The organism is Streptomyces sp. NRRL S-1022, assembly GCF_000720135.1.
Taxonomy (GTDB): Bacteria; Actinomycetota; Actinomycetes; order Streptomycetales; family Streptomycetaceae; genus Streptomyces.
This window is the reverse complement of the sequence record NZ_JOIU01000012.1, coordinates 230,687-342,492: the sequence shown is the minus strand read 5'-3', so window position 1 is coordinate 342,492 and position 111,806 is coordinate 230,687. Positions and strand designations below refer to the sequence as shown.

At 72.6% G+C, this 111,806-nt stretch carries 103 protein-coding genes, 1 tRNA gene and 2 pseudogenes (1 of these 106 cut by a window edge); 69 read left to right on the top strand and 37 right to left on the bottom strand.

Features of this window, described 5'->3' with window-relative positions:
• Positions 1–194 precede the first annotated feature (194 nt).
• The 3 genes and pseudogenes from IG05_RS42390 to IG05_RS0119370 all read right to left on the bottom strand — a co-directional run.
• Positions 195–482, bottom strand: a pseudogene (locus IG05_RS42390) (SDR family NAD(P)-dependent oxidoreductase); the annotation flags it as partial.
• Between the two features lie 10 nt (positions 483–492).
• Complete coding sequence (locus IG05_RS0119375) at positions 493–1,890, bottom strand: GntP family permease (RefSeq protein ID WP_030344179.1); 1,398 nt, start codon at positions 1,888–1,890, stop codon at positions 493–495.
• 38 nt (positions 1,891–1,928) lie between these two features.
• A complete protein-coding gene (locus tag IG05_RS0119370) occupies positions 1,929–2,447 on the bottom strand; it encodes a gluconokinase (RefSeq protein WP_030344177.1) in 519 nt (172 codons plus the stop codon).
• 140 nt (positions 2,448–2,587) lie between these two features.
• Here IG05_RS0119370 and IG05_RS0119365 point away from each other — a divergent pair, with 140 nt between their 5' ends.
• Entirely contained in the window at positions 2,588–3,289 is a 702-nt protein-coding gene (locus tag IG05_RS0119365; protein ID WP_030344175.1) for a FadR/GntR family transcriptional regulator, read from the top strand.
• Positions 3,290–3,379: 90 nt separating this feature from the next.
• Here the strand turns inward: IG05_RS0119365 and IG05_RS0119360 are convergent, their stop codons facing one another.
• Positions 3,380–3,754, bottom strand: a complete 375-nt coding sequence (locus IG05_RS0119360; protein ID WP_030344174.1) for a YchJ family protein — start codon at positions 3,752–3,754, stop codon at positions 3,380–3,382.
• Positions 3,755–3,926: 172 nt separating this feature from the next.
• Between IG05_RS0119360 and IG05_RS0119355 the strand changes: the two genes are divergently transcribed.
• Entirely contained in the window at positions 3,927–4,235 is a 309-nt protein-coding gene (locus tag IG05_RS0119355; RefSeq protein WP_030344172.1) for a dsRBD fold-containing protein, read from the top strand.
• Positions 4,236–4,247: 12 nt separating this feature from the next.
• Positions 4,248–5,552 carry a phosphoribosyltransferase family protein gene (locus IG05_RS0119350; RefSeq protein ID WP_030344170.1) on the top strand — a complete coding sequence of 435 codons (1,305 nt, stop codon included), beginning with the start codon at positions 4,248–4,250 and terminating at the stop codon, positions 5,550–5,552.
• Between the two features lie 68 nt (positions 5,553–5,620).
• Here IG05_RS0119350 and IG05_RS0119345 read toward each other — a convergent pair.
• Positions 5,621–5,708: transfer RNA gene (locus IG05_RS0119345), tRNA-Leu, on the bottom strand.
• A 212-nt stretch (positions 5,709–5,920) separates the two neighbouring features.
• Here IG05_RS0119345 and IG05_RS0119340 point away from each other — a divergent pair.
• The 3 genes from IG05_RS0119340 to IG05_RS50290 all read left to right on the top strand — a co-directional run bounded on the left by IG05_RS0119340 (position 5,921) and on the right by IG05_RS50290 (position 8,573).
• Positions 5,921–7,246 carry a M20/M25/M40 family metallo-hydrolase gene (locus IG05_RS0119340; protein ID WP_030344168.1) on the top strand — a complete coding sequence of 442 codons (1,326 nt, stop codon included), beginning with the start codon at positions 5,921–5,923 and terminating at the stop codon, positions 7,244–7,246.
• Positions 7,247–7,392: 146 nt separating this feature from the next.
• Complete coding sequence (chpH, locus tag IG05_RS0119335) at positions 7,393–7,626, top strand: chaplin ChpH (RefSeq protein ID WP_030344166.1); 234 nt, start codon at positions 7,393–7,395, stop codon at positions 7,624–7,626.
• A gap of 116 nt (positions 7,627–7,742) precedes the next feature.
• Positions 7,743–8,573, top strand: a complete 831-nt coding sequence (locus tag IG05_RS50290; protein WP_030344164.1) for a chaplin — start codon at positions 7,743–7,745, stop codon at positions 8,571–8,573.
• A gap of 69 nt (positions 8,574–8,642) precedes the next feature.
• Here the strand turns inward: IG05_RS50290 and IG05_RS0119325 are convergent, their stop codons facing one another.
• Positions 8,643–8,831 (bottom strand): DUF5703 family protein, encoded by a 189-nt coding sequence (locus tag IG05_RS0119325; protein ID WP_014671721.1) that lies wholly within the window; start codon positions 8,829–8,831, stop codon positions 8,643–8,645.
• 47 nt (positions 8,832–8,878) lie between these two features.
• On the opposite strand from IG05_RS0119325, the gene IG05_RS0119320 reads away from it, so the two are divergent.
• Positions 8,879–9,589: a hypothetical protein gene (locus tag IG05_RS0119320; RefSeq protein WP_030344161.1), complete on the top strand. Its 711-nt coding sequence runs from the start codon at positions 8,879–8,881 to the stop codon at positions 9,587–9,589.
• Between the two features lie 73 nt (positions 9,590–9,662).
• On the opposite strand, the gene IG05_RS0119310 is transcribed toward IG05_RS0119320, so the two are convergent.
• Complete coding sequence (locus IG05_RS0119310; protein ID WP_030344159.1) at positions 9,663–11,915, bottom strand: ATP-dependent DNA helicase; 2,253 nt, start codon at positions 11,913–11,915, stop codon at positions 9,663–9,665.
• Positions 11,912–12,895 carry an aldo/keto reductase gene (locus IG05_RS0119305; protein WP_030344157.1) on the bottom strand — a complete coding sequence of 328 codons (984 nt, stop codon included), beginning with the start codon at positions 12,893–12,895 and terminating at the stop codon, positions 11,912–11,914. Before IG05_RS0119305 ends, IG05_RS0119310 begins: the two co-directional genes overlap by 4 nt.
• 169 nt (positions 12,896–13,064) lie before the next feature.
• On the opposite strand from IG05_RS0119305, the gene IG05_RS0119300 reads away from it, so the two are divergent.
• Positions 13,065–14,120, top strand: a complete 1,056-nt coding sequence (locus IG05_RS0119300) for an LLM class F420-dependent oxidoreductase (protein ID WP_030344155.1) — start codon at positions 13,065–13,067, stop codon at positions 14,118–14,120.
• A gap of 104 nt (positions 14,121–14,224) precedes the next feature.
• Here the strand turns inward: IG05_RS0119300 and corA are convergent, their stop codons facing one another.
• Positions 14,225–15,220, bottom strand: coding sequence for a magnesium/cobalt transporter CorA (gene corA, locus IG05_RS0119295; RefSeq protein ID WP_030344153.1), 996 nt, complete (start codon positions 15,218–15,220; stop codon positions 14,225–14,227).
• A gap of 62 nt (positions 15,221–15,282) precedes the next feature.
• On the opposite strand from corA, the gene IG05_RS0119290 reads away from it, so the two are divergent.
• The 4 genes from IG05_RS0119290 to mshC all read left to right on the top strand — a co-directional run bounded on the left by IG05_RS0119290 (position 15,283) and on the right by mshC (position 18,773).
• The gene (locus IG05_RS0119290; RefSeq protein WP_030344152.1) at positions 15,283–15,972 is read left to right on the top strand and encodes a histidine phosphatase family protein; all 690 of its coding nucleotides are present in this window, start codon (positions 15,283–15,285) and stop codon (positions 15,970–15,972) included.
• A gap of 99 nt (positions 15,973–16,071) precedes the next feature.
• Positions 16,072–16,662 carry a DUF3090 domain-containing protein gene (locus IG05_RS0119285; protein WP_030344150.1) on the top strand — a complete coding sequence of 197 codons (591 nt, stop codon included), beginning with the start codon at positions 16,072–16,074 and terminating at the stop codon, positions 16,660–16,662.
• Positions 16,626–17,450 (top strand): SCO1664 family protein, encoded by an 825-nt coding sequence (locus IG05_RS0119280; protein WP_030344149.1) that lies wholly within the window; start codon positions 16,626–16,628, stop codon positions 17,448–17,450. The genes IG05_RS0119285 and IG05_RS0119280 overlap by 37 nt, the downstream gene beginning before the upstream one ends.
• Before the next feature lie 93 nt (positions 17,451–17,543).
• A complete protein-coding gene (gene mshC, locus IG05_RS0119275) occupies positions 17,544–18,773 on the top strand; it encodes a cysteine--1-D-myo-inosityl 2-amino-2-deoxy-alpha-D-glucopyranoside ligase (RefSeq protein WP_030344147.1) in 1,230 nt (409 codons plus the stop codon).
• A 141-nt stretch (positions 18,774–18,914) separates the two neighbouring features.
• Here mshC and IG05_RS0119270 read toward each other — a convergent pair whose 3' ends face one another.
• Together IG05_RS0119270 and IG05_RS42385 are read right to left on the bottom strand one after the other, a co-directional pair.
• Positions 18,915–19,835, bottom strand: a complete 921-nt coding sequence (locus IG05_RS0119270; RefSeq protein WP_030344145.1) for a PAC2 family protein — start codon at positions 19,833–19,835, stop codon at positions 18,915–18,917.
• 139 nt (positions 19,836–19,974) lie between these two features.
• Positions 19,975–20,470 (bottom strand): annotated as a pseudogene (locus IG05_RS42385) (FadR/GntR family transcriptional regulator); the annotation flags it as partial.
• Between the two features lie 134 nt (positions 20,471–20,604).
• Between IG05_RS42385 and mtnA the strand changes: the two are divergent.
• Entirely contained in the window at positions 20,605–21,636 is a 1,032-nt protein-coding gene (mtnA, locus tag IG05_RS0119260; protein ID WP_030344143.1) for an S-methyl-5-thioribose-1-phosphate isomerase, read from the top strand.
• Between the two features lie 41 nt (positions 21,637–21,677).
• Here the strand turns inward: mtnA and mtnB are convergent, their stop codons facing one another.
• The 7 genes from mtnB to IG05_RS0119225 all read right to left on the bottom strand — a co-directional run bounded on the left by mtnB (position 21,678) and on the right by IG05_RS0119225 (position 29,018).
• Positions 21,678–22,286 (bottom strand): methylthioribulose 1-phosphate dehydratase, encoded by a 609-nt coding sequence (gene mtnB, locus IG05_RS0119255; protein WP_030344141.1) that lies wholly within the window; start codon positions 22,284–22,286, stop codon positions 21,678–21,680.
• The gene (gene mtnC, locus IG05_RS0119250) at positions 22,283–23,002 is read right to left on the bottom strand and encodes an acireductone synthase (RefSeq protein ID WP_030344140.1); all 720 of its coding nucleotides are present in this window, start codon (positions 23,000–23,002) and stop codon (positions 22,283–22,285) included. The genes mtnB and mtnC overlap by 4 nt, the downstream gene beginning before the upstream one ends.
• Entirely contained in the window at positions 22,999–23,598 is a 600-nt protein-coding gene (locus IG05_RS0119245; RefSeq protein WP_030344138.1) for a 1,2-dihydroxy-3-keto-5-methylthiopentene dioxygenase, read from the bottom strand. The genes mtnC and IG05_RS0119245 overlap by 4 nt, the downstream gene beginning before the upstream one ends.
• 225 nt (positions 23,599–23,823) lie before the next feature.
• A complete protein-coding gene (locus IG05_RS0119240) occupies positions 23,824–25,440 on the bottom strand; it encodes a glycerol-3-phosphate dehydrogenase/oxidase (RefSeq protein ID WP_030344136.1) in 1,617 nt (538 codons plus the stop codon).
• A 48-nt stretch (positions 25,441–25,488) separates the two neighbouring features.
• Positions 25,489–27,027, bottom strand: a complete 1,539-nt coding sequence (gene glpK, locus IG05_RS0119235) for a glycerol kinase GlpK (protein ID WP_030344134.1) — start codon at positions 27,025–27,027, stop codon at positions 25,489–25,491.
• Between the two features lie 91 nt (positions 27,028–27,118).
• Positions 27,119–27,913: an MIP/aquaporin family protein gene (locus tag IG05_RS0119230; protein WP_030344132.1), complete on the bottom strand. Its 795-nt coding sequence runs from the start codon at positions 27,911–27,913 to the stop codon at positions 27,119–27,121.
• A gap of 340 nt (positions 27,914–28,253) precedes the next feature.
• Positions 28,254–29,018: an IclR family transcriptional regulator gene (locus IG05_RS0119225; RefSeq protein WP_030344130.1), complete on the bottom strand. Its 765-nt coding sequence runs from the start codon at positions 29,016–29,018 to the stop codon at positions 28,254–28,256.
• Between the two features lie 279 nt (positions 29,019–29,297).
• Here IG05_RS0119225 and metH point away from each other — a divergent pair, with 279 nt between their 5' ends.
• The 4 genes from metH (at position 29,298) to IG05_RS0119205 (ending at position 37,352) form a co-directional block, all read left to right on the top strand.
• Positions 29,298–32,813 (top strand): methionine synthase, encoded by a 3,516-nt coding sequence (metH, locus tag IG05_RS0119220; protein WP_030344128.1) that lies wholly within the window; start codon positions 29,298–29,300, stop codon positions 32,811–32,813.
• A gap of 111 nt (positions 32,814–32,924) precedes the next feature.
• On the top strand, positions 32,925–33,626 hold the full coding sequence (locus IG05_RS0119215; protein WP_030344126.1) for an HAD family hydrolase: 702 nt from the start codon (positions 32,925–32,927) through the stop codon (positions 33,624–33,626).
• 434 nt (positions 33,627–34,060) lie between these two features.
• Positions 34,061–35,665 carry an ABC transporter substrate-binding protein gene (locus IG05_RS0119210; protein WP_030344125.1) on the top strand — a complete coding sequence of 535 codons (1,605 nt, stop codon included), beginning with the start codon at positions 34,061–34,063 and terminating at the stop codon, positions 35,663–35,665.
• Positions 35,666–35,771: 106 nt separating this feature from the next.
• The gene (locus tag IG05_RS0119205; RefSeq protein WP_030344123.1) at positions 35,772–37,352 is read left to right on the top strand and encodes an ABC transporter substrate-binding protein; all 1,581 of its coding nucleotides are present in this window, start codon (positions 35,772–35,774) and stop codon (positions 37,350–37,352) included.
• Positions 37,353–37,418: 66 nt separating this feature from the next.
• On the opposite strand, the gene IG05_RS0119200 is transcribed toward IG05_RS0119205, so the two are convergent.
• Positions 37,419–38,090 (bottom strand): response regulator, encoded by a 672-nt coding sequence (locus IG05_RS0119200; RefSeq protein WP_030344121.1) that lies wholly within the window; start codon positions 38,088–38,090, stop codon positions 37,419–37,421.
• Between the two features lie 52 nt (positions 38,091–38,142).
• Positions 38,143–38,997 (bottom strand): RecB family exonuclease, encoded by an 855-nt coding sequence (locus IG05_RS0119195; protein WP_234335926.1) that lies wholly within the window; start codon positions 38,995–38,997, stop codon positions 38,143–38,145.
• Positions 38,998–39,608: 611 nt separating this feature from the next.
• Here IG05_RS0119195 and IG05_RS0119190 point away from each other — a divergent pair.
• From IG05_RS0119190 to IG05_RS0119180, 3 genes are all read left to right on the top strand, one after another.
• Positions 39,609–41,054 (top strand): site-2 protease family protein, encoded by a 1,446-nt coding sequence (locus tag IG05_RS0119190; protein ID WP_030344117.1) that lies wholly within the window; start codon positions 39,609–39,611, stop codon positions 41,052–41,054.
• 44 nt (positions 41,055–41,098) lie between these two features.
• Entirely contained in the window at positions 41,099–42,001 is a 903-nt protein-coding gene (locus IG05_RS0119185; protein WP_014671696.1) for a tRNA (adenine-N1)-methyltransferase, read from the top strand.
• A gap of 225 nt (positions 42,002–42,226) precedes the next feature.
• Positions 42,227–42,808, top strand: a complete 582-nt coding sequence (locus IG05_RS0119180) for a hypothetical protein (protein ID WP_030344116.1) — start codon at positions 42,227–42,229, stop codon at positions 42,806–42,808.
• Between the two features lie 7 nt (positions 42,809–42,815).
• On the opposite strand, the gene IG05_RS0119175 is transcribed toward IG05_RS0119180, so the two are convergent.
• A complete protein-coding gene (locus IG05_RS0119175) occupies positions 42,816–43,118 on the bottom strand; it encodes a ferredoxin (RefSeq protein WP_030344114.1) in 303 nt (100 codons plus the stop codon).
• A gap of 520 nt (positions 43,119–43,638) precedes the next feature.
• On the opposite strand from IG05_RS0119175, the gene arc reads away from it, so the two are divergent.
• The 6 genes from arc (at position 43,639) to prcA (ending at position 49,781) form a co-directional block, all read left to right on the top strand.
• Positions 43,639–45,405, top strand: coding sequence for a proteasome ATPase (gene arc / locus IG05_RS0119170; RefSeq protein ID WP_030344112.1), 1,767 nt, complete (start codon positions 43,639–43,641; stop codon positions 45,403–45,405).
• A 232-nt stretch (positions 45,406–45,637) separates the two neighbouring features.
• Positions 45,638–47,149 (top strand): depupylase/deamidase Dop, encoded by a 1,512-nt coding sequence (gene dop / locus IG05_RS0119165; RefSeq protein WP_420707607.1) that lies wholly within the window; start codon positions 45,638–45,640, stop codon positions 47,147–47,149.
• A 172-nt stretch (positions 47,150–47,321) separates the two neighbouring features.
• Complete coding sequence (locus IG05_RS0119160; protein WP_020939002.1) at positions 47,322–47,540, top strand: ubiquitin-like protein Pup; 219 nt, start codon at positions 47,322–47,324, stop codon at positions 47,538–47,540.
• Positions 47,541–47,653: 113 nt separating this feature from the next.
• Positions 47,654–48,166: an endonuclease VII domain-containing protein gene (locus tag IG05_RS0119155; protein ID WP_107051381.1), complete on the top strand. Its 513-nt coding sequence runs from the start codon at positions 47,654–47,656 to the stop codon at positions 48,164–48,166.
• Positions 48,118–48,963, top strand: coding sequence for a proteasome subunit beta (prcB, locus tag IG05_RS0119150; RefSeq protein WP_037814215.1), 846 nt, complete (start codon positions 48,118–48,120; stop codon positions 48,961–48,963). The genes IG05_RS0119155 and prcB overlap by 49 nt, the downstream gene beginning before the upstream one ends.
• 62 nt (positions 48,964–49,025) lie before the next feature.
• Positions 49,026–49,781, top strand: a complete 756-nt coding sequence (gene prcA, locus IG05_RS0119145; RefSeq protein ID WP_030344106.1) for a proteasome subunit alpha — start codon at positions 49,026–49,028, stop codon at positions 49,779–49,781.
• 60 nt (positions 49,782–49,841) lie between these two features.
• On the opposite strand, the gene IG05_RS0119140 is transcribed toward prcA, so the two are convergent.
• Entirely contained in the window at positions 49,842–50,861 is a 1,020-nt protein-coding gene (locus IG05_RS0119140; RefSeq protein ID WP_030344105.1) for a LacI family DNA-binding transcriptional regulator, read from the bottom strand.
• 117 nt (positions 50,862–50,978) lie between these two features.
• Between IG05_RS0119140 and IG05_RS0119135 the strand changes: the two genes are divergently transcribed.
• The 16 genes from IG05_RS0119135 to IG05_RS0119060 all read left to right on the top strand — a co-directional run bounded on the left by IG05_RS0119135 (position 50,979) and on the right by IG05_RS0119060 (position 67,477).
• Complete coding sequence (locus tag IG05_RS0119135) at positions 50,979–52,238, top strand: MFS transporter (RefSeq protein WP_030344103.1); 1,260 nt, start codon at positions 50,979–50,981, stop codon at positions 52,236–52,238.
• Positions 52,239–52,247: 9 nt separating this feature from the next.
• Positions 52,248–53,609, top strand: a complete 1,362-nt coding sequence (gene pafA / locus IG05_RS0119130; RefSeq protein WP_030344102.1) for a Pup--protein ligase — start codon at positions 52,248–52,250, stop codon at positions 53,607–53,609.
• A 143-nt stretch (positions 53,610–53,752) separates the two neighbouring features.
• The gene (locus IG05_RS0119125) at positions 53,753–54,757 is read left to right on the top strand and encodes an FKBP-type peptidyl-prolyl cis-trans isomerase (RefSeq protein WP_030344100.1); all 1,005 of its coding nucleotides are present in this window, start codon (positions 53,753–53,755) and stop codon (positions 54,755–54,757) included.
• Positions 54,758–54,844: 87 nt separating this feature from the next.
• Positions 54,845–55,216, top strand: coding sequence for an FKBP-type peptidyl-prolyl cis-trans isomerase (locus tag IG05_RS0119120; RefSeq protein ID WP_030344099.1), 372 nt, complete (start codon positions 54,845–54,847; stop codon positions 55,214–55,216).
• A 158-nt stretch (positions 55,217–55,374) separates the two neighbouring features.
• The gene (locus tag IG05_RS0119115) at positions 55,375–56,328 is read left to right on the top strand and encodes a helix-turn-helix transcriptional regulator (RefSeq protein ID WP_030344097.1); all 954 of its coding nucleotides are present in this window, start codon (positions 55,375–55,377) and stop codon (positions 56,326–56,328) included.
• A gap of 10 nt (positions 56,329–56,338) precedes the next feature.
• Positions 56,339–57,343 carry a helix-turn-helix transcriptional regulator gene (locus IG05_RS0119110; protein ID WP_030344096.1) on the top strand — a complete coding sequence of 335 codons (1,005 nt, stop codon included), beginning with the start codon at positions 56,339–56,341 and terminating at the stop codon, positions 57,341–57,343.
• 149 nt (positions 57,344–57,492) lie between these two features.
• Positions 57,493–57,753 carry a hypothetical protein gene (locus tag IG05_RS0119105; protein WP_030344094.1) on the top strand — a complete coding sequence of 87 codons (261 nt, stop codon included), beginning with the start codon at positions 57,493–57,495 and terminating at the stop codon, positions 57,751–57,753.
• Positions 57,754–57,795: 42 nt separating this feature from the next.
• Positions 57,796–57,990, top strand: a complete 195-nt coding sequence (locus IG05_RS0119100; RefSeq protein WP_030344092.1) for a hypothetical protein — start codon at positions 57,796–57,798, stop codon at positions 57,988–57,990.
• Positions 57,991–58,248: 258 nt separating this feature from the next.
• Entirely contained in the window at positions 58,249–58,527 is a 279-nt protein-coding gene (gene tatA, locus IG05_RS0119095; RefSeq protein ID WP_030344090.1) for a Sec-independent protein translocase subunit TatA, read from the top strand.
• A gap of 44 nt (positions 58,528–58,571) precedes the next feature.
• Positions 58,572–59,525: a twin-arginine translocase subunit TatC gene (gene tatC, locus IG05_RS0119090; protein ID WP_030344089.1), complete on the top strand. Its 954-nt coding sequence runs from the start codon at positions 58,572–58,574 to the stop codon at positions 59,523–59,525.
• An 83-nt stretch (positions 59,526–59,608) separates the two neighbouring features.
• Complete coding sequence (locus IG05_RS0119085) at positions 59,609–62,458, top strand: DEAD/DEAH box helicase (protein WP_030344087.1); 2,850 nt, start codon at positions 59,609–59,611, stop codon at positions 62,456–62,458.
• 351 nt (positions 62,459–62,809) lie between these two features.
• Entirely contained in the window at positions 62,810–64,498 is a 1,689-nt protein-coding gene (locus IG05_RS0119080; RefSeq protein WP_199808343.1) for a sensor histidine kinase, read from the top strand.
• Positions 64,495–64,899, top strand: coding sequence for a roadblock/LC7 domain-containing protein (locus IG05_RS0119075; RefSeq protein ID WP_030344084.1), 405 nt, complete (start codon positions 64,495–64,497; stop codon positions 64,897–64,899). Before IG05_RS0119080 ends, IG05_RS0119075 begins: the two co-directional genes overlap by 4 nt.
• Entirely contained in the window at positions 64,896–65,333 is a 438-nt protein-coding gene (locus IG05_RS0119070) for a DUF742 domain-containing protein (protein ID WP_030344082.1), read from the top strand. Before IG05_RS0119075 ends, IG05_RS0119070 begins: the two co-directional genes overlap by 4 nt.
• Entirely contained in the window at positions 65,314–65,934 is a 621-nt protein-coding gene (locus IG05_RS0119065) for a GTP-binding protein (protein ID WP_030344080.1), read from the top strand. Before IG05_RS0119070 ends, IG05_RS0119065 begins: the two co-directional genes overlap by 20 nt.
• Positions 65,935–65,980: 46 nt before the next feature.
• A complete protein-coding gene (locus IG05_RS0119060) occupies positions 65,981–67,477 on the top strand; it encodes a cytochrome P450 (protein WP_030344079.1) in 1,497 nt (498 codons plus the stop codon).
• A 1-nt stretch (position 67,478) separates the two neighbouring features.
• Here IG05_RS0119060 and IG05_RS0119055 read toward each other — a convergent pair whose 3' ends face one another.
• A complete protein-coding gene (locus tag IG05_RS0119055; protein WP_030344077.1) occupies positions 67,479–68,447 on the bottom strand; it encodes an RluA family pseudouridine synthase in 969 nt (322 codons plus the stop codon).
• Between the two features lie 87 nt (positions 68,448–68,534).
• Here IG05_RS0119055 and IG05_RS0119050 point away from each other — a divergent pair, with 87 nt between their 5' ends.
• Entirely contained in the window at positions 68,535–69,116 is a 582-nt protein-coding gene (locus tag IG05_RS0119050; RefSeq protein WP_030344076.1) for a GNAT family N-acetyltransferase, read from the top strand.
• A 66-nt stretch (positions 69,117–69,182) separates the two neighbouring features.
• Here the strand turns inward: IG05_RS0119050 and IG05_RS0119045 are convergent, their stop codons facing one another.
• Entirely contained in the window at positions 69,183–70,031 is an 849-nt protein-coding gene (locus tag IG05_RS0119045; RefSeq protein WP_030344074.1) for a siderophore-interacting protein, read from the bottom strand.
• Between the two features lie 113 nt (positions 70,032–70,144).
• On the bottom strand, positions 70,145–71,065 hold the full coding sequence (locus IG05_RS0119040; protein WP_030344072.1) for a 5'-3' exonuclease: 921 nt from the start codon (positions 71,063–71,065) through the stop codon (positions 70,145–70,147).
• A 352-nt stretch (positions 71,066–71,417) separates the two neighbouring features.
• Here IG05_RS0119040 and IG05_RS0119035 point away from each other — a divergent pair, with 352 nt between their 5' ends.
• Together IG05_RS0119035 and IG05_RS0119030 are read left to right on the top strand one after the other, a co-directional pair.
• Positions 71,418–71,990, top strand: coding sequence for a helix-turn-helix domain-containing protein (locus IG05_RS0119035; protein ID WP_030344070.1), 573 nt, complete (start codon positions 71,418–71,420; stop codon positions 71,988–71,990).
• A 61-nt stretch (positions 71,991–72,051) separates the two neighbouring features.
• On the top strand, positions 72,052–72,834 hold the full coding sequence (locus IG05_RS0119030) for a helical backbone metal receptor (RefSeq protein WP_158838959.1): 783 nt from the start codon (positions 72,052–72,054) through the stop codon (positions 72,832–72,834).
• On the opposite strand, the gene IG05_RS0119025 is transcribed toward IG05_RS0119030, so the two are convergent.
• The gene (locus IG05_RS0119025) at positions 72,746–73,903 is read right to left on the bottom strand and encodes a TDT family transporter (protein WP_030344067.1); all 1,158 of its coding nucleotides are present in this window, start codon (positions 73,901–73,903) and stop codon (positions 72,746–72,748) included. The two genes, IG05_RS0119030 and IG05_RS0119025, sit on opposite strands and share 89 nt — an antisense overlap.
• Before the next feature lie 70 nt (positions 73,904–73,973).
• Here IG05_RS0119025 and IG05_RS0119020 point away from each other — a divergent pair, with 70 nt between their 5' ends.
• Positions 73,974–74,897 carry a LysR family transcriptional regulator gene (locus IG05_RS0119020; RefSeq protein WP_030344066.1) on the top strand — a complete coding sequence of 308 codons (924 nt, stop codon included), beginning with the start codon at positions 73,974–73,976 and terminating at the stop codon, positions 74,895–74,897.
• Between the two features lie 184 nt (positions 74,898–75,081).
• Positions 75,082–76,032 (top strand): aminoglycoside phosphotransferase family protein, encoded by a 951-nt coding sequence (locus tag IG05_RS0119015; protein ID WP_030344064.1) that lies wholly within the window; start codon positions 75,082–75,084, stop codon positions 76,030–76,032.
• Here the strand turns inward: IG05_RS0119015 and IG05_RS0119010 are convergent.
• Both IG05_RS0119010 and IG05_RS0119005 read right to left on the bottom strand, forming a co-directional pair.
• Complete coding sequence (locus IG05_RS0119010) at positions 76,016–76,702, bottom strand: gamma-glutamyl-gamma-aminobutyrate hydrolase family protein (RefSeq protein ID WP_030344063.1); 687 nt, start codon at positions 76,700–76,702, stop codon at positions 76,016–76,018. The genes IG05_RS0119015 and IG05_RS0119010 overlap by 17 nt on opposite strands.
• Positions 76,703–76,814: 112 nt before the next feature.
• Positions 76,815–77,552 carry a FadR/GntR family transcriptional regulator gene (locus IG05_RS0119005; protein ID WP_030344061.1) on the bottom strand — a complete coding sequence of 246 codons (738 nt, stop codon included), beginning with the start codon at positions 77,550–77,552 and terminating at the stop codon, positions 76,815–76,817.
• A gap of 95 nt (positions 77,553–77,647) precedes the next feature.
• Here IG05_RS0119005 and IG05_RS0119000 point away from each other — a divergent pair, with 95 nt between their 5' ends.
• Genes IG05_RS0119000 through IG05_RS0118990 form a run of 3 tightly spaced genes read left to right on the top strand, consistent with a single transcriptional unit; the run spans position 77,648 to position 81,202 of the window.
• Positions 77,648–79,006, top strand: a complete 1,359-nt coding sequence (locus IG05_RS0119000) for a glutamine synthetase family protein (RefSeq protein WP_030344060.1) — start codon at positions 77,648–77,650, stop codon at positions 79,004–79,006.
• Positions 79,007–79,049: 43 nt separating this feature from the next.
• Positions 79,050–80,423, top strand: a complete 1,374-nt coding sequence (locus IG05_RS0118995; RefSeq protein WP_030344059.1) for an aldehyde dehydrogenase family protein — start codon at positions 79,050–79,052, stop codon at positions 80,421–80,423.
• Positions 80,420–81,202 (top strand): 3-oxoacyl-ACP reductase, encoded by a 783-nt coding sequence (locus IG05_RS0118990; protein ID WP_030344058.1) that lies wholly within the window; start codon positions 80,420–80,422, stop codon positions 81,200–81,202. Before IG05_RS0118995 ends, IG05_RS0118990 begins: the two co-directional genes overlap by 4 nt.
• A 15-nt stretch (positions 81,203–81,217) precedes the next feature.
• Here IG05_RS0118990 and IG05_RS0118985 read toward each other — a convergent pair whose 3' ends face one another.
• A complete protein-coding gene (locus IG05_RS0118985; protein ID WP_030344057.1) occupies positions 81,218–82,420 on the bottom strand; it encodes an amino acid deaminase/aldolase in 1,203 nt (400 codons plus the stop codon).
• Between the two features lie 1,806 nt (positions 82,421–84,226).
• On the opposite strand from IG05_RS0118985, the gene IG05_RS0118980 reads away from it, so the two are divergent.
• From IG05_RS0118980 to IG05_RS0118965, 3 genes are all read left to right on the top strand, one after another.
• On the top strand, positions 84,227–84,976 hold the full coding sequence (locus tag IG05_RS0118980) for a hypothetical protein (RefSeq protein ID WP_234335924.1): 750 nt from the start codon (positions 84,227–84,229) through the stop codon (positions 84,974–84,976).
• Entirely contained in the window at positions 84,973–86,133 is a 1,161-nt protein-coding gene (gene mycP / locus IG05_RS0118975) for a type VII secretion-associated serine protease mycosin (protein WP_030344055.1), read from the top strand. The genes IG05_RS0118980 and mycP overlap by 4 nt, the downstream gene beginning before the upstream one ends.
• 358 nt (positions 86,134–86,491) lie before the next feature.
• Positions 86,492–87,223 carry an SseB family protein gene (locus IG05_RS0118965; protein ID WP_030344053.1) on the top strand — a complete coding sequence of 244 codons (732 nt, stop codon included), beginning with the start codon at positions 86,492–86,494 and terminating at the stop codon, positions 87,221–87,223.
• 9 nt (positions 87,224–87,232) lie between these two features.
• On the opposite strand, the gene IG05_RS0118960 is transcribed toward IG05_RS0118965, so the two are convergent.
• Positions 87,233–87,598, bottom strand: coding sequence for a DUF1844 domain-containing protein (locus IG05_RS0118960; RefSeq protein ID WP_030344052.1), 366 nt, complete (start codon positions 87,596–87,598; stop codon positions 87,233–87,235).
• 338 nt (positions 87,599–87,936) lie between these two features.
• Here IG05_RS0118960 and infC point away from each other — a divergent pair, with 338 nt between their 5' ends.
• The 10 genes from infC to IG05_RS0118910 all read left to right on the top strand — a co-directional run bounded on the left by infC (position 87,937) and on the right by IG05_RS0118910 (position 98,824).
• Positions 87,937–88,626 carry a translation initiation factor IF-3 gene (gene infC, locus IG05_RS0118955; protein ID WP_078894323.1) on the top strand — a complete coding sequence of 230 codons (690 nt, stop codon included), beginning with the start codon at positions 87,937–87,939 and terminating at the stop codon, positions 88,624–88,626.
• A 113-nt stretch (positions 88,627–88,739) separates the two neighbouring features.
• On the top strand, positions 88,740–88,934 hold the full coding sequence (gene rpmI, locus IG05_RS0118950; protein WP_004933563.1) for a 50S ribosomal protein L35: 195 nt from the start codon (positions 88,740–88,742) through the stop codon (positions 88,932–88,934).
• 97 nt (positions 88,935–89,031) lie between these two features.
• Complete coding sequence (gene rplT / locus IG05_RS0118945; RefSeq protein WP_006141703.1) at positions 89,032–89,415, top strand: 50S ribosomal protein L20; 384 nt, start codon at positions 89,032–89,034, stop codon at positions 89,413–89,415.
• A 195-nt stretch (positions 89,416–89,610) separates the two neighbouring features.
• Positions 89,611–90,471, top strand: a complete 861-nt coding sequence (locus tag IG05_RS0118940) for a TrmH family RNA methyltransferase (protein ID WP_030344050.1) — start codon at positions 89,611–89,613, stop codon at positions 90,469–90,471.
• 50 nt (positions 90,472–90,521) lie between these two features.
• On the top strand, positions 90,522–91,652 hold the full coding sequence (locus IG05_RS0118935) for a sensor histidine kinase (RefSeq protein ID WP_030344049.1): 1,131 nt from the start codon (positions 90,522–90,524) through the stop codon (positions 91,650–91,652).
• 125 nt (positions 91,653–91,777) lie between these two features.
• Positions 91,778–92,899, top strand: coding sequence for a phenylalanine--tRNA ligase subunit alpha (gene pheS, locus IG05_RS0118930; RefSeq protein WP_051790048.1), 1,122 nt, complete (start codon positions 91,778–91,780; stop codon positions 92,897–92,899).
• A complete protein-coding gene (gene pheT, locus IG05_RS0118925) occupies positions 92,899–95,409 on the top strand; it encodes a phenylalanine--tRNA ligase subunit beta (RefSeq protein ID WP_030344047.1) in 2,511 nt (836 codons plus the stop codon). Before pheS ends, pheT begins: the two co-directional genes overlap by 1 nt.
• A gap of 169 nt (positions 95,410–95,578) precedes the next feature.
• Complete coding sequence (locus IG05_RS0118920; RefSeq protein ID WP_030344045.1) at positions 95,579–96,646, top strand: PP2C family protein-serine/threonine phosphatase; 1,068 nt, start codon at positions 95,579–95,581, stop codon at positions 96,644–96,646.
• A 205-nt stretch (positions 96,647–96,851) separates the two neighbouring features.
• Positions 96,852–98,192, top strand: coding sequence for a hypothetical protein (locus IG05_RS0118915; protein ID WP_030344044.1), 1,341 nt, complete (start codon positions 96,852–96,854; stop codon positions 98,190–98,192).
• A gap of 65 nt (positions 98,193–98,257) precedes the next feature.
• Positions 98,258–98,824, top strand: coding sequence for an NUDIX hydrolase (locus IG05_RS0118910; protein WP_199808342.1), 567 nt, complete (start codon positions 98,258–98,260; stop codon positions 98,822–98,824).
• Here the strand turns inward: IG05_RS0118910 and IG05_RS0118905 are convergent.
• Entirely contained in the window at positions 98,821–99,081 is a 261-nt protein-coding gene (locus tag IG05_RS0118905; RefSeq protein WP_030344041.1) for a hypothetical protein, read from the bottom strand. The two genes, IG05_RS0118910 and IG05_RS0118905, sit on opposite strands and share 4 nt — an antisense overlap.
• A gap of 196 nt (positions 99,082–99,277) precedes the next feature.
• Positions 99,278–100,138, bottom strand: coding sequence for a 3-hydroxybutyryl-CoA dehydrogenase (locus IG05_RS0118900; RefSeq protein ID WP_030344039.1), 861 nt, complete (start codon positions 100,136–100,138; stop codon positions 99,278–99,280).
• Between the two features lie 172 nt (positions 100,139–100,310).
• Between IG05_RS0118900 and IG05_RS0118895 the strand changes: the two genes are divergently transcribed.
• On the top strand, positions 100,311–101,609 hold the full coding sequence (locus IG05_RS0118895; RefSeq protein ID WP_234335923.1) for a glycoside hydrolase family 10 protein: 1,299 nt from the start codon (positions 100,311–100,313) through the stop codon (positions 101,607–101,609).
• Here IG05_RS0118895 and IG05_RS0118890 read toward each other — a convergent pair.
• Together IG05_RS0118890 and IG05_RS0118885 are read right to left on the bottom strand one after the other, a co-directional pair.
• Positions 101,606–101,803, bottom strand: coding sequence for a DUF1918 domain-containing protein (locus IG05_RS0118890; protein ID WP_030344036.1), 198 nt, complete (start codon positions 101,801–101,803; stop codon positions 101,606–101,608). The two genes, IG05_RS0118895 and IG05_RS0118890, sit on opposite strands and share 4 nt — an antisense overlap.
• Before the next feature lie 19 nt (positions 101,804–101,822).
• The gene (locus IG05_RS0118885; RefSeq protein ID WP_030344034.1) at positions 101,823–102,734 is read right to left on the bottom strand and encodes a DMT family transporter; all 912 of its coding nucleotides are present in this window, start codon (positions 102,732–102,734) and stop codon (positions 101,823–101,825) included.
• Here IG05_RS0118885 and IG05_RS0118880 point away from each other — a divergent pair.
• The 3 genes from IG05_RS0118880 to IG05_RS0118870 all read left to right on the top strand — a co-directional run bounded on the left by IG05_RS0118880 (position 102,733) and on the right by IG05_RS0118870 (position 105,318).
• A complete protein-coding gene (locus tag IG05_RS0118880; RefSeq protein ID WP_030344032.1) occupies positions 102,733–104,199 on the top strand; it encodes a PLP-dependent aminotransferase family protein in 1,467 nt (488 codons plus the stop codon). The genes IG05_RS0118885 and IG05_RS0118880 overlap by 2 nt on opposite strands.
• A gap of 11 nt (positions 104,200–104,210) precedes the next feature.
• The gene (locus tag IG05_RS0118875; protein WP_030344031.1) at positions 104,211–104,651 is read left to right on the top strand and encodes a GNAT family N-acetyltransferase; all 441 of its coding nucleotides are present in this window, start codon (positions 104,211–104,213) and stop codon (positions 104,649–104,651) included.
• Between the two features lie 73 nt (positions 104,652–104,724).
• A complete protein-coding gene (locus IG05_RS0118870; RefSeq protein ID WP_030344029.1) occupies positions 104,725–105,318 on the top strand; it encodes a histidine phosphatase family protein in 594 nt (197 codons plus the stop codon).
• Here IG05_RS0118870 and IG05_RS0118865 read toward each other — a convergent pair.
• The gene (locus IG05_RS0118865) at positions 105,300–105,770 is read right to left on the bottom strand and encodes a DUF6314 family protein (RefSeq protein WP_030344027.1); all 471 of its coding nucleotides are present in this window, start codon (positions 105,768–105,770) and stop codon (positions 105,300–105,302) included. The genes IG05_RS0118870 and IG05_RS0118865 overlap by 19 nt on opposite strands.
• A 119-nt stretch (positions 105,771–105,889) precedes the next feature.
• On the opposite strand from IG05_RS0118865, the gene IG05_RS0118860 reads away from it, so the two are divergent.
• The gene (locus tag IG05_RS0118860; protein ID WP_030344026.1) at positions 105,890–108,370 is read left to right on the top strand and encodes an alpha-L-arabinofuranosidase C-terminal domain-containing protein; all 2,481 of its coding nucleotides are present in this window, start codon (positions 105,890–105,892) and stop codon (positions 108,368–108,370) included.
• Positions 108,371–108,430: 60 nt separating this feature from the next.
• Here the strand turns inward: IG05_RS0118860 and IG05_RS43765 are convergent, their stop codons facing one another.
• A complete protein-coding gene (locus IG05_RS43765) occupies positions 108,431–110,293 on the bottom strand; it encodes a caspase, EACC1-associated type (RefSeq protein ID WP_051790044.1) in 1,863 nt (620 codons plus the stop codon).
• On the bottom strand, positions 110,290–110,715 hold the full coding sequence (locus IG05_RS42380) for an effector-associated constant component EACC1 (RefSeq protein WP_051790042.1): 426 nt from the start codon (positions 110,713–110,715) through the stop codon (positions 110,290–110,292). Before IG05_RS42380 ends, IG05_RS43765 begins: the two co-directional genes overlap by 4 nt.
• Positions 110,716–110,988: 273 nt before the next feature.
• Here IG05_RS42380 and IG05_RS0118845 point away from each other — a divergent pair, with 273 nt between their 5' ends.
• On the top strand, positions 110,989–111,806 hold the start of the coding sequence (locus tag IG05_RS0118845) for a YfhO family protein (protein WP_030344021.1). It continues 1,744 nt past the right edge of the window; only the first 818 of its 2,562 coding nucleotides appear in the window; it begins with the start codon at positions 110,989–110,991; its stop codon lies off the right edge, out of view.

Genomic DNA, 111,806 nt, shown 5'->3' with positions numbered 1-111,806 from the left:
AGCACAGCCCACTGCCCGTCAGAAAGATCCCCTCGCCCCACACCGCGATCATCGCGATGCCGGACGAGGAGCAGAACCGACTTTCAAAACGCGGCCTAGTCGAACTCGGCGCGAAGCGGAACGCGCCCCGCAGCTCGATCTCCCGGCTCACCACCAGGTTCCCGGCGAACGGCGTCCGCCCCGCCGGCAGCATCCCGCATGCCCGCGTTGTTCACCAGGATGTCGAGCGGGCCCACCCGCTCCTCGATGTCCGCGATCCCGGCGGCCACGGCCGGACCGTCGGTCACGTCGAACACCGCCGTACGCACCTCACCGGGGAGGTCCGCCGCCGCCTCGGCCAGCCGGCCGGTGTCGCGCCCGTTGAGGACCACCGTGCAGCCGGCCTCGGCCAGGCCCCGGGCCGGGGCGAGGCCGATGCCCCGGCTGGACCCGGTGACCAGGGCCGTACGGCCGCTGATGTCGAAGAGCGGGTGAGCCGTCATCGCCGTACCCCTAGATGACCAGGGAGAGGAGCAGCACCAGGCCGCCCGCGACCACCGAGATGATCGTCTCCATCACCGACCAGGTCTTCACGGTCTGCCCGACGCTCAGCCCGAAGTACTCCTTCACCAGCCAGAAACCGGCGTCGTTGACATGGCTGAAGAAGAGCGAGCCGGCGCCGACGGCCAAGACGAGCAGGGCCGCGTGCGTGGTCGACATGTCGGCCGCGAGCGGCGCGACCAGACCGGCCGCCGAGACCGTCGCCACCGTCGCCGAGCCGGTCGCCAGCCGGATCGCCACCGCGATCAGCCAGGCCAGCAGCAGCGCCGGGATCGACCAGTCCCTGGAGACGTCCAGGATCATCTGGCCCACGCCCGAGTCGATCAGCGTCTGCTTGAAGCCGCCGCCCGCGCCCACGATCAGCAGGATGCCGGCGATGGGCATCAGGCCCTTGTCGACCGTCTGCTGGAGCCGCTCCTTGGTGAACCCGGCGGCCCGGCCCAGCGTGAAGAATCCGACGATCACGGCGGCGAGCAGGGCGATCAGCGGGGAGCCGACGACGTCGAAGACCCGCTGGGTGGTGTGCGTGGCGTCGTCGACGACGATGTCCACCAGCGCCTTGGCCAGCATCAGTACCACGGGGAGCAGCACGGTGACGAGCGTCGCGCCGAAGCCCGGACGGCGCTGGGGCTCCTCCGAGGCGCGCTGCGGCAGCATCCGGTCGGGCGCCGGCACGTCGACCCAGCGGGCCGCGACCTTCGAGAAGAGCGGACCGGCGATGATCACCGTCGGTATGGCGACCAGGATGCCGAGCGCCAGGGTCACGCCCAGGTTGGCCTTGACCGCGTCGATCGCGACCAGCGGGCCGGGGTGCGGCGGGATCAGGCCGTGCATCACGGACAGACCGGCGAGGGCCGGGATGCCGATGCGCATCAGGGAGTAGTTGCCGCGCCTGGCGACCATCAGCACGACCGGGATCAGCAGCACGATGCCGACCTCGAAGAACAGCGGCAGGCCGATCACGGAGGCGATCAGCACCATCGCCCACGGCATCGCCCGCCCCCCGGCCTTGGCGAGGATCGTGTCGACGATCTGGTCGGCGCCGCCGGAGTCGGCGAGCAGCTTGCCCAGGATCGCCCCGAGCGCGATCAGGACGCCGACGCCGGCCACGGTGGAGCCGAGCCCGGTGGTGAAGCTGGTGATGGCCTTGTCGAGGGGGGCCCCGGCGACCGCCCCGAGCGCCAGCGACCCGATGGTCAGCGCCAGGAAGGCATGGAGCTTGAACTTGGTGATGAGCAGGACGATGACGGCGATGCCCACCAGGACGGCGATGCCCAGCTGGGCGTGCCCGGCGGAGGTGATCGGCGCAGGTGCGTCCGCTGCCAGCATCTCGACGCTGAGTCTGGTCACGGGTGTTCCCTTGGGTTACGGGGGACGGAGATGAGGTGTTACTCGGATGCGACGGGAAGCGCGTCCAGGGCCCGCACGGCTCGCTCGGTGATCTCCTGCGGGCCGCCGCTGACGTCCACGGCCACTCCGGCCTCGTCCGGCTGGAGCGGCTGGAGCGTGGCGAACTGCGAGTCCAGCAGCGCGGTCGGCATGAAGTGACCCTGCCGCTGGGACATCCGCTCCTCGATCAGCTGCCGGTCGCCCGTGAGGTGCAGGAACACGATGCCGGGCGCCACCGCCCGGAGCCGGTCGCGGTACGACCGCTTCAGCGCGGAGCTGCTGACCACCCCGCCCAGTCCGGCCCGGCCGTGCGCCCAGTGCCCGATGGCGTCGAGCCACGGCCACCGGTCGGCGTCGTCGAGCGGGATCCCGGCCGACATCTTGTCGATGTTGGCCTGCGGGTGGAAGTCGTCGCCCTCGGCGTACGGGACGCCCAGCCGCGCGGCGAGCAGGGGACCGATCGTGGTCTTGCCCGTCCCCGCGACGCCCATCACGACGACGACCTGGGGGGTTCGCATGACTGCCTCGCTGTCTTCCTCGACATCCGGCGCCACTTCGGCGTCGCCACACTGAAACCCATTAGGTACGACGAATTCAAGAGTGTGTGATGTATAAGTCTGACTTTTTGTCCCCGTGATCCACGCCGTACGCTGAGTGCATGACCACACCGGGCCGGGGGCTGCACGGCCGTGTACTGGACACCCTCGGCCCCGCGATCACCGCGGGCGAGTACCCGCCGGGCAGCGTTCTGCGCACCGACGAGCTGGCACAGCGCTTCGAGGTGTCGCGCTCGGTGATGCGCGAGGCGGTCCGCGTGCTGGAGTCCATGCACCTGGTCGAGTCCCGCCGCCGGGTCGGCGTCACGGTCCGCCCGAAAGCCGAGTGGAACGTCTACGACCCGCAGGTCATCCGCTGGCGCCTGGCCGGCGCCGACCGCCCGCACCAGCTGCGCTCGCTCACCGTGCTGCGCTCCGCGATCGAACCCGTCGCGGCCGGCCTCGCCGCCCAGCACGCCACGGCCGAGCAGTGCGCGGAACTCACCGAGTGCGCGCTCGGCATGGTGGCCAACTCACGCGGCCACAAGCTGGAGCAGTACCTGGTCCACGACATCGCCTTCCACCGGGTCGTCCTCACCGCCTCCGGCAACGAGATGTTCGCCCGGCTCGGCGACGTCGTCACGGAGGTGCTGGCCGGCCGCACCCATCACGAGGTCATGTTCGAGGACCCCGACCCGGCCGCCGTCACCCTGCACGTGCAGGTGGCCGAGGCGGTCCGCGAGGGCGACGCGGCCCGGGCCGAGGAACTGACCCGGCAGATCACCGTGGGCGCCCTCCAGGAACTGGAGATCCTCGCGCCCTAGCGTCGGCCCTCCCCGGCGCCCCGGCCGGCAGAGCACATCTCCGTCCGCTGGTCGAGCGTCCCCGTCCGCTGGTCGAGGAGTCCCCGTCCGCTAGTCGAGGAAGTCCCCGTCCACGTACACCCACGCCCCGTCCACCCGCTCGAACCGGCTCCGCTCGTGCAGCGAGCCGCCCCGGTAGGAGGCCCGGAAGGTCACCGTGCCGGTGGCGTGGAAGGCGGACCCGTCGGTGCTGTCCAGGATCTCCAGCCCCGTCCACCTCGTCCGCGGATCCAGGTCCAGCCGCTCCGGCCGGGTCCGCGGGTGCCAGGTGCGCAGCAGATACCCGGCGTCCCCCTGCACGAACGCGCAGTAGCGCGAGCGCATCAGCAGCTCGGCGGTCGGCGCGGCCGCCGCTCCCGCGTGGAAGCGGCCGCAGCAGTCGTCGTAGGACCGGGGGAGCCCGCAGGGGCAGGTGCGCGAGGTCATGGCCCACATTCTGCCCGCAGCAGGGGAGGCGTCCGCCGCGGGCCGGGTGCACAGTGGAAGTGCCGGACTGGAGCGCCCGCAGCGGCGCGGGGAACTGCGCGACCAGCCACGACGGACCGGCAGACGGCAGACGGCCCGTCGCGGCACGATCCGCGGAGCGAGGTGGCGGACGATGACCCGACCCGTCAGCAGCCGTCCCGCCGTCAAGGAGTGGCGGCTGAACGTCTACCTGTGCGAGCACGACCCGGACACCACGGCCCGGATCGTCCTGGACACCGGGGACAACGTCCTGGAGAGCCACGCCGAGGCCCGCCGCAACCCCTACGACCGGGCGATGCCGGACATCGGTGACGAACTCGCCGCCGGACGCGCGCTCATCGCCATGGGCCGCATGCTGCTGCGCGCCGCCGACGGCGACATGAAGGCGACCGGAGCCGCCGACCAGGACGCCCCGGTGCCGCTCTGGCTGCCCCGGGAGTGAAGGAGCGCCGCCGTGCACTTCAGGAACCGCCTCGAAGCGGGCCGACGGCTGGGCGAACGCCTGGAGTACCTCAGGGGCCAGGACGTGGTGGTGCTCGGGCTGCCCCGGGGAGGAGTGCCGGTCGCCGCCGAGGTCGCCGAGGCGCTCGGCGCGCCCCTGGACGTCTGCCTGGTGCGCAAGCTCGGCGTGCCGTACCAGCCCGAGCTGGGCATGGGCGCGATCGGCGAGGACGGCGTCCGCGTGATCAACCAGGAGGTGCTGCGCGGCACCGGCGTCTCCGACGCGGACCTCGCCGGCGTCGAGGAACGCGAACTGCGGGTGTTGCACGACCGGGCCGCCCGCTACCGGGGCGCCGCCCCCGCCGTGTCCGTCGCCGGACGGACCGCCGTCGTGGTGGACGACGGCGTGGCCACCGGCTCCACCGCGCGGGCCGCCTGCCGGATCGCCCGCGCCCGGGGCGCGGCCCGCATCGTGCTGGCCGTCCCCGTGGCCCCCCGCGACTTCACCCGGCGGCTCGGCGACGACGCCGACGAACTGGTCAGCCTGCACACCCCCTGGGACTTCGCCGCGGTCGGCCAGTTCTACGCCGACTTCGCCCAGGTCGACGACGACGAGGTCACCGCCTGCCTGCGCCGGGCCGCGAGCCGGCACCGGCACACCGCGGGCGCCGGCTCCACCGACCGCGAGGTGACCGTGACGGCCGGAGCCGTACGGCTCGGCGGACGGCTCACCGTGCCCGAGGGCGCCACCGGCGTGGTGGTCTTCGCCCACGGCAGCGGCAGCAGCCGGCACAGCCCGCGCAACCGGTTCGTGGCCGAAGGACTGCACCGGGCCGGGCTCGGCACCCTGCTGTTCGACCTGCTCACCGACGCCGAGGAGGCCGACCGGGGCAACGTGTTCGACATCGCGCTGCTGGCCGGCCGGCTGCTCGACGCCACCCGCTGGCTGCGTGAGGAACCCGATGTCGAAGGGCTCGCCGTCGGCTGGTTCGGCGCCAGCACCGGTGCCGCCGCCGCGCTGTGGGCCGCCGCCGACCCCGGCGCACGGCCCGCAGCGGTCGTCTCCCGCGGCGGCCGGCCCGACCTCGCCGGACCCCGGCTGGCCGCGGTGACCGCGCCCACCCTGCTCGTCGTCGGCGGCGCCGACCCGCTGGTCCTCGACCTCAACCGGGAGGCACAGGCACACCTGCGCTGCGAGAACCGGCTGGCGGTGGTCCCCGGCGCCACCCACCTCTTCGAGGAGCACGGCACGCTGGAACAGGTGACGGAGCTGGCCCGTGACTGGTTCACCGACCACATGGCGCCCGCACACGTCTAGCCCGCCGGCCGGTCCGGCCGAAGTCGCACCCGGGAACGAAGAAGGCCCCTGCGATGCAGGGGCCTCACTGGTGTCCGAGGGGGGACTTGAACCCCCACGCCCGATAAAGGGCACTAGCACCTCAAGCTAGCGCGTCTGCCATTCCGCCACCCGGACAAGGTGTCTGTCGTGCGGGGTTTCCCTTTGGCGGGGCTTCCCTCGCGGCGACGAAGGAAACATTACCAGGCTTTCGGGGGTGGCCGATCACCCCCGGTGCCGGGCCGGCCGCCCGTGAACGGCGTGTGTCGGGCCGGGTCCGCTCTTGGGCCCGGAGCGCGGCCGGAGAGAGGATGAGGGGGACCACCAGCAGTGACAGTGGGAGGAAGCACGTGAGCGAGACGGACACGGCCAGGAGCGTCACCGGCGAGGACGAGGTCGTGGACCTCTGCCGCGAGCTGATCCGGTTCGACACCAGCAACTACGGCGACCACTCCGGCCCGGGCGAGCGCAAGGCCGCCGAGTGGGTCGCCGAGAAGCTCGCCGAGGTCGGGCTGGAGCCGAAGATCTACGAGTCCCACCCCGGCCGCGCCTCCACGGTGGCCCGCATCGAGGGCGAGGACCCGTCCCGGCCCGCGCTGCTCATCCACGGCCACCTGGACGTCGTACCGGCCAACGCCGTCGACTGGACCCACGACCCCTTCTCCGGCGAGATCGCCGACGGGTGCGTGTGGGGGCGCGGGGCCGTCGACATGAAGGACATGGACGCCATGACGCTGGCGGTCGTCCGCGACCGGCTGCGCAGCGGGCGCCGGCCCCCGCGGGACATCGTGGTGGCCTTCCTCGCCGACGAGGAGGCGGGCGGCACGTACGGCGCCCGCTACCTGGTCGACCACCACCCCGAGCTGTTCGAGGGCGTCACCGAGGCGATCAGCGAGGTCGGCGGCTTCTCCTTCACCGTCGACGACCAGCGGCGGCTGTACCTGATCCAGACGGCCGAGAAGGGCATGCACTGGATGAAGCTGACCGTGGCCGGGACCGCCGGGCACGGGTCGATGATCCACCGCGACAACGCCATCACCGAGCTGTCGGAGGCGGTCGCCCGGGTCGGCCGGCACAGGTTCCCGGTCCGGGTCACCAAGACCACCCGGGCCTTCCTCGACGAACTCGGCGACGCGCTGGGCACCGAGCTGGACCCGGAGGACATGGAGTCCACCCTCGCCAAGCTCGGCGGCATCGCCAAGCTGATCGGCGCCACCCTGAGCAACACCGCCAACCCCACCCAGCTGGGCGCCGGCTACAAGGTCAACGTCATCCCCGGCGAGGCCACCGCCCACATCGACGGCCGCTTCCTGCCCGGCCACGAGGAGGAGTTCCTCGCCGACCTCGACCGGCTGCTCGGTCCGAAGGTGCGCCGCGAGGACGTGCACGCCGACAAGGCCGTCGAGACCTCCTTCGACGGCGCGCTGGTGGAGGCCATGCAGGCCGCGCTGCTCGCCGAGGACCCCACCGCCAAGGCGATCCCCTACATGCTCTCCGGCGGTACGGACGCCAAGTCCTTCGACGACCTCGGCATCCGCGGCTTCGGCTTCGCCCCGCTCAAGCTGCCGCCGGAGCTGGACTTCGCCGGCATGTTCCACGGTGTGGACGAGCGGGTGCCGGTGGACGGGCTGCAGTTCGGCGTGCGGGTGCTCGACCGGTTCATCGACGCGTCGTGACGCTCCGCCCCCAGTCAATCGGGCAGCCGTGCGAGAGCGACTGAGAAGGGTGAATGCGACGATCGGTTCGTAGCTTCATCAGTCCCTCCTCGTTACAGCTGATGTGATCCCGAACCTTGGGGTCGCATTGCCAATGAGGAGGAACAATGATCAAGAAGGTCGTCGCTGCTGCGGCCGCCACCGGCGGACTGGTTCTCGCGGGTGCGGGCCTCGCCGTCGCCGACTCCGGTGCCCAGGGTGCCGCCGTGCACTCCCCGGGCGTGGCGTCCGGCAACGTCATCCAGGTGCCCGTCCACGTCCCGGTGAACGTGTGCGGCAACACGATCAACGTGATCGGGCTCCTGAACCCCGCCTTCGGCAACGCCTGCGTCAACAGCTGACGCCGGCTCCCTGAGGGGCGTCCTTCAACGAGCCGTCGGCCTCGGAGCGCGCGCCATGCGCTCCGAGGCCGACCGGTCTCTCGCACCAAGATCTGGAAGGCAGGGGGGAATTCAGCATGCGACAGGGCACGCGCATGGGCCTGATGACCATGGCGGCCGCGACCGGCGTGATCGCCGCCGCGGGCGGCTACGCACACGCCGACGCGGGCGCGGCGGGCAGCGCCGGCGGTTCACCGGGCGTACTGTCCGGCAACACCGTGCAGGCGCCGGTGCACGCACCGGTGAACATCTGCGGCAACACCGTGAACGTCGTCGGGCTGCTCAACCCGGCGGTGGGCAACAAGTGTGCGGATCACGGCGGCACTTCGGGGGGCCGACACGCCGGCTCCGACGGCTCCCACGCGGACGGCCGCACCGGCGGCTCGCCGGGCGTCGGCTCCGGCAACACCGTGCAGGTACCGGTCGACATCCCGGTGAACGTGTGCGGCAACAGCGTCGACGTCGTCGGCGCCGGCAACGCCACGGCGGGCAACGACTGCGGCGACGGCGGCGGCCACGGGCACGGCACCCCGCCCGGTCACCCGGGACACCCCGGTCAGCCGGGCCGGCCTGGGCACCCCGGGCACCCGGGCCATCCGGGGCACCCCGGCACCCCTGGTCACCCCGGACAGCCGGGTGAGCCCGGCCACCCCGGTACCCCGGGCGGCTCCGGCAAGCCCGGCCACCCCGGTACGGGACCCCAGGGCGGCACCGGTGGCACCGGCGGCTCCACGGCCCACGGCACGTCCCAGGTCACGGCGCACGCGGGCCGCTCGGCCCAGCCGCTGGGCACCGCCCAGCTCGCGCACACGGGCAGCCAGGTGCCGCTCGGCATCGCGCTGCCGGCCGGTGCGGGCGCGCTGCTCGCGGGTGCGGTGCTCTACCGCAAGGCACGGGCCGCGGCGTGACCGAAAGCGGAGCGGGCCCTGCCATGCCGGCGGGGCCCGCTTCCGTCTCGTCCGGTCACCTGTCCTGGATCACCACGTGGCACGCACCTGGCGGATGATCCGCCGGCGCAGCCGCACCCTGCGGCTCCCGTCGCGCAACAGGCTCAGTCGGTCCAACTCCCAGTGTCCGTACTCGGCATGGTCCGTCAGCAGACGTGTCGCCTCCTTGCGGGAGACCCCGCGAGGTACGTACACGTCGACAAATTCGTATTCCGGCATCGCATCTATTGTGCGGGCTGGTGCCCGGTACGGATAGCGTCTGCACTATGTCTGATGCTGCGCAGCCCACCGCTGCCGAGGTACGCGCCGCCGCCGAGGCGGTCAAGACCGCGCTCGACCGTCATCTGGCCGCGGTCGAACGCAGGTCGGGGGAGGACGACCCGGCCGTCTCCGAGGCGTTCAACCAGCTGGCCGCTGCCGCCGAGGCGTACGACGAGCTGCTCTACGACCGTTACGACGAGGTCACCCCCTTCGAGATCCCCGGTGCGGAGGACACCCTGCCGCCGTACGCGGGCCCGGACGAACCGAACGCGATCAGCGTGCTGATCCGCCGCGACTACACCGTGGCCGAACCCCAGCGGCTGCTGGCCCAGGCCCACCGGGTGCAGGCGGCGGAGTTCGACGACGCCGGGGACGACGACCGGACCCCCGGGAGCCTCCCCGGGGCGCTGGGCGTCCTCTTCGGCGAGTTCGAACCGGACGAGATCGCGTCCCGGCACAAGGAGTTCGGCCTGGAGGAGGGCGACTCCACGCTCTGGGTCACCGCCTCCGAGGAGCCGCCCGAGGCCGGGGAGTGGCTGGAGTCGCCGTTCGAGCACATCGACGCGCAGCACGTGGTGTGCCGGTTCGATGTGAGCGCGGTGTTCGACGACGACGAGGTCGGCGGGGACGACGACATCGACTTCGTCGACGAGGACGACCAGGACGACGAGGACACCGACGACGAGGAGCTGGAGCCGCTCGACGCCGAGAAGTGAGCGGTACCGGCGGTGCCGCGGGCCCTGAGGCCGGTACGGCACCGCCGGAGTCCGCCGCCGTGACGGACCGGCGTCACCCCTCCTGCGGGCGCAGCAGGGTCTGCAGGCGGGTCGTACGGGGCTTCGGCGGGATCTCGGCGACCGCCTTCGGCAGGGCCTGCTCCACGCCGTGCACCACGGACAGGTGCCGTTCCGCCCGGCCGAACGCCGTGTACACCCAGGGGCGGCTGAGGGCCTGCACGGCATCGCCGGGCAGCACCACGACCGCCGCCGGCCAGCGGGTGCCCACCGCCTGGTGCGCGGTCAGCGCCCAGCCGTGCCGGACCCCGCCCTCCACCCGCTCCCGCGGTACGACGACGGGACCGCCGGCGCACGACAGGTGCAGCCCCTCCGCGTCGGCCTGCACCACCACGCCCGGCACCGTGCGCCCCGGCGTGGGGGAGTAGACGATCCGGTCACCGGGGTCGAAGCCGCCGAACCGGCCGGGGCCGGGGTTGAGGCGTTCCTTCAGGGCGGTGTTGAGCGCGCGGGTGCCCGCGGCGCCACCGTGACCCGGGGTGATCACCACCGTCTGGTCGGCCGGGACACCGATCGCCCGCGGCACCGAGTCGGCGACCAGCTGCACCGTCCGGTGCACGGCCTCGCCCGCGTCCCGCACCGGCACGATGACGATCTCCTTGCCCGGGGCGGCGACCTGGTTCAGCTCGCCGATGCCGATGCCGGAGACCAGCTCGCCGAGCGGGCCGGGGTCGGGGACGCGGGAGGCGGTCTGCGGGCAGCCGCGGGCCGCGAGCAGGTCGGCGAAGACCCGGCCCGGACCGGCCGACCACAGCACCCCGGGGTCGCCGCTCAGCACCAGCCGGGCCCCGTCGGGCAGCGACTCCACCAGCATCGCCGCGCCCTCCACGTCCAGCTGGGGCGCGTCCAGCACGATCAGCAGGTCGAGCTCCAGGGCGCCGTCCGTGTCCCTGCCGGGGCCCTCGGCACCGGACAGCAGCCCGGCGACCGTGCCCACGCCCTGCTCCGCCGGCTCCCCGCCCAGTTGCGCGGCCAGCCGCCCGCGCCCGTCCGGGGTGTGGCAGACGGCGAAGGCGCGCAGCCCCGCGGCGCGGGCCGCACCGAGCAGCGCGGCCGGTTCGGCGCGGGCCGCCTCCCCGCCGGTGTGCAGCACCAGGCCGTGCCCGGCGACCGCGCGGGCCAGCTCGGCCGCACCGCCGGACAGCCCGGCGGCGACCGCCTCCCAGTCCTGCCCGGCCTCCCGGGGCGGCGAGTTGACCAGCCGGGCCAGGCCGTCGGCGAGGCTCTCCTCGGCCAGCGCGTACCGCTCCAGACCGACCAGGACCCGGACCGGCCGCTCCTGCTCCTCGTCGGTCTCCTCGTCGGTCTCCGCACCGCGGCCGGCGTCCTGGGCCGCGGGCGCGCCGGGCTGCTCCTCCAGGGCGTCCTGGAACGCCAGCGCCTCGCCCTCGGCGAGGGTGGCCTGCACCGCCGCGTCCGGGTCCGGCACGCCCTGCCGGCCCAGCGCCGCGGTGAGCGCGGGCAGGTCCAGGGCGGTGTGCCCGGCCACGGCCGCCTGCTCCAGCAGCCAGACGGTCACCGCGCGGCCCCGCCGCTCGTCGTCTGGGGCGCAGCCGGCGCCGAGCAGCGCCCGCGCGAAACCGTCGGCCTGCTCGGGCCGCACCCCGGCGACCCGCAGCAGCTGCCAGGGGTCCTCCCGCAGCGCGGCGGCGGCGTCCTCGCCGAGGACCGCGGCGGCCTGGACGGCCAGGGTGTCAGGGGCCCCGCCCTCGGTCAGTACCCGGCGCACGGCGTCGACGGTCTGTGGGGCGGGACCGCTCGGCGCGACCGGCGCGGGAACGGGCTCGGGCCTGCGCACCGGTTCCGGTGCGGGGCGGCGCGGCGCCGGGGCGGGCTCCGCGAACACCGTGGCCGTCGGCTTCTCGCCGCTCTCCACGGCCCGGACCGCCGCGAGCAGGTCGGCCGCCGTGCCGCTGAGCTTGCCGCCGCTGGCGATCGGGCTGCCCTTCTCGGCCTTGCGCCGCTCGATCCGCTCCCGCTCGATCCGCTGGGCGGCCAGCTCGGCCTCGGCCTCGGACAGCTCGGCGGCGGCACCGTCCTCCACCGCGGCACCCTCCTCGGCGGCAGCGCTCCCCTCCGGGGCGGCAGCCTGCCCGGCGGCGGTCTCCGTGCCGTCGGCGGACTCCGTGCCGTCGGTGGTCTCCGTGCCCTCGGCCGTGGCCTCCCCGGCGGTGCCCTGGTCCGGGGTCTCACGGGTGTCCGGTGTCCCCGGCCCGGCGTCCTCCGTGGTCTCCGGCTCCGTGCTCACAGCGTGCTCCAGTCGTGATCGGGGTAGCGGTGCACGGGCGCCGACACATCGTCCAGCGCCCGGCAGATCTCGTCAGGAAGACTAAGGGCCTCCACTGACAACGCCGCCGTGAGCTGCTGCGCGTTGCGCGCGCCGACGATCGGCGCGGCCACCCCGGGCCGGTCCCGCACCCAGGCGAGGGCCACCTGGAGCGGGGTGACCGCGAGCCCGTCGGCGGCCGTCGTCACCGCGTCCACGATCCGGGTCGCCGTGTCGTCCAGGTACGGCTCGACGAACGGCGCCAGGTGCTCCGAGGCGCCGCGCGAGTCCGGGGGAACGGTGTGCCGGTACTTGCCGGTGAGCACACCGCGGCCCAGCGGGGAGGAGGGCAGCAGACCCACGCCGAGGTCGAGCGCGGCCGGCAGCACCTCCCGCTCCACGCCCCGCTGCAGCAGCGAGTACTCCATCTGGGTGCTGGCCAGCCGGGAGCGGCTGCCCGGCGCGGCGAGCTGCCAGGTGGCCGCCTTGGCCAGCTGCCAGCCGCAGAAGTTGGAGACGCCCGCGTACCGCGCCCGGCCGCTGCTCACCGCGAGGTCGAGGGCGTGGAGGGTCTCCTCCAGCGGCGTGTCGGGGTCGTAGGCGTGGATGTGCCACAGGTCGACGTGGTCCGTGCCCAGCCTGGACAGGGAGGCGTCGAGCGCGGCGAGCAGGTGGCCGCGGGAGCCGTCGAAGCGGCGGTCGGGGTCGGGGACGCTGCCCGCCTTGGTGGAGACGACCAGGTCACGGCGCGGCACCAGGCCGTCCATGAGCTGTCCCAGCAGATACTCCGCCTCCCCGTCGCCGTACACGTCCGCGGTGTCGACGAGGGTGCCGCCGGCCTCCCAGAACGCCTTCAGCATGTCCGCGGCGTCGTGCTCGTCGGTGTCCCGGCCCCAGGTGAGGGTGCCGAGCCCGATCCGGGACACGCGCAGGCCGGTGCGGCCGAGATGCCTCTGCTCCATGCGGGCGAGATTACTGGCCAGAACCGGTGCGGTGGGTTGCCTGTGGACAACCGGACCGGATGCGTGAACGCGCCGGTGAGGCGTGCCCCCCACACCCTGCCCCCGGCGCCCGCCGCCGCGCTAAGGTCACCCCGACAGGCACGTTACTCATGGGTAAGGGGAATCGGCCATGCAGCTCGGGATCAACCTCGGCTACTGGGGTGCCGGAATGGACGGCGACAACCTGGCCGTGGCGCAGGAGGCCGACCGGCTGGGCTACGCGGTGTGCTGGGCCGCCGAGGCCTACGGCTCCGACGCGGCCACCGTGCTCAGCTGGGTCGCCGCGCAGACCGAGCGCATCGACGTCGGCTCGGCGATCTTCCAGATTCCGGCCCGGCAGCCCGCGATGACCGCGATGACCGCGGCCACGCTCGACTCGCTCTCCGGCGGCCGCTTCCGGCTCGGCCTCGGCGTCTCGGGCCCGCAGGTCTCCGAGGGCTGGTACGGCGTCAAGTTCGACAAGCCGCTGTCCCGCACCCGCGAGTACGTGGAGATCGTCCGCCGGGCGATGACCAGGGAGCGGCTGTCGTACGAGGGCGAGCACTGGACGCTGCCGTTGCCCGGCGGCCCGGGCAAGCCGATCAAGCTGACCGTGCACCCGCAGCGCGAGCACATCCCGCTGTACATCGCCGCGATCGGCCCGAAGAACCTGGAGCAGACCGGCGAGATCGCCGACGGCGCGCTGCTCATCTTCCCCTCCGCCGAGCACCTGGAGGAGACCACCATGAAGTACCTGCGCGCGGGCCGGGAGAAGGCGGGCCTGACGCTCGACGGCTTCGACGTGTGCCCGACGCTGCCGATCGCCCTCGGCGACGACAAGGACGTGGCCCGGCTCGCCGACACCTTCCGCCCGTACACCGCGCTGTACGTCGGCGGCATGGGCAGCGCCAAGCAGAATTTCTACAACCAGCTCGCCCAGCGCATGGGATACGAGGAGGAGGCCGCCGACATCCAGCGGAAGTACCTCTCCGGGGACAAGCAGGGCGCCGCCGCCGCGGTCCCGCAGGACCTCATCGACCAAACCACCCTGCTGGGCTCCGTCGACCGGATCGCCGACCGGATGAAGGCCTACGCCGCCGCCGGGGTCACCACCCTCAGCCTGGCCCCGGCCGGCTTCACGCTGGAGGAGCGGCTCGCGTCCCTGCGGGCCGGCAGCGAGGCGCTGGAGCGCGCCGGCCTGGCGTAAGGGAGTTCAGCGGCCGTGGTGGGGGCTCGGGGGTCTTCCCCGCCACGGCCGTCACCGGGAACAACGCGCCCGGCCCCGCACGGTTACGGGTCCCGTGGGACGCCTCACAGCCAGCCGCGCCGCTTGAACAGCCGGTACAGCAGCACCTCCAGCACGGCCATCAGCGCGATCACCGCCGGGTACGACCACACCCAGTGCAGCTCGGGCATGTGGTCGAAGTTCATGCCGTAGATGCCCGCGATCATCGTGGGGACCGCGGCCATCGCCGCCCACGCGGAGATCTTCCGCATGTCGTCGTTCTGCCGCACGCTCATCTGCGCCAGGTGGGCCGACAGGATGTCCGACACCAGCCGGTCCAAGGCCTCCACGGAATCGTTCACGCGCGTGAGGTGATCGCCCACGTCCCGGAAGAAGGGCCGTGCCTTGTCGTGCACGTACGGCACCGCCGCGCCGAGCGGCCCGTTGCCGGCCAGCCGGGCCAGCGGCAGCGCCAGCGGCCCGGTGGCCCGGCGGAACTCCAGCACCTGCCGCTTGAAGGTGTAGATCCGGGACGCGGTGTTGCGGGAACTGCCGGTCTCCGGCTGGAACACCTGCGCCTCCAGCTCGTCCAGGTCGGTCTGCAGCTCCGTCGCCACCTCCAGGTAGTGGTCCACGGTCGCGTCGGCGATCGCGTACAGCACCGCGGTGGGCCCCTTGTCGAGCATCTCCGGCTCCTCCTCCAGCCGGTGCCGCACCGCCGCCAGCGGCGCGCCCTCGCCGTGCCGGACGGTCACCACGAAACAGTCGCCCACGAAGATCATCACCTCGCCGGCCGACACGGCGTCGCTGTCGGGCTCGTACACGACCGGCTTGATCACCATGAACAGCGAGTCGTCGTACACCTCCAGCTTGGGCCGCTGATGGGCCTTGAGGGCGTCCTCGACCGCCAGCGGATGCAGCCCGAACTCGTCGGTGACGAGGTCGAACTCCCGCTCCGACGGCTCGTACAGCCCGATCCACACGAATCCGCCCGCGGCCCGCGCCTCGGCGAGCGCGTCGGAGAGGTCCTCCGGGCCCTCGGTGCGATGTCCGTGCCGGTAGATGGCGCAGTCCACGATCACGGTGCGCATTCTCCCTTCGCCCGCCCGCCGGCGCACCGGGTGATGCGCCTACCCTGGTCCGCATGCCCACGCTGATCCTCGTAAGGCACGGACGCTCCACCGCCAACACCTCGGGCGTGCTCGCCGGCCGGACCCCCGGTGTCGCCCTGGACGAGCGCGGTGCCGCGCAGGCCGCCGCGCTGCCCGCACGGCTCGCCGGCCTGCCGATCGCCGAGGTCGTCACCAGCCCGCTCCAGCGCTGCCAGGAGACCGTACGGCCGCTGCTGGAGGCCCGCCCCGGCCTGCGCTGCCACACCGAGGAGCGGATCGGGGAGTGCGACTACGGCGACTGGTCCGGCCGCAAGCTCGCCGAGCTGAAGGACGAGCCGCTGATGGAGGTCGTCCAGGCCCACCCGTCCGCCGCCGCCTTCCCCGGCGGGGAGTCCATGCGCGCCATGCAGACCCGCGCCGCCGAGGCCGTACGCGAGTGGAACGCGCGCGTGGAGGGCGAGCACGGCGCCGACGCCGTCTACCTCATGTGCTCCCACGGTGACATCATCAAGTCGCTGGTCGCCGATGCCCTCGGCCTCCACCTCGACCTCTTCCAGCGGATCTCCGTGGAGCCCTGCTCCGTCACCGCCATCCGCTACACCCGCCTGCGGCCGTTCCTGGTCCGGCTCGGCGACACCGGCGACTTCGCCTCGCTCGCCCCGCGCGAGGAGCCCGGTGACGGCGGCGACGCAGCTGTCGGGGGTGGTGCGGGCGCACCGTGATCGTCCGCCGCAGTAGGGTGAAGCGACCCACCGCGTCGCGTATCCGCACGGCACGCACCGCTGAACCGCTCGAAACCACGAATCCAATGGAGACAGGACGTGTCCCGTCAGGTGTTCCTCTACGACCAGCCGGACCGCTTCGTGGCCGGCACGGTCGGACTGCCCGGGCGCCGTACCTTCTTCCTCCAGGCCATGGCAGGTCCCCGGGTGACCAGTGTGGTCCTGGAGAAGACCCAGGTCGCCGCGCTCGCCGAGCGCATGGAAGAACTGCTGGACGAGGTCGTCCGGCGTAGCGGGGGGAGCGCCCCCGTCCCCGCGGTGGCGCCCGCCGAGGTCGCCGACACCGCCCCGCTCGACACTCCCATCGAGGAGGAGTTCCGGGTCGGCACCATGGCCCTGGCCTGGGACGGCGAGGAACAGCGCATGATCGTGGAGGCCCAGGCCCTGGTCGAGCTGGACGCCGACACCGAGGAGGACCTCGCGGAGGCCGAGGAGCGGCTGCTCCAGGACGAGGAGAACGGACCCCCGATGCTGCGGGTCCGGCTGACCGGCGCGCAGGCCCGGGCCTTCGCCAAGCGTGCCCTCGACATCGTCAACGCCGGGCGGCCACCGTGCCCGCTGTGCAGCCTCCCGCTCGATCCGGAAGGACACGTATGTCCGCGCCAGAACGGATACCGCCGCGGAGCCTGACGGCCGGTCCCGACCCCGCCGAGCTGCTCGCGCGCGGTGAGCTGACCGTGCGCGGCCGGATCCGCGAGGCGTCCAACGCGGCGTTGTTCTGCACGGTCGCCCTGGACGGCCGGGAAGCCTCCTGCGTGTACAAGCCGGTGGCCGGGGAGCGCCCCCTGTGGGACTTCCCCGACGGCACCCTCGCCGGCCGCGAGGTGGCCGCCTACGAGGTCTCCGAGGCCACCGGCTGGGGGCTCGTGCCCCCCACCGTGCTGCGCGACGGGCCGTACGGCGAGGGCATGTGCCAGCTGTGGATCGACGTGCACGCCGAGGCGGAGCTGCTCGCCCTGGTCGACGCCGAGGAGCCGGAGCCCGGCTGGAAGGCGATCGGCTTCGCCGAGGTCGGCGAGGGCCGCACCGCGCTGCTGGTGCACGCCGACGACGAGCGGCTGCGCCGGCTCGCCGTGCTCGACGCGGTGATCAACAACGCCGACCGCAAGGGCGGCCACCTGCTGCCCACCGCCGACGGCCGGCTCTACGGCATCGACCACGGCGTCACCTTCAACGTTGAGAACAAGCTGCGCACGCTGCTGTGGGGCTGGGGCGGCGAGTCCCTCACCCCGGAGGCCGTCGACGTCCTCAAGGGGCTCCGGGACGGTCTGGAGGGGGAGCTGGGCCGGCGGCTGGCCGCCCTGATCACGGCGGCCGAGATCGACGCGACGCGCGCCCGGGTCGAGACGCTGCTCACGTCGGGCCTGCACCCGGAGCCGAGCGGGGAGTGGCCCGCCATCCCCTGGCCGCCGGTGTAAGCACATCCGGCGCCGAGGTACAAGACCGCGAAACCGGCCATCCGGCGCGATCCCGTTCGTATCCGCAGCTCGGCGCCGGTTAGGCTCATGTACATGCATGCCTGGCCCGCTTCCGAGGTCCCCGCCCTGCCTGGTCAGGGCCGCGACCTGAGGATCCACGACACCGCGACCGGCGGTCCGGTCACCCTCGACCCCGGTCCTGTCGCCCGCATCTACGTCTGCGGCATCACGCCGTACGACGCGACCCACATGGGTCACGCGGCGACCTACAACGCGTTCGACCTCGTTCAGCGCGTGTGGCTCGACACCAAGCGGCAGGTCCAGTACGTCCAGAACGTCACCGACGTCGACGATCCGCTGCTGGAGCGGGCGGACCGGGACGGCGTCGACTGGGTCGCCCTCGCCGAGAAGGAGACGGCCCTCTTCCGCGAGGACATGACCGCCCTGCGGATGCTCCCGCCGCAGCACTACATAGGCGCCGTGGAGGCCATACCGGGCATCGTGCCGCTCGTGGAGCGGCTGCGCGAACTCGGTGCCGCCTACGAGCTGGACGGCGACATCTACTTCTCCGTCGAGTCCGACCCGCACTTCGGCGAGGTCTCGAACCTGGACGCCGCCGCCATGCGGCTGCTGTCCGCGGAGCGCGGCGGCGACCCGGACCGCCCGGGCAAGAAGAACCCGCTCGACCCGATGCTGTGGATGGCGGCCCGCGAGGGCGAGCCCAGCTGGGACGGCGGCACACTCGGCCGGGGCCGGCCCGGCTGGCACATCGAGTGCGTGGCCATCGCCCTCGACCACCTCGGCATGGGCTTCGACGTGCAGGGCGGCGGTTCCGACCTCGCCTTCCCGCACCACGAGATGGGCGCCTCGCACGCCCAGGTGCTCACCGGCGAGTTCCCCATGGCGAAGGCGTACGTCCACGCCGGCATGGTCGGCCTGCACGGCGAGAAGATGTCCAAGTCCAAGGGCAACCTCGTCTTCGTCTCCACGCTCCGCCGGGACGGCGTCGACCCCGCCGCCATCCGCCTGGCCCTCCTCTCCCACCACTACCGCGCGGACTGGGAGTGGACCGACCAGGTCCTCCAGGACGCCGTGACCCGCCTCACCCGCTGGCGCGCGGCCGTCTCCCGCCCCGACGGGCCGTCCGCCGACGCCCTGGTGGACGAGATCCGCGAGGCCCTGGCGAACGACCTGGACGCCCCCGCCGCCCTCGCGGCGGTGGACCGCTGGGCGGACCGCCAGGAGGCGGAGGGCGGCACCGACACCGGCGCGCCGGGCCTGGTGACACGGGCGGTGGACGCGCTGCTGGGAGTGGCGCTGTAACCGTCCCGGCGGGAGGCGCCAGAGGGGCGGCGGGGAACCGCGCGGCCGGCCGCGGCACCCCAGCGCGTCGGCACCACACGGAAGGGGCGCTTCCCCCGATCGGGAAGCGCCCCTTCTCCGTACCCCGAGAGCCGCGCCGGCTCAGTCCTCCGGGCCGTCCTCGTCCTCGTCCCTGGACCCGCCGCCACCGGCCGGGGGCCGATGCTTGCCGCCCGGCGGGCCCACGTCCCGGCGCCGCAGGTACCGCTCGAACTCCCGCGCGATCGCCTCGCCGGACGCCTCCGGCAGCTCCGCGGTGTCCCGGGCCTCCTCCAGCGTCTGCACGTACTCGGCGACCTCGCTGTCCTCGGCGGCGAGCTGGTCCACCCCCACCTGCCAGGCGCGCGCGTCCTCGGGCAGCTCGCCCTGCGGGACGCGGATGTCGAGCAGGTCCTCCAGCCGGTTCAGCAGCGCCAGCGTGGCCTTGGGATTGGGCGGCTGGGAGACGTAGTGCGGCACGGCCGCCCACAGCGAGACCGCCGGGACGCCCGCGTGCGTGCACGCCTCCTGAAGGACACCGACGATCCCCGTCGGGCCCTCGTACTTGGTCTCCTCCAGGTCCATCCGGCGGGCCAGGTCCGGGTCGGACGTGACCCCGCTGACCGGGACCGGCCGCGTGTGCGGGGTGTCACCGAGCAGGGCGCCCAGGATGACCACCAGCTCCACACCCAGCTCGTGCGCGAAGCCGAGCAGCTCGTTGCAGAACGAACGCCAGCGCATGGACGGCTCGATGCCCCGGACCAGCACCAGATCGCGCGGCTTGTCGCCGCCGACGCGGACCACCGACAACCTCGTCGTCGGCCAGGTGATCTTGCGCACACCGCCGTCCATGAACACCGTGGGGCGGTTCACCTGGAAGTCGTAGTAGTCCTCGGCGTCCAGCGCCGCGAACACCTCGCCCTTCCACTCGCGTTCCAGATGCGCGACCGCCGTGGAGGCGGCGTCGCCGGCATCGTTCCAGCCCTCGAACGCGGCCACCATGACTGGGTCGATCAGCTCGGGAACCCCCTCCAGCTCGATCACCCAGTGCCTCCTTCCGACGTGCCCTCGCCTGACCCACCAACCTTACGGCGTCCGGCGGGGGCGTCCGCAGCCCCCTTGTGGGGGAGTGAACGGATCACTGCCCCGTTCGCCACCGCGGAACACGCGTGAGCAGCCGTCCTCACGGAGCGGACCGCAGCCACTGCTCCACGCCCGCGATGTGCACGGCCGCCCAGGAACGGGCCGCCTCCGCGTCCCGGTCGCGCGGCGCGCCCAGGATCGCCCGGTGCCCGCGCGGGGTGCGGCCGGCCGCGTCCCGCCCGGTGAGCCCCCGCCGGATCCGGGCCCCGGCGGCCGGCCCGGACAGCCCGTCCAGCAGCGAACACAGCACCGGGTTACCGGCACCGCGCACGATGCCGCGGTGGAACTCCAGGCCGTCCGCGACCGGCTGCTCCGCCGAGGGCCCCGCGCCCAGCTCGTCCAACCGGCCCCACAGCGCGTCCCGTTCGCCCTCGCCGATCCGCGAGGCGGCCGGCGCGGTCGCGGCCGGCTCCAGTCAGGCGCACCGCCAGGAACTCCGGCACCGTGTCGTCGCGGCGGAAGTCCACGACGAAGCTCATCGCCACCAGCAGCAACTGCGGGTCGAGGCGGGTGACGGAGGCGCCGTCGCCCTGCCGGCCGGCCTCCTGTCGCCCGGACATCGGATGCGTGCGCCATCATGCGGGGCCCGTACATGGCCGGATCGTCTCGAACGGAAGTTCCCGGGGGCCGGGTACGGTGGCGGACACCCGGACCTGAGGAGTGCCCCCTCATGCCCCAGGAACTGCGTGCCGTCGAATGGACCGGTACCGGTCTCGCGCTGATCGACCAGACCCTGCTCCCGCACCGCGCCGAGACCGTGCACGTGCGGGACGTGGACGGCCTGGTGGACGCGATCCGGCGGCTGGTGGTGCGCGGCGCACCCGCGATCGGCGCGGCCGGCGGCTACGGAGTGGCGCTCGCGCTGCTCCAGGGACGGCGGGAGGGCTGGAGCGACGAGCGGATACGGGCGGCCGTCGCCCGCATCCGCGCCGCCCGCCCGACCGCCGTCAACCTCATGGTGTGCGTGGACCGCGTGATGACCCGCTTCACCGAGGGCCCGGACGCGGTGCTGGCCGAGGCCGCGGCCGTTCAGCGGGAGGACGTCGAGGCCAACCGGGCGATGGGCGCGTACGGCGCCGACTGGCTGCTCGAACGGATCGGCGGCGACCGCCCGCTGCGGATCCTGACCCACTGCAACACGGGCGCCCTGGCCACGGCCGGCTGGGGCACGGCACTCGGCGTCGTCCGCGAACTGCACGTCCGCGGACGCCTGGAGACGGTGTACGCCGACGAGACGCGCCCGCTGCTGCAGGGCGCGCGCCTGACCGCCTGGGAACTGGCCCAGGAGGGCATCGCGCACTGCGTGCAGGCCGACGGGGCCGCCGCGGGCACGATCCTGCGCGGGGCCGTCGACGCGGCGATCGTGGGCGCCGACCGGATCGCGGCGAACGGCGACACCGCGAACAAGGTCGGCACCGTGGGCGTCGCCCTCGCCTGCGCCGACGCGGGCATCCCCTTCCTGGTCGCGGCCCCGACCACCACGGTGGACCTGGGAACCGCCACCGGAGACGACGTCCCCATCGAACTCCGCGACGAACGCGAGGTGCTGGAGTGGGCCGGCGTACGCACCGCCCCGGCCGGCTCGCGCGGCCACAACCCCGCCTTCGACATCACGCCGGGCCGGCTGGTCACCGGGCTGGTGACCGAACGGGGCGTGCTGGAGGTGGCGGCGGGCGAACTGCCGGGCGAACGACTGCGGTAGCGGCCCGGCAGGGCGCGGGCTCCCGCCGCCCGCACCCGGCCTCACGTCCCCGCCAGCTCCAACTCCAGCAGCCACTCCACCACTTCCGTGTGGTGCCGGGCCTGCCGCGGGTCCGCGCCCCACGCGTACAGCCCGTGCCCGGCGACCACCACCGCCGGCATCCGGGGATCGCGTGCGGCCTCCAGCCGGTCGCCCAGCTCCGTCATGTCCTGGCTGTTGGCGATGACCGGCAGCACCACGTCGACGTCGTGGGCGGGCTGCCCCACGCCCTTGAGCATCTCCAGGTCCCGGAACACGATCCCGCCCGGGGCCCGGCGCCCCATGGCCACCGACGCCACGGTGTGCACGTGCACCACCGCGCCGGCACCCGTCAGCGCGGCCACCCGCGCGTGCAGCGCGGCCTCCGCCGACGGCCTGCCGCCCCGCACGGCCGCGCCCCGCCCGTCCACCAGCACCACGTCGGACGGCGTCAGTTCGCCCTTGTCACGGCCGCTCGCGGTGACCGCGAGCCGCAGCGGATCGCGGGACAGCACCACCGACAGGTTGCCGGAGGTGCCCCGCATCCAGCCGAACGAGGCGAACCGGGCGGACTCGGCGGCGAGGACCGCCCCCGCCTGCTCCAGGCCGGGTGCGCCGGTGCCGGCGGTCATGTGAGCCTCCTCGCGACGGTGATCTGGCCGAACGTGACCGCCTCCGTGTGGTCGCCGGCACCGTGGCCGTGGTACGGCTCCCCGGGCCGCCGGACGGCCACGGTCCGCCAGCCCGCCTCCCGGGCCGCGTCCAGCTCGCCGGGACGGTCGGAGAGGAACAGCAGCCGGTCCGCCGGCACCCCGGCCGCCGAGGCGATCCGGCGGTACGACTCCGGCTCCAGCTTCGGTCCCGCGTTCTGCGTGTCGTACAGCCCCGAGAGCAGCGGCAGCAGGTCTCCCCCGGGGGCCGAGGAGAACCACGCCCGCTGGGCCGCCACCGACCCGGACGAGTAGACGTACAGCCGTACGCCCGCCGCGTGCCAGGCGCGCAGCGCGGGGACGACGTCGTCGTAGAAGTGGGGCACGAGGTCACCGCGGGCGAAGCCCTCGGACCAGATGACGCCCTGAAGGGTCTTCAGCGGGGCCGCCTTGCGGTCCTCGTCCAGCCAGGCGTGCAGCACCTTCTCGATCCGTACGGCGTCCGCGTCCGGCTCGCCCGTCAGCTCCCGCACCCCCGTCATCGCGCGGGCCACCTCCGGCTCGCCGGCCCGCTCGGTGAGCAGCGCGGCGAGGCGGGAGCGCGCGTACGGGTAGAGCACGTCCACCACGAACGCCGTGGCGCTCGTGGTGCCCTCGATGTCGAGCACCACGGCGTCCGCCTCGATGCGCAGGCTCATGCGGCGCCCTCGTCCCGCGCGTACCCGGCGGCGATGGTGTCGTAGTCCGGGAAGCGGGCGGAGATGGAGGAACCGGTGAAGGTGCCGATCCAGCCGTCCTCCTCGTGGAAGAAGCGGATCGCGGTGAACGCCGGCCGGGTGCCCATGTCGAACCAGTGGGTGGTGCCGCGCGGCACGCCCAGCAGGTCGCCCTGCTCGCAGTAGACCGCGTGCACCTCGCCGCCCACGTGCAGGTAGAAGATGCCGGAGCCGGAGACGAAGAAGCGGACCTCGTCATCGTCGTCGTGCGTGTGCTCCTGGAGGAACTTCTCGCGCGCCGCCTTCGCCCGCACCGGGTACTCGGGGTCGTCGCCCGGGTGCAGGCCCAGCACGTCGACGGTGGTGAAGCCCTCCTCGGCGATGAGCCGGTCGATCTCCGGGCCGTACGCGGCGAACACCGTGTCGCCGTCCGCGTCGGCCGGTACGTCCGCACGGACCGGCCACTGCTCGTAACGCACCCCGAGGGGTCCGAGGGCGGCGGCGATCTCGGCGGGGTCCGTGGTGCGGCGGACCAGCGTCCCGGGGCCGGACTCCGGCCAGGTCGTCAGCAGGGTCATGGCGGCAACTCCAGCGAGAGGGAGGAACGTCCGGACACCGAGACAAGCACCGCGGGGCGGGGGAGGGAAGAGGGCATCGCGGCGAGGTGCACTCCGCCCGGGCAGGCGAGAGGGGCGGCTCCATCGGCGTGGAGCCGCCCCTCTCGGTGGTCCGGACCCGGTGCGGCGGGGTCCGGCGTGCCGGCGGCGGACGGTCCGGTCGGGGATACCGGCCGCCGCGCGGGTCTACTTCCGGTCCAGCAGGTCCTGGACCTTCCCGCGGACCTCGTCCGTGGCCAGGCCCCGGATGGTCAGCGTGGTACGGCGGCGCAGCACGTCGTCCGTCGTCTCGGCCCACTCGTGGTCACGGGCCCAGACGACCTGCGCCCAGATCTCCGGGGCGTCGGGGTGGACGCGCTCGGCCAGCTCCGGGTTCTCGTTCGCCAGGCGGGCGATGTCGAAGGCCAGGGAGCCGTAGTGGGTGGCCAGGTGCTTCGCCGTGTCCGCCGCCATGCGGGGGCCCGGCGCCGGGCCGTCCACCAGCAGGCGGTGGGCGACCGCGCGCGGGTTGGCGACACCGGGCAGCGGCAGCTTCTTCGGCAGCGAGGAGATCGGCTCGAAGTCGTCGCCGAGCGGGTGGCCCGGCAGCGCCTCCAGCTTCTGCATGACCGTACGGCCGATGTGCCGGAAGGTGGTCCACTTGCCGCCCGCGACGGACAGCATGCCGCCCTTGCCCTCGGTCACGACCGTCTCGCGCTTGGCCTTGGCGGTGTCGCCGGGCCCGCCCGGCAGCACCCGCAGACCGGCGAACGCGTAGGTGATCAGGTCGCGCTGGAGCTGCTGGTCCCGGACGGAGAACGCGGCCTCGTCCAGGATCTGGGCTATGTCCTTCTCGGTGACCGAGACGTCCGCCGGGTCGCCCTCGAACTCCTCGTCGGTGGTGCCGAGCAGCAGCATGTCCTCCCAGGGGAGGGCGAAGGTGATGCGGTACTTGTCGATCGGGGTCGCCAGCGCGGCCTTCCAGGGCGAGGTGCGCTTCAGGACCAGGTGCGCGCCCTTGGACAGGCGGATGGACGGCGTCGCCTGGGGGTCCTCCATCCTGCGCAGGTGGTCGACCCAGGGGCCGGTCGCGTTCAGCACGAGCCGGGCGTTGACGCCGAACTCGTCGCCGGACGTGCGGTCCTTGAGGTCGGCGCCGGTGACCCGGCCCTTGGTGAAGCGCAGGCCGGTGACCTCGGCGTGGTTCAGGACGACCGCGCCCGCCTCGACGGCCGCGCGGACCGTCATCAGCGCCATGCGCGCGTCGTTCATCTGGTCGTCGCCGTACACGGCCACGGCCTTGAGGTTCTCGGTGCGCAGCTCGGGCACGTCCTGCGCCGCCTTGGCCGGCGAGAGCAGGTGGCCCACGCCGTCGCCGAACGCGGAGAGCGCGGAGTAGGCGAAGACGCCCGCGCCGAGCTTCGCCGCGCCGTGCGGCCCGCCCTTGTACACGGGGAGGTAGAAGGTGAGCGGGTTCGCCAGGTGGGGGGCCACCTGGCGGGAGACCGCACGGCGCTCGAAGTGGTTCTCCGCCACCAGCTTCACCGCGCCGGTCTGCAGGTAGCGCAGACCGCCGTGGAGCAGCTTGGAGGAGGCGGAGGAGGTGGCGCCGGCGAAGTCGCCGGCGTCGACCAGCGCCACCCTGAGTCCGGACTGCGCGGCGTGCCAGGCGGTGGAGATGCCCAGGATGCCGCCGCCGATCACAAGAAGGTCGTACGACGCCTTGGCGAGCTGCTCCCTGGTCTCGGCCCGGCTCGGGTTGGAGCCGGAGGCCGGGTGCGTCCCCAGGGCAGGCACGGACTGCAGGGTGGACTGACTGGTCATGTCGGGTACTTACTCCTCGTCAGAGATGTCTGAGCCGTCTTGGGCCGCTCAGCTCTCGTCCTCGATCCAGCCCATGGTCCGCTCGACGGCCTTGAGCCAGTTCTTGTACTCACGGTCGCGGGTGTCCGCGTCCATCTGGGGGGTCCATTCGGCGGCCCGGCGCCAGTTGGCGCGCAGTTCGTCGGTGCTGGACCAGAAGCCGACGGCGAGGCCGGCGGCGTAGGCGGCGCCGAGGCAGGTGGTCTCGGCGACCATCGGGCGCACCACGGGTGCGTCCAGCACGTCGGCGAGGGTCTGCATCAGCAGGTTGTTGGAGGTCATGCCGCCGTCGACCTTCAGGGCCACCAGCTCGTCGCCGGAGTCCTTGACCATGGCGTCGGCGATCTCCCGGGTCTGCCAGGCGGTCGCCTCCAGGACCGCGCGGGCCAGGTGCGCCTTGGTGACGTACCGGGTCAGGCCGGCGATCACACCGCGGGCGTCGGAACGCCAGTGCGGGGCGAACAGGCCGGAGAAGGCCGGCACGAAGTAGGCGCCGCCGTTGTCCTCCACCGAGAGCGCGAGCGTCTCGATCTCGGCGGCGGTGGAGATCAGGCCCATCTGGTCGCGCATCCACTGCACCAGCGAGCCGGTGACGGCGATCGAGCCCTCCAGGGCGTAGACCGTCGGCTGCTCGCCGATCTTGTAACCGACCGTGGTCAGCAGACCGGCGTAGGAGTTGATGATCTTGTCACCGGTGTTCATCACCATGAAGGTGCCGGTGCCGTAGGTGGACTTGGTCTCGCCCTCGGAGAAACAGGTCTGGCCGAACAGGGCCGCCTGCTGGTCGCCGAGCGCGGAGGCGACCGGGATGCCGCCGAGCAACTCGCCGAGCTTGCCGCCGGTGACCTCGCCGTAGACCTCGGCGGAGGAGCGGATCTCGGGCAGGATCTGCATCGGCACGCCGATGGACTCGCAGATCTTCTCGTCCCACTGCGTGGTGTGCAGGTTCATGAGAAGGGTGCGGGAGGCGTTGGTGACGTCGGTGACGTGGCGGCCGCCGTTGACACCACCGGTCAGGTTCCAGATGACCCAGCTGTCCATGGTGCCGAAGAGGATGTCCCCGGCCTCCGCGCGCTCCTGCAGGCCGTCGACGTGGTCGAGCAGCCAGCGGGCCTTGGGTCCGGCGAAGTAGGACGCGAGCGGCAGACCGGTCTGCCGGCGGAAGCGGTCCTGGCCGACGTTGCGGCCCAGCTCCCGGCAGAGCGCGTCGGTGCGGGTGTCCTGCCAGACGATGGCGTTGTGGACGGGCTCACCGGTGTTCTTGTCCCACAGCACGGTGGTCTCGCGCTGGTTGGTGATGCCGATGGCCTTGATGTCGTCCCGGGTGATGCCGGCCTTGGCGACGGCGCCGGCGACGACCTCCTGGACGTTGGTCCAGATCTCGTTGGCGTTGTGCTCGACCCAGCCCGGCTTCGGGAAGATCTGCTCGTGCTCCTTCTGGTCGACGGAGACGATACGGCCGTCCCGGTCGAAGATGATGCAGCGCGAGGAGGTGGTGCCCTGGTCGATCGCCGCGATGAAGGGGCCTGCGGTGTGGGCGTCGGTCACTGTGTGCTCCTGGAAGGTCCGTGGTGATGGGGCTGCGCGTACGGCGCGTGCTCGGAGACTCGGTGCTTCGTCAGGCTTCTCAAGAGGCTTCTCAAGCAAAGGCGACGTTGTAGATGCCTGCAGCGATGGCGCCGCCGATCAGCGGACCGACCACCGGGATCCAGGCGTAGCTCCAGTCGGAACCGCCCTTGTTGGGCAGCGGCAGCAGGGTGTGCACGATGCGCGGGCCCAGGTCGCGGGCCGGGTTGATCGCGTACCCCGTCGGGCCGCCGAGCGAGAGGCCGATGGACACCACCACGAGCGCGGTGATCAGGCCGCCGAGGGTGCCGAGGCCGTTGCCCTTGTCGTTCAGGCCCTGGGTGAGGACCGCGAGGATCAGCACCACGGTGCCGATGATCTCCGTGGCGAGGTTCTGCGCCACGTTCCGGATCTCCGGACCGGTGGAGAAGACGCCGAGGACCGGGCCGGCGCCCTTCTCCTGGGCCTCCACGGCCTTGGCGGTGGTGGCCTGCGCGCCCGGACCGCCGACGATCTCCTTGTCGGTCAGGTGCGCGTGGAACTGGCCGTAGTAGGCGACCCACACCAGAGCCGCGCCGATCATCGCGCCGAGCAGCTGGCCGGCGAGGTAGACCGGAACGTTGCTCCAGTCGCTGTCCTTGATGGCCAGGGCGACGGTGACGGCCGGGTTGAGGTGGGCACCGGACAGCGGTGCGGAGATGTACACGGCCGTCAGGACGGCGAAGCCCCACCCGAAGGTGATGGCGAGCCAGCCGGCGTTACGGGCCTTGGAGGCCTTCAGCGTGACCGCGGCGCAGACGCCGCCGCCGAGCAGGATGAGTATGGCGGTACCGATGGTCTCGCCGATGAAGATGTCGGAGCTGGACACCCGCGACTCCTTTGTCCTTCGTCCAGGGAAGCCGAACCCCGGGTCCCACCGGGGGTTCAGGCGCCCTCGGGGGTGAGAGCGATGCCGGCCCTTGGCGTTGTCACACTCTAGCGCGTATTGCCGGTAGGTGTTCGACAATGCCGACCGATGGACGGGAGTCTTGCTGCGGCGTTACGCGTGCGTCAAGAGTTCTGTTATCGAAAACAGGATCGTTATTGATCGCTGCGGGTTATCGACCTTCGTGCCTGGACGTGTGATCTAGCCCCTTTTGTCCATTTCAGGGTAGGGCGACGACCGGAACGCCGCCTGGCGTCCCGGTCGTCACACGTCGTCCCGCCGGTCAGAACCGCCCGGCGCCCAGGTCCCGCGACACCGCGCGGGCACAGTCGCGCACCGCCGCGATCAGCTCGGGGCGCAGCTCGCCGTCCCGGCACAGCCGCTCCACGGCGCCGGTGATGCCGACCGCGCCCACGGGCATCCGGCGCCGGTCGTGGATGGGTGCGGCGATCGAGGCCACGCCCTCCCAGGTCTCCTCCACGTCGGCCGCGTAGCCACGCGCGCGCGTGATGTCGAGGAGGTGCTCGAAGTCGCCGGGATCGCACACCGTGCGGTCGGTGAAGGGCTTGCGGTCCGCCTCCAGCGCCTCGCTGTGCGCCACCGGGTCGTAGGCGGAGAGCACCTTGCCCAGGGCCGTCGAGTGCAGGGGCTGCATGGCCCCGATCTCCAGCACCTGCCGGCTGTCGTCGGGCCGGAAGACGTGGTGCACGATGAGCACGCCCTGCTGGTGCAGCACGCCCAGGTGCACGCTCTCCCCGCTGGACCGCGCCAGGTCGTCGGCCCACACCAGCGCCCGCGCGCGCAGTTCGTGCACGTCGAGATAGGTGGTGCCGAGGCGCAGCAGCTCCGCGCCCAGCTGGTAGCGGCCGGAGGCGTCGTCCTGCTCCACGAACCCCTCCTGCTGGAGGGTGCGCAGTATGCCGTGGGCGGTTCCCTTGGCGAGGCCCAGCGACGAGGCGATGTCCGAGAGGCCGAGCCGTCGCTCGCCACCCGCGAGCAGCCGCAGCATCGCCGCCGCCCGTTCGAGCGACTGGATGTTCCGTGCCATCGCCGTTCTGCCTCCGTCCCCTTCGACTACCCACGGTGTGGGAAGCCACCGTTCGGCAATGCCGAACACTACCGGTCGATGCCGACCTCCCGCTAATGGTCGGACGACACCTGTTACATCCGGGGTGATCTCCGCGTCGCACGAGGGCCACCCGCGTCCGTCTCGTGGACGCCTGTGCCCATCCAAGCCGACGGCGGGCTACGCTGACGCACGTGCGGCACGCCCCGCCCCCGGGGAAGCCGCATAGCCGACAGCCGTCGCATCCCAGGGAGCCCCTACATGGCCTCGTCGCCGACGTCCCCTTCCGCCGACAGCCGGACCCGTGCGTCCGCGCTCCGAGAGGCGCTCGCCACCCGCGTGGTGGTCGCCGACGGAGCGATGGGCACGATGCTCCAGGCACAGGAGCCGACCCTCGAAGACTTCCAGCACCTCGAGGGCTGCAACGAGATCCTCAACGTCACCCGCCCCGACATCGTCCGCTCCGTCCACGAGGCCTACTTCTCCGTGGGCGTCGACTGCGTCGAGACCAACACCTTCGGGGCCAACCTGAGCGCACTGGGCGAGTACGACATCGCCGAACGCGTCGCCGAGCTGTCCGAGGCCGGCGCCCGTATCGCCCGCGAGACGGCGGACGGGTTCGCCGCCCGCGACGGCCGGCAGCGCTGGGTGCTGGGCTCGATGGGACCGGGCACCAAGCTGCCCACCCTCGGCCACACCACCTTCACCGCCATCCGCGACGCCTACCAGCAGAACGCCGAGGGCCTGCTCGCCGGCGGCGCCGACGCCCTGCTGGTGGAGACGACCCAGGACCTCCTGCAGACCAAGGCCTCCGTGATCGCCGCCCGCCGGGCGATGGAGACCGCCGGGTACGAGGTGCCGCTGATCGTGTCGGTGACCGTGGAGACCACCGGCACCATGCTGCTCGGCTCCGAGATCGGCGCCGCGCTGACCGCGCTGGAGCCGCTCGGCATCGACATGATCGGCCTGAACTGCGCCACCGGCCCCGCCGAGATGAGCGAGCACCTGCGCTACCTGGCCCGCCAGTCGCGCGTCCGCCTGTCCTGCATGCCCAACGCGGGCCTGCCCGTCCTCGGCAAGAACGGCGCCCACTACCCGCTGAGCGCGCCCGAGCTGGCCGACGCGCAGGAGACCTTCGTCCGCGAGTACGGCCTCTCCCTGGTCGGCGGCTGCTGCGGCACCACCCCCGAGCACCTGCGCCAGGTCGTCGAGCGGGTCCGGGACCTCGCCCCCGGCGGGCGCGACCCGCGCCCCGAGCCGGGCGCCGCCTCCCTGTACCAGTCGGTCCCGTTCCGGCAGGACACCGCCTACCTGGCCATCGGCGAGCGCACCAACGCCAACGGCTCCAAGAAGTTCCGCGAGGCCATGCTGGCGGGCCGCTGGGACGACTGCGTGGAGATGGCCCGCGAGCAGATCCGCGAGGGCGCGCACATGCTCGACCTGTGCGTGGACTACGTCGGCCGGGACGGCGTCGCCGACATGGAGGAACTGGCCGGCCGCTTCGCCACCGCCTCCACGCTGCCGATCGTCCTGGACTCCACCGAGGTCGACGTCATCCGGGCCGGCCTGGAGAAGCTCGGCGGCCGCGCGGTGATCAACTCGGTGAACTACGAGGACGGCGACGGCCCCGACTCCCGGTTCGCCAAGGTCACGCAGCTGGCGCGGGAGCACGGCGCCGCGTTGATCGCGCTCACCATCGACGAGGAGGGCCAGGCCCGCACCCCGGAGAAGAAGGTCGAGATCGCCGAACGGCTGATCGACGACCTGACCGGGAACTGGGGCATCCGCGAGGAGGACATCCTCATCGACACCCTGACCTTCACCATCTGCACCGGTCAGGAGGAGTCCCGCAAGGACGGCCTCGCCACCATCGAGGCGATCCGCGAGCTGAAGCGCCGGCACCCGGCGGTGCAGACCACGCTGGGCCTGTCGAACATCTCCTTCGGCCTCAACCCGGCCGCCCGCATCCTGCTCAACTCCGTCTTCCTGGACGAGTGCGTCAAGGCGGGCCTGGACTCGGCGATCGTGCACGCCTCCAAGATCCTGCCGATCGCCCGGTTCAGCGAGGAAGAGGTGCAGACCGCCCTCGACCTGATCCACGACCGCCGCAGCGAGGGCTACGACCCCCTCCAGAAGCTCATGCAGCTCTTCGAGGGCGCCACGGCCAAGTCCCTGAAGGCCGGCAAGGCCGAGGAACTCGCCGCGCTGCCCCTGGACGAGCGGCTGAAGCGCCGGATCATCGACGGCGAGCGCAACGGCCTGGAGGCCGACCTCGACCAGGCCCTCCAGGACCGCCCGGCGCTCGACATCGTCAACGAGACCCTGCTGGACGGCATGAAGGTCGTCGGCGAGCTGTTCGGCTCGGGCCAGATGCAGCTGCCGTTCGTCCTGCAGTCCGCCGAGGTCATGAAGGCCGCCGTCGCCCACCTCGAACCGCACATGGAGAAGTCGGACGCCGAGGGCAAGGGCACGATCGTGCTGGCCACCGTGCGCGGCGACGTGCACGACATCGGCAAGAACCTGGTCGACATCATCCTGTCCAACAACGGCTACAACGTCGTCAACCTGGGCATCAAGCAGCCCGTCTCCGCGATCCTGGAGGCGGCCGAGGAGCACCGGGCCGACGTCATCGGCATGTCCGGGCTGCTGGTCAAGTCCACGGTGATCATGAAGGAGAACCTGGAGGAGCTGAACCAGCGCGGCCTCGGCGCCCGCTTCCCGGTCATCCTCGGCGGCGCCGCCCTCACCCGTGCCTACGTCGAGCAGGACCTGCACGAGATCTACGAGGGCGAGGTCCGCTACGCCCGCGACGCCTTCGAGGGCCTGCGCCTCATGGACGCCCTGATCGGCGTCAAGCGGGGCGTCCCCGGCGCGAAGCTGCCCGAGCTGCGGCAGCGCCGGGTCCGGGCCACCGCCGCCGTGCCGACCGAGGAGCGGCCCGAGGAGGGCCATGTCCGCTCCGACGTCGCCACCGACAACCCCGTGCCGACCCCGCCGTTCTGGGACACCCGCATCGTCAAGGGCATCCAGCTCAAGGAGTACGCGAGCTGGCTGGACGAGGGCGCGCTGTTCAAGGGCCAGTGGGGGCTGAAGCAGGCCCGCACCGGCGAGGGCCCGACCTACGAGGAACTGGTCGAGACCGAGGGCCGGCCCCGGCTGCGCGGCCTGCTCGACCGGCTGCAGACCGACAACCTCCTGGAGGCGGCGGTCGTCTACGGCTACTTCCCCTGCGTCTCCAAGGACGACGACCTGATCATCCTGGACGACCGGGGCAACGAGCGGACCCGCTTCACCTTCCCGCGCCAGCGCCGCGGCCGGCGCCTGTGCCTGGCGGACTTCTTCCGCCCGGAGGAGTCCGGCGAGACCGATGTGGTCGGCCTCCAGGTCGTCACCGTCGGCTCCCGCATCGGCGAGGAGACGGCCAAGCTCTTCGAGGCCAACGCCTACCGCGACTACCTCGAACTGCACGGCCTGTCCGTCCAGCTGGCCGAGGCCCTGGCCGAGTACTGGCACGCCCGTGTCCGCGCCGAACTCGGCTTCGCCGGCGAGGACCCCGCCGACATCCAGGACATGTTCGACCTGAAGTACCGGGGCGCCCGCTTCTCCCTCGGCTACGGCGCCTGCCCCGACCTGGAGGACCGCGCCAAGATCGCGGAGCTGCTCCGGCCGGAGCGGATCGGCGTGCACCTGTCCGAGGAGTTCCAGCTGCACCCGGAGCAGTCCACGGACGCCATCGTGATCCACCACCCGGAGGCGAAGTACTTCAACGCACGGTGACGCGTGTCTCAGCAGCACGCTGATCGGATAAGTCGTACACTGGTCGGTCCACTGCAGGCCGGTTCCCCGCCCGGGAACCGGCCTGGTCGTCCCTCAAGGAGGTGCGCCAGGATGACCAGCACGGTCCCCGCGCTAGGAACCCGTACGGGCGAAGGCTCCGCCCTGCAGGCGGTGCTGCTCGACATGGACGGCACTCTGGTGGACACCGAGGGTTTCTGGTGGGACGTCGAGCGGGAGGTCTTCGCCTCCCTCGGACACACCCTGGACGAGACCTGGCGGCACGTCGTGGTCGGCGGCCCCATGACCCGCAGCGCCGGCTTCCTCATCGAGGCGACCGGCGCCGACATCACCCTCGCCGAGCTGATGGTGCTGCTGAACGAGGGCTTCGAGGACCGCATCGGCCGCACCCTGCCGCTGATGCCCGGCGCCGCCCGGCTCCTCGCCGAGCTGTCCGAGTACGAGATCCCGACCGCCCTGGTCTCCGCATCCCACCGGCGCATCATCGACCGTGTGCTGTCGGTGCTGGGCCCGCACCACTTCCGCCTGTCCATCGCCGGCGACGAGGTCACCCGCACCAAGCCGTTCCCGGACCCGTACCTGCTCGCCGCGGCGGGCCTCGGTGCGGATCCGGCCAGATGCGCCGTCGTCGAGGACACCGCGACCGGGGTCGCCGCCGCCGAGGCCGCGGGCTGCCGGGTGGTCGCCGTACCCTCCGTCGCGCCCATCGGCCCGGCCGCCGGGCGCACCGTCGTCTCCTCTCTGGAAGAGGTCGACCTGGCATTTCTCCGCGGCCTGATGACGGAAATGCGCTAGCCGTTCACCCAGCGTGCAATGCCCTTTGGGTGTGCCGGACGCATTTCCGGGGAACTACACCCTGAGGGAATTAACGAGCTGGTCGACCGGCCGAATTCTGCTGACCGGCGGCACAGTTGGGGGTGTGACGTTCCTCACGCCGGAGCGGCTCGACAACGTTGGCCATGTGTGCTGGCCCACCCTGGAGGGGGAGAAACGGCGGCACCTTGTGTCCTGATTGGGGAGACGCTGCACTAATCATGCCGCTGTCGGGTTTTCGGTGTGTCCGCGGCCGGTTCCACTGCGTGATGGGGGGTCAGCTCACGGCGCTGTGAACCGGCCTGCGGGCGCGGACTAATCTCGTCGCGAGAACATCGCCGCGAACCCCCGTGATCCGCCGCACCACCCATGCATGCCGGGTACACGGAACCGAACAGCTCTGGAGAAACTCCCGCATGAACCGCAAGACTTTGGTGCTGCCGGCGGTGGCCGGCCTGCTCACCCCGGTTCTCGCCGCGTGCGGCGGATCCGACAGCGGGAGCAAGAGCGGTGACGCCATCGTCGTCGGTACCACGGACCAGTTCACGGCCACCAAGGAAGTACCGGCGCCCCTCGACCCGGCCTTCGCCTACGACGTCGGCACGTGGAACATCCTGCGCCAGACCGTGCAGACCCTGATGGCCCAGCCCAAGGGCGACGGCCAGCCGATCCCGGACGCCGCCGAGAGCTGCTCCTTCACCGACAGCGGCAGCGAGCGCTACGCCTGCAAGCTGCGCGAGGGCCTGAAGTTCGCCAGCGGCGACCAGGTGACCGCCCAGGACGTCAAGTACTCCATCGACCGTGCGCTGCGCATCAACGCCGACAGCGGTGTCTCCGCCCTGCTGAACACGATCGACACCATCGAGACGCAGGGTGACCGCGAGGTCGTCTTCCACCTGAAGACGGCCGACGCCACCTTCCCGTTCAAGCTGTCCACCCCGGTCGCGGGCATCGTGAACCCGAAGGACTACCAGAAGGACAAGCTCCGGGACGGCTTCGAGATCGACGGGTCCGGCCCCTACACCCTCCAGGCCGACGTCAAGGACGACGCGATCGTCAGCGCCACCTTCACCAAGAACCCCTCCTACAAGGGCAGCGTGACGGTGAACAACGACAAGGTCGAGCTGCGCTCCTTCCCCGACGCCGACGCCATGAGCACCGCGATCGACAAGGGCGACATCGACGTCATGACCCGCACCATGTCGCCCGCGCAGATCCAGAAGCTGGACTCCGGCAGCGACAAGAACGCCGACCTGGTCGACATGCCGGGCCTGGAGATCCGCTACCTCGCCTTCAACACCGACGCCACCAGCGTCAAGTCCAAGGCCGTACGCCAGGCCATGGCCCAGCTCATCAACCGCGGCGAACTGGTCTCCAAGGTCTACGGCACCCAGGCCGAACCGCTGTACTCGATGGTCCCGGCCACCGTCACCGGCCACTCCAACTCGTTCTTCAACAAGTACGGCAACCCCAGCGTCGCCAAGGCCAAGGAACTGCTCACCAAGGCCGCCATCACCACCCCCGTGAAGCTGACCCTGCACTACACGACCGACCACTACGGCTCGGCCACCAAGCAGGAGTTCGAGATCCTGCAGAAGCAGCTCAACGACAGCGGCCTGTTCGACGCCTCCATCGAGGGCCACCCCTGGAAGACCTTCCGGCCCGCCGAGCAGAAGGGCCAGTACGACGTCTACGGGATGGGCTGGTTCCCCGACTTCCCGGACGCCGACAACTTCATCGCGCCCTTCCTCGACAAGAACAACACCCTCGGCTCGCCGTACAACAACAGCACCATCCAGCGCACGCTGATCCCGCAGTCCCGCCGCGAGGCCGACCGGCTCGGCGCGTCCAAGAGCCTGACCGAGATCCAGGACATCACCGCCGAGGACGTTCCGGTGCTGCCGCTGTGGCAGGGCAAGCAGTACGTCGCCGCACGGGACGACATCACGGGCGTGGCCTACGCCCTGAACTCCCTTTCGACGCTCCAGCTGTGGGAGCTCGGCCGCGGTGTGAGCGGCTGACGGCTCTCCGCACCCGGGGCCGAGCACGGCGCGGCCCCGGTGCCCGGTGCCCGGGACCAGGGACGGCGGCCCCGGGCTGACGAACCGACGACAAGGCACATTTCAAGTGAACATGCGCACCCAGTGGCCAGTCCTGCCCCTCGTGGCGGGGCTGGCCTCCGGCCTGTTGACCGGCTGCGGCTCCGAGACCGGTGACTCCGGGGGCACCGGCTCCTCCGTGGTGATGGGGATGTCCGACGACGTCCTCGCCACGGACCCGGCATCCGGCTACGACCCCGGCTCCTGGCTGTTGTTCAACAACGTCTTCCAGTCGCTGCTCAGCTTCCCCAAGGGCGCGACGGAACCCCAGCCCGAACTGGCGAAGCAGTGCGGCTTCACCGACACCCGGGCCATGGTCTACAAGTGCGAGCTGAAGGACGGCCTGAAGTTCAGCAACGGTGACGCCCTCACCTCCGCGGACGTGAAGTTCTCCTTCGACCGCATGCTGAAGATCGACGACCCCGCCGGTCCCGCGATCATGTTCCCGATGCTCGGCAAGGTCGAGACACCCGACGCGAAGACGGCCGTCTTCCGCCTGAAGGTGCCCGACGCCACCTTCCCCAGCAAGATCGCCTCCGGCGCCGGTTCCATCGTGGACCACCGCCAGTACGACGCGAACGGCCTGCGCACCGACCACCAGGCCGTCGGCTCCGGCCCGTACAAGCTGGACTCCTTCGACAAGGACCAGGCGGTCTTCTCCGTCAACGGCAACTACCAGGGCACCGCCAAGGTCAAGAACTCCGGCGTCACCCTGAAGTTCTTCCACGGCGACCGCACCGCCCTGAAGCAGGCCCTCCTCGACGGCGGCGTCGACATCGCCTACCGCGGCCTGACCGCCTCCGACATCGCCCAGCTCGACCAGCAGAAGGACGACAAGGGCGTCGACGTCATCGAGGGCAGCAGCGCCGAGGTCCAGCACCTGGTCTTCAACATGAAGGACCCGGTGGCCGGCAAGCTCGGCGTCCGCAAGGCCATGGCCTACCTCATCGACCGCGACGCCCTCATCCAGGACGTCTACCAGGGCACCGCCACCGCGCTGTACTCGATCATCCCGGCGGGCATCGCGGGCCACAACACCGCGTTCTTCGACACCTACGGCGCCCGCCCGTCCCGGGAGAAGGCCGCCGCCGCACTGCGCGCCGACGGCGTCACCGGCAAGGTCAAGCTCACCCTGTGGTCCACGCCGTCCCGCTACGGCCCCGCCACCGACGAGGAGCTGAAGGCGATCGCCGGCCAGCTCAACGCCAGCGGCCTGTTCGACGCCGACGTCCAGTCGGTGGCGTACGACCAGTACGAGAAGGACATCGCCGCCGGCAAGTACGGCGTGTACGTGAAGGGCTGGGTGCCGGACTACCCGGACGCCGACAACTTCACCGCCCCCTTCTTCGGCAAGGGCAACGTGCTGGACAACAACTACAGCAACCGCACCATCGTCAAGTCCCTGATCCCCGGCACCGCCGCGCAGAGCGACCGCGCCGCGACCGACAAGGACTTCGGGAGGCTGCAGGACATCGTCGCCGCCGAACTGCCCGTCCTGCCGGTGTGGCAGGCCAAGCAGTACGCGGTCGTCCGTGACGGCGTGTACGGCCTGGAGTACTGCCTGGACGCCTCGACGGTGTTCCGGTTCTGGGAACTCAGCAAGAGCTGACGCCGGATGCGCCGAAGGGCGCCCCGCTCCGCAGGAGAGGGGCGCCCTTCGCCGTCGTACGACACCTCACTGGGCGCCGGGGCGCACCAGACCGCTCTCGTAGGCGTACACCGCGGCCTGCACGCGGTCCCGGAGGCCCAGCTTGGTGAGCACATGCCCCACGTGCGTCTTCACCGTCGTCTCGCTCACGAACAGGTCCGCGGCGATCTCGGCGTTGGACAGCCCGCGCGCCACCAGCTTCAGCACCTCGACCTCACGGTCGGTCAGGGTGTGCAGGGTGTCCGGCACCGGCTCCTCGCCGGACGGCAGATGCGTGGCGTACTTGTCCAGCAGCCGCCGGGTGATGCTCGGCGCGAGCATGGCCTCGCCGTTCGCCACCACCCGTATCGCCTGCACCAGTTCGTCGGCGGGCGCGTCCTTGAGCAGGAAGCCGCTGGCACCGGCGCGCAGCGCCTCCACCACGTACTCGTCCAGGTCGAACGTGGTCAGCACCAGCACCTTCGCCGGACCGTCCCGGCCGGGCCCGGTGATCTGCCGGGTGGCCTCCACACCGTCCATCCGCGGCATCCGGATGTCCATCAGCACGACGTCCGGCTGGAGCGCGCGCACCTGGTCGAGGGCCTGCAGGCCGTCACCGGCCTCGCCGACGACCGCGATGTCCTGCTCGGCCTCCAGGATCATCCGGAAACCGGTACGCAGCAGGGGCTGGTCGTCGACCAGTAGGACGCGGATGGCCACGGGACACTCCTTCGCTAGTCCGGCCCATTCTGCCCTGCCCGGATCTACCGGATCACCCGGTCCCGGCCGGGCCGACCGGCAGCGGGTAGGGCGGGGGAGTGCCGCCGAACTCCGGGCAGTGCGCCCGGTGGTCGCACCAGCCGCACAGCTTGGTCGGCCGGGGCCGCCAGTCCCCCGTCTCCGTGGCCTGCTCGATGGCCTCCCACAGCGCGTGCAGCCTGCGCTCCACCCGCTCCAGGTCGGCGGGCACCGGGTCGTACGTCAGCACGTCCCCGCTGCCTAGGTAGACGAGCTGGAGCCGGCGCGGGACCACCCCCTTCAGCCGCCAGACCACCAGGGCGTAGAACTTCATCTGGAACAGCGCGCCCTCGGCGTACTCCGGGCGGGGCGCCTTGCCCGTCTTGTAGTCGACGATCCGCACCTCGCCGGTCGGCGCCACGTCCACCCGGTCGATGATCCCGCGCAGCCGCAGCCCCGACTCCAGCTCGGCCTCCACGAACAGCTCCCGCTCGGCCGGTTCCAGCCGGGTCGGGTCCTCCAGCGTGAACCAGCGCTCCACCAGCCGCTCGGCCTCGGCGAGCCAGCCGGCCAGCCGCTCCCCGTCCGGGTCGTCCGCGAACAGCTCGGTCACCTCGGGCCTGGTCTCCCGGAGCCGGTCCCACTGCCCCGGGATCAGCGCCTTGGCCCGCGGCGCGGTCCGGTCCCCGGCGGGCGCGTCGAACAGCCGCTCCAGCACGGCGTGCACCAGTGTGCCCCGCGTGGCCGCCGCGCTCGGCTTCTCCGGCAGCCGGTCGATCACCCGGAACCGGTACAGCAACGGACACTGCATGAAGTCACTGGCCCGGGACGGCGACAGGGACGTCGGCGGCCCCGCCTTCCGCTCCCCGCCCGCCCCGGGGCCGCTCACCGCCGCACCGGCCCCGCCGACGGAGCTTGCCGCCGCGCCGGGAGTGCGGGGTACGCCGTCCTCGGGGATGCCGGCTGCCGCCGCGCCGCCGCTGTCCGGCACGCCGGTCTCCCGGCCGTCGGCCGCTGCCGCGCCGGCCGGGCTCGGTACGTCGCTCCCGGGGACACCGGTCGCCGCCGCGCCGGCCACGCCTGCCGGGCCCGGGACGCCGGTTTCGCCGCCCTCCGCCGGGCCGGCCGCCGTCCGCTCGTCGTTCCCGTCGGGGCTGCTCGCGGGGCCGGCAGCGGTGGCCGGCGACCGGTCGGCGGGCGGTGTGCCGGGCGGGGCCGTGGGTGCGGGCAGCGGCGGGACCGGTGACCGGGGCGGGGCGGCCGGGGGCGTGCGGTCGGCGCCGCCCGGCCGGGCCGCCGCCTCGTCGATGCTGCTGTCCATGTCCACAGACCTTACGGCCCGCCACCGACAGTGAGCCGCCTGCCGCCCGCGTCGACCGCGCGACCCCGGGGCAAACACAAGGGGTGCCGGGGCGAAACGTGCCACCACGGCCGCATACCATCGAGCAGAGACCCCTTCCGTCCGGTAGGTGCGGAAGACGCTTCGAACGAGGGGACACCGTGGACGTGAGCGGCGGGAGCGGGCAGCCGCGGTCCGGCAACGACGAGCCGGCCGAGCACTCCGCTGACCCTACGGCCCCGGCGACCGGACCCACCGACCCCTCCGGCCCCGAGCCCGACACCCCCGCGCCCCGAGCGGACGACACCGGGAAGGACCGCGGCGACGGCCCGGACAGCGACAGCACGCCCGGCCCCGGCGAACCGGCCGGCCCCGAACACCCCGCCCCCGAACACCGCTCCCTCGCCCACTCCGGCATCGCCAAGGGCGACCCGCCCGAGCCCCGGCCGAAGGAACCCGGCGGCGGCATCCTCATGGGCCGCCCCTTCGGCGTACCCGTCTACGTCGCCCCGAGCTGGTTCCTCGTCGCCGCCCTGATCACCTGGGTCTTCGGCGGACAGCTCGACCGCGTGCTGCCCGAGCTGGGCGCCGCCCGCTACCTGGTCTCCCTCTTCTTCGCGGTCGCCTTCTACGCCTCCGTCCTGGTCCACGAGCTGGCCCACACGGTCGCCGCGATCCGCTTCAAGCTCCCGGTCCGCCGTATCCAGCTGCAGTTCTTCGGCGGCGTCTCGGAGATCGAGAAAGAGGCCGAGACCCCCGGCCGGGAGTTCGTGCTGGCCTTCGTCGGCCCGCTGCTCTCCCTCGTGCTGGCCGGCCTGTTCTACCTGGCCATGAAACCGGTGCAGCCCGGCACCGTCCCCGGCGTCCTGCTGGCCGGCCTGATGATCTCCAACCTCATCGTGGCGATCTTCAACCTCCTGCCCGGCCTCCCCCTGGACGGCGGCCGCATGCTCCGCGCCGTCGTCTGGAAGATCAGCGGCAGGCCGATGACCGGCACGGTCGCCGCCGCCTGGGTCGGCCGCGCCCTCGCCGTCGCCGTCCTGATCGGCCTCCCGCTGCTCAACCAGTCCGGCGCCCTCGGCGGCAGCGGCGAGGACGTGGGCGGCATGGACACCGTCACCGACGCCCTGCTCGCCGCCATCCTGGCCGCGATCATCTGGACCGGCGCAGGCAACAGCCTGCGCATGGCCCGGCTGCGCGAACACCTTCCCGAGCTGCGCGCCCGCACCCTCACCCGGCGGGCCGTACCCGTCGAGAACGACACCCCGCTCTCCGAGGCGCTGCGCCGCGCCAACGCCGCCGGCGCCCGCGCCCTGGTCGTGGTGGACGCCGACGGCCACCCGCTCTCGCTCGTCCGCGAGGCCGCCATCGTCGGCGTACCCGAGCACCGCCGCCCCTGGGTGGCCGTCAGCGGCCTCGCCCAGGAGCTGACCGACGGCATGCGGGTCTCCGCCGAGCTGGCCGGAGAGGAACTCCTGGACGTCCTGCGCGCCACCCCCGCCACCGAGTACCTGGTGGTCGAGGAGAGCGGCGAGATCTACGGCGTCCTGTCGGCGGCGGACGTCGAACGGGCCTTCGTCAGGGCCATGGCCAGGCCCACCGCCTAGCCACCGTGGTCGGCACCCCTCACCGGGACCGGTACGCTGGTCACATGTCCGAACCGACCGGTGCCGCCCGCAGGCGCGGGCCCTTCAAGGTCGGGGACCAGGTACAGCTGACCGACCCCAAGGGCCGCCACTACACGTTCACGCTCGAAGCAGGGAAGAACTTCCACACCCACAAGGGCTCCTTCCCGCACGACGAACTGATCGGCGCTCCCGAGGGCAGCGTTGTCCGCACCACCGGCAACGTCGCCTACCTCGCGCTGCGCCCCCTGCTCCCCGACTACGTCCTGTCCATGCCCCGCGGGGCCGCCGTCGTCTACCCGAAGGACGCGGGCCAGATCCTCGCCTTCGCCGACATCTTCCCCGGCGCCCGCGTCGTGGAGGCCGGCGTCGGCTCCGGCTCGCTCAGCAGCTTCCTGCTGCGGGCCATCGGCGACCAGGGCATGCTGCACTCCTACGAGCGCCGCGAGGACTTCGCCGACATCGCCCGGCAGAACGTGGAGCGCTACTTCGGCGGCCCGCACCCCGCCTGGCAGCTCACCGTCGGAGACCTCCAGGACAACCTGTCCGACACCGACGTCGACCGCGTCATCCTCGACATGCTCGCCCCCTGGGAGTGCCTGGAGGCCGTCTCCAAGGCGCTCGTCCCCGGCGGCATCCTGTGCTGCTACGTGGCCACCACCACCCAGCTCGCCCGGACCGTGGAGTCCATCCGGGAGATCGGCTGCTTCAACGAGCCGACCGCCTGGGAGACCATGATCCGCAACTGGCACATCGAGGGCCTGGCCGTCCGCCCGGACCACCGGATGATCGGCCACACCGGCTTCCTGCTCACCGCCCGCCGCCTCGCGGACGGCGTCGAGCCGCCCATGCGCCGCCGCCGCCCCGCCAAGGGCGCCTACGGCGAGGACTACGCCGGACCCAACGCCGACGGCGGCGCCGGCCGCTGACCGGCACGCGCGCGTACAACGTCAGGGCGCCGTGGCCCAGTTCCCCACCGACCGGAGGGAACTCGGTCACGGCGCCCTGACGTTGACCCGGCACCGGCACCGGCGCCTCCCACGCGCGGGCACACCGCCCGTTGCACAAGCCCGACCCCGCGGTTCCCCCGCACTGTGACGTGTGGCACCATGCAGGCCATCCCACCGGCACAGCCCTCACAGGAGACACTCCGCGTGCAGCAATCCGCCGTTCCGGAGCTCGCCCACACCCACACCCGGCCCATCCACTGGGTCGCCACCGCCACGGCCGTCGCGGGCGTCGTGGCCCTCGCCTCCGTCGCCCAGCCCGGATCGGCCACCGCCGCCCAGTCCGCCCCCGCCGCCGGAAGCAGGTCCGCCGCGGCGGCCGTCGCGCCGCCGGACCCGGCCGGGGTGCGGTTCCCGCTGCAGTGCGGCCCGGTGAAGGCCGTGGTCGCCAAGAAGGCCACCGGGGACCTGGACGGCGACGGCCGACCGGAAACCGTCGCTGTGGTGCACTGCGACGCCCCCATGGGCACCCCGCCCGACGGGGTCTACGTCCTCACCCGCGCCGCGGACGGCGGCAGACCGCGCGTCGTCGCCACCCTCGTCGAGCCCGGGCAGCGGCTCACCGTCACCGACTTCACGCTCCGCGCGCGGGCCGTCTCCGCGACCCTGCTCGGTTACTCCTCGGACGCCGTGCCCAGTTGCTGCCCCGACGTGAAGACCCCGGCCACATGGCGGTGGAACGGCAGCGCCTTCCTGCGCTCCACGCCGGCCGGGGCCCACGCCGTCTGAGCCGGGCTCACTCCGCGTCGGGCCCGTACACCTCGACCCTGTCCGAAACCCGGCGTACGTGGATGCACTCGCCTGGGCACTCCTTCGCCGAGTCCACCACGTCCGTCAGCAGCGGCAGCGGCACCCGCGTGGTGGCCCCGGGGGCCTGCAGCAGCTCGTCGTCCGCGCCCTTCACATAGGCCAGCCCGTCGATGTCCAGCTCGAACACCTCCGGGGCGTACTGGGCGCAGATCCCGTCGCCCGTACACAGGTCCTGGTCGATCCAGACCTCCAGCGCCTCGCCGCCCGGGGCCTCCTGCTGCACGGTCATCTCTCCTGCCGTCGGTTCGCCGGACGCTCCCGGGGCCGCGAGGGCCAGCCGGGTCCGCTCCAGCGGCTGTTGGACACCCCCGACCCTACCTCCGCCCGCCCCGCGGCCCGGTGGCACCGGTTCCGGGTTTCCGGTCCCGCCCGCTCGGGTACCAGCGCCGGACCGGGACACGGGCACCCCGGTGGCCAGGTCGATCACTTCAGGCCACCGTGGCGGTGACCACGCCCACCGACGCCGTCGCTCTGCGTGATGATCGTACGAGCGCCCTGTGTGCTGCCCGCGGACCGGCCGATCGGCCACCAGCGGACAACTCCGGCCCGTAGCGGAGGGATTCGACCGCGCCAAGCATGGAACAAGCGGCTTTCCCCTCACGTTGAGTGGGTATCCCCTCCGTGCGAGGGAGTGTGCACCGGGTGACCGACGACACACCTTGACAGTCTTTGTGATCTAGGGGTTTCAATCGACACCCACCCAGGTAGGGTCTGGAAGCGTCCAGCTCCCCTTGGAGGAGGTGAGGACCGTGGCAGCCCACGACGACGACATGAACCGCGGCATCCGCCCGGGACGAGGGTCCGAAGACCCGGCCGGGCAGATCGCCTACCTTGAGCAGGAGATCGCCGTCCTGCGCCGCAAGCTCGCCGACTCTCCGCGCCACACGAGGATTCTCGAAGAGCGGATCGTCGAGCTGCAGACCAACCTGGCCGGCGTGTCCGCCCAGAACGAACGACTGGCCAACACCCTCCGCGAGGCCCGCGACCAGATCGTGGCCCTCAAGGAGGAGGTCGACCGGCTCGCTCAGCCGCCGGCCGGCTTCGGTGTCTTCCTGCAGGCGAACGAGGACGGCACCGCCGACATCTTCACCGGGGGCCGCAAGCTCCGGGTGAACGTCAGCCCCAGCGTCGAGCTCGACGACCTGCGGCGCGGCCAGGAGGTCATGCTCAACGAGGCGCTCAACGTGGTCGAGGCCATGGAATACGAGAGCGTCGGCGACATCGTCACCCTCAAGGAGATCCTGGAGGACGGCGAGCGCGCCCTCGTGCTCGGGCACACCGACGAGGAGCGGGTGGTACGGCTCGCCGAGCCGCTGCTGGACGTCACCATCCGCCCCGGCGACGCCCTCCTGCTGGAGCCCCGCTCCGGCTACGTCTACGAGGTCGTGCCCAAGAGCGAGGTCGAGGAACTGGTCCTCGAAGAGGTCCCCGACATCGGCTACGAGCAGATCGGCGGCCTCGGCAACCAGATCGAGGCCATCCGGGACGCGGTGGAGCTGCCGTACCTCTACCCGGACCTGTTCAAGGAGCACGAGCTGCGCCCGCCCAAGGGCGTCCTGCTCTACGGCCCGCCCGGCTGCGGCAAGACGCTCATCGCCAAGGCCGTCGCGAACTCGCTGGCCAAGAAGGTCGCCGAAGTCACCGGCCAGGCCGCCGGCAAGAGCTTCTTCCTGAACATCAAGGGCCCCGAGCTGCTCAACAAGTACGTCGGCGAGACCGAGCGGCAGATCCGCCTGGTCTTCCAGCGTGCGCGTGAGAAGGCCAGCGAAGGCACCCCCGTGATCGTCTTCTTCGACGAGATGGAGTCCCTCTTCCGCACCCGTGGCTCCGGTGTCAGCTCGGACGTGGAGAACACCATCGTCCCGCAGCTGCTCGCCGAGATCGACGGCGTGGAGGGCCTGCAGAACGTGGTCGTGATCGGCGCCTCCAACCGCGAGGACATGATCGACCCCGCCATCCTGCGCCCCGGCCGGCTCGACGTGAAGATCAAGATCGAGCGTCCGGACGCCGAGGCGGCGAAGGACATCTTCGGCAAGTACCTCACCGAGCGTCTGCCGCTGCACGCGGACGACCTCACGGAACACGGCGGCGACAAGAGCGCCACGGTCCAGGGCATGATCCAGACCGCGGTCGAGCACATGTACGCCGAGTCCGAGGAGAACCGCTTCCTGGAGGTCACCTACGCCAACGGCGACAAGGAAGTCCTCTACTTCAAGGACTTCAACTCCGGCGCCATGATCGAGAACATCGTGGGCCGCGCCAAGAAGATGGCGATCAAGGACTTCCTGGAGAAGACCCAGAAGGGCCTCCGCGTCTCCCACCTCCTCCAGGCCTGCGTGGACGAGTTCAAGGAGAACGAGGACCTGCCCAACACCACGAACCCGGACGACTGGGCCCGGATCTCCGGAAAGAAGGGCGAGCGGATCGTCTACATCCGCACCCTCATCACCGGAAAGCAGGGCGCGGACACCGGACGCTCCATCGACACGGTGGCGAACACCGGTCAGTACCTGTAACGGCAGGGCGGCTGCGGGTGCCCTCGGCGGGTACCGGCAGCCGACTGTTTTTCGGGCCACGACCGGAGCAGTCAATGACGCAAATGATCTCCCCACCAGCGCAAAGGCGTTCTAGGCTCGTTCCTGCCGCCGAGTCGCGCCGTGCGGGGACGGGCACCGCACACGCACCGAAGCGCCGGCGGTACTTGAGCGGCGCCCACGACCGAGGGTGCCGCCGGGCAAGGAGGGCCGCATGACCGTACGGCGAGTAATGGGCATCGAGACGGAGTACGGGATCTCCGTCCCCGGCCACCCGAACGCCAATGCCATGCTCACCTCGTCCCAGATCGTCAACGCCTACGCGGCGGCGATGCACCGGGCCCGCCGGGCCCGCTGGGACTTCGAGGAGGAGAATCCGCTGCGGGACGCGCGAGGCTTCGACCTCGCCCGGGAGGCCGCCGACGCCAGCCAGCTCACCGACGAGGACATCGGCCTGGCCAATGTGATCCTCACCAACGGTGCCCGCCTGTACGTCGACCACGCCCACCCCGAATACAGCGCCCCCGAGGTCACCAACCCCCGTGACGCCGTCCTGTGGGACAAGGCCGGCGAGCGGATCATGGCCGAGGCCGCCGAGCGGGCGGCGCAGCTGCCCGGCGCCCAGCCGATCCACCTCTACAAGAACAACACCGACAACAAGGGCGCCTCCTACGGCACGCACGAGAACTACCTGATGAAGCGGGAGACCCCGTTCTCGGACATCGTGCGCCACCTCACCCCCTTCTTCGTCTCCCGCCAGGTCTTCGCCGGAGCGGGCCGCGTCGGCATCGGCCAGGACGGGCACGAACACGGCTTCCAGCTCAGCCAGCGCGCGGACTACTTCGAGGTCGAGGTCGGCCTGGAGACCACGCTCAAGCGCCCGATCATCAACACCCGCGACGAGCCGCACGCGGACGCCGAGAAGTACCGCCGGCTGCACGTGATCATCGGCGACGCCAACCTCTCGGAGATCTCCACCTACCTCAAGCTGGGTACGACCGCCCTGGTGCTGTCCATGATCGAGGACGGCTTCATCGCCGTGGACCTCGCCGTCGACCAGCCCGTGCGCACCCTGCACCAGGTCTCGCACGACCCCTCCCTCAAGCGCCTGGTCACCCTGCGCAGCGGGCGCACACTCACCGCGGTCCAGTTGCAGATGGAGTACTTCGAGCTGGCCCGCAAGTACGTCGAGGAGCGCTTCGGCGCCGACGCCGACGACCAGACAAAGGACGTGCTCAGCCGCTGGGAGGACACCCTCACCCGGCTGGAGAACGACCCGATGAGCCTGGCCGGCGAGCTGGACTGGGTCGCCAAGCGGGAGCTGATGGAGGGCTACCGCCGGCGCGACGGCCTCGACTGGGACGCGGCCCGGCTGCACCTCGTCGACCTCCAGTACGCCGACGTACGCGCCGAGAAGGGCCTCTACAACCGCCTGGCGGCCCGCGGGCGCATCAAGCGGCTGCTGGACGAGACCGAGGTCGACCGGGCACGTACGAAGCCGCCGGAGGACACGCGCGCGTACTTCCGCGGACGCTGCCTGGAGCAGTACGCGGACGACGTCGCCGCCGCGAGCTGGGACTCGGTCATCTTCGACCTGCCCGGCCGCGACTCCCTCCAGCGCGTTCCAACCCTGGAGCCGCTACGCGGAACGCGAAATCACGTCAAGGAGCTGCTGGACCGCTGTCGTACCGCGGAAGACCTGGTCAGGGTGCTGTCCGGGAGCTGAGCGCGATCAGCGGGTACTCGTTCCGACCCCGGCGGCCGGGGTGGAAACCCCACCGCCCGGGAATCATCCAGGTGGCCCCCGCATGTTGTGGAAACTGCGGGGCCGATGTCGGACCCGGACTATAGGGTCTGATCATCACCGATCGGCAGGCGAACTGAGCGGGGTGAGGGTTATGGCGACCAAGGACACCGGCGGCGGCCAGCAGAAGGCCACCCGGTCCACGGAAGAGGTCGAGGAGCAGGCGCAGGACGCGCAGGCCTCGGAGGACCTCAAGGAGCGGCACGAGAAGCTGAGCGACGACGTGGACTCGGTGCTGGACGAGATCGACGATGTCCTGGAGGAGAATGCAGAGGACTTCGTTCGAAGCTTCGTTCAGAAGGGCGGCGAGTAGCCTTCGGATCGAAGGTCGCCGGGGGGTCTGAGTTGGCAAGCGAAGCCAGCGCGAAGCGCTGCTCGCGGTGCAAGGAACACAAGCCGCGAGCAGCATTCGCGAAGAACAAGTCCATGCGGGACGGCCTGCAGGCCTATTGCCGGGAGTGCGCGGCTGCCTACCACCAGCAGCGGCAGCTGGCGAAGGGCCTCAACGTCCGTCCAAGGGTCCAGGCGCCCGAGGGACACAAGTACTGCCGCACCTGCGGCGAGATCAAGCCGCATGGTGAGTGGACTCGGAACAGCAGTGCCCCGGACGGTCTGGCGACACTGTGCAAGGCGTGCAAGGCGGTGAAAGGCCGGCAGCACCACCTCAAGCGCAACTACGGCCTCACCGAAGCCGAGCACGACGCGCTGATCGCCTCCCAGCACGGGCTCTGCGCGATCTGCCTGGCCGCCCCGCCCGCGCATGTGGATCACTGCCACAAGACGGGTAGGGTCCGTGGCGTACTGTGCTTCAACTGCAATTCGGCCATCGGCAAGTTGCGGGACGATCCCGACGTCGGCCGTCGCGCTGTTGCTTATCTGGAAGGAAACCTGTGGAAGCCAACACTCGTAGCACCGGGCGTCTACCAGCTGCCTTCCTGACGCCAGGATCCTCTTCGTTCATGGACTTCCTCGCCGAGCACCAGCCGGAGCTGCTGCCCGGCAACCGGCAGCTGCCGCCCGTCCAGGGCGTGCTGGAGGCGCCGCACGGCACGACCATCGTGGGCGTGACGTTCCCCGGCGGCGTGGTGCTCGCCGGCGACCGGCGGGCGACGATGGGCAACATGATCGCCCAGCGGGACATCGAGAAGGTCTTCCCGGCCGACGAGTACTCGGCCGTGGGCATCGCCGGCACCGCCGGCCTGGCCGTCGAGATGGTCAAGCTCTTCCAGCTGGAGCTGGAGCACTTCGAGAAGGTCGAGGGCGCGCAGCTGTCCCTGGAGGGCAAGGCGAACCGGCTGTCGACCATGATCCGTTCCAACCTCGGCATGGCCATGCAGGGCCTGGCCGTGGTGCCCCTCTTCGCGGGGTACGACCTGGACCGCGAGAAGGGCCGCATCTTCTCGTACGACGTCACGGGCGGCCGCTCCGAGGAGCACAACTTCGCGGCGACGGGCTCCGGCTCGATCTTCGCGCGCGGTGCGATGAAGAAGCTCTACCGGGACGACCTGACCGAGGAGCAGGCCACCACGCTCGTGGTGCAGGCCCTCTACGACGCGGCCGACGACGACTCGGCGACCGGCGGTCCCGATGTCGCCCGCCGGATCTACCCGATCATCACCGTGATCACCGAGGACGGTTTCCGCCGGCTCACCGAGCAGGAGGCCTCCGAGCTGTCCCGCGCGGTGCTCCAGAAGCGCCTGGAGGAGCCTGACGGCCCCAAGGCCGCCCTGCTCTGAGCGCGGGCCCGGTTTCATATCGAGGTGATCCAGTGATCATGACAGAAAGGGACGGATAACCGGTGTCGACGCCGTTCTATGTCTCACCCCAGCAGGCCATGGCCGACCGGGCGGAGTACGCCCGCAAGGGCATCGCCCGCGGCCGCAGCCTGGTCGTGCTGCAGTACGCCGACGGCATCGTGTTCGTCGGCGAGAACCCGTCCCGCGCGCTGCACAAGTTCAGCGAGATCTACGACCGGATCGGCTTCGCCGCCGCCGGCAAGTACAACGAGTACGAGAACCTGCGCATCGGCGGTGTCCGCTACGCCGACCTGCGTGGTTACACCTACGACCGCGACGACGTCACGGCCCGCGGTCTGGCCAACGTCTACGCCCAGACGCTGGGCACGATCTTCTCCTCGGCCGCCGAGAAGCCGTACGAGGTGGAGCTGGTGGTGGCCGAGGTGGGGGAGACCCCCGAGGGCGACCAGATCTACCGGCTGCCGCACGACGGCTCCATCGTGGACGAGCACGGCTCGGTCGCGGTCGGCGGCAACGCCGAGCAGATCAGCAGTTTCCTGGACCAGCGCCACCGCGACGGCATGAGCCTCGCGGAGGCCCTCAAGCTGGCCGTGCAGGCCCTGTCCCGGGACACCAACGGCAGTGAGCGGGAGATCCCCGCCGAGCGCCTGGAGGTGGCCGTGCTGGACCGCACGCGTCCGCAGAAGCGCAAGTTCAAGCGGATCGTCGGCCGGCAGCTCGCCCGCCTGTTGGCGGCGGACGGCGCGAGCACGGAAGCGGAGAGCGCGGAGGGCTCCGAGGACTCCGACGAGGAGTGACCGCCTTCCGCGGGTGTCGCCGGGTGCCCCGGCCGGATCTCCGGCCGGGGCACCCGGCGTCTAGTCGGACGCCCGTGGGGGCGCCGTGGAGCCCCGGACGACGAGCCGGACGGGGATGTCCCCGCCTTCCGGCTCCCGGCCCTCCAGGACGGCCAGCAGGGCCCGCATGCCCCGTTCCCCGAACAGTTCGGCGTCCAGTCGCACGGTCGTCAGCTCGGGGTCGATGGCGGTGGCCAGGGCCAGGTCGTCCAGGCCGGTGACCGAGACGTCGTCGGGGACCCGCAGGCCGAGGCGGCGCAGCGCCTTGTAGGCGCCGGCGGCGAGCTTGTCGTCGTCGCAGACCACCGCCGTGGGCCGGGGTCCGGGCGCGGTGAGCGCGGCCTCGGTGGCGGCGAGCGCGCCCTCGATGGAGATCGGGGCCCGGGCCGTGCGGACCGCGGTGCCCGGGACGGCGGCCAGGCGTGCGGCCAGTTCCCTCGCGCGCACCTCGAAGGTCCACGAGGGCACGTCGGCGGCCAGGTGCAGCACCCGGCGGTGGCCGAGGCCCAGCAGGTGCTCGGCGACCTGGCGGACGCCGTCGGCGATGTCCAGGTTCACGGTCGCGGCGCCCAGGCTGCCCGCGGGGTCGCTGTCGAGCATGACCAGGGGCAGCTGGTCGCCGCGGATGGCGGTGAGGGCGTCGGCGGCCATGGAGGAGGCGAGGACGCCGTCCAGGGCGGCCTGCGCGGAGGCGAAGGGGTCGCGGGCGGGGCCGATGCCTTCGGGGGAGGGGTAGAGGACCACGCCGAAGCCGTGCTCGGCGGCCACGCGCGCGGCACCGGTGTAGACGCCGGCGAAGAACTCCGTCGTCAGGGCGGGCACCACGAGCAGGACGGTGCGGGTGCGGCCCAGGCGGAGGTTTCGGGCGGCGAGGTTGGGCCGGTAGCCCAGTTCGCGGGCGGCCTCCCGGACCCGTTCGGCGGTGGTGTGCGAGACCCGGCCGCGCCACTTGTCGCCCAGGACGAGGGAGACGGCCGCCTGGGAGACCCCGGCCGCCTGGGCGACGTCCCGGCTGGTCGGGCGCGTGCTGCTGCGGGCCACCACTCACTCCCGGTCGTCTGGACGTGCGAACAGCGCACATGGTACGTATGAAGACGGACGTTATACGTAACACTTCGGCCCGTCGAGGCGTCCCGGCGAGCCACGGAAGGGCAGGACATGGCCACGGGGTACCTGGAGATCCTGAGGGCGAGGCACGCCCTGCGGCTGCTCACCGGCACCCTGGTGGGCCGGCTGCCCAACGCCACCGCCGCCATCGCGCTGGTGCTCTTCGTGCGCGCCGAGGGCGGCACCTACAGCCTCGCCGGCGCCCTCGCGGCGGTGTACGGCGTCGCCAACGCGGTCGGCCAGCCGGTGCTGGGCCGCCTCGTGGACCTGTACGGCCAGCCCCGCGTCCAGCTGCCCGCGGCCGTCCTCGCCGCGCTCGCCATGGTGCTGTTCGCCTGTGCCGGCACCGATCCGCTGCCGCTCGCGTACGCGGCCGTGGCGGCGGCCGGCCTGTTCACCCCGCCGCTGGAGGGCGGGCTGCGCGCGTTGTGGCCCTCGGTGCTGGACCGCGAGGAGCAGGTGCACACCGCGTACGCCATGGACGCGATCGCCCAGGAGGTCATGTTCACCGTCGGCCCGCTGCTGGTGACCGTGTGCGTGTCGCTGTGGGACGAGCGCGCCGCCCTGCTGGTGCTCAGCCTGCTGGGCGTGCTCGGCGCGCTCTCCGTGGTCGTCTCGCCGCCCTCGCGGGCGTGGCGCTCGGCCCCGCGCGAGGCGCACTGGCTCGGTGCCCTGCGCTCGCCCGGCCTGCTCGTCCTGCTCGCCGCCTTCCTGTGCGTGGGCATCGCGCTGGGCTCCATCACGGTCGCCTCGGTGTCGTACGCCGACGGTCACGGCGGTGACGTGGTCTATGGCTGGCTGATGGCCGGGCTGGGTCTCGGGGCGCTGGCCGGCGGCAGCGTGTACGGGGCCCGCCGGTGGGCCGGTGTGCCCGAGCGGCGACTGAGGGTGCTGGTGGCCCTTCTGGCGGTCTGTTACCTGCCGCTGATGCTGACGCCGGGCCCGGTCGCGATGGTGCTGCTCAGCGTGGTCTCCGGTGTGTTCCTGGCGCCCTGCATCGCCTGCGCGTTCATCATCGTGGACCGGCACGCGCCGGGCGGGACCGTCACCGAGGCGTTCTCCTGGCTGGTGACGACGTTCACCGTGGGTGCCTCGGTCGGAACGGGCCTGGCCGGGCCGGTGGTCCAGGCCGGTGGCACCGTGTGGGGTTTCGCGCTCCCGGGGGCCGCCGGGGCCGTGTCGTTGCTGGTCCTGCTGGCGACCGGAGGGGTCCTCGCAGCTCCCGCGCGAGGGGCGGTCGTTGCGGCTTCATCGGAAAATGATCCAAATCGTGCTGCCGAACCCCGTTTCAGCTCGGGGGATCGGGCGTAATGTTCCCTCATGGACCGCCGCATTTTCGGGCTGGAGAACGAGTACGGCGTCACGTGCACGTTCAGGGGACAGCGGCGCCTGTCTCCTGACGAGGTGGCGCGGTACCTCTTCCGCCGTGTCGTGTCATGGGGCCGCAGCAGCAACGTCTTTCTGCGAAACGGCGCCCGGCTCTATCTCGACGTGGGCTCACATCCGGAATACGCGACCCCCGAATGTGACAACGTGACCGAGCTGGTCACCCACGACAAAGCCGGCGAGCGCATTCTCGAAGGACTCCTGGTGGACGCGGAACGACGCCTGCACGAGGAGGGAATCGCAGGCGACGTCTACCTCTTCAAGAACAACACCGACTCGGCGGGCAACTCGTACGGCTGCCACGAGAACTACCTGGTGGCGCGGCACGGGGAGTTCTCCCGGCTCGCGGACATCCTCATCCCGTTCCTGGTCACCCGGCAGCTGCTGTGCGGCGCCGGCAAGGTGCTGCAGACCCCGCGCGGCGCGGTCTACTGCGTCAGCCAGCGCGCGGAGCACATCTGGGAGGGCGTCTCCTCGGCGACGACGCGTTCCCGGCCCATCATCAACACGCGCGACGAACCGCACGCGGACGCCGAGCGCTACCGCCGGCTGCACGTCATCGTCGGCGACTCCAACATGTCCGAGACGACGATGTTGCTCAAGGTCGGCGCCACCGACCTGGTGCTGCGCATGATCGAGGCGGGCACCGTGATGCGCGACCTCACCCTGGAGAACCCGATCCGGGCGATCCGCGAGGTCAGCCACGACATCACCGGCCGGCGCAAGGTGCGCCTGGCCAGCGGCCGGGAGGCCTCCGCGCTGGAGGTGCAGCGCGAGTACTTCGACAAGGCCGTGGACTTCTGCGACCGCCGGGGCATCCGCACCGGCACCGTCGCGCAGGTCCTGGAGCTGTGGGGCCGCACCCTCGAAGCGATCGAGAACGAGGAACTGGACCGCATCGAGACCGAGATCGACTGGGTCATGAAGTACAAGCTCATCGAGCGGTACCGGGCCAAGCACAACATGACGATGTCGCACCCGCGGGTCGCCCAGATAGACCTCGCCTACCACGACATCCACCGCCGTCGTGGCCTGTACTACCTGCTGGAGAAGAAGGGGCAAGCCGCCCGGATCTGCAACGACTTGAAGATCTTCGAGGGCAAGTCGGTTCCGCCGCAGACCACTCGCGCCCGGCTGCGCGGCGACTTCATCCGGCGGGCACAGGAACAGCGCAGGGACTTCACGGTCGACTGGGTGCACCTCAAGCTCAACGACCAGGCCCAGCGCACCGTGTTGTGCAAGGACCCGTTCCGTTCGGTGGACGACCGGGTGGAGAAGCTGATCGCCGGAATGTAGAGCCGGTTCCGCGAGCAGGGCGTCCGGGCACGGATATGCCGGAACGCCACACGGGCGCCGTACGTTTCCCGTACGGCGCCCTTCTCAAGTCGTAGAGTTGCGCGCACGCCACCCGCAAGATCGATCGATTACGAGGCTCTTCCGTGCGCCGACGTTCACTCCTCCTGGCCGCCGTACCCGCAGGACTGGTCACAGTCGCCGGATGCGGTGACGACAAGTCCGACACCAGCAAGGCCGGCACCTCGCCGTCGCCGTCGGGGTCCTCCGGGCCGCCGCCCAAGATCGTGGACGGCCCGCTGCCGGCGGTCACGGCGGGCACGAAGTTCGGTGAGAAGCCGACCGTCGCCAAGGGCACGGGCGAGCCGTCGAAGAACATCGCGGTGAAGACGCTGATCGCGGGCAGCGGCCGCACGATCGCGGAGAACGACTTCGTCCGGGCCGACTACCTCGGCCAGGTCTGGAGCACCGCCAAGGTCTTCGACAATTCCTACGACCGTCATCGCCCGCTGGTCATCCAGCTCGCCAAGGGCAGCATCATCGACGGCTGGCGGTACGCGCTCGCGGGCAAGAAGACCGGCAGCCGGGTCGAGATCGCCGTCCCGCCCACCTGGGGCTACGGCAAGGAGGGCAACCCGCAGGCGGGCATCAAGGGCACCGACACCCTGGTCTTCGTCATCGACCTGATCGATTCCTTCAACTCCAAGAGCTCCGCGAAGGGGCGGGAGGTCCCGCAGACCGACGCGGCCCTGCCGAAGGTGGGCACCAACACCGACGGCCAGGTGCCCAAGGTGACCATCCCCAAGGCCGACCCGCCGAAGAAGCTCGTGTCCGAGTACGTGCTGGAGGGCGACGGCCCCGAGCTGAAGGCCGACCAGACGGTCCTGTGCCAGTTCCAGGGCCTGGTCTGGGAGGGCGGCAAGACCTTCCAGCGGACGTACGGCTCGGGGCGGCTCAGCCAGTTCGGACTGGAGCAGATGCAGCAGGCGGTCAAGGGCCTGGCCGAGGGCCTGACCGGCAAGAAGGTCGGCAGCCGGGTCCTGATCGTCGTCCCGCCGCAGCTGGGCTACGGGAACACCCCGCCGAGCGGTGGCGTCATCAAGAAGGACTCCACCCTCGTGTTCACCGTGGACATCCTCGCGGCCATGTGACGGAGGAGGCTCCCGGGGCGGGCGGGAAGCCCGCGGAGATGAAAGACTGTCCGCGTTTCGTGTCGTACACAAGCAGGAGCTTTTGACGTGAGCATCGACAAGCCCGAGATCGACTTCCCGGGCGGCGAGCCTCCGGCGGACCTTGAGATCAAGGACATCTGGGAGGGCGACGGCCCCGTCGCGCAGGCGGGCCAGACCGTCACCGTCCACTACGTGGGCGTGGCGTTCAGCACCGGTGAGGAGTTCGACGCCAGCTGGAACCGCGGCGCTCCGTTCCGCTTCCCGCTGGGCGCCGGCCGGGTCATCCAGGGCTGGGACCTGGGTGTGCAGGGCATGAAGGTCGGCGGCCGCCGCCAGCTGACCATCCCCGCCCACCTCGCCTACGGCAACCAGAGCCCGACCCCGGCGATCAAGCCGGGCGAGACCCTCATCTTCGTGGTGGACCTGCTCGGGGTCTGATCCACCCGTGATCCACTCCTGATCGGCCGGCCGGGTCCGACCGGATCCGATCACCTGGGGCCCATGCCTGTTCGGGCATGGGCCCTCGGCTTTTGTCACCGCCCCGCGGGGCGGTACGGTCATCGGTCAGAAGCACCATAGGGAAGCGAAGGGCGTCGATGGCCATTGCCAAGGCCGAGCGGCTGATGAACCTCGCGCTGTGTCTGCTCGGCACCCGCCGGCCGCTCAGCAAGCGCGAGCTGCGGGAGTCGATCGAGGCCTATCTGGAAGCGGGCAACGACGACTCCTTCAACCGCATGTTCGAGCGGGACAAGGACGACCTGCGCGAACTGGGCCTCGTCATCGCGACCGTCGAGAACATGGACGGCGAGGTCGGCTACCTCGCCCGCCGCGACAGCAACCGCCTTCCCCCGATCACCCTGGACGCCGAGGAGGCCGCCGCCCTGGGTCTTGCCGCCAAGGTCTGGCAGCAGGCCCGGCTGGCCGGGGCCGCCAGCGGCGCCCTGCAGAAGCTGCGCGCCGCCGGCCTGCCCGAGGACGTCGACCCGTACGAGGCACACGGCGCCCTGGAACCGCGCATCCCGGTGCACGAGGCCGCCTTCGAGCCGCTGATGCTGGCCTGCCGCGACCGGCGCCCCGTCGTCTTCGAGTACCGCAAGGCATCCGCCGCCCGCCCCGAGCCCCGGCACGTCGAGCCGTGGGCGCTGGAGTGCTGGCGCGGCCACTGGTACCTGGCCGGCTTCGACCGCGGCCGGGGCGCCGAGCGCGTCTTCCGGCTCTCCCGGATCACCGGCAAGGTCCGCTCCCGGGGTACGGGCTTCACCGCGCCCGTGCCCGACGTCGTCACCGTGCGCGAGACCGTCGAGAGCTGGGCCGGGGAGATCGCCGACCGCTCGGCGCGGATCCGGCTGCGTTCCGGCGCCGGTTACCCCCTTCGGGCGAAAGCCGTCGAGGTCCGGGAACTCGGCGACGGCTGGGACGAGTTGGAGATTCCGTACGGGCACGGCCTGGACGCCTGGCTGGTGGAGTTCGGACCGGACGTGGTGGTCCTGGAGCCGGCCGAGCTGCGGGCCGACGTGGTGGACCGGCTGCGTGCCGTGGCCAAGGGCTGAGGGGGAGACTGTGGCAGCCAAACCGGCCAGGACCGTCAACGCGATCGACCAGACCCGGCGGATGCTCTCCCTGGTGACCTATCTGAGGGAGCGCCCCGGCGCCCGGATCGCCGACGTCGCGCGCGCCTTCGGCATCACCGAGGACGAGCTGGTCGCCGACCTCGACCTGCTGCCCATGTGCGGCACCAGCTTCCGCGGCGGCGACCTGCTGGACATCGACACCGACGGCGAGCGCATCTGGTGGCACAACCCGGCCGCGCTCGGCGAGGAGGCGGCCGAACCGCTCCGGCTCGCCGCCGACGAGGCCACCGCCCTGCTGGTCGCCGCCCGCGCGGTGTCGACCCTGCCCGGTCTGCGGGAGAGCGACCGGCAGGCCCTGCTGCGGGCCACCGCCAAGGTCGAGGCCGCGGCCGGCGAGGCCGCCGGTGCCAGCTCCCGGCTGTCGGTGACCTTCGAGTCCGAGGGCGGTGTCTTCGCCGACGTCGACCGGGCGATCTCCGAGCGCCGCCGGCTGTGGATCCGCTACTACTCGCCGGCCCGCGACGAGGTCACCGAGCGCGAGATCGACCCCATCCGGCTGGTCAGCGTCGGCCACACCTACGTCGAGGCCTGGTGCCGCCGCTCCGAGGCCCGGCGCACCTTCCGGCTCGACCGGGTCGCCGAGATCAGGATTCTCGACGAGCCCTCGGCGCCGCCCGAGATAGAACTGCGCGACCTGTCCGAGGCCCTGGTCCAGCCGGCCGCCGAGGACCCGGAGGTCGTGGTCGAGGTCGGCCCCGGCGGCCGCTGGGTCGCCGAGTACTACCCGCACGACAGCGCCGATGAGCTTCCCGACGGCGGGCTGCGTATCACTCTGCGCACCCCCGATCCGGCCTCCCTGCGCCGGCTCGCGCTGCGGCTCGGCGGCGACGGCCGGATCGTGTCCCCGCCGGACCTGGCCGAGAGCGCCCGGAGAGCGGCGGCGGAGGCACTGGCGGCGTACGACACGGAACGGCCGGCGGCCTCCGGGCGGTGAGGCGCGCCCGGCGCGGCGCGGCCAGGACCGCGCGGCCGGCACCGGCGGCGCCGCAGACGCGAGCCGGCACGACCGCGGCACTCCGCGGCGGCGCGCCCGGCGAACGAGCAGAAGAAGGAGCGAGGCCTGTGAGCGAGCGTGCGGGTGAGATGACGGCGGCGACCGCGTTCGCCGGGATGCGCAGAGTGGCCCCGGTCGTGTTCAGAGCCGGCTGCCCCGACTGCCGCGGCCGCTTCGAACTGGCCGCGAGCGCGCTGCGCCTCGCCATCGGCGCCAGCAGCCGGACGACGTTCTACTCCTTCACCTGCCCCGACTGCGGCGCCGTCGTACGCAAGCCCGCGGGGGAGCGGATCGTCGAGCTGCTCACCGGCGGCGGGGTGAGCACCCTGCGGCTGCACTCCACGGTGTAGCCGGTCGCGTCCCGGGCCGGCGGACGGTCTAGTCTCGACGTCATGTTCTGGCCGATGTTCGCGGTAGCCATGGGTTTCCTGGGTCTCGCCGTCCTGGGGGTGCTCGCCGTGCGGGTGTTCCTGGAGGCGCGGCGCCTCGGCGCGCAGGTGGCGGACTCCGCGCGCCGTATCAACCGGGCCGCGGAGGCCCTGGAGCGGGCGGCGGTGAGCACGGCCCGTGCGGTGGACACCCTGTGAGCAGCGGCGGGCGGTGCCCGTGAGCCCTGCGGGGCAAGCGCTTTGCGTCACTTCGCCCTGTCATGCTGCCGTGCGGGAAAGGTACGCTGCTTGTCGTGGTGCGGAGAACGAGGCCCGTACCGTGGACCGGGAGTACGCACGGGGATTGCTTCGCGTTTACCCCTGAGCGCTACGATCGCTGCCAGACGACCATCGGACACATGTCCGACTGGTCGGACAGCACCCCACCCAGCCGCCTCGGTGAGAAGGTAAAGACTTATGTTCGGAAGGCTCGGAGCTCCCGAGATCATTCTCATCCTCGTCGTCATCATCCTGCTGTTCGGCGCGAAGAAGCTTCCGGACATGGCCCGCTCGCTCGGCAAGTCCGCGCGCATCCTCAAGAGCGAGGCCAAGGCGATGAAGGAAGAGGGCAACGGCTCCGCACAGGCGCCCACCTCCGGCGAGCAGCCTCCGGCCCAGCGCACCATCCAGGCGGCCCCCGGCGACGTGACCAGCTCGCGGCCGGTCAACGAGCCGACGGACACCACCCAGCGCTGACGCAGGGCCGGACCCCGGCCTGCCGCACGAGATGAGGACGTGGGTTGCTCAAGTCTGCCCGCAACAAGGAGAAGGATCCGGAGGGGCGGATGCCCCTTGCGGATCACCTTCGTGAGCTCCGCAACCGGCTCGCGAAGGCGATGCTGGCCGTCGTCGTGGTGACGGTGGTCGCCGCCTTCTTCTACAACGACATCATCAACTTCCTGACCCAGCCGATCCTCGACTCGGTCGGTTGCGGGAAGAGCTTCGCGGAACTGGCCCACTCGACTGCCAAGTCGCAGCCGTGTGCGCAGATCACGATCAACGGCCTGCTCGCCCCCTTCACGCTGGCGCTGCAGGTGTCGCTGATGGCCGGTGTCGTGTTCGCGTCGCCGGTCTGGCTCTACCAGCTCTGGGCTTTCGTGGCCCCGGGACTGCACCGGCACGAGAAGAAGTACGCGTACGCCTTCGTCTTCACCGGCGCCCCCCTGTTCTTCGCCGGCGCCTTCTTCGCGTACAAGGTGCTGCCGACCACCGCGAAGGTGCTGCTCGGCTTCACCCCGGACGGCCGGATCGCCAACCTGCTGCCGCTCGACGACCTGCTCCAGCTGGTCACGCGCATGGTGATCGTCTTCGGTCTGTCCTTCGAGCTGCCGCTGCTGCTGGTCATGCTCAACCTCACCGGGGTGCTGACCGGAAGCCGGATGATCGGCTGGTGGCGGGCCATGATCCTGGGCATCACGGTGTTCGCCGCCGTGGCCACGCCGAGCACCGACCCGCTGTCCATGCTGGCGCTCGCCGGGCCGATCTGGGTGCTGTACTTCGGCGCGTGCTGCTTCTCGCTGCTCAACGACCGCCGCAGGCGCCGCCGCGACGCCGCGGGCCCGGCCGACGACGAGGCCTCCGAGCTGGACCTCACGCCCGAGGACATCGGCGAGGCCGATCCCGTCCCGGTCAGCCACGGGCTGCCCGAGCAGGCGAGCACGGACCGGATCAACGGGTACGACGACGTGACCTGACCGTTGTCCGCCCCGCCGTGGATGCCCCCGTCCCCCAGGGACGGGGGCATCCGTCGTCTCCCGGCGGGCCGGGGATCCGGATAATGATCGTCCTGTTGTCGGCGGCGCCCGGTACGCTCGAAAGTACGATGACAGAGGATCTCTCACCGGCCGAGCGGTACGCGGCAGCCCGCAGGCGGGCAGCCGAGCAGGCCACCGCCCTCGCCTCCTTCCGCGAGATGTACGACTTCGGCCTCGACCCCTTCCAGATCGAGGCCTGCCAGGCACTCGAAGCGGGGAAGGGCGTACTGGTGGCCGCCCCCACCGGCTCGGGCAAGACGATCGTGGGCGAGTTCGCCGTCCACCTCGCGCTGCTGCAGGGCAAGAAGTGCTTCTACACGACACCCATCAAGGCGCTGTCGAACCAGAAGTACGCCGATCTGTGCCGCCGCTACGGCACGGCGAAGGTCGGCCTGCTCACCGGCGACAACAGCGTGAACTCCGACGCCCCGGTGGTCGTGATGACCACCGAGGTGCTGCGGAACATGCTCTACGCCGGCTCGCAGACCCTCCTCGGCCTCGGCTATGTGGTCATGGACGAGGTGCACTACCTCTCCGACCGCTTCCGCGGCGCCGTCTGGGAGGAGGTGATCATCCACCTGCCCGAGTCGGTCACGCTGGTCTCGCTCTCCGCCACCGTGTCCAACGCGGAGGAGTTCGGTGACTGGCTGGACACCGTCCGGGGCGACACCGAGGTGATCGTCTCCGAGCACCGGCCCGTGCCGCTGTTCCAGCACGTGCTCGCCGGGCGCCGGATGTACGACCTGTTCGAGGAGGGCGAGGGCCACAAGAAGGCCGTCAACCCCGATCTGGCCCGTCTCGCCCGCATGGAGGCCACCCGGCCGTCGTACCAGGACCGCAGGCGCGGCCGGGCGATGCGCGAGGCCGACCGGGAGCGGGAGCGCAGACAGCGCTCGCGCGTGTGGACCCCGGGCCGGCCGGAGGTCATCGAGCGGCTCGACTCCGCGGGCCTGCTCCCGGCCATCACGTTCATCTTCAGCCGTGCCGCCTGCGAGGCCGCCGTCCAGCAGTGCCTGTACGCGGGCCTGAGGCTCAACGACGAGGAGGCGCGCGAGCAGGTCCGCGCCCTGGTCGAGGAGCGCACCGCCTCCATCCCGACCGAGGACCTGCACGTCCTCGGCTACTACGAGTGGCTGGAGGGCCTGGAGCGCGGGATCGCCGCCCACCACGCGGGCATGCTGCCGACCTTCAAGGAGGTCGTGGAGGAGCTGTTCGTCCGCGGCCTGGTCAAGGCCGTCTTCGCCACCGAGACCCTCGCGCTCGGCATCAACATGCCCGCCCGCTCGGTGGTGCTGGAGAAGCTCGTCAAGTGGAACGGCGAGCAGCACGCCGACATCACGCCCGGCGAGTACACCCAGCTGACCGGCCGGGCCGGCCGCCGCGGCATCGACGTCGAGGGCCACGCCGTGGTGCTCTGGCAGCGCGGCATGAGCCCCGAGCACCTCGCCGGTCTGGCGGGCACCCGTACGTATCCGCTGCGCTCCAGCTTCAAGCCGTCGTACAACATGGCGGTCAACCTGGTCGAGCAGTTCGGCCGGCACCGCTCGCGCGAGCTGCTGGAGACCTCCTTCGCGCAGTTCCAGGCCGACAAGTCGGTCGTCGGGATCTCCCGCCAGGTGCAGCGCAACGAGGAGGGCCTGGAGGGCTACAAGGCCTCCATGACCTGCCACCTCGGCGACTTCGAGGAGTACGCGCGGCTGCGCCGGGAGCTGAAGGACAGGGAGACCGAGCTGGCCCGGCAGGGCGCCGTCGAGCGCCGGGCCGAGGCCGCCGTCGCCCTGGAGAAGCTGAAGCCGGGCGACGTCATCCACGTGCCCACGGGCAAGTACGCGGGCCTCGCCCTGGTGCTGGACCCCGGGCTGCCCGCGGGCCGCTCCGACGGCCACCGCGGCCTCGACCACCACGACGGGCCGCGCCCGCTGGTGCTGACCGCCGAGCGGCAGGTCAAGCGGCTGGCGTCGATGGACTTCCCGGTGCCGGTGGAGCCGCTGGACCGGATGCGGATCCCGAAGTCCTTCAACCCGCGCTCGCCGCAGTCCCGCCGGGACCTCGCCTCCGCGCTGCGCTCCAAGGCCGGGCACATCCCGCCGGAGCGGGCACGCAGGAAGCGGTCCCAGGCCGCCGACGACCGCGAGATCGCACGGCTGCGCACGGCGATCCGCGCGCACCCGTGCCACGGGTGCAACGACCGTGAGGACCACGCCCGCTGGGCCGAGCGCTACCACCGGCTGCTGCGCGACACCTCGCAGCTGGAGCGGCGCATCGAGGGCCGCACCAACACGATCGCGCGGACCTTCGACCGGATCGTGGCCCTGCTGACCGAGCTGGACTATCTGCGCGGCGACGAGGTCACCGAGCACGGCAAGCGGCTCGCGCGGCTGTACGGCGAACTGGACCTGCTGGCCAGCGAGTGCCTGCGCGAGCGGGTCTGGGAGGACCTGGCACCCGCCGAACTCGCCGCCTGCGTCTCGGCGCTGGTCTACGAGGCACGGGTCGGCGACGACGCCATGGCGCCGAAGCTGCCCTCCGGGAAGGCCAAGGCCGCGCTCGGAGAGATGGTCCGGATCTGGGGCCGGCTCGACGGGCTGGAGGAGGACTTCCGGATCAGCCAGACCGAGGGTGTCGGGCAGCGCGAGCCCGACCTCGGGTTCGCCTGGGCCGCGTACATGTGGGCGTCCGGCAAGGGGCTCGACGAGGTGCTGCGGGAGGCGGACATGCCGGCCGGCGACTTCGTGCGGTGGTGCAAGCAGGTCATCGACGTGCTCGGGCAGATCTCGGCGGCTCCCGCGGCGGGTTCGACGGTGGCGAAGACCGCGCGCAAGGCCGTCGACCAGTTGCTGCGGGGCGTGGTGGCCTACTCGTCCGTCGGCTGACCCGTCCGTCTTCGCCCGGAACGGCGATCGCGGCCGCCTAGGTGCGGCCCCGGTCGCCGTTTCACTCTTCACGGTAAGTGAGTTTCGTACGCCCGTCGGGTGTTACCTACCGTGTTCGAACAAAAGCCCTGCGTGTAAAAGGAGTTGAGGTTACTCCTCCTGTGCGGGCGATTTCAGGTGCTTGCCGAATATGACACGGCGATGATCCGGTCGGACTAAGCTCGCCCGCGGCGCACCGAGTTGAGCGTATTCGTGCGTCTGTTCCCAAACGTGCCGTACGTCCCGAACATATCTGTACCTTCCCCCCGCAAGCCCTCCCGACACCCAGCCGATTCGTCTCAGAAGGCATCCATGGTGAGTGTTCAGAAGCCTCCCGGTCGCCGCGAACGCCCCTATGCGCGAGTGCTCCTGCCGCCGGCGATAGTGATGGCCGCGGCGGCCGGCGCCGCCGTCGCCCTCGTACCGCCCGCGGCCCGGCTCGCCGTCGGCGTGTGCGGAGCGCTGGCCGTGCTGCTGGTCCTCGGCACCGCCGGGGAGGCCGCCCGCCGCGGCCGACGGCTCCGCGAGGCACAGGCCGAACACGCCCGTCACACGGCGTACCTGGAGCAGCGGATCGCCGCCCACAACGAGCTGATGGAGCGCTTCGCCACCGAGGTCCTGCCCAACGGCTTCTACCGGCTGCGCCGCGGCGCGGTGCTCCGCAACGTCGTCCGCGACGTCTTCGACGCGGACCCCTACCTGCGCTCCCTGCCCGACGGCTACCGCGAACTGATCCGCATGGCGCTGCGCGGCGCCGACCAGGAGATCTCGATGCGCGACGCCACGGAGCGCTCCTTCGTGAGCGTCGCCCGCCGCGTCCAGGCCATCGTCCACCAGCAGGCCCAGGAACTCCGCGAGATGGAGGAGGACCACGGCCGCAACCCCGAGGTCTTCGACGACCTGCTGCGCATCGACCACGGCACCTCGCTGATCGGCCGGCTCGCCGACACCATCTCCGTCCTCGGCGGCGGCCGGCCCGGCCGCCAGTGGCCTTTGCCGGTCTCCCTCTACAGCGTGTTGCGCGGTGCCATGTCGCGCATCCTGGAGTACCGCCGCATCAACCTGGCCTCCATCGTCAACATCAACATCAAGGGCACCTCGGTCGAGCCGGTCATCCACGCCGCCGCCGAACTCCTCGACAACGCCACCCGCTACTCGCCGCCCACCACCAAGGTGCACGTCACGGCCGTCGAGGTGCAGTCGGGCATCGTCATCGAGATCGAGGACTGCGGGGTCAGCCTCAGCGAGGAGTCCCGCGCCCGCATCGAGCAGATGATCGAGGACGCCAAGAACGGTGAGGACGCCCACAACCTCGGCGAGAACCCGCGCCTCGGCCTCGCCGTCGTCGGCCGCCTGTGCAAGCGGTTCGACATGGAGGTCTCGCTGCGCTCCTCCGCCTACGGCGGGGTCCGCGCCATCCTCGTGGTGCCGCGCGTCATGACGACCACCGAGCCCGGCGTCGGCGCCGTGCAGGCCCACGGCATCGGTGCCGCCGCGGCCCAGATCCCGACGGCGGACGCCGTCGAGGGCCCCAAGCGCCCGGCCAAGAAGCGCCGCCCCACCAGCCCCAAGATCCCCGCCGGGGTCTCCCTGGAGGACGAGGTCCCCGAGGTCACCGAGTGGACGGCGGGCGGCCTGCCGCAGCGCCGCAGCCGGGTGCGGACCCCGCTCACCCAGCGGTACGCCGAACAGGCCGCCATCGAACGGGCCGAACGCGAGGGCCGGCCGACCATCTGGTCGCAGCGCAAGCCGGAGCCCGAGCCGGAGCCCGAGATCGACCCCGAGCGCAAGAAGCTCATGGACCGGCCGCCGGGCCTGTGGATGGAGGACTTCTGGAACGGCCTGCGCAAGGGCATGCCGCCGGACACCCCCACCCACGAACTGACCGACTTCACGCTCCACCCGACCAAGTACCTGCATCTGCTCAACGATTCGGCCGACTACGCCGAGGGCGCCACCGAGACCGCCACCGGGGCCGACGACGAGGGGGACCTCAAGTGATCCAGCAGCGAGGCAACCTGGACTGGATGCTCAAGCAGCTGAACGACGGCGTGCCGGGCATCGAGATGATCGTGGTCCTCTCCGCGGACGGACTGCGCATCGCCCGCTACGGCGGCGACCCCGACGCCGCCGACCGGGTGGCCGCCGCCTGCGCGGGCGTACAGAGCCTGGCCAGCGCCATCATCCAGGAGCTGCCCGGGGCCGGCGACATGAAGACCGTCGTCTTCGAGATCGACGGCGGCTACTTCTACCTCATGAACGCCGGCCCCGGCGCCTTCCTCGCCGTGCTCTCCGACGTGACCTGCGAACCGGGCCGGATGAGCGGCATGATGCGCGACCTCGTCGTCCGGATCGGCGCCCATCTCACCAGTCCGCCCCGGCGGAACGGGCAGACCGTATGACCCCTCCACGACGCACGCGGCGCCGGCCGCAGCCCCTGACCCCGCAGCCGCAACCGGCTCCCCGGCCGCCGCAGCCCGCGCTGCCGGAGGCGGCGGACGGCCAGGGGCCGCGGCAGAACCCGGAACGGCTGTACTCCGTGGCCGGGTCCGACGGCGCCCGCGCCGAACTCGACCTGGTGACGCTGATCGTGGCGCGCACCGCGCCACCGGTCTCCGCCACGCCCGAGCAGGCGGCGGTGCTCCGCCTCTGCCGCGCCCCGCTGTCCGTGGCGGAGCTCTCGGCCTATCTCAGGCTTCCGTTCAGCACGATGACCGTCCTGCTCACCGAGCTGATCACGGCCGAACTGGTGCACGCGCGCGCCCCCATCGTCCGCCAGGCCGTCCCCGACCGATCACTTCTCGAAGCGGTGATGCATGGACTTCAAAGGCTCTGACACCCTCCCCGGCCCGCGCACCGAGGACCAGCTGCCGCACACGGCACAGGCCGCGGTGAAGATCGTGATCGTGGGCGGTTTCGGCGTCGGCAAGACCACCATGGTCGGTTCGGTCAGCGAGATCAGACCGCTGACCACCGAGGAGACCATGACGCAGGCCGGCATCGGAGTCGACGACGACTACGGCTCCGACTCCAAGACGGCCACCACCGTGGCCATGGACTTCGGCCGCATCAGCATCACCGAGAAACTGGTGCTCTACCTCTTCGGCACCCCCGGCCAGGAGCGCTTCTGGTTCCTGTGGAACGGCCTGTTCGAGGGCGCGCTCGGCGCGGTCGTGCTCGTCGACACCCGGCGCCTGGAGGTCAGCTTCGACGTCATGGGGCGGCTGGAGGAGGGCGGTGTGCCCTTCGTCGTCGCCGTCAACTCCTTCCCGGACGCGCCCCGTTACCCCGTCGAGGAACTGCGCATCGCACTCGACCTGGGCCCGGACGTCCCGATCATCGAGTGCGACGTACGCCGCCGGGCCTCCAGCAAGGACGTGCTGCTGACCCTGATGCGCTTCCTGCACTCGCTCGCCATGTCCGGCGCCCTCACCTGACGGCAGCCCCCGACCCCTGCCCTTTCCGTTTTCGAAAGCGACGACTGTGACGTCTGAACCCTCCTTTCCGACCGGCACGCACGACACCCTCTCCGGTCCGCCGCCGGGCTGCCCCGCGCACGGCCTCGTCCCCGGGGGACCGCGCCGGCTCTACGGCCCCGAAGCGGAGGACCTCGGCGAGCTGTACGAGCGCCTGCGCGAGGAGCACGGCCCCGTTGCGCCCGTGCTCCTCCACGACGACGTCCCCATGTGGGTGGTCCTCGGCCACGCCGAGAACCTGCAGATGGTGCGCCAGGCCTCCCAGTTCACCCGGGACAGCCGGATCTGGACCCCGCTGCGCGAGGGCAGGGTCAAGCCCGACCACCCGCTCATGCCGCACATCGCCTGGCAGCCCATCTGCTCCCACGCCGAGGGCGAGGAGCACAAGCGGCTGCGCGGCGCCGTCACCGCGGCCATGGAGACCATCGACCACCGCAGCGTGCGCCGCCACATCGGCCGCTACACCCAGATCCTGGTCAACAGCATCTGCGAGCGGGGGCGGGCCGACCTGGTCTCCCAGTTCGCCGAGCACCTGCCGATGGCCGTGATGTGCGAGATCCTCGGCATGGCCGAGGAGTACAACGACCGGATGGTGCAGGCCGCCCGGGACGCCCTCAAGGGCACCGAGACCGCCATCCAGAGCCACACCTACGTCATGGAGGCGCTCGGCCGGCTCACCGCCCGGCGGCGCGCCGAGCCCGAGGACGACTTCACCAGTCACCTCATCACCCACCCGGCCGGGCTCACCGACGACGAGGTCCGCGAACACCTGCGGGTCGTCCTCTTCGCGGCGTACGAGGCCACCGTCAACCTGCTCGCCAACGCGCTGCGCATGGTGCTGACCGAGCCGGGGTTCCGCGCCCAGCTCAACGGCGGCCAGATGACGGTGCCGGAGGCGATCGAGCAGTCCCTCTGGGACGAGCCGCCGTTCAGCACCGTCCTCGGCTACTACGCCAAGCAGGACACCGAGCTGGGCGGCCGGCAGATCCGCAAGGGCGACGGGCTGCTCTTCGCGCCCGCCCCGGGCAACGTCGACCCGCGGGTCCGGCCCGACCTGTCCGCGAGCATGCAGGGCAACCGCGCGCACCTCTCCTTCGGCGGGGGCCCGCACGAGTGCCCCGGCCAGGACATCGGCCGCGCCATCGCGGACGTCGGCGTCGACGCGCTGCTGACCCGGCTGTCCGACATCCAGCTCGACTGCCCCGAGGAGGACCTGCGCTGGCGGTCGTCCATCGCCTCCCGGCACCTGGTGGCCCTGCCGGTGCGCTTCGAACCGAAGCCGCAGCAGGACGTCGACCTGCCGCCGCAGGCCATGCCCGTGCCGCAGCAGCGCTCCCACTGGCAGGTCGGCACCCTGAGCACCGACCCGGCGCCGCCCGCCGGCTCCCGGCCGGCCACCGTCCACCCCGGCCCCACCCCGCCCCCGTCCCCTGCACCGGACCCGCAACCCGTCCGTCCCCGGGGCTTCTGGCAGCGGCTGCTGGCCTGGTGGCGCGGCGAGTGAGTCACGTCCCTCCCGGGGACCGGACCCCGGCGGCCCACGACTCGTACGACGTCCAGGCGCTCAGCGTGCGCGCGCTGGTGAACGCGTGCTCCGCGCCCGTGACCGGGTCGGTGAACTCCAGTGCCCGGGCCAGCAGTTGGAGGGGACGGCGGAAGGCGCCGGGGGATTCGCAAGCAACCGCCTCGGGATAGAGCGGGTCGCCGAGGATGGGGACCCCCAGGCTGTTCAGATGCACCCGCAGCTGGTGGGTCTGGCCGGTCGTGGGGACGAGCCGGTAGCGGCCGAGTCCGGCGCGGTGCCCGGCCAGTTCCACCCGGGTCTCCGCGTTCGGCTCGCCCGCGACCTCCCGGGCGGCCCGCACCCCCCGCTCCTTGACGATCCTGCTGCGCACGGTCCGGGGCAGGGTGAGCGCGGGATCGTACGGCGCCACGGCCTCGTACTCCTTGCGTACGCGCCGGTCCCGGAACAGCGTCTGGTAGGCGCCGCGCTCCTCGGGCCGTACCGTGAACAGCACCAGTCCGGCGGTGAGCCGGTCCAGGCGGTGGGCCGCCGTCAGCGCCGGGACGCCCAGCTCGCGCCGGAGCCGGGCCAGCGCGGTCTCGGCGACGTGCATGCCGCGCGGTGTCGTGGCCAGGAAGTGCGGCTTGTCGGCCACCACGATGTGCTCGTCCCGGTACACCACCTCCACCGGGAACGGCACCGGCACCTCGGTGGGCAGCTCACGGTGGAACCAGACGTACATCCCCGGCAGGTACGGCGCGTCCGGCGCCACGGCCCGCCCGTCGGCCCCGACCACCAGCCCCGCGGCGAACATCGACTCGATCGTGCCGGGCCCGGCCCCCGTCAGCCGCTCCACCAGGTGTTCGCGCACGGTGGCCCACGCCCCGTCCACGGGCAGCCGTACCCGCACGGGGTCGACCCCTTCGCGCTGGGGGAGCGGGGCGGGCGGGGGCGGCGTACGGCGTCTCATCGGGGTCAAGGGTACGGGGACGGCGTCACCGGGACGGGGGCCGAAATCGGCTGCGCCGATGGCCGCGAACTCGGCAGGATGACGACCATGCCCTATCTCACCAGCCCGGTCGTGGCCCCCGGCGCGCTGGCCGGCGCCCCCCAGCCCACCCTCCCCGCCGGCGACGGCCTGGTCCTGCGCCCCTGGCGGGCCGAGGACGCGCCCGCGGTGCACGCCGCCTTCCAGGACCCGGTCCTGCGGCAGTGGCACATAAGGTCCTGCGAGTCCGCCGAGGAGGCCGCCGGCTGGATCACGCAGTGGCACCAGGGGTGGGCGGACGAGCGCGAGGGGCAGTGGGCCGTCGTGGAGGGAGCGACGGACGAGCTGCTGGGCCGGGTCGCGCTGCGCCAGATCCAGCTCGGGGACGGCGTCGCCGAGGTGGCGTACTGGACGGTGGCGCGGGCGCGGGGCCGGGGCGTCGCCGTGCGCGCCACGGCGGCCCTGGCCCACTGGTCCTTCGAGGAGCTGGGCCTGCACCGCCTGGAACTCACGCACGCCATCGCCAACGAGGCGTCCTGCCGGGTCGCCGGCAAGGCCGGGTTCGCCCTGGAGGGCACCAAGCGCAGCGCCCTGAACCATCCGGACGGCTGGCACGACATGCACCTGCACGCCCGCGTGCGCGGCGACTGAGAACCACGACGGACGTACATCGGCGGCGGCACCCGGCCCGGGTGCCGCCGCCGGTTGTACGTCCGCTCAGGCCGCCGCTGCCTCCGCGCCCTCCTGCTCGGCCTCGATCCGGGCGTTCCACTCCCGCTTGGAGGCCTGCCAGCCGTCCTCGTTGTGGCCGAGGCGCCAGTAGCCGGAGATCGACAGGTCCTCGCGCGGGAACTCCCGCTCGACCCGCAGCAGCCGGCGCAGCTCCTTCACGAAGCCCGCCTCGCCGTGCACGAAGGCGTGCACCCGGCCTTCGGGGAACTCCAGCGCGCGCACCGCCTCCACCAGGACCTCGCCGACCGGGCGGCCCCCGCGGTGCAGCCAGACCACCGGCACCTCGGTGTCGATCCGCTGCTCCTCCTCGGGGCCGGACACCTCGACGAAGGCGTGCGCACGGGCGCCGGCGGGCAGCGTCTCCAGGGCGCGGGCGATCGCGGGCAGCGCGCTCTCGTCACCGGCGAGCAGGTGCCAGTCGGCCTCCGGGTCGGGAGCGTAGGCGCCGCCGGGGCCCATGAAGCGCACGGTGTCGCCGGGCTGCGCCCGGAGGGCCCAGGGACCGGCCAGGCCCTCGTCGCCGTGGACGACGAAGTCCAGGGTCAGCTCCCGCCGGCCCGGGTCCCAGGCCCGCACGGTGTACGTACGGGTCACCGGCCACTGCTCGCGCGGGAACTCGGCGCGGATCCGCTCCAGGTCGAACGGCTCCGGGTAGGTGACGCCGTCGGCACCGAACAGCAGCTTCACGTAGTGGTCGGTGCAGGTGTCCGCGGCGAATCCGGCCAGGCCCTCGCCGCCGAGCACCACGCGCTGCATGTGCGGGGTCAGCCGCTCGGTGCGCAGCACCCGGGCGGTATGGGGCTTGCGCGGCTTTCGTCCCGGACGCTCTGCCATCACGGCCTCCTGCGGGGTTGGTTAGGTTTACCTAAGTTAGCATCCCGCTCCGGTTCCACACCTGTTCCGCCCGCGCCCGCCTTGATCCTTTTACCGGAATATTCCGGTCGCCGTCACCGCGCGAGCGTCGTCAACAGCCGCTGCAGGGAGCCGCCGAGGCCCCACCGGTGCCCCAGCGCCTCCAGTGCCGCCGGATCGCGCGGGGCCCGCGGCAGGGCCGTGTCGACGTCCGGCAGCGGCACGTCACCGGCCACCCGCACGACCTTCGGCGCGACCGCGACGTACGGCCGGGCCTCGGTGAGCCGCTTGCGCTGCGACGGCGTGAGCTTCGCCCGCGGGTCGTCGACCGCCGCCATGATCCCGGCCAGGTCGCCGAACTCGGCGAGCAGCTTGGCGGCCGTCTTCTCGCCGATCCCGGCCACGCCCGGCAGGCCGTCGCTCGGGTCGCCGCGCAGCAGCGCCAGATCCGCGTACCCACGCCCGTCGACGCCATACTTCTCGCGCAGCACCGCCGCGTCGGTCAGCTGGAGCGTGCCGACGCCCTTCAGCGGGTACAGCACCCGGATCTCCCGCTCGTCGTCCACCAGCTGGTACAGATCGCGGTCACCGGTGACGATGTCGACCGGACCCCGGGCCCGCGCGGTGAACGTGCCGATCACGTCGTCCGCCTCGTACCCCGCGACACCGACGCGCGCGATGCCGATCGCGTCCAGCACCTCCTCGATCACCGGCACCTGCGGGGCGAGGGTGTCCGGCACCTCCTCCTCGTCCGGCGTGCCCGCGTGCTCCTCGGCGACCCGGTGCGCCTTGTAGGTGGGGATGAGGTCCACCCGCCACTGCGGGCGCCAGTCGGCGTCCATGCAGGCCACCAGGTGCTCCGGGCGGTGGTCCTTGACCAGCCGGTCGATGAAGTCCAGCAGCCCGCGGACCGCGTTGACGGGCGTGCCGTCCGGCGCCTTCACGGAGTCCGGGACGCCGAAGTAGGCGCGGAAGTACAGCGAGGCGGTGTCGAGAAGCATCAGTCGTCCGGTCACGCACGCATCATGCCGCACGCCACCGACAGCGCCCGGTGCTACCTCGACGCGTTCTGCCCGCGGTCGGGATCAGGCCAATCACCCTGCGTCAGGAGCGTTGGCCCGGGCCGGGGTGCCCCGCCCGGCTGGTCGGCGAGTTCATCCTCCGGGGTGACCGGGTCCCGGACCGGTCGCCGGCCCCGGCGCTGGCGCGAACCGACGGGGTGGGGGAGCACGGGGATGTCAGGGATGTGACGGCCACGTGAAACGGTTTGCCGAACATGCGTAGGGTGCAGAGAAGTCATCGGAAGAGGTGTGCCCCGCAGCGGGCACTCGGACAGCGGCACGACGAGTGAGGGAGGGAGCCGGAGCGATGGGCGACCACAAAGAGCAGCAGCCCGTGCGGGTGGGCGCGGCCGTCCGCCGGCGCCGCCGTGCGCTGGAACTGACCCTCGCCGTCGTCGCCGAGCGCAGCGGCCTCTCGGTGCCCTTCCTCAGCCAGGTCGAGAACGACCGCGCCCGCCCGAGCCGCACCTCCCTGGAGAAGCTGGCCGACGCGCTGCGGACCACGGCCGTCGAGCTCCTCGCCGCCGCAGACCCGGCCGCCAGTGTCGACGTCGTCCGCGCCGATCACCTCCCCGAGGGCGACTTCGACCCGCGCACCCGCACCCTGGTGCGCGGCCACCATCAGCTGCACGCCTCCGAGTTCACCGGCGACCACGACGCCGGCCGCGAGTTCCAGCACCGCAACGACGAGCTGATGTACGTCGCCGACGGAGCGGTGGAGATCGAGGCCGAGGGGCGGGCGTACCGGCTCGGCCGCGGCGACACCCTGTACCTGACCGGCGGGGTACGGCACCGGTGGCGGGCCACCGTTCCGGACACCCGGATCATCGTGGTCGCGGTGGCGGAGCACATCGAGGCCGTCCAGGACCGGTCTCGCTGAGGGTGCGACGGGTACGGCGAGTGGGCAGGGGAGCCCGGTGGGCCCGGCGCAGGCGCGCGGCATGACCGCCGGCCGTCCGCAGGTCCGCCGCGGCCGGTCGCGCGGTGCCCCGCGCCCCTCCACGGCCCGGGTCGTCTCCCTGGTCCCGTCGCTCACCGAAGCCGTGGCGGTCACCCTGCCCGGCGCCCTCGTCGGCGCCACCGACTGGTGCACCCACCCGGCGGGCCTCGACGTCACCCGGATCGGCGGGACGAAGAATCCCGAAGTGGACCGCATCCTCGCCCTCGCCCCCGACCTGGTGATCGCCAACGAGGAGGAGAACCGCGCCGTCGACCTCGACGCCCTGCGCTCTGCGGGCGTCGAGGTGCTGGTCACCGAGGTGCGCGGCGTCCCGCAGGCCTTCACCGAGCTGGACCGGGTGCTCACCGCGTGCGGTGCGCCGGCCCGGCCCCGCTGGCTGGACGCGGCCGAGGCCGCCTGGGCGGCGCCGCCCGGGCCGGCGGAGCGCCGGACAGCGGTCGTACCGGTCTGGCGCCGGCCCTGGATGGTCCTCGGCCGGGACACCTTCGCCGGCGACGTCCTGGCCCGCCTGGGCGTGGACCACGTCCACGCCACGTACCCCGAGCGCTACCCCCGCGTCCCCCTGGACGAACTGCGGGCGGCGCGCCCGGACGTGGTGGTGCTGCCCGACGAGCCGTACCGGTTCACCGCCGACGACGGTCCGGAGGCCTTCCCCGGCCTGCCCTGCGCCCTGGTCAGCGGACGGCACCTGACGTGGTACGGCCCGTCGCTGGCGGAAGCGCCACGGGTGCTGGCCGGGGCGCTGCGAGCAGCTCACCGCTGAGCAGGCCGCGCACGGTGCCCCGGGCCGCCGCGAGCCAGGCGGCCACCAGGACGGCGTAGAGGCCGACGGCCAGGGCGTCGTAGACCGCCAGCCCGGTGTGCCGGGCGAGGGCCGCGGCGCCGGTGACACAGGTGCCCACCGGGAAGGTGAACGCCCACCACGTCAGCGTGAAGCCCATGCCCCGGCGCCGGGCCCGCACCAGGTGCGCGGTGGACAGACCCAGCCAGAGCAGCGCGAAGCCCATCACCGGCACCCCGTAGAGCACGGCGAACACGCCGAAACCGCGGTCGTACGGGGCGGGTACGACCCCGGGGGCGGCGTCCGCGATCAGCGCGACGGCGGTGGTGGACTGGCCCAGCGGGCCGAGGACCAGGAACAGGGTCGGGGTGAGCGCGAGCGGCAGCGGCCCCGCGGTGAGCAGCCGGGCGAAGACCAGCGGCAGCATCAGCAGCACGGCGAGCAGGCTCAGCCCGAACAGCGCGAAGCAGGCGAGCAGCAGGGTCTCCCGGGGCTGCCCCGGCGGCAGGTGCGGCACCAGCAGCGGGCCGAGCGCGGCCGACACCATGGGCGCGACCAGCGGCAGCAGCCACACCGGGGTGGCCTGGGCGGCCTCGACGCGATGCCGTACGGCCATCAGGTACGGCACGGCCACGGCGGCCCCGAGCCCGACCGCCGTACCGGTGGTGAACAGCACGGTGTCCAGGGCGACGGCCGCGCGCGTGCCGATCAGCTCGCGGCCGGCCGTCAGGGCGCCGCCGCCGACCGCCAGCAGGGCCATCGCCAGGCAGCCGTAGAAGGGGGCCGTGGCGGGGTCGAGGAGGTGGGCGCGGGCCTGGTCGCGGTGGCGGCTCCAGTGCGCGGCCCGGGCGGCCAGCAGGGCCAGCAGCAGGAGCAGGGACAGCGCCCAGACGGCCGCGTAGACCCCGTGCGGTCCGCGCGCCGGTCCGGGCAGCGCGACGCCGGCCGAGCCGACGACGGCGGTGCCCATCACGCAGGCGTACCAGTTCGGGCCCAGGTGCCGGAGCCGGTCGGCACGAGGGAGGGGCAGGGGCTGGGCAGCGGTGACCATGTCCCCACGGTCCCGTGACCGGTCCTCCCTGACCAGGGAGTTCCTCTCTATGAGGACATAAGCTGGTCTTATGAGCGAGGCGGAGGAACAGCGGCGGGCGACGGCATCCCTGGCGCACCGGGTACCGGACCTCGCCGCGCTGGAGCTGCTGCTGGCGGTGGCGCGGCTGGGCAGTCTCGGCGCGGCGGCCCGCGAGGTCGGGATCACCCAGCCCGCCGCCAGCAGCCGGATCCGCTCCATGGAACGGCAGCTGGGCGTCGCCCTGGTCGACCGCTCGCCGCGCGGCTCCCGGCTCACCGACGCCGGCGCCCTGGTCACCGACTGGGCCCGGCGGGTGGTGGAGGCCGCGGCGGCCTTCGACGCGGGGGCGCGGGCGCTCAGGGACCGGCGGGACTCGCGGCTCAGGGTCGCGGCGAGCATGACCATCGCCGAGTACCTGCTGCCCGGCTGGCTCCTCGCGCTGCACGCCGAGCGGCCCGACACGGCCGTCTCGCTGCTCGCGGGCAACTCCGCGAAGGTCGCGGAGCTGCTGCTGGCCGGCGAGGCGGACGTCGGTTTCGTGGAGGGCCTGTCCGTGCCCACGGGACTGGACTCCACGGTCATCGCCCACGACCGGCTGATCGTCGTCACCGCGCCGGGCCACCCGTGGGCCCGCCGCCGGCGGCCCGTGACGGCGACGGAGCTGGCCGCGACCCCGCTCATCCTGCGCGAACGCGGCTCCGGAACCCGCCAGGTCCTCGACGCGGCCCTCGGCGGCCTGGCCCGCCCGCTGATCGAGCTCTCCTCCACCACGGCGGTGAAGGCCTCGGCGGTCAGCGGCGCCGGCCCCTCGGTGCTCAGCGAACTGGCGGTGGGCGAGGAACTGTCGATGCGGCGCCTGGTCAGCATCCCGGTCGAGGGCGTCTCCCTCCACCGCGACCTGCGCGCGGTATGGCCCACGGGTCACCGCCCGGCCGGCCCGGCCCGCGAACTGCTGTCCCTGACACGGGGGTGACCCGGTCCGGGTGCCTCGCGGCTCCGTTCGCGGATCCCTCCCGGGTGCGGTCCGGCGCTTCCCCGCCCGACCGTAACCGGAGGCGCCCCGCACCCCCGGCGGCGCCCTTCGCCCCGCCCCGGCGCAAGTGCCCCGGCGTAAATCCCTTGGTCACGTCGAGTGGCGGACCGGCACCATGCTCTGCATGACCGTCGTCGCCCCGCCCGCCACGGGCGTCCGTGCTCCCTGGGAAGACCTGCCGGCCGTCGTGCGCGACGCCGTCGGGGAGGTGCTCGGGGCGCCGGTCGTGCGGGCCGTCACGCAGAGCGGCGGGTTCTCGCCCGGTGTGGCCGCCCGGGTGCGGACGGCGGCCGGCGGTACCGCATTCGTCAAGGCGGTCAGCGCCGAGGCCAACCCGCACAGCCCCGGCCTGCACCGCAAGGAGGCACGGCACGCAGCCGCCCTGCCGGCCGGCGTGCCGGCGCCCCGGCTGCTCGGGTCGTACGACGACGGCACCTGGGTGGCGCTGGTCTTCGAGGAGGTGGCGGGACGTCAGCCGCACGTCCCGTGGCGGCCGGCGGAACTGCGCCGGGTGCTCGACGCCGTGACCGTGCTCGCCCGCACCGGCACCCCGTCCCCGGTCGACGCCCCGCCCGCCGCCGGGGAGCTGGCCGGCGACTTCGCGGGCTGGCGCGCGCTCCGTGACGGCGAGGCCGGCGGCGTACGGGACCGGCTCGGCGACTGGGCCGCCGGTCACCTGGCCGAACTCGCCGCGCTGGAGGCCGGCTGGGCCGAGGGCGCGTCCGGGGACACCCTGGCCCACGGCGACCTGCGCGCGGACAACGTCCTGCTCACGGCCGGCGGTGTGGTCTTCGTGGACTGGCCGCACGCCCTGCGCGCCGCGCCCTGGTTCGACCTGCTGGTCATGCTGCCGTGCGTGCGGGCGCAGGGCGGCCCGGAGCCGGAGGAGGTCTTCGCCGGGCACCCGCTCGGCCGGGCGGCGGACCCGGACGCGGTGACCGCCGCGCTGGCCGCCCTCACCGGCTACTTCCTGCGGGGTTCGCTGCGGCCGGCGCCGCCGGGCCTGCCCACCCTGCGTGCCTTCCAGCGCGCGCAGGGCGAGGCGGCCCTGGCCTGGCTCAGGAGGCGGCTGTGACCAGGGCCCGCATCACCCGCAGGTCCTCGGCCATCTCCGGATGCCACTGCACGCCCAGCACCCAGCCCCGGCCGGCCGGCAGTTCGACGGCCTCCACGGTGCCGTCCGCCGCGTAGGCCGACGGGACGAGCCCCTCGCCGAGCCGCTCCACCGCCTGGTGGTGGTACGTCGGCACCGCCAGCTCGTCCGGGACGATGCCGGCGTACAGCGTGCCCGGCACCGGCTTCACCGGGTGCTCGCCGAACGCGCCGACCAGCTCCGCGTGCCCGTCCAGGTGCTGGACGAGCGTGCCGCCGAGGGCGACGTTCAGCAGCTGCATGCCCCGGCAGATGCCGAGCAGGGGCACCCCCGCGGCCAGCGCGGCCCGGATCAGCGCCAGCTCCCAGGCGTCCCGCTCCGGCGCGGGCGGCCCGGTGCGAGGTGAGCGCTCGGCGCCGTACCGGGCCGGGTCGACGTCGGGGCCGCCGGCGATGACCAGCCCGTCGAGCCGGGCCACCGCGGCCCCGGCGTGCTCCGGCGCGTCCGGCGGCAGCAGCGCCGCCAGCCCGCCGGCCCGCTGCACCAGCCGCGGATATCCGGCCGCGAGCAGCACCGCGTCCAGCTCCCACACCCCCCAGCGCACGCCGGACTCCAGATACGTGCTCACCCCGATCAGCGGCCGTGCGGTCATGCTGTCCTCCCTGGCATGCGACGGCGTTCCACGGAAGCGCCCGTGTGACGAGTGCCCTCGGAAAAACTGCCCACCCGCAAAGGTGCTCACCCATACCTTTGCAGACCGCGGTTCAGGTCAGGAAGCCCCGCAGCAGCGCCGCCGTCCCCGCGCAGTGCTCCCGCATCATCTCCCGCGCCCCGTCCGCGTCCCCGTCCAGCACCGCCTCCACCAGCGCGGTGTGCTGCCGCTGGGAGTGCTCCAGGTTGCGCACCAGCAGCGGGATGCAGTCCAGCAGATCGTTCACCGTGGCCCGGACCGCCGCGTACTGCGCGGTCAGCGACGGCGAACCGCACAGCTCGGCCAGCGTCAGGTGCAGCAGCGTGTCCGCCCGCCGGTAGTCGGCCAGCGGGGCCTCGTGGGTGCGGTCCAGCGCCTGCCGCAGCCGCTCCGCCCGCTCCCCGGTCAGCCCGTGCGCCGCGCACAGCCCCGCCGCCCCCACCTCCAGCACCTCGCGGAAGCGCAGCACGTCCTCGATGTCGACCTCGGCTATCCGGCGCCGCAGTTCACCCTCGCCGCCCGCGTCCGCGCGGGGCAGCACGAACGTTCCGCCGTACCGGCCGCGCCGCGCCTCCACCAGGCCCTGGTCCTGGAGCACCTTCAGCACCTCGCGCAGCGTCACCCGGCTGATCCCGAGCCGCTCCGCCAGCTCCCGTTCGGCCGGCAGCCGCTCGCCGCCCGGCACCAGGCCCAGCCGGACGACCTGCAGGATCTGTTCCAGCGCCTCCTCGAAGCCGTTGCCCGCCCGCACCGGCCGCAGCACCGGAACGAGCCGGTCCGCCAGCCCGCCGGCACCCGTGTCCCGCGACATGGGCCGCACCCCCTTCCCAAGCAATGGTTCTCCGCAATACCTTATGGCTCCCGGCCCGGCCGAAAAAGCGCGATGGCGCCCAAGGAGGCTCTCCCGTGGCAGACCGCACACCCCCGCTCAGTGCCGAGGAACTGCACACCCTCGTCGCCGGCGGTGAGATCGACACTGTCGTCCTGGCCTTCCCCGACATGCAAGGGCGGCTCCAGGGCAAGCGGTTCGCCGCCCGCTTCTTCCTCGACGAGGTCCTGCACCACGGCACCGAGGGCTGCGCCTACCTGCTCGCCGTCGACACCGAGATGAACACCGTCGACGGCTACGCGATGTCCTCCTGGGAGCGCGGCTACGGCGACTTCGCCATGCACCCCGACCTGTCCACCCTGCGCCGCATCCCCTGGCACCCCGGCACCGCCCTGCTCGTCGCCGACCTCGCCTGGAACGACGGCTCCCCGGTGGTCGCGGCCCCGCGCCGGATCCTGCGCCGCCAGCTGGAGCGGCTCGCCGAACTCGGCTACACCGCCCAGGTCGGCACCGAGCTGGAGTTCATCGTCTTCAAGGACAGCTACGAGCAGGCCTGGAACGCGAACTACCGCGATCTCACCCCGGCCAACCAGTACAACGTCGACTACTCCATCCTCGGCACCGGCCGCGTCGAACCCCTGCTGCGCCGCCTGCGCAACGACATGGCCGGCGCCGGCCTCACCGTCGAGTCCGCCAAGGGCGAGTGCAACCCCGGCCAGCACGAGATCGCCTTCCGCTACGACGAGGCCCTCGTCACCTGCGACCAGCACGCCCTGTACAAGACCGGCGCCAAGGAGATCGCCGCCCAGGAGGGCGTCTCGATCACCTTCATGGCCAAGTACAACGAGCGCGAGGGCAACTCCTGCCACATCCACCTCTCCCTCGCCGACGCCGACGGCGGCAACGCCATGGCCGGCCCCGACGGGATGTCCGAGGTGATGCGGCACTTCCTCGCCGGACAGCTCGCCGCCCTGCGCGACTTCTCCCTCCTCTACGCCCCCAACATCAACTCCTACAAGCGGTTCCAGCCCGGCTCCTTCGCGCCCACCGCCGTCGCCTGGGGCCACGACAACCGCACCTGCGCCCTGCGCGTGGTCGGCCACGGCCGCTCGCTGCGCTTCGAGAACCGGCTGCCCGGCGGCGACGTCAACCCGTACCTCGCCGTGGCAGGACTGGTGGCCGCCGGCCTGTACGGCGTCGAGCAGCAGCTTGAACTGCCCGACCCCTGCCCCGGCAACGCCTACACCGCCGGGTTCGAGCACGTCCCGACCACCCTGCGCGAGGCCGCCGAACTGTGGGAGAACAGCCCCGTGGCCAAGGCCGCCTTCGGTGACGAGGTGGTCGCCCACTACCGCAACATGGCGCGCGTCGAGCTGGAGGCCTACGACGCCGCGGTCACCGACTGGGAGCTGCGCCGCTCCTTCGAACGCCTGTGACCCCGCGCAGCCCCGTGATCCGATGCCTGGGAAAGGTCATCCCGTGTCCGACCCGCACGAGCTGAAGGTCCTCGACCCCGCCACCGAGGAGATCATCGCCACCGTCCCCGCCGCCACCGCCGAGGACGTCGACGCCGCCGTCGTACGCGCCGGCCGCGCCCAGACCCGCTGGGCGGCCCTCGCCCCCGCCGACCGGGCCCGGCTGCTGCGCCGCTTCGCCGACACCGTCGACGCCCACACCGAGGAACTCGCGCAGCTGGAGGTCCGCGAGGCCGGGCACACCGTCGGCAACGCCCGCTGGGAGGCGGGCAACGCCCGCGACCTGCTGCTCTACGCGGCCGGCGGCGCCGAACGCCTGCTCGGCAGCCAGATCCCGGCACCCGGCGGCTGGAACGTGACCTTCCGGGAACCCCTGGGCGTGATCGGCGTGATCGCCCCCTGGAACTTCCCGATGCCGATCGCCGCCTGGGGCTCCTTCCCGGCGCTCGCGGCCGGCAACGCGGTCGTCCTCAAACCCGCCGAGACCACCCCGCTCACCGCGCTCCGGCTGGCCGAACTGGCCCTGGAGGCGGGCCTGCCCGAGCACGTCCTCCAGGTACTGCCCGGCTACGGCGGCACCGCCGGCCGCGCCCTGGTGGACCACCCGGACGTCGCCAAGATCGTGTTCACCGGCTCGACGCGCACCGGCCGCGAGGTCATGGAACGCTGCGCCCGCCTGGTCAAACCGGTCACCCTGGAACTCGGCGGCAAGAGCCCCAACGTGGTCTTCGCCGACGCCGACCTCAAGGCCGCCCTCGACCCCTTCTCCTTCCTGGACAACGCCGGCCAGGACTGCTGCGCCCGCACCCGGATCCTGGTCCAGGAGAGCGTGCTGGACGAGGCCCGCGCCGTCCTCGCCGACGCGCTGGCCGCCGTCGTCGTGGGGGACCCGGCCGACGAGAAGACCCGGATGGGCCCGCTGATCTCCGCCCGGCAGCGCGACCGCGTCCGCTCGTACGTCCCCGAGGACGCCCCCGCCCTGTGCGGCAGTGCCCCCGACGGCCCCGGCTTCTGGTTCCCGCCGACCGTGCTCACCGGGGAGCGCCACGACAGCCCAGCCGCCCGCGAGGAGATCTTCGGGCCCGTCGCCGTCCTGCTGCCCTTCACCGACGAGGAGGACGCCGTCCGCCTCGCCAACGACACCCCCTACGGCCTCTCCGGCTCCGTCTGGACCCGGGACGTGGGCCGCGCCCTGCGCGTGTCCCAGGCCGTCCGCGCGGGCAACCTGTCCGTCAACTCCCACTCCAGCGTCCGCTACTGGACCCCGTTCGGCGGCTTCAAGCAGTCCGGCCTCGGCCGCGAACTCGGCCCCGACGCACTGACCGCCTTCACCGAGACCAAGAACGTCTTCATCAGCACGGAGGGCCCCGCACAGTGACCGCAGAATCTGTTTGCCGCCGTCTGGCCGGCCGTACCGCCGTCGTCACCGGAGCCGGCAGCGGCATCGGACTCGCCACCGTCCGCCGGCTCGCCTCCGAGGGCGCCCATGTCGTCTGCGCGGACGTCGACGAGGCCCGCGGCAAGGCCGCGGCCGACGAGGTCGGCGGGCTGTTCGTGAAGACCGACGTCACCGACCCCGAGCAGGTCGAGGCGCTGTTCGAGACGGCGTACGGCACCTACGGCAGCGTCGACGTCGCCTTCAACAACGCCGGTATCTCCCCGCCCGACGACGACTCCATTCTGGAGACCGGCCTGGAGGCATGGAAGCGCGTCCAGGAGGTGAACCTCACCTCCGTCTACCTGTGCTGCAAGGCCGCCATCCCCTACATGCGCCGCCAGGGCAAGGGCTCCATCATCAACACCGCCTCCTTCGTGGCCCGGATGGGCGCGGCCACCTCCCAGATCTCGTACACGGCGTCCAAGGGCGGGGTCCTCGCCATGTCCCGCGAACTGGGCGTGCAGTTCGCCCGGGAGGGCATCCGGGTCAACGCCCTGTGCCCCGGCCCGGTCAACACGCCCCTGCTGCAGGAGCTGTTCGCCAAGGACCCCGAGCGGGCCGCCCGCCGGCTCGTCCACATCCCGGTCGGCCGGTTCGCCGAGGCCGAGGAGATCGCCGCCGCCGTCGCCTTCCTGGCCAGCGACGACTCCTCCTTCGTCAACGCCACCGACTTCCTGGTGGACGGCGGCATCGCGGGCGCGTACGTCACGCCCCTGTAGGCCCGCGGGGGTTCGTCAGAGGAACGTGTGCCCCTCGCCGCGGTAGGTGGGCACGGTCGCCGTGACCGTGTCCCCCTCGACGAGGTGCAGCGCCTCGAACCGCTCGCACAGCTCGCCCGCCTTGGCGTGCCGGAACCACACCTTGTCGCCGATGAGCAGGTCGTCGGCGGGCGAGCCGAGCAGCGGGGTCTGCACCTCGCCGGGGCCCTCCTGCGGGTCGTACCGCAGCCCCTCCGGCAGGTACGGCACCGGCAGCCGGTCCGGGCCGGCGGCGCCGGAGGCCGGGTAGCCGCCGCCGAGCACGGTGACGGTCCCGACCCCCGGCCGGCGGACGACGGGCTGGGCGAAGAGGGCGGCCGGACGGCCCGTGAAGGACGTGTAGTTGTCGAAGAGCCGGGGCACGTACAGCCCCGAACCGGCCGCGATCTCGGTCACCGCGTCCTCGGCGGCCGTGTGCTGCACGCTGCCGGTGCCGCCGCCGTTGACGAACTCCAGGTCCGGGGCGACGGCCCGCACCGCCCGCACCACGGCGGCCCGCCGTTCGGCCAGCTCCCGTCGGGCGGCGGCCTGCATCAGCCGGACCGCCCGCGAGCGCAGCGGCCGGCCCGCGACCGCGTCCCCGACCCCGGCGACGTGTCCCTCGTACGCCATGATCCCCACCAGCCGGAAACCCGGCCGCCGGGCCACCGCCCGCGCCAGCTCGGCGAGTTGGGCGGGGGAGTGCAGCGGGGAGCGCCGGGCGCCGACCCGTATCCGGCCGCCGAGCAGCTTCAGCGAGGTGTCCAACTCCAGGCAGACGCGGACCGGTTCGCGCCCGCCGTCGCGGGAGGCGTCGATGAGGTCGAGGTGCGCCGGATCGTCGATCATCACGGTGACGGCACCGGCCAGCTTCGGATCGGCGGCCAGCTCGGCGAAGCCCGCCCGGTCGGCGGACGGATAGGCCAGCAGGACGTCCTCGAACCCCGACCGCGCGAGCCACAGCGACTCGGCGAGGGTGAACGACATGACCCCCTGGAAACCGTCCCTGGCCAGGACCCGTTCCAGCAGGGCCCGGCAGCGGACCGACTTGCTGGCGACCCGCACGGGCTTGCCCGCGGCGCGGCGGACCAGGTCGTCCGCGTTGGCGTCGAAGGCGTCCAGGTCCACGATCGCGAGTGGGGCGTCGAGATGGGCGGTGGCCCGGTCGTAACGGGCCCGGTCGGCGGCGCGCGCAGTCATGACGGAAGCCTGCCAGACAGGATTACCGCAGGGTAGAGGGACGTTCCGGGCAGATGCCCCGGCTCCGCGGACCGGTTCCGTACCGACCCCCGGCAACCCGTAGAGTGACGCGCACGTACGGCGGAGCGCACGTGAACCGGGATGCCGGTCCGGCCGTACGGGTATGCGTGCCCGGGAGGAACAGTGCACCGGGCGCGGCCGGGCCGGCAGCGACGGCCCGCGCACGAGCAGACGGCCCGGGCACGAGGAAACGGGGGGTGCATGAGCCCAGAAGCGCGACCCACCCCCACCTCCGGCGACAACGCCGGCCCCACCGCCGGCACGGGTTCCGCGCGGCGGGGTGACACCGCCGCTCCTGGTGGCAGCACCGGATTCGCCTGGGGGAGCGAGACGGCCGGCTCCGGGCGCGGTGGTGCCGTCGGCGGCAGGCGCGGCGCCGGTTCCGCGGGCCGTACCGGTGTGGTGTCCGGCGCGCCGGTCCGGCGTCCGCCGACGCCCTCGGACGACGACCTCGACGAGGAGCCGTCGGTGTTCACCCCGCGCGGTGCACGGCCGCCGGCCGTCCCGGCCGCGCGTGCGCACCGGCCGCGCTCCTCGGCCGTACCCGAGGTCGCCGACCCCGTGAGCCCACCCCCGCCGCCCGCGTCGGCCCGGTTCCCCGACACGCCCCCGAGCACCGCACGAGCGGCCCGCCGCGACGGCACCGGCCCGGCTGGGCCCGGCGGCCGGCCCGGCCGGCAGGCCCCGCCCGGCCCGGCGGCCGTACCGGCAGACGGCGCGAGCCCGAGCCCGCGAACCGACGAGGCGGTCCCCGACGGCTCGACGGCTCCGGCAGGCCTGAGTGGTACCACGGCGGCTCCGGCAGGCCCGGGTGGTACGGCGACCCTGGCAGGCCCGGGTGGTACGGCGACCCCGGCAGGCCCGGGTGGTACGGCGGCCCCGGCGCGCCCGGTGGCCCCGGCAGGTCCGGCGGCTCCGGCAGGTCCGGGTGGTACGGCAGCCCCGGCAGCCCCGGCAGCCCCGGCAGCCCCGGCAGGCCCGGGTGGTACGGCAGCCCCGGCAGGCCCGGCAGGCCCGGCAGGCCCGGCTGGTACGGCGGCCCCGGCGCGCCCGGTGGCCCCGGCAGGTCCGGCGGCTCCGGCGGCTCCGGCAGGCCGGGCGGCTCCGTCGGAGACCGGTACCGAGACGACGGCCCGGCTGCGCTCCGGCAGGGCGCCCGGGCGGCAGGCCGCCCCGGCGGACGCACCGTCGGAGACGACCGCGCGCCTGCGCCCGATCCGCCAGGTGCCGTCCTCGTCCTCCTCCCCGTCCGCTTCCCAGCGCCCTTCGGCACCCGGCCCCCGCCACCCGGCGCCCGCACACCCCACCCCCACACACCCCGCCCCAGGCCACCCGGCCTCCAAGCCACCCGCTCCCACGCACCCCGCTCCTGCGCGTCCGGCCTCTGCGCCGGCTGCCTCGGTGCCTCCCGCTCCTGCCCGCCCGGCCTCCGCGCCGACTGTCTCCGTGCCTCCTGCTCCTGCCCGCCCGGCCTCCGCGCCGGCTGCCTCTGTGCCGCCCGCTCCCCCGCACCCCGCTCCCGCGCGCCCGGCTTCCGCGCCCCCTGTCCCCAGCCACCCCGCGCCCCCGCACCCGACGGTGCGGGATGGGTGGCGGGCGGAGTCGGGGCGTTCGCCGGCGGACGGTCGGGGGGGATGGAGTCCGATGGGGGCTTCGGGGCCGGATCCGGCGTACGCGTGGGACGCCGGACGCCCCGTGGTGTCGTTCGCGGAGCCGGATGTGTCCGGCGCGCGTACGCGGCCCCGGGTGGGGTCGCGGAGCGTCGCCGCCGCCGTGTGCTTCGTGCTCGGGCTCGGACTCATCGGCGGTGCCGTGACCGGGAGTTGGCTCACCGGGGAGGGCGGGACGGAGGCGGCAGCCAACTCGTTCGGCACCGCCCGTACGCTGTGGCACAGCGTGCCCGTGGACGACCTGTTCCCGCCCACCGTCGAGGGCACGGGCGCCGGCCCCGGCGGCGCCGACCGCACCTGGACCCGGATCGCCGTGGCCCCCGACGCCGGCTGCGCCCACGCCTTCGACCCGCTGCTGTACAAGGCCCTCGCCCCGGTCGGCTGCCAGCGGCTGCTGCGCGCCACCTACACCGACGCCACCCAGAGCTACGTCACCACCGTCGGCCTGCTGTTCACCAAGGCCGACCCCGCCGCCACGTCCGCGCTCGCCGCCCGCTTCCGCGACGAACACCTGGACCTGCGCACCGACTTGATGCCCCGGCCGTACGCCGCCGCCGGCACGGCCGCCGCCGCGTTCGGCGACCGGCAGCGGGCCTCCTGGACCATCTCCGTCCTCACCGACGCCCCCGTCGTCGCCTACGCCGTCTCCGGCTGGGCCGACGGCCGTACCGTCGACGCCCCCCAGCCCGCCGCCGACGCCGTCCGTTCCGGCGCCACCACCGATCCGGCGCAGGCCGGCCTCGGCAACGAGGCCCAGGGCCTGGCCGACCGCGTCGAACGACGTCTGCGCAAGACCGTCGGCACAGCCACGGAGAAGCCCGCATGAAGCCTCTTTCCCAAGCGGTGGCGAGCCTGCTGCTGGCCGGCTCCCTCGCCCTGCTGCCGTCCGCCACCGCGCACGCCGACGGCATCCGCGCCCAGCAGTGGGGCCTGTCCGCCCTCCACCTGGACGAGGTCTGGCGGACCACCAAGGGCCGCGGTGTCACCGTCGCCGTCCTGGACACCGGCGTCGAGGCCGACCACCCGGACCTGGCAGGCAACGTCCTGGCCGCCAAGGACATGATCGGCTTCGGTGCCGGGCCCGGCGACCGCACCTGGGCCCGGCACGGCACCGCCATGGCCGGGATCATCGCCGGGCACGGCCACGGCACCGGTGGCACCGAGGGCGTCATGGGCGTCGCCCCGCAGGCGCGGATCCTGCCCGTCCGGGTGATCCTGGAGGACGGCGACCCCGCCCGCGCCAAGGCCCGTACCACCCGCGGCAACGCCCTCGCCGACGGCATCCGCTGGGCCGCCGACCACGGCGCCGACGTCATCAACCTCTCCCTCGGCGACGACTCCGACTCCGCGCACCCCGAGCCCAGCGAGGACGAGGCGGTGCAGTACGCCCTGAAGAAGGGCGTGGTCGTGGTCGCCTCCGCGGGCAACGGCGGCGACAAGGGCGACCACGTCTCCTACCCGGCCGCCTACCCGGGCGTCATCGCCGCCACCGCCGTCGACAAGTACGGCACCCGCGCCGGCTTCTCCACCCGCCGCTGGTACGCCGCCGTCAGCGCGCCCGGCGTCGACGTCGTCATCGCCGACCCCGACCACAGGTACTACGCCGGCTGGGGCACGAGCGCGGCCTCCGCATTCGTCTCCGGCGCGGCCGCACTGCTCAGGTCGGCCCACCCCGGCCTCGCCCCGGCCCAGATCAAGAAGCTCCTGGAGGACACCGCACGGGACGCCCCGGTGGGCGGCCGGGACGACTCCCGCGGCTTCGGCATGATCGACCCGGCGGCGGCCCTCAGAGCCGCCGCCCGCCTGGAGCCCCGGGGCCTGCGCGCCGCGTCGTACGGCGAGCAGTACTTCGGCACCGGCCCGGACGCCCCCCGGGCCGGCAGCGGACCCTCCGGCTGGGCGGCCCTGCTCGCCGGCGGCACCGGCGCGGTCCTCCTGGCGGCCGGCGTGGTCCTGTGGCGCAGCCGTCGACGGCCGGGCTGAGCCGGCCGCTGTCCGGCGACGCACCCGATCTCCGGGTGACGCGGCGAAGCACCGCGCGGCAGGTGCCCGGCGTCGGGCCGGCCGCGCCGTCACGGCCGAACGCCAGGGGTCACTCGGCGCCGGACGCCGACACCGCCGCTTCCGCCCGGGAGATGCCCTCCGCCCGGCTCGTCGTGCCGTTCGACGGCACCGCGACCAGGTACCCGCTCCCGTCCACCGTCACCCGGCCGATGCCGTCGACCAGCCACAGCCCCGTCGAAGCGGGTCAGGGAGAGCTGGGAGCCCCGTGAGAGCGGTGACACCGGCGTCCGTGGCCCCGCACGAGCCCGGCGGCCCGCCCCCGATAGGGTCGGTGACCGTGGCGAACAAGAACATCCCCGACCCCGGCTTCTCCGACGACGACGGCTCCGCCGACCCCCGGCTGAGCGCCGCGCTCGCCGCCTGGGCCGAGGACCGCAGCGCTCTCGGACCGGTCCTGGAGGCGCTCAAGGGCGCCCGCCTGCTGGTCCCCGTCGTCGCCGTGCTCGGCGAGGTGGAGGAGGACGAGAACGGGCTGCGCCGCGAGAAGACCAGCGACATGGCCGTACCCACCCTCAAGGCCGGCGGCCGCACCGCGCTGCCCGCCTTCACCTCCACGGACTCCCTGGCCCGCTGGGACCCGGCCGCCCGGCCCGTCGCCGTCCCCCTGCACCAGGCGCTCCAGGCCGCCGCGCACGAGAAGGCCGACACGGTCGTGCTCGACCTCGCCGGACCGGTGCCGTTCGAGCTGACCGGCCCGGCGCTGCTCGCCCTCGCCGAGGGCCGCACCAGCACCGACCCGCTCGCCGACCCCGCCGTGGTGGCGGCCGTCCGGACGGCGGTGGCGGCGGAGCCCGCCGTGCTGCGCGCCCACCTCGGGCCCGGACGGGCCGACGGCACCCTCGCCCTCGTCCTCGACCCGGCCGTGCCGCCCGCCGAGGCCGCCCGCGCGGTCGCCGAGCGGCTGGCCGCCGACGAGACACTGCGGGCCCGCCTGGTGCGCGGCCTCGACCTGGCACTGCTGCCGGCCGGGACCACGCCTCCGGGCGAGCCCTTGTACGTGAAGGAGTGAGGGAGCGGGTCAGCCGTAGACGGGCCCGGTGTACTTCTCGCCCGGGCCGTGGCCCGGCTCGTCCGGGACGACGGACGCCTCGCGGAAGGCCAGCTGCAGCGACTTCAGGCCGTCGCGCAGCGGGGCCGCGTGGAAGGAGCTGATCTCGGTCGCGCTCGCGTCCAGCAGGCCGGCGAGCCCGGTGATCAGCTTGCGGGCCTCGTCCAGGTCCTTGTACTTGTCGCCCTCCTCGCTCAGCCCGAGCTTCACGGCGGCGGCGCTCATCAGGTTGACGGCGACCGTCACGATCACCTCGACGGCGGGGACCTCGGCGATGTCGCGGGTCATCGCGTCGAAGTCGGGAGCCTCGGAAGGCCCGGCAGGGGTGTCACTCATGTCCCACACCATAGGTGGTCGGGTCCGGCGGCCCTCAATTAGCCCTTGTCAGGCGATCCTGCTAATGTGAAGGACGACCGGCCGGACCTATGTGCCCGGCCCACAAGTGGAGGCTCCGATCTCCCACCTGACCGTCCCCGGGACGGCGGGTCACCCGGTCAGGCGGCCACCATCGTTCCGTACGGACGATGGAGTCGCCCGAAAGCGCGCCCCGCGGTATCGCGGCGGTGCTCCGGTAGTGCTTGGAGCCCCGCATGTGATCGGCCGGGGCATTTTTTGTGCTTCGGCGCGGTTAGGTCTCAGAAAAGAGACGTTACGCGGCTGTCCGCCAGACCGCCGTGTGGTGCTACCGAGGAGGATCCATCAGCGCCGAGCCCCGCATCAACGACCGGATTCGCGTTCCCGAGGTGCGACTTGTCGGTCCCAGTGGCGAGCAGGTGGGCATCGTCCCGCTCGCTAAGGCACTGGAGCTTGCGCAGGAGTACGACCTGGACCTGGTCGAGGTCGCGGCGAACGCCCGTCCGCCCGTGTGCAAGCTCATGGACTACGGGAAGTTCAAGTACGAGTCGGCCATGAAGGCCCGTGAGGCGCGCAAGAACCAGGCGCACACGGTCATCAAGGAGATGAAGCTCCGGCCGAAGATCGACCCGCACGACTATGACACCAAGAAGGGTCACGTCGTCCGGTTCCTCAAGCAGGGCGACAAGGTCAAGATCACGATCATGTTCCGTGGCCGTGAGCAGTCCCGCCCCGAGCTGGGCTACCGACTGCTGCAGCGGCTTGCGGAGGACGTCCAGGACCTCGGTTTCGTCGAGTCGAACCCGAAGCAGGACGGCCGAAACATGATCATGGTCCTCGGTCCGCACAAGAAGAAGACCGAGGCGATGGCCGAGGCCCGCCAGGCGCAGGAAGCCCGCAAGGCCGAAGCGAAGGCGAACCCCGGTAAGTCGCAGAACGCCGCGGACCCGGACGCTGTGAACGCCGAGGGCCACGACGAGGCCCCTGCCGAGGCTCCCGCCGAGGCGTGATCCCGGGGGACGTACGTCCCCGAGGATGTAACCGAAAGAAGAGCGACGCTCCACCGTGCCCGGTTTTCCACGACCGGGCATCGGAGCGCCACCGACGAGGAGAGAACGGCGCTATGCCGAAGAACAAGTCGCACAGCGGTGCCAGCAAGCGCTTCAAGGTCACCGGCTCCGGCAAGGTGCTCCGTGAGCGCGCCGGCAAGCGCCACCTGCTCGAGCACAAGTCGTCCCGCGTCACGCGTCGCCTCACCGGCAACGCCGAGATGGCCCCGGGCGACGCCGCGAAGATCAAGAAGCTTCTCGGCAAGTGACGCGCGGCGCCGCCTGAGCGCCGTACGTCTGGACCGGGACCGAATCGTTTCCGGGTCGTGTGAAGACCACCACGACCCCGCTACAAGGAGTTAACAAGTGGCACGCGTCAAGCGGGCAGTCAACGCCCACAAGAAGCGCCGGGCGATCCTCGAGCAGGCCTCCGGCTACCGCGGTCAGCGTTCGCGCCTGTACCGCAAGGCCAAGGAGCAGGTCACCCACTCGCTGGTCTACAACTACAACGACCGCAAGAAGCGCAAGGGCGACTTCCGTCAGCTGTGGATCCAGCGCATCAACGCCGCTGCCCGCGCCAACGGCATCACCTACAACCGCTTCATCCAGGGTCTGAAGGCCGCGAACGTCGAGGTCGACCGCAAGATCCTGGCCGAGCTGGCCGTGAACGACGCGAACGCCTTCGCGGCGCTCGTCGAGGTCGCGCAGAAGGCGCTGCCGTCGGACGTCAACGCCCCCAAGGCCGCGTGACGCCGCGCTGGCTCTGAGCCGACGCTCACTGGAGGACCCGCAGGCTGTCATGGCTTGCGGGTCCTGTCGTTGGGGCCCACCGCACGTCGTTCGGCCGCGGGTCCGTCGTGGCTGCCCGCGCTCACGCGGCGGAGCCGCATACCGACAGAGCCCCGCGCCCCTCCGGGGGCGCCACAAGTTTCCGAAGGTACGAGGATGCCCCCCGTCTCCCCTGAGCTCATCTCCCCCCGGTCCGCCCGTGTCTCCGCCGCCCGGCGGCTCGCCAAGCGGAACTTCCGGGGCAGGGACCGGCTGTTCCTGGCCGAGGGGCCGCAGGCCGTGCGGGAGGCTGCCGGGCACCGGGCCGGGGGACAGGCGACGCTGGTCGAGGTCTTCGCCACCGTCGAGGCCGCGGAACGCTACGCCGACATCATCGGGGCCGCACGGGACGCCGGTGCCCGGGTGCACCTGGCCTCCGAGGAGGTCATCGCCGACATCTCCACCACCGTGACCCCGCAGGGGCTGGTCGGGGTGTGCCGGTTCCTGGACACGTCCTTCGAGGACGTCCTCGCCGCCCGGCCCAGGCTGGTCGCCGTGCTGGCGCACGTGCGGGACCCCGGCAACGCGGGCACCGTACTGCGCTGCGCCGACGCCGCCGGCGCCGAGGCCGTGGTCCTCACCGACGCCTCCGTCGACCTGTACAACCCCAAGGCCGTCCGGGCCTCCGTCGGCTCCCACTTCCACCTGCCCGTCGCCGTCGGGGTACCCGTCGAGCGGGCCGTGGCCGGGCTCCAGGAGGCCGGGGTGCGCATCCTCGCCGCCGACGGGGCCGGCGACCGCGACCTGGACGAGGAACTGGACAAGGGCACCATGGGCGGCCCCACCGCCTGGGTGTTCGGCAACGAGGCCTGGGGGCTGCCCGAGGAGACCCGCGCCCTCGCCGACGCCGTCGTACGCGTCCCCATCCACGGGAAGGCCGAGAGCCTGAACCTCGCCACCGCCGCCGCCGTATGTCTCTACGCGTCGGCCCGTGCACAGCGCGCCTCCGGAGGGTGCCGTTCCGTCACCGAGAGCTAGTAGGGTGACCAGCGCGGGGCCCTGCGCCGTCTGAGAGGTGGGGTACGGGGATGAGTGTGGCCGGCACGAGCACCGCGCCGGAGGGACGGGACGCGCGGCGCGCGCCCGCGCTCCCGTACGCCGGCGCCGGCGTCGATCCCGACCAGCTGCCCGACGGCCTCGTCATCGCCGACGAGCACGGCCGGGTGACCTGCTTCAACGCCGCCGCCGCGCGCATCACCGCGGTACGGCCCGCCGACGCCCTCGGGCGGTCCCTGGAGCAGGCGCTGCCCCTGGAGGACCTGGAGGGGCGCCGCTGGTGGCAGCTCACCGATCCCTACGGCGGCCTCGCCATCCGGGTCCGGCAGCCGGAGCGCAACCTGCTGCTGCCGGGCGGCCGTGAGGTGCTCGTCACCGCCCGCTACGTGCGCGACGAGCCGCTGGGGCCGGTGCGCAGCGTGGTCGTCTGCCTCAGGGACACCGAGGCCCGGCGCCGTACCGAGCGCAGCCACGCCGAGCTGATCGCCACCGTCGCCCACGAGCTGCGCTCCCCGCTCACCTCGGTGAAGGGCTTCACCGCCACCCTGCTCGCCAAGTGGGAACGCTTCACCGACGACCAGAAGCGGCTGATGCTGGAGACCGTCGACGCCGACGCCGACCGTGTCACCCGCCTCATCGCCGAACTGCTGGACATCTCCCGGATCGACTCCGGGCGGCTGGAGGTGCGCCGCCAGCCCGTGGACATCGGGGCCGCCGTCTCCCGGCACATCCAGGCCTACGTGGCGGCCGGCCAGCGCGCCGACCGCTTCCTGCTCCGCATCGAGCAGCCGCTGCCCGGGCTGTGGGCCGACCCCGACAAGATCGACCAGGTGCTCAGCAACCTCATCGAAAATGCCGTGCGGCACGGCGAGGGAACCGTCACCATTGACGTCACGCCCACGCCGTCACCGCGCGAGGGCGAGGAAACCGGCACGTCGGTCACGGTGAGCGACGAGGGGTCCGGCATCCCGGAGGAGTCCATGAACCGCGTCTTCACCCGTTTCTGGCGGGGCAGCAAGCGCGGCGGCACGGGCCTCGGGCTGTACATCGTCAAGGGCATCGTCGAGGCCCACGGCGGCACCATCACCGTCGGCCGCGGCCCCCAGGGCGGCGCCGAGTTCCGATTTACGTTGCCCGTGGCGGCCCCGGCGTATCTCGCCTAGCGGCCCACGGGCGCATTCGTACACCTCCACCCCGTTAGACTCGGCCCTTGGCACCTTTGTGTCTTCACACGGCCCACCAACGGTCGCGGGGACCATCCGCCAGCCAATCGGAAGCACGGGAAGAAATGTCGGCACCCAATAAGTCGTACGACCCTGTCGAGGTCGAGGCGTTGAAACCGGAAGAGATCGAGCGCATGCGGGACGAGGCGCTCGCCGCCTTCGCCGCCGCGGACTCCCTCGACGCGCTCCACGAGGCCAAGGTCGCCCACACCGGCCCCGCCTCCCCGCTGGCCCTCGCCAACCGCGAGATCGGCGCCCTGCCCCCGCACGCCAAGGCCGACGCCGGCAAGCGCGTCGGCATGGCCCGAGGCGCCGTGAACAAGGCCCTCGCCGCCCGCCAGGCCGAGCTGGAGGCCGAGCGTGACGCCCGGGTGCTGGTCGAGGAGGCGGTGGACGTCACGCTGCCCTACGACCGTGTCCCGGCCGGCGCCCGGCACCCGCTGACCACGCTCTCCGAGCGCATCGAGGACATCTTCGTGGCCATGGGCTACGAGGTGGCCGAGGGCCCGCAGGTCGAGGCCGAGTGGTTCAACTTCGACGCGCTCAACATCGGACCGGACCACCCGGCCCGCGGCGAGGCCGACACCTTCTTCGTGCAGGGCCCCGACGGCGGCACCGAGTCCGGTGTGGTGCTGCGCACCCACACCTCGCCGGTGCAGATCCGCTCGATGCTCGACCGCGAGCTGCCGGTCTACGTGATCTGCCCCGGCGTCGTCTACCGCACCGACGAGCTGGACGCCACCCACACCCCGGTCTTCCGCCAGGTCGAGCTGCTCGCCGTGGACGAGGGCCTGACCATGGCCGACCTCAAGGGCACCCTGGACCACATGGTCCAGTCCCTGTTCGGCGAGGGCATGAAGACCCGGCTGCGGCCCAACTTCTTCCCGTTCACCGAGCCGAGCGCCGAGATGGACATGCTCTGCTACGTGTGCAAGGGCGAGTCCGTCGGCAACCCCGACCGGCCCTGCCGCACCTGCTCCAGCGAGGGCTGGATCGAGCTGGGCGGCTGCGGCATGGTCAACCCGCGGGTCCTGACGGCCTGCGGCATCGACCCGGAGAAGTACAGCGGCTTCGCCTTCGGGTTCGGCATCGAGCGGATGCTGATGTTCCGCCACAACGTCGAAGACATGCGAGACATGGTCGAGGGTGACGTCCGGTTCACCCGGCCGTTCGGGATGGAGATCTGATGCGGGTCCCGCTTTCTTGGCTGCGGGAGTACGTCGACCTGCCGGCCACGGAGACCGGCCGCGACGTCCAGGCCAAGCTCATTTCGGCCGGCCTGGAGGTCGAGACCGTCGAACAGCTCGGCGCCGACCTCAAGGGCCCGCTGGTCGTCGGCCAGGTGCTGACCATCGAGGAGCTGGAGGGCTTCAAGAAGCCGATCCGCTTCTGCACGGTCGACGTCGGGCAGGCCAACGGCACCGGTGAGCCCCAGGAGATCGTCTGCGGCGCCCGCAACTTCGCCGTCGGCGACAAGGTCGTCGTGGTCCTCCCGGGTGCCACGCTGCCCGGCGGTTTCTCCATCGCCGCCCGCAAGACCTACGGCAGGACGTCCCACGGCATGATCTGCTCCGGCGACGAGCTGGGCATGGGCGACGACGGTACGCACGGCATCATCGTGCTGCCGCCGGAGACCGAGGTCGGCAAGGACGCCATCGAGCTGCTCGAACTGGTCGACGAGGTCCTGGACATCGCCGTCACCGCCAACCGCGGCGACTGCCTGTCCATCCGCGGTGTCGCCCGCGAGACCGCCATCGCCTACGGCCTGCCGCTGCGCGACCCCGCCCTGCTGGACGTACCGGCCCCGAACGCCTTCGGGTACCCGGTCCAGGTCGGCGACCCGTTCGGCTGCGACCGCTTCACCGCCCGCACGGTCACCGGTCTCAGCCCCGAGGCGCGCTCCCCGATCTGGCTCCAGCGCCGGCTGCAGAAGGTCGGCATGCGGCCGATCTCGCTCGCCGTCGACGTCACGAACTACGTGATGATGGAGCTGGGCCAGCCCCTGCACGCCTACGACCGCACGCTCGTCCAGGGCACCATCGGCGTGCGCCGGGCCGAGGATGGCGAGAAGCTCGTCACCCTCGACGGCGTCGAGCGCACGCTGCACGCCGAGGACCTGGTCATCACCGACGAGCGCGGCCCGATCGGCCTCGCCGGTGTCATGGGCGGCGCGAACACGGAGATCGCCGACCACGAGGACGCGGAGACCACGACCGACGTGGTCATCGAGGCCGCTCATTTCGACGCCGTCTCGATCGCCCGTACGGCCCGCCGCCACAAGCTGCTGTCCGAGGCGTCCCGCCGCTTCGAGCGCGGCGTCGACCCGCAGGCCGCCGCGGCCGCCGCGCAGCGCACCGTGGACCTGCTGGTCCTGCTCGCCGGGGGCACGGCGGAGGCCGGTGTCACCGAGATCATCGCGCCGTCGGCCCCGCACACCATCACCGTCCCGGCCGACCACCCGGACAAGGTGGCGGGCGTCGGGTTCGGCCGTGAGACGGTCGTCCGCCGCCTCCAGCAGGTCGGCTGCGACGTGTACGGGCAGGACGAACTGATCGTCACCGTCCCGTCCTGGCGGCCCGACCTGGTCGACCCGAACGACCTCGCCGAAGAGGTCATCCGGCTGGAGGGCTACGAGAACCTGCCCTCCACGCTGCCCAAGCCCCCCTCGGGCCGCGGCCTCACGGACCGTCAGCGGCTGCACCGCCGGGTCGGCCGCGCGCTGGCCGGCGCGGGCTACGTCGAGGCGCCGAACTACCCGTTCGTCAGCGAGCAGGTCTTCGACCAGCTCGGCCTGGACTCCGACGACCCGGCCCGCCGTGTCGTCAAGCTGGTCAACCCGCTCAACGACGAGGAGCCCGCGCTGCGCACGACGCTGCTGCCGGGCCTGCTCGGCGCGCTGCGGCGCAACGCCGGCCGGGGCGCGCACGACCTGGCGCTGTTCGAGACCGGGCTGGTGTTCCACCCGCGCGAGGAGCAGCGCGTCGCCACGCACCTGCCCGTCGACCGGCGGCCCACCGACGAGGAGATCGCCGCGCTGGACGCCGCGCTGCCCGAGCAGCCGCGGCACGTGGCCGTCGTCCTCGCCGGCGCTCGAGAGCAGGCCGGCTGGTGGGGCAAGGGCCGGCCCACGGACTGGGCCGACGCCGTCGAGGCGGCGCGTACCGTCGCCCGCGAGGCCGGCGCCGAGCTGGTCGTGCGCAGGGGGCAGTACGGTCCCTGGCACCCCGGCCGCTGCGCCGAGCTGATCGTCGTCGCCGACGGCACGGAGCAGGTCGTGGGCCATGCGGGAGAACTGCACCCGCGTGTCCTCAAGGCCCTGGGCCTGCCGGAGCGGACCTGCGCGGCGGAGCTGGACCTGGACGCCCTGGAGGCGGTCGGCGACGGTGCCCCGCAGGCGCCGTCGATCTCCACGTTCCCCGTCGCCACGCAGGACGTCGCCCTCGTGGTCGACCAGTTCGTGCCGCACGCCGACGTGGAGGCCGCGCTGCGCGAGGGCGCGGGTGAGCTCCTCGAGTCCATCCGGCTGTTCGACGTGTACGAGAACGCCGAGCAGCTGGGGGACGGGAAGAAGTCGCTGGCGTACGCGCTCCGCTTCCGGGCGGCCGACCGCACACTGACCGTGGACGAGGCGTCCGCCGCGCGGGACGCCGCGGTCGCCCTCGCGGGCGAGCGCACGGGCGCGGTTCTCCGGGGCTAGCGGCTGCGTACATCGACTGCATAAATGCGGGTCGGGTCACGGGAGCTGACTCGTTCGGGTGGCAACCGAGGGCGATCCGACCCGCCCGGGTCATACCGTCGACAGAATCGGACCGGCCTTTCGGGGTCGGTCCGTCTCTCTGTCAGGGCCCACATGGGGGACCAGAGGCATGATCCGCATCAAGGCACGGGCGCCCACCGGGCGGGGGATCGTACTGCCCACCGCCTGGGGAGCCGTCGCGGTCGGCTACAAGCTCGGCTGCCCGCTCGCCCAGCAGGACGGGATCGGGGCGCGCATCGTCACCAGCGCGGTGTTCTTCGCCGTCGGCACCGGCCTGATATTCCATGTGCGCCGTGCCCTGCTGCGGGAGCTGCGGCTCGCCCGGCGGGCGGCGCGCGCCGCGCAGAACGTCGTCCTGCGTCCGCTGCCGCCGCGGCTCGACGGGATCGACGTCGCCGCCGCCCAGCTGTCCGCCGACCGGGGCGCGAGCGTCGGCGGTGATCTCTACGAGGCCATCGCCACCGAGCACGGGGTGCGGGTGGTCATGGGGGACGTACGCGGGCACGGTCTGGCCGCCCTCGGCACCGTCGCCGCCCTCCTCGGCAGTTTCCGCGAGGCCGTCCACGACGAGCCCGAACTGGGCCGGGTGCTCCGCAGACTGGACCGCGCCCTCGCCCGCCACCTGCGCGAACGCGCCCGCGCCGAGCATCCCGCGAACGGCGCCGCCGACCTCGACCACCCGGTCGCCGAGGAGTTCGTCACCGTACTCCTGCTGGAGATCGGCCGCGACGGCGAACTGCGCGTCCTCAACTGCGGGCACCCGTGGCCGTACGTGCTGACGGGGGCGCGGGTCGAGCAGCTGTCCTGTGCGGACCCCCTCCCGCCGCTGGGGCCGTTTCCGCTGCCGGCGGAGCTGGCGGCCGAGTCCTGCGGCCGGCTGCTTCCGGGGGAGTCCCTCGTGCTGTTCACCGACGGTGCGGAGGACGCGCGGGACGCGCAGGGCAGGTTCTTCCCGCTGCCCGCGGTGTTGCGTGACGCCGTGAGCGACCAGCCGGTGTCCCCGCAGGCGGTGCTGCGCACCCTCTTCAGGGCCCTCCTGCGGCACACGGCCGGCAGACCGGCGGACGACGTGGCCCTGCTGGTCCTGCGCAACGGCCGGACGAGGGGGGCGCTGTCCTACCCGGGGGCACGGGCGTGCCAGACCCCGACGCACCCGCAGCCGTCGACGCACCGCTAGCCCACGCCGTGCCCGTCCCGGCCAAGCCACCGTCGTTCGAGGGGGAGCCGGCGGCTTGGCCGGCCTCTTGCGAGGCACCTCAGTCAACCGAACCGGCACCTTCCGCGACAGCGCGCACACCGTCCGGGTCCACGCACTCGGTTCACACCCCGTGTGAACGGGTTCGCACTACGCTGACCGCACCAGGCCACTCGGGGGGCATCCCATGCAGCCCAACACTCTGCTCGACGCCATCCTGGACGAGGCGGGCGTCTCGCACGCCGGCCTCGCCGCCCACGTCAACCAGGCGGGCCGCAGACGCGGACTCGCCCTGCGGTACGAACACACCGCCGTGGCCCGCTGGCTGAAGGGCCAGCGGCCCCGCGGTCAGGTGCCCGACCTGATCTGCGAGGTGCTGGCGGCCCGGCTCCGGCGGCCCGTCACCCTGGACGACATCGGGCTCGGCGTGCCCGGGGAGCCGAGCACCCCGCACGCCGGTTCGCTGGGCGGGTTCGTGGAGCGGGCGACCGCACTGTGGCGGTCGGACGAGCAGCAGCGGCCCCATGTGCTGGGCGCGCCGGCCGTCACCGGGACACCTGCCGTGATGCCGGTGTGGGAGTGGGAGAACCCGCCCGAGGACGTGGACGTCTCCCGGGGCGGCCGGCACCCGGTCACGGCGGCCGACGTCGAACTGCTGCGGGCCGCCCGGACGCACTACGAGCAGATGTACCGCAAGGCCGGCGGTATCGCGACCCGGACGCGGATCGTCGGGTTCCTCAACACCGAGGCCGCGCCGCTGCTGCGCGGCAGTTACACCGATGCCACCGGCCGCCAACTGCACCGGGCGACCGGCGGGTTGGTGGCGATCGCGGGCATCTGCGCCTACGACTCCGACGCGCACGGACTCGCCCAGCGCTACTTCCACCAGGCGCTGCGGCTGGCGAAGGCGAGCGGGGACCGGGGACTCGGCGCCTACGTCATCGCGCTGCTGGTCAACCAGTCGCTGTTCATGCGGGAGTACCGGCAGGCCGTCGCCTTCGCCGAGGCCGCGCTGCGCACCGCCGGCCGGCACATCACCCCGGCGCTCGCCTCCGACCTGTACGCGATGCAGGCCAAGGCGTACGCGCACCTCGGGGACGGCGGCAGCGCGCTGTCCTGCATCCGGCGGGCGGAGACGGCCGCCGAGCGGATCCGGCGCGGCTACGAGCCCGATGAGACCGGGTACGTCCAGCCGGGCCTCGTCAATGTGCAGGTGGCCGAGGCGCTGCTCAGCCTCGGTGAGCTCGCCGCGGCCGGGGAGCACGCGGCGGCGGCCGTCGGCAACCCCGCCCACGACCGGGGGCGGGTGCACCGGCTGGCCATGCTCAGCACCGTCGAACTGCGTCAGGGCAATGCCGAGAAGGCCGTGGCCACCGCCGTGCGGATGGCGGAGCAGGCCCGCGGAATGGAGTCCCAGCGGCTGCGCGACCGACTGCGCGCGGTCCGCGAGCACCTGGTGCGCTGCGGCTCGGCCGGCACCGCCGAAGCCGCCGAACTCATCGACGGCGCACTGTGCGTGCCGCTGTAGGCCCACTGTAGGCGCACCGTCCCTGCTGCGATATTGCCACTTACTCGGCGGAAGGTGGCAGAACCGTGCAGTGGACGAAACAGAACGAACAAACTGTGTATGAGAACCGCTGGTTCAGCGTCAATCTCGCAGATGTCGAGCTGCCGGACGGCCGGCACCTCGACCACTTCCTGATCCGGCTGCGCCCGGTGGCCGTGGCCACGGTGGTCAACGAGGCCAACGAGGTGCTGCTGCTGTGGCGGCACCGCTTCATCACCGACAGCTGGGGCTGGGAGCTGGCCGCGGGCGTGGTCGAGGACGGCGAGGACATCGCGAGCGCGGCCGCCAGGGAACTGGAGGAGGAGACCGGCTGGCGGCCGGGGCCCCTGCACCACCTGATGAGCGTGGAGCCGTCCAACGGCCTCACCGACGCCCGGCACCACGTCTACTGGTCCGACCGGGGCGAGTACGTGGGGCATCCCGTGGACGACTTCGAGTCGGACCGGCGGGAATGGGTCCCCCTCAAACTCGTCCCCGACATGATCGCCCGTGGGGAGGTCCCGGCCGCCAACATGGCGGCCGCGTTACTCCTGCTGCACCACCTCAGGCTCGCCGAGGGCCAGGGGGCCGGCGGCTGGGGTGCGGGCCGCTAGTGGCCCGCCAGCGCCTGCCAGACCGTCACCACGAGCGCGCCGAGCGCGGTCAGCGCGGCGAGCGAGGGCAGGGGCCAGCGGGTGTGTTCCAGCGAGGCCATCCGGGAGTTCAGCTCGTCCAGTTCCTTGGCGGACTCCTCGGTGCGGTGACGCAGCAGAGCCAGCCCTCCCTCGACGCGGGCGTAGGCCACGTCGAGGCGGCGCCGTAACTCTGCGAGTTCTCCCTGGACCACGGGATGCTGCGGATCGGCGGTCACGGGTCCGCTCCTTTCGGTAGTCGACACGGGTGGTTCCGCATCCCTTTGCATGCGCATGAAGAGTCAACTCGCCTGGTGGGCGCGTGGGGAGCGTGTGTGACGGGCATATGCGTGCCCGGCGCGCACACGGTGTGTGAAACAGCTGGGCCCGGCACCGGATTCCGGTGCCGGGCCCACAGGGCGTCGCTCTTCGTAATCAGCCGTAGGTGTAGAAGCCCGAGCCGGTCTTCCGGCCCAGCCGGCCCGCCTCGACCATGCGCTGGAGCAGCGGGGGAGCGGCGTACAGCGGCTCCTTGTACTCGGCGTACATGCTGTTGGCGATGGAGACGATGGTGTCCAGGCCGATCAGGTCGGACAGCTTCAGCGGGCCCATCGGGTGGGCGCAGCCCATCTCCATGCCGTTGTCGATGTCCTCGCGGCTCGCGATGCCCGACTCGAACATCCGGATCGCGGACAGCAGGTAGGGCACGAGCAGCGCGTTCACCACGAAGCCGGAGCGGTCCTGGGCGCGGATGGCGTGCTTGCCGAGCACCTTCTCGGCGAAGACCTGGGCCCGGCTGAGGGTGCCCTCGGAGGTGGTGAGCGCCGGGATCAGCTCGACCAGGCTCTGCACCGGGGCCGGGTTGAAGAAGTGGATGCCGACGACGTGGTCCGGGCGTGAGGTGGCGACGGCCAGCTTCACCAGCGGGATCGAGGAGGTGTTGGAGGCGAGGATGGCGTCCGGCCGGGTCACCACCTGGTCGAGCACCTGGAAGATCTCGGTCTTGACCTGCTCGTTCTCGACGACGGCCTCGATCACCAGGTCCCGGTCGGCGAACTCGCCGAGGTCGGTGGTGAAGCTCAGCCGCGCCTGCGCGTCGTCCCGCTCCGCCTCGCTGATCTTCCCGCGCTCGGCGGCCTTGGACAGGGAGTTGAACAGCCGGGTACGGCCGATCTCCAGGGCTTCGCCGGTGGTCTCGGCGACCCTCACGTCCAGTCCCGCGCGGGCGCACACCTCGGCGATGCCCGCGCCCATCTGGCCGCAGCCCACGATCCCGATGCGCTCGATGTCGGTCACATCGTCCCCTTCGCTGAAGTTTCCGGCTCGCTGGCAGACCTCCGGGTTCGGCGCCTGCTCCGATCGTGCACGTTACCGCCAAGTATCGATGATCGATCGTCCGGGTGGGGGCATCCTGAACCGCGGAACGATCCGTGACGGAGCGGATCCGGAGCGTTTTGGGGGTGTGCCGATGGGGCGCATGTCTCGGCGGGTCTTCGCACTGGCCGCCCTGTCCACGCTGGTCACCGCCCCGGTCGTGGCCCCGGCCGGGGAGCCGGCCGTTCCCGCCCCGGGCGCCGCGGCCGGCACCCGCCGGGGTGCGACCACCGAACTGCGGGGCGTGTGGATCGCCACCGTCGCCAACCGGGACTGGCCCTCGCGGCCCGGCCTCCCCGCGAGCGCCCAGCGCGAGGAGCTGACCGCCCACCTCGACCGGGCGGTCCGCGACCGGCTCAACACGGTGATCCTCCAGGTGCGGCCCACCGCCGACGCGCTGTGGCCGTCGCCGTACGAGCCCTGGTCCGAGTACCTCACCGGCACCCAGGGCCGCCATCCCGGCTGGGACCCGCTCGGCACCGCCGTCGCCGAGGCGCACGCCCGGGGCCTGGAACTGCACGCCTGGTGCAACCCGTACCGGATCGCCAACCACACCGACCCGGGCCGGCTGGCCGCCTCGCACCCGGCGCGCAAGCACCCCGACTGGGTGGTGCCCTACGGCGGCCGGCTCTACTACAACCCCGGTCTGCCGGAGGTCCGCGCCTTCGTGCAGCAGGCCATGCTCGACGCGGTCGCCCGCTACCCGGTGGACGCCCTCCACTTCGACGACTATTTCTACCCCTACCCGGTCGCCGGCCAGACCTTCGACGACGACGAGGCGTACGACCGCCACGGCGGCGCCTTCGCGAGCCGGGCCGCCTGGCGGCGGGACAACATCGACCGGCTGGTACGCGAGACGGCCGCCGGCATCCGGCGGGTCCGGCCCGGCACCCGGTTCGGGATCAGCCCCTTCGGCGTGTGGCGCAACGCGTCGACCGACGCGCGCGGCTCCGACACGCAGGCGGGCGTCGAGACGTACGACGATCTGTACGCGGACACCCGGAAGTGGGTGCGCGACCACTGGATCGACTACATCGTCCCGCAGCTGTACTGGCACATCGGCTACTCCGCCGCCGACTACGCCCGGCTCGTGGCCTGGTGGGCGCAGGCCGCCCAGGGGACGAAGACCCGGCTGTACATCGGGGAGGCGCTGTACCGGGCGGGTGCGGCGGGGCAGCCCGCGGCCTGGCAGGACCCGGCCGAGCTGTCCCGCCACCTCACTCTCGCCGCCCGGTACCCACAGGTGGGCGGGCATGTGTTCTTCGCCGCCAAGGATCTGGCGGACGACCGGATCGGGGCCATGGCCCGGGTGGTCGCCGACCACTACCGGGGGCCGGCGACACCGCGTGTCCGGGGCCTCCAGGAAAGGCGGGGCCTCTCGGAAAGGCCCTAGTGCCGGCGCTGGTCCTCGTGCCTGACCTGGCAGTCGGGGCCGGGGGACATGATCGCCTCGTGCCCGTCGTCGAAGCGGACGCGGTAGGGCGGGTTGCCGTTCTCGCCCATCACCTCGACGACCTCGGAGACCTGGTCGTGCTGGCCCACCACCCTGCCGTGCTGGACGAGCTTGTCGCCCTTGGATGCGCGCATCTGCCGGCCCTCCTCACGCTCACGCCCGCTGGGTGACGGCGATGCACACGAGCACGGCCAGGGCGGTCAGGGGAGCGGCCACCGTGAAGTGCTCGCCCAGCAGCAGCGCCGACCACACCAGTGTGAGCAGGGGCTGGGCCAACTGCAACTGGCTGGCCCGCGGGATGCCGATGGCCGCCATGCCCCGGTACCAGACGAGCAGCCCGAAGAACGTCGAACCGACCGCCACCCACACCAGGCCGGCCACCCCGTGGACGCTCAGACGCACCGGTTCGTACGACAGCGCCACCGCCGCGGCCGGCACGGTCAGCGGCAGGCACAGCACCAGCGCCCAGCCGATGACCTGCCAGCCCGGCATGACCCGGGCCAGCCGGCCGCCCTCGGTGTACCCGGCCGCGCACACCAGCAGCGCCCCGAACAGGTAGCCGTCGGCCGCGGTGACCGCGCCGCCGCTCTGGCCGGCGGTGAAGGCGAGCACGGCCACCGCGCCCGCCACGGCCGCCAGCCAGAACCGGCGGGAGGGCCGGGTGCCGGTGCGCAGCGCCGACAACACGGCCGTGGTCAGCGGCAGCAGCCCCACCACGACGGCCGCGTGGGCGGTGGTGGACGTCCGCAGGGCGAGCGTGGTCAGCATCGGGAAGCCCAGCACCACGCCGGCGGCGACGACGGCGAGACCGGCGAGGTGGCGCCGCGCGGGCAGCGGGACCCGCAGGGCGAGCAGGCAGCCGCCGGCCACCAGGGCGGCGAGGACACCGCGCACCGCGACCAGCGACCACGGGCCGAAACTCTCCAGGCCCCAGGCGGTCGACGGGAAGGTCAGCGAGAAGGCGACCACGCCGAGGGCGGCCTGGGCGGTGCCGAGTCCCCGGAGCTCCCGGGGAGCACCGACTGCTATCGGGCTGGCGGTAGTAGCGCTACTCTGTGTTCTCATGCAACAGCGTAGCAGTGTCGGTGAACTGGCAGGGCAGCTCCGCAGAGAGCTCGACCGCTACTCTCCAGGTGGAAAGCTCCCGTCGAGCCGGGCCTTGGTCGAGCGTTTCCGGGTCAGCCCGGTGACCGTCTCCCGGGCGCTCGCCCAGCTCGCCGCCGAGGGCCTGGTCGTCACCCGGCCGGGCGCCGGCGCCTTCCGGGCCCGGCCGCACAGCCCGGAGCCGGCCGCCGGGGACACCTCCTGGCAGGAGGTCGCGCTGAGCGCCGACGGCACCACCGACCTCGTACCGCGCACGGTGGACGCCTCCGGCGTCACGGTCTCGCTGGCCGCGCCGCCGCCCGGGGTGCTGGAGTTCAACGGCGGGTACCCGCACCCCTCCCTCCAGCCGGAGCGGGCCATGGCGGCGGCGCTGGCCCGGGCCGGCCGGCGGCCCGGCGCCTGGGGCAGACCGCCGCTGGAGGGGCTGCCGGAGCTGCGGGAGTGGTTCGCGCGCGGCATCGGCGGCGCCGTCACCGCGGCCGAGGTGCTGATCGCGGCGGGCGGCCAGGCCGCGCTGGCCACCGCCCTGCGCGCGCTCGCCCCGCCCGGCGCGCCCGTGCTCGTGGAGTCGCCCACCTACCCGGGCATGCTGGCTCTCGCCCGCGCGGCCGGCCTGCGGCCCGTCCCGGTGCCCGTGGACCCCGACGGGGTACGGCCCGAGCTGCTCGCCGACGCCTTCCATGCCACCGGCGCCCGGGTCTTCGTCTGCCAGCCGCTGTTCCAGAACCCCACCGGTGCCGTGCTGGCGCCTGCCCGGCGCGCCGAGGTGCTGCGGATCGCCCGCGAGGCCGGCGCGTTCATCGTCGAGGACGACTACGTCCGCCGGCTCGTGCACGCCGACGCGGGACCGCTGCCCCGCCCGCTGGCCGCCGACGACCCGGACGGCGTCGTCGTCCACGTCGGCTCGCTGACCAAGGCCACCTCGCCCAGCTTCCGGGTGAGCGCCCTGGCCGCGCACGGGCCGGTCCTGGAACGGCTGCGCGCCATCCAGGTCGTGGACAGCTTCTTCGTCCCCCGGCCGCTCCAGGAGGCCGCCCTGGAACTCGTCGGCTCCCCGGCCTGGCCGCGCCACCTGCGGGCCCTGTCGGCCGAGCTGAAGACCCGCCGCGACACGATGACGGGCGCGCTCGCCCGGCAGCTGCCCGAGCTCGTCCTGCCGCACGTCCCGTCCGGCGGCTACCACCTGTGGCTGCGGCTGCCCGACGGCACCGACGAGGGGGCGCTGACCGCGGCGGCCCTGCGCGCCGGCGTCGCCCTCACCCCGGGCCGCCCCTACTTCAGCGCCGAACCCCCGGCCGCCCACCTGCGCCTGAGCTTCGCGGCGGTGGCCGGCACCGGGGAGATCGCGGAGGGCGTCCGGCGGCTGCGGACGGCGTGCGACGAGGTCCTGGCAAATCCGCTCGCCCGCGAACGGGCCGCCCTGTGATGATCCACCCCATGAGCGACACACCGGTTCTCCCCGACGGCTACGAGTTCTCCGCCGACACGGCCCGCGTCGACGTCGGCCGCGTGCACGGCTGGCTCTCCTCCGACGCGTACTGGGCGATCGACCGGCCGCGTGAGCGGCACGAGCGGGCGATGGCGCACTCGCTGAACTTCGGGGTGTACGACACGGTCTCGGGCGAGCAGGTGGCGTACGCGCGCGTGGTCACCGACCAGGCGCTGTTCGCGTGGCTCGCCGACGTGTACGTCGACCCGTCGGTGCGCGGCAAGGGCATCGGCACGGCGTTCGTCGGCCGCATCCGCGACCACCTCGCGCCCCTCGGGGTGCGCCGGGTGCTGCTGGCCACCCACGACGCGCACGGGGTGTACGCCAGGCTGGGCTTCCGGCCGCTGGACCGGCCCGACCAGTGGATGGTGCACACCCCCGTCGGGTAAGTCTGCGCATACCTCTGGTAACTCCGCGGTAACACCCCTTGACCTGCACCTCCCGGCGGCTCACCATCACCGCATGCCACTGAGGGTGACGTTCGTCGCCGCCGCGCGGGGTGCCCCGCTGCTCGCGGAGCGCTTCGAGGACGACCGGCCGCTGGACCAGGCCGGCTGGGACGAGGTGCAGCGCGTCGCCGGGGAGCTGCTGCCGCTGGCGGCGGCCGAGCTGCGCTACTGCTCGCCGACCCCGTGCAGCCGGGCCACCGGCGACGCCCTGGGGTACGCCCCGCTGGTCCAGCTCGCGCTGCGGGACTGCGACATGGGCCGCTGGCGCGGGCTGACGCTGGGCGAGGCGATGGCCCGGGAGCCGGAGGCGGTGGACTCCTGGCTCGCCGACCCGCGTGCCACCCCGCACGGCGGCGAGTCCCTGCTGGCGTTCATCTCCCGGGTCGGCGGCTGGCTGGACACCCGGCCGGTGGGCGACGGCGACCGGATCGTCGCCGTGGCCGAGCCGTCCGTGATCCGGGCGGCCCTGGTCTACGCCCTGAAGGCGCCGCCCTCCAGCTACTGGAACATCGACGTCCGCTCGCTGTCCGCGACCACGGTCACCGGCCGTTCCGGCCGCTGGAACCTCCGGCTCGACGGGATCCCGGCTCAGCGCTCGCGCACGTAGTCGGTGGTCAGGACCAGGTCCTTCGCCGGGCCGCCGACCCGCCACACCGAGCGCCAGCGGTCGGCGTCCCGGACGGTGAACTCGCCGCGGTAGAGGTCGGCCGAGCAGGGGTGGTCGGCGACCCAGTGGCCGGTGGTCAGGTCCAGTTCGTGGAAGGGCCGCCCGTCGGCGAACCGCACCCGGGCCCGGCCCGGCGCCGGCCCCGGCAGGAAGCGCAGCGTCCGGGTGGCCGGCCGGGCCGTTCCGTGCCAGGTGAAGGTGCCGGACTCCGTGTGCAGCAGCCCGCCGCCGTCCAGCGCGGCGAAGACGGTGGTCCCGCTGAAGCGGCCCTCGGTGCCGCTCGCAAGGTCCCGCACGGTGCGTTCGGCGCGCCAGCTTCCGGCCAGGTGGGCCAGGACGTCCGGAACCGGCCAGAACTCCCGCGTGTCGCGGTGCGGCGTCAGCACATCCATGAGGCGAGCTTACGGGCCGCCGCGCCCGCCCCATTGACGTGCTCATACCCCTTCCCTATCTTGCCGTTCGAAGTGCTGACCAATGTCTGATATTTCGAACATCGAGCCGCGGAGTATCCATGTCACGCACCACCCGCCGGAGAGTCGGCCTGGGCGCGAGCGCCGTCCTGCTCGCCACGGCCGCGCTCCCCGCCCCCGCCCACGCCGAGGACACCACCGACTACGCGATCACCGTCGACCCCGCCGCCACCGGGCCGAAGATCGACAAGACGATGTACGGCGTCTTCTTCGAGGACATCAACCGCGCCGCCGACGGCGGCCTGTACGCCGAACTCGTGCAGAACCGGTCCTTCGAGTACTCCGCCGACGACAACGGGTCGTACACCCCGCTGACCGCCTGGACGGTCTCCGGCGCCGCCCAGGTCGTGAACGACTCCGGCCGGCTGGCCGAACGGAACCGCAACCACCTCGCCCTGGGCGCCGGCTCCGCCGTGACCAACGCCGGCTACAACACCGGGATCGCGGTACGGGACGGCGAGACGTACGACTTCTCGGTCTGGGCCCGCGCCGGGGCCGGCGGCGCCCTCACCGTCACCCTCCAGGACTCCGGCGGCACGCTCGCCACCGCCCGGCGGATCGCCGTGAAGAAGAACGGCTGGGCCCGGTACAAGGCCGCCTTCGTGGCCACCCGCACCAGCACCACCGGCCGGCTCACCGTGGCCGCGGACGCGGCGACCAGCCTGGACATGGTGTCCCTCTTCCCGCGCGACACCTACCGGCACGAGCCGAACGGACTGCGCAAGGACCTCGCGGAGAAGGTCGCCGCCCTGCATCCGGGCTTCGTCCGCTTCCCCGGCGGCTGCCTGGTCAACACCGGTTCCATGGAGGACTACAGCGAGACGTCCGGCTGGCAGCGCAAGCGCGCCTACCAGTGGAAGGACACCATCGGCCCGGTCGAGACCCGCGCCACGAACTCGAACTTCTGGGGCTACAACCAGAGCTACGGCCTCGGCTACTACGAGTACTTCCGGTTCGCCGAGGACATCGGCGCCATGCCGCTGCCCGTCGTGCCGGCCCTCGTCACCGGCTGCGGCCAGAACCAGGCCGTCGCCGACGACGCCCTGCTCAAGCGGCACATCCAGGACACCCTCGACCTCGTCGAGTTCGCCAACGGACCGGTGACGAGCGAGTGGGGCAGGAAGCGCGCCGAGATGGGCCACCCAGAGCCGTTCCACCTCACCCACATCGAGGTCGGCAACGAGGAGAACCTGCCGAACGAGTTCTTCGCCCGCTTCCGGCAGTTCCGCGCGGCCGTCCAGGCGAAGTACCCGTACGTGCGGGTGATCTCCAACTCCGGCCCGGACGACGCCGGTCCGACCTTCGACACGGCCTGGAAGCTGAACCGGGACGCCAAGGTCGACATGGTCGACGAGCACTACTACAACAGCCCGCAGTGGTTCCTGCAGAACAACGACCGCTACGACTCCTACGACCGCTCGGGCCCGAAGGTCTTCCTCGGCGAGTACGCCTCCCAGGGCAACGCCTTCAAGAACGGCCTCGCCGAGGCCGCCTACATGACCGGCCTGGAACGCAACGCGGACGTCGTCGAGCTCGCCTCGTACGCCCCGCTGTTCGCCAACGAGGACTACGTGCAGTGGAGCCCGGACATGGTGTGGTTCAACAACCACGCGTCCTGGGGCTCGGCCGACTACGAGGTCCAGAAGCTGTTCATGACCAACGTGGGCGACCGGGTGGTGCCCAGCACGGCCACCGGCACCCCGAGCCTGAGCGGCCCCGTCACCGGCGCCGTGGGCCTGTCCACCTGGAACACCAGCGCCGCCTACGACGACGTGAAGGTCACCGCCGCCGACGGCAGCACGCTGCTCAGCGACGACTTCTCCGGTGACGCCGCGCGGTGGACCCACACCGGCACCGGCAGCTGGACCGTGCAGGACGGCCAGTACGTCCAGACGGACGACACCGCCGAGAACACCATGGTCCAGGCCGGCGACGCCGGCTGGCACGACTACGACCTGCACGTGAAGGCCACCAAGAAGTCCGGCCAGGAGGGCTTCCTCGTCGCCTTCGGCGTCAAGGACACCGGCAGCTACTACTGGTGGAACCTGGGCGGCTGGAACAACACCCGGTCGGCGGTCGAGCAGGCCGTGGACGGCGGCAAGTCGACGCTGGTCGCCGAGGCCGGGTCGATCGACACGGGCCGCGCCTACGACATCGACATCAAGGTGCGGGGCCGCCGGGTCACCCTCTACCTCGACGGCAAGGAGTGGGGCGGCTTCACCGACGACAAGCCGGCCGAGCCGTTCCGCCAGGTCGTCACCCGGGACGCGAAGACCGGCGAGCTGATCGTCAAGGTCGTCAACGCCCAGCCCGCCGCCGCCCGTACGGCCATCGACCTCGGCACCGCCCGGGTCGCGGCCAAGGCCCAGGTGACCACACTGGCCGCCGCACCGGACGCGGTCAACACCGAGACGTCCACGGCGGTCGCCCCGCGGACGTCCACCCTCACCTCGGTCGCGCGGAAGTTCACGTACACCTTCCCCGCGAACTCCGTCACCTTCCTGCGGATCAAGCAGAAGTGACCTCGGCCGCGGGCCGCCGCCCCGTCGGCGGCGGCCCGCGCCCCCGCCCGCCCCCACCTCTCAGCGGGCGACCGGCCAGAAACGGATCTCGCGATCGGCACAGGCACTCGCCAGGAGCGTGCCGTCGGCGGAGAAGGCGACGGAGTGAACGGCGCCCGTGTGGCCGACGAGGGGGCGGCCGAGCGGTGCCGGCTTCGCCGGGTCGGTCAGGTCCCAGAGGCGGACCGCCTTGTCGGCACCGGCACTGGCCAGGATCCTGCCGTCGGCGGTCAGGGCGAGGCAGTAGACCGCGTCCGTGTGACCGGCCAGGGGAGCGCCGATCCGGGTCGGGTGCGCGAGGTCGGTCACGTCCCACAGGCGGACCGTCCGGTCCCCGCCCGCGCTGACGAGGATCTTGCCACCGGGGCTGAACAGCACGCTGTGGACGCGGTTCCTGTGGCCGGGGACGCGTGCGCCCACGGTGGCCGGCGGGGTGGCCACGTTCCACAGCAGGATCGAGTCGTCGGCGCCGCCGGTGGCCATCAGGCTCGGGTCGGGACTGAACGCCACGGAGAGCACGGCATCGGTGTGGCCGGTACCGGGACGGCCCATCGGTGCCGGTCGCGCGGGGTCCGACACGTTCCACAGGCGGAGCGTGCGGTCCGCGCTGCCGCTGGCCAGGACGGTGCCGTCGGGGCCGAAGGCCACCGAGAAGACCGCGTCCGTGTGGCCGGTCAGCCGGCTCAGCGCCCTCGGCCTCGCCGGATCGGTCGTCTTCCAGAGCCGGACCACGTCGTCGTTGCCGGCTGCGGCCAGCAGGCCGCCGTCGGGACGGAACGCCACCGTGTCGACGTCGTCCGTGGCGGCGAGGGAGCCGAGCGGTGCCGGCTTCGCCGGGTCGGCCGCCGTCCAGAGCCGGACCCGGCGATCGGATCCGCCGCTGGCCAGCACCTTGCCCCCAGGGCGGAACACCACCGACTGGACGGGGCCCTCGTGCCGGGCCAGCCCGGGGGCACCGGTCACCTGGACGGCGGGGGAGCCGCTCGGCGACGGTCCGCCGGCCCCCGATGCGCCGTGGCCGGACCCGTCGCCGACCAGCCAGGCCAGGGCGGCGGTGCCGAGCGCCAGCCCGGCGGCGGAGCCCGCGATCAGGAAGCCGCGCCGGGTCCCCGGGGCGGGCGGCGCTCCCGCGGGGTGCGGCGGGTCGCCGGGGGCCGCCGCGGAAGGCGGGCCCTTCACCAGGGTCAGCCCCCCGGCCGTGTTCATCACCCGCCGCTGGGGCAGGGGCAGCGACCGCGCGAGGAGGTGGTGGTGCACCGTGTCGAACGACGCGTCGAGGGTGAGCGGCTCCGGGCGGTGCAGCGCGGCGAGCAGCGCCTCGGTGAAGGCGGTGTGGGTCGCGCCCGGTACGGCCCGCGAGGGCTTGGTCGCCGAGGACGAGGCGAGGACGTACGTGCCGGCGATGTCGATCTGCCCGCCGATCAGCGCCTGTGCGTCCGCCATCGGCCCGGTCGCCCGGCCGGAGAAGCAGCAGTCCAGGACGAGCACCCTGATCGCCGCGGGACTGTCGGCCATCGTCTCCCGCAGGACGTCGTACGGAAGCGCGGTCACGCCCGGCCGTGCCGGGTCGGTCCGGCACACGGACAGGTGGAGCCTGCCCCGGCCGTCGACGACTCCGTGACCGGCGTAGTAGACGAGCAGGACGTCCGTGGCCGCGCCGGCCGCCTCGGCCACGGGGACGTCGATGTCCCCGGGGGCCCGGGGTTCGTCGACCACCGCACAGTGCCCGGGCGGCACCGTCCCGTTGACCGGATCCGTGAGGGCCGCCCGGAGGGCGGTGAGGTTCGCCCGCACCGCCGGGATCCCGGGCAGCCCGGGGTGCTCGTACCGGCTCGCGCCGATCAGGACGGCCCGCGATCCGGCCGGATCCGGGAGCCGGGTCACTGCGGCGACCCCTCCCCGTCCGTGCCCGCCTCCCCGTCCGCCAGCAGCCGCTCGACGGCCTCCGCCAGCGCGGAGACGTCGACGCGCTTGCCGTCCACCTCGACGGTGCGGCCGTTCTCGTCGGTGACGGTGATCCGCAGGTCGGCCCGGCGGTGCGGGAACCAGGTGGCCAGGGCGCCGGCCAGCGCGCCGACCGCGACCGCGCCCACGCCGCCGGGGCCGATGGCCACCACCAGGGCGTCCAGCCCCGCGCCCATCTCACCCGGACCGATCGGGGCGTGTTCGGCACGCACCCGGCCGCGCAGCGCGTCCTCGTGCCGCAGCCAGTCGAAGAGGGATCTCAGTTCGTCGGCCCCGTGGTCGGTCTCGCCGGAGCCGGATGCCGCACGGACGCGCAGCAGTCGGGATGTCGCCGGTGTCACCCGCTCATCATGCCGTGCGGCGGCCGGCACCGGGCCGGAACCCGGCACTTCGCCCTCTCGCACCGGACACGGCAGGCCCGGCACCCGGCGGGTTCACCCGGAAAACACCCCCCGGAAAACCTTCGTTTTCCCGAACACCCGGGAATTCACGAGGTGTTTCCCGCATTCACCGGAACTCACGCCACTTTTTGATGAGCACACAACCATGCGGAAAGGAGCCCCGTCTAAGTCGGCGAAATCGACGAAATGAATTCGCTGGGGGCCACCCGACACATGGAACGCTCGCTCTCGCCCCGTGCGCCGCGCCCGGCCGCCGCCCTCTTCGCCGCGGCCGTCACGATCACCGCCTTCTGCGCCGGTGACGCGCTGGCGCGCGCCTACCCCTTCGGCCCCCGCACCCGCAGCGTCAACGACCTCGGCAACCAGTACGTGCCCTTCCACGCCCACCTGTGGGACCTGCTGCACGGCAGGGCCCGGGGCGGCCTCCTCGTCAACTGGCAGTCCGGCTACGGCGTGAGCTTCCTGCCCGACCTCGGCACCTACCTCGGCAGCCCGTTCGCCCCGCTCGTCGCGCTCTTCCCGCGCGACCGGATCGACCTCGCCGTCTACGCCGTCACCGTGCTGAAGACCGCCTCGGCCGCCGCGGCCATGGCCTGGCTGCTGCTCACCCTGCGCCCCGGCCACCGGTGGGCGGCCGGGCTGCTCGGAGCCTCGTACGCGCTGTGCGGCTGGAGCCTGGCCGACGCCTCCTACAACCCCATGTGGCTCGACGGCCTGATCGCCCTGCCCCTGCTGTGCCTGGCCGGCGAACGCGCGCTGGCCGGACGCCGGATCCTGCCCGGCGTCCTGATCGTCGCCCTCGCCTGGACCGCCAACTTCTACACCGCCTACATGGCGACCCTCGGCGCCGCCCTCGTCCTGCTGCTGCGCCTGCTGCTCACCCGCCCGACGCGCCGGCAGGCGCTCGCCACGGCCGGCCGCGCCGCCCTCACCACCGCCCTCGGCGTGGGCCTGGCCGCCCCGCTGGTCGCCGTCGTCTACTTCGGCACCCGGCACGCCTACCCCGGCCGGGTACGGCAGTTCGCCCCGGT

Bases quoted from the DNA above. Each gene is read 5' to 3' on its own strand.
- IG05_RS0119045 (WP_030344074.1), bottom strand. From the start codon at position 70,031: ATGGCAGAGCGTCCGGGACGAAAGCCGCGCAAGCCCCATACCGCCCGG.
- mshC (WP_030344147.1), top strand. From the start codon at position 17,544: ATGCATGCCTGGCCCGCTTCCGAGGTCCCCGCCCTGCCTGGTCAGGGC.
- IG05_RS0119015 (WP_030344064.1), top strand. From the start codon at position 75,082: ATGACCGTCGTCGCCCCGCCCGCCACGGGCGTCCGTGCTCCCTGGGAA.
- metH (WP_030344128.1), top strand. From the start codon at position 29,298: ATGGCCTCGTCGCCGACGTCCCCTTCCGCCGACAGCCGGACCCGTGCG.
- IG05_RS0119020 (WP_030344066.1), top strand. From the start codon at position 73,974: ATGAGCGAGGCGGAGGAACAGCGGCGGGCGACGGCATCCCTGGCGCAC.
- IG05_RS0119225 (WP_030344130.1), bottom strand. From the start codon at position 29,018: ATGGCACGGAACATCCAGTCGCTCGAACGGGCGGCGGCGATGCTGCGG.
- IG05_RS0119360 (WP_030344174.1), bottom strand. From the start codon at position 3,754: ATGACCTCGCGCACCTGCCCCTGCGGGCTCCCCCGGTCCTACGACGAC.
- IG05_RS0119370 (WP_030344177.1), bottom strand. From the start codon at position 2,447: ATGCGAACCCCCCAGGTCGTCGTCGTGATGGGCGTCGCGGGGACGGGC.
- IG05_RS0119010 (WP_030344063.1), bottom strand. From the start codon at position 76,702: ATGACCGCACGGCCGCTGATCGGGGTGAGCACGTATCTGGAGTCCGGC.
- IG05_RS0118885 (WP_030344034.1), bottom strand. From the start codon at position 102,734: ATGAGAACACAGAGTAGCGCTACTACCGCCAGCCCGATAGCAGTCGGT.
- IG05_RS0118890 (WP_030344036.1), bottom strand. From the start codon at position 101,803: ATGCGCGCATCCAAGGGCGACAAGCTCGTCCAGCACGGCAGGGTGGTG.
- IG05_RS0119240 (WP_030344136.1), bottom strand. From the start codon at position 25,440: ATGACCAGTCAGTCCACCCTGCAGTCCGTGCCTGCCCTGGGGACGCAC.
- IG05_RS0119135 (WP_030344103.1), top strand. From the start codon at position 50,979: ATGGCCACGGGGTACCTGGAGATCCTGAGGGCGAGGCACGCCCTGCGG.
- IG05_RS0119065 (WP_030344080.1), top strand. From the start codon at position 65,314: ATGGACTTCAAAGGCTCTGACACCCTCCCCGGCCCGCGCACCGAGGAC.
- IG05_RS0119320 (WP_030344161.1), top strand. From the start codon at position 8,879: ATGTCTGATGCTGCGCAGCCCACCGCTGCCGAGGTACGCGCCGCCGCC.
- IG05_RS0119035 (WP_030344070.1), top strand. From the start codon at position 71,418: ATGGGCGACCACAAAGAGCAGCAGCCCGTGCGGGTGGGCGCGGCCGTC.
- IG05_RS0118960 (WP_030344052.1), bottom strand. From the start codon at position 87,598: ATGAGTGACACCCCTGCCGGGCCTTCCGAGGCTCCCGACTTCGACGCG.
- IG05_RS0118915 (WP_030344044.1), top strand. From the start codon at position 96,852: ATGCAGCCCAACACTCTGCTCGACGCCATCCTGGACGAGGCGGGCGTC.
- pheT (WP_030344047.1), top strand. From the start codon at position 92,899: ATGCGGGTCCCGCTTTCTTGGCTGCGGGAGTACGTCGACCTGCCGGCC.
- mtnB (WP_030344141.1), bottom strand. From the start codon at position 22,286: ATGACCGCCGGCACCGGCGCACCCGGCCTGGAGCAGGCGGGGGCGGTC.
- IG05_RS0119210 (WP_030344125.1), top strand. From the start codon at position 34,061: ATGAACCGCAAGACTTTGGTGCTGCCGGCGGTGGCCGGCCTGCTCACC.
- IG05_RS0119215 (WP_030344126.1), top strand. From the start codon at position 32,925: ATGACCAGCACGGTCCCCGCGCTAGGAACCCGTACGGGCGAAGGCTCC.
- IG05_RS0119325 (WP_014671721.1), bottom strand. From the start codon at position 8,831: ATGCCGGAATACGAATTTGTCGACGTGTACGTACCTCGCGGGGTCTCC.
- IG05_RS0119290 (WP_030344152.1), top strand. From the start codon at position 15,283: ATGCCCACGCTGATCCTCGTAAGGCACGGACGCTCCACCGCCAACACC.
- IG05_RS0118985 (WP_030344057.1), bottom strand. From the start codon at position 82,420: ATGACTGCGCGCGCCGCCGACCGGGCCCGTTACGACCGGGCCACCGCC.
- IG05_RS0119080 (WP_199808343.1), top strand. From the start codon at position 62,810: ATGGTGAGTGTTCAGAAGCCTCCCGGTCGCCGCGAACGCCCCTATGCG.
- dop (WP_420707607.1), top strand. From the start codon at position 45,638: ATGACCGTACGGCGAGTAATGGGCATCGAGACGGAGTACGGGATCTCC.
- mtnA (WP_030344143.1), top strand. From the start codon at position 20,605: ATGCCCCAGGAACTGCGTGCCGTCGAATGGACCGGTACCGGTCTCGCG.
- IG05_RS0118895 (WP_234335923.1), top strand. From the start codon at position 100,311: ATGGGGCGCATGTCTCGGCGGGTCTTCGCACTGGCCGCCCTGTCCACG.
- IG05_RS0118875 (WP_030344031.1), top strand. From the start codon at position 104,211: ATGAGCGACACACCGGTTCTCCCCGACGGCTACGAGTTCTCCGCCGAC.
- IG05_RS0119055 (WP_030344077.1), bottom strand. From the start codon at position 68,447: ATGAGACGCCGTACGCCGCCCCCGCCCGCCCCGCTCCCCCAGCGCGAA.
- rpmI (WP_004933563.1), top strand. From the start codon at position 88,740: ATGCCGAAGAACAAGTCGCACAGCGGTGCCAGCAAGCGCTTCAAGGTC.
- pheS (WP_051790048.1), top strand. From the start codon at position 91,778: ATGTCGGCACCCAATAAGTCGTACGACCCTGTCGAGGTCGAGGCGTTG.
- IG05_RS0118860 (WP_030344026.1), top strand. From the start codon at position 105,890: ATGTCACGCACCACCCGCCGGAGAGTCGGCCTGGGCGCGAGCGCCGTC.
- IG05_RS0119355 (WP_030344172.1), top strand. From the start codon at position 3,927: ATGACCCGACCCGTCAGCAGCCGTCCCGCCGTCAAGGAGTGGCGGCTG.
- IG05_RS0119280 (WP_030344149.1), top strand. From the start codon at position 16,626: ATGTCCGCGCCAGAACGGATACCGCCGCGGAGCCTGACGGCCGGTCCC.
- IG05_RS0119030 (WP_158838959.1), top strand. From the start codon at position 72,052: ATGACCGCCGGCCGTCCGCAGGTCCGCCGCGGCCGGTCGCGCGGTGCC.
- IG05_RS0118940 (WP_030344050.1), top strand. From the start codon at position 89,611: ATGCCCCCCGTCTCCCCTGAGCTCATCTCCCCCCGGTCCGCCCGTGTC.
- IG05_RS0119085 (WP_030344087.1), top strand. From the start codon at position 59,609: ATGATCGTCCTGTTGTCGGCGGCGCCCGGTACGCTCGAAAGTACGATG.
- chpH (WP_030344166.1), top strand. From the start codon at position 7,393: ATGATCAAGAAGGTCGTCGCTGCTGCGGCCGCCACCGGCGGACTGGTT.
- IG05_RS0119155 (WP_107051381.1), top strand. From the start codon at position 47,654: ATGCGGGACGGCCTGCAGGCCTATTGCCGGGAGTGCGCGGCTGCCTAC.
- IG05_RS0119050 (WP_030344076.1), top strand. From the start codon at position 68,535: ATGCCCTATCTCACCAGCCCGGTCGTGGCCCCCGGCGCGCTGGCCGGC.
- tatA (WP_030344090.1), top strand. From the start codon at position 58,249: ATGTTCGGAAGGCTCGGAGCTCCCGAGATCATTCTCATCCTCGTCGTC.
- IG05_RS0119300 (WP_030344155.1), top strand. From the start codon at position 13,065: ATGCAGCTCGGGATCAACCTCGGCTACTGGGGTGCCGGAATGGACGGC.
- IG05_RS0119025 (WP_030344067.1), bottom strand. From the start codon at position 73,903: ATGGTCACCGCTGCCCAGCCCCTGCCCCTCCCTCGTGCCGACCGGCTC.
- mtnC (WP_030344140.1), bottom strand. From the start codon at position 23,002: ATGAGCCTGCGCATCGAGGCGGACGCCGTGGTGCTCGACATCGAGGGC.
- IG05_RS0119305 (WP_030344157.1), bottom strand. From the start codon at position 12,895: ATGGAGCAGAGGCATCTCGGCCGCACCGGCCTGCGCGTGTCCCGGATC.
- IG05_RS0119100 (WP_030344092.1), top strand. From the start codon at position 57,796: ATGTTCTGGCCGATGTTCGCGGTAGCCATGGGTTTCCTGGGTCTCGCC.
- IG05_RS0118920 (WP_030344045.1), top strand. From the start codon at position 95,579: ATGATCCGCATCAAGGCACGGGCGCCCACCGGGCGGGGGATCGTACTG.
- IG05_RS50290 (WP_030344164.1), top strand. From the start codon at position 7,743: ATGCGACAGGGCACGCGCATGGGCCTGATGACCATGGCGGCCGCGACC.
- IG05_RS0119070 (WP_030344082.1), top strand. From the start codon at position 64,896: ATGACCCCTCCACGACGCACGCGGCGCCGGCCGCAGCCCCTGACCCCG.
- IG05_RS0119160 (WP_020939002.1), top strand. From the start codon at position 47,322: ATGGCGACCAAGGACACCGGCGGCGGCCAGCAGAAGGCCACCCGGTCC.
- IG05_RS0119245 (WP_030344138.1), bottom strand. From the start codon at position 23,598: ATGACCCTGCTGACGACCTGGCCGGAGTCCGGCCCCGGGACGCTGGTC.
- IG05_RS0118865 (WP_030344027.1), bottom strand. From the start codon at position 105,770: ATGGATGTGCTGACGCCGCACCGCGACACGCGGGAGTTCTGGCCGGTT.
- IG05_RS0118935 (WP_030344049.1), top strand. From the start codon at position 90,522: ATGAGTGTGGCCGGCACGAGCACCGCGCCGGAGGGACGGGACGCGCGG.
- IG05_RS0118870 (WP_030344029.1), top strand. From the start codon at position 104,725: ATGCCACTGAGGGTGACGTTCGTCGCCGCCGCGCGGGGTGCCCCGCTG.
- mycP (WP_030344055.1), top strand. From the start codon at position 84,973: ATGAAGCCTCTTTCCCAAGCGGTGGCGAGCCTGCTGCTGGCCGGCTCC.
- pafA (WP_030344102.1), top strand. From the start codon at position 52,248: ATGGACCGCCGCATTTTCGGGCTGGAGAACGAGTACGGCGTCACGTGC.
- IG05_RS0119115 (WP_030344097.1), top strand. From the start codon at position 55,375: ATGGCCATTGCCAAGGCCGAGCGGCTGATGAACCTCGCGCTGTGTCTG.
- IG05_RS0119105 (WP_030344094.1), top strand. From the start codon at position 57,493: ATGACGGCGGCGACCGCGTTCGCCGGGATGCGCAGAGTGGCCCCGGTC.
- IG05_RS0118880 (WP_030344032.1), top strand. From the start codon at position 102,733: ATGCAACAGCGTAGCAGTGTCGGTGAACTGGCAGGGCAGCTCCGCAGA.
- IG05_RS0119185 (WP_014671696.1), top strand. From the start codon at position 41,099: ATGTCCGAACCGACCGGTGCCGCCCGCAGGCGCGGGCCCTTCAAGGTC.
- IG05_RS0119365 (WP_030344175.1), top strand. From the start codon at position 2,588: ATGACCACACCGGGCCGGGGGCTGCACGGCCGTGTACTGGACACCCTC.
- IG05_RS0119005 (WP_030344061.1), bottom strand. From the start codon at position 77,552: ATGTCGCGGGACACGGGTGCCGGCGGGCTGGCGGACCGGCTCGTTCCG.
- IG05_RS0119175 (WP_030344114.1), bottom strand. From the start codon at position 43,118: ATGACCGTGCAGCAGGAGGCCCCGGGCGGCGAGGCGCTGGAGGTCTGG.